Raw genomic sequence first — 110,553 nt, forward strand, 5'->3', positions numbered from 1 at the left:
GGCCCGCACGTCCAGCCGCCGGGTGACGGACGCGGCGGAGCGGGCCGAGCGCCTGCTGGCCCGCTACGGCTACGGCAAGGCGCTGGTGATCGGCCGGTTCGTGCCGCTGCTGCGGACGGTGCTGCACCCGGTGGCGGGGGTGCTGGGTGTGCCCGCGCGGACCTTCACGGTGTGGCAGACGGTGGGCGGGGTGCTGTGGTCGCAGACGCTGGTCCTCGCCGGGTACACCCTGGGCGCGTCCGTCCCGCACATCGACGACTACCTGCTGCCGTTGGTGGCCCTGGTCGTCGTCGTGTCCCTGCTCCCGCTGCTGCCGGAGCTGCGCCGCTCCCGCCGTGAACGCCACGAGCGGGACGAGTCCCCGAGCTGAACCGGGCGCCCCGCGCCACCACCGGAAACATCGCGCCCCACACTCGCCGTGATGTGCCCACCGCCCCCACCACCAGAAGCGGCACCCCCCACACACCGAAGAACCGCCCACTCCCGCCCCGGGCTACACCTCCGCCGCCCGGTAGGTGACCCGTCCCGCCACCGCCGTCAGCAGTACCGGCAGCGCGGCCAGCTCGGTGTCGGGTACGCGCAGCGGGTCGTCGGCGAGCACGGTGAGGTCGGCGCGGTGGCCGACGGCGAGCCGGCCGGCCCGGTCCTCCTCCCCCGCCGCCCAGGCGGCGCACACCGTCATGCCCTGGAGCGCCTGGAGCGGGGTGAGGGCCTGCTCTGGGCCGTGCGGGGGCAGGGAGAGGTCGGCGGGCCGCCGGTGCCGGGCGCCGGCCATGACCTGGAGCGGCGGGTACGGCGCGATGGGCCAGTCCGAGCCGAGGACGACCCGTGCCCCGGCCTCCCACAGGTCCCGGCAGCGGAACGCGCGCCCGGCCCGCTCCTCGCCGAGCCGGCGGGACCAGTTGTCGGTGTGGTCCGCCCGGGTGAACTCGCAGCAGTGGGTGGGCTGCATCGAGGCGGCGACGCCGAGCGGCGCGAACCTCCGTACGGTGTCGTCGGGGACGGTCTCGATGTGCTCGACCCGGTGCCGTACGACACCCGTACCGCCCGTACCGCTGCCGGTGCCGCCACCGCCAGCCCGTCCGCTCTCCGCCTGGGCCCGCTCGACGGCGTCCAGGACATGGCGGACCGCCGCGTCGCCGATGGCGTGGGTGGCCGTGGGCACGCCGGCCCGGTGCAGATCGGCGATCACCCGGGTGTAGCGCCGGGGGTCGGGCCAGTAGGCGTGGTCCGACCGGCCGTGGCAGTCGGGAGTCTCCAGCCAGGCGGTGCCGTTGTCGATGGTGCCGTCCATGAACAGCTTCACCCCCGCCACCCGCCACAGCGCGCCGCCGGTGCCCTGGAGCCGGATCAGCTCGGTGAGGTCGGCGTCGCTCGCCTCGGGCCGGCACCAAGGGGCGATCCGGAGCCGCAGGGGCAGGGTGTCCTCGGCCTCCAGGGCGGCGTAGACGGCGAGGCTGTCGCCGTTCGCGTCCATGGCGTGCCCGCCGGTGAGCCCGGACGCGGCCATGGCGGCCAGCACCTCGGCGGCGCGGGCGCGGATCTCGGCCTCGGTGGGCCGGGGTGCGACCGCCTCGACGACCTCGCAGGCGGCGTCCTCCAGCAGCAGTCCGGTGGGCCGTCCGTCGGCGTCGCAGACGATCTCCGAGCCCTGCTCGAAGCGGCGCGGCCCGTCGACGCCGGCCAGTTCCAGCGCCCGCTCGCTGGCCAGTGCCGAGTGCGCGTCGAACAGGTCGATCAGCGCGGGCACCCCGTCGAGGACGGGGCCGAGCGCGGCGGTGGCCACGGGTGCGGCACCGAAGGCGTTGGGGTCCAGGCCCCAGCCGCGCAGCCAGGCGCCCGGCCTCAGGTCGCGTACCGCCGCGGCGAGCGCGGTGCGTACGGCGGCCAGGTCGCGGCAGCCGGACAGGTCGACGCCCATGGTGCGTTCGGCGCCGGAGACCGGGTGCAGATGCCCGTCGGTGAACCCGGCGGTGACCACCGCCCCGCGCAGGTCGACCACGGTGGTGCCGGGCCCGGCGAGGGCGCGGGCGTCCCGGTCGTCGCCGAGGAAGCCGATCCGCCCCCCTTCCGCGGCGAGCGCGGTGTGCGGCAGGAGGCGGCCCGTGCCGGGGTCGAGCAGCCGGGCGGAGAGCAGGACGAGATCGGCGGGCACGGGGGCTCCTTCACTCACAGGGGGCATATCGCGGGCCCCTCGACTCACAGGGGGCAGATCGAGAGCCCCTCGACTCACGGCGGGTGCATCGAGGGCCCTCGCCTCACAGCGGGCACATCAAGGCCCCTTGGCTCTCAGGGGCTCAGCGGGGACGGGGGGGCTGGTGGATCAGCCGGCGGCTTCGTCGAGCGTGCCGGGCCGCAGACCGAGTTCCCGCTCGGCCGTGGTGAGAGGCATGCGCAGCACCGCGGCCGGGCGCTCGGGCGTCGCGGTGTTGGCGTGGACGCCCAGGCCGTCGAGGAGGACGAGGAGCTGCACGGCGACCGTCAGCGGATCGTCGGTGACGAACTCGCCGGCCTCCACGCCGTCCTCGATCAGGTCCTGGAGCCGGCCGCGCCAGGCGGCTTCCTGCCGGGCGACCCGGTCGCGGAGCACGGGCCGGTAGCGGCTGAGGTGGCGGGCGTTGATCCACAGCCGGCTGATCGCGTCGTACTCCTCCCCCGAGGTGCGGGCGAGGAAGCGGGCCAGTTGCCCGGTGTGCGTGGGCGCGGCGCGCTCGGCCGGGAGGAGGCGGTCGAGTTCGCCGGTCGCCGCGCTGCCGAACGCCTCGGCGACGAGGTCCTCGGCCGAGGGGAAGTAGTGGCTGATCAGCCCGGGGCGGACGGCGAGTTCCTCGGCGATCCGGCGGAGGGTGACGCACTCCAGGCCCTCGGCCAGGGCGACGGCCGCGGCGGCGGCGACGATCTCCGCCCGCCGGGCGGCCGGGTCCTTGCGAATCCGCTTGCGCTGAACGCTTGACGACATGACGGCGATGCTATTGAGTGTGCGACCAATAAGCAACTGGTCACCTGCCCAATAAGCGACCAGACCCCTCCCACGGCTCCCGGAGGCCCCATGGCGTCCACGCTTCCCGACCCGCACCCCGGCGCACGGCCCACGCCCGCCGACGGTGCCGCCTCCGCCTCCCGGGCCGCCGAGCGCGCCGGTGTCGAGGCGCACGGCATCGACCACATCCCGGACTCCGAACGCCGGGGCCGGCCGCGCGAGTTGTTCTCGGTGTGGGCCGCGGCGAACGTCAACTACCTGAGCCTGGTGGTGGGCGGCGCGCTGGTGCTGATGGGGCTGAGCCTGTGGCAGGCGCTCGTGGTCATCGTCGTAGGCAATCTGTTCTGGCTGCTCACCGGCCTGCTGGCGGTTCCGGGCCCGGCGGCGGGCGCGCCGAGCGAGGTGGTGACCCGGGCGCTGTACGGGGTGCGCGGGAACCGGGTGAACAACGCGGTGACCGGCTGGCTGATCTCCGTGTGCTACTTCGCGCTGAACCTCGCGGCGGCGGCCACCGCGGCCTTCTCCCTGGTGGACCGGGCCGGCCTGCCGGTGACCACCGGGGTGAAGGCGGCCGTGGTGGTGCTGATCGCCGCCGTCACGCTCGCCATCGGTGTCTACGGCCATGCCGCGATCGTCCGGCTCTACCTGCCGATCACCCTGGTGCTGTCGGCGGTGTTCGCCGTGGTGGGCGTCGCGGTGCTGCGGCACACCGACTTCGGCTACGCCCCCGGGCAGCCGCTGACGGGCAGGGACCTGTGGGCGACCGTGGCGGCCGGGACCGCCCTCATCGCCTCGGGCCCGCTGTCGTACACCACCAGCGCGGACTTCTCCCGCTATCTGCCCCGCGCCACCCCCGCGAAGGCGGTGGCCGGCTGGACCGCGCTCGGCGGGTTCGTGCCGAGCGTCCTGGTGTGCGGCATCGGCGCCTGCGCCGCGACCGCCGTCGACATGAACGACCCGGAGTCCTCGCTGCAGACGCTGCTGCCCGGCTGGTTCCGCCCCGTATTCCTGCTCTCGCTGGTCCTCGGCACCATCGCGCTGAACGCGCTGACGTCCTACAGCGCCGGTCTCGCCCTCCAGGCCGTCGGCCTGCGCATCCGGCGCACGCTCAGCGTCCTGGTGGACGGCGCGGTGGCCGTGTCGCTCACCCTGTACGCGCTGCTGGTCTCCGACTTCCTCGACGCCGTCGGCGATGTCCTCCAGCTGACCGTGCTGTTGCTCGGCCCGGGCACGGCCGTCTACGCCACCGACATCCTGCTGCGCCGCAACCGCTACGACGGTCCCGCCCTCGCCGACGAGTCGCCCGGCGGGCCGTTCTGGTACACCGGCGGCGTCAACTGGCCCGGGGCGCTGGCCCTCACGGCGGGTGTGACGGCCGCCGCGCTGAGCGTCGACAGCGTCTACACCGGTCCCGTGGCCGCCGCCCTGGGCGGTGTCGACCTGGCCCTTCCGGCCGGGATGGCGGTGGCCTCGGGGGCGTACGCCCTGCTGAGCACGCGCCTCGGGCCGGCGACACCGCGCACCGGACGGCTTCCTGAACGCCCCTGAGCCGGAAGGGAATCGGAGAGGAGCCGCGCCCCGACCGTCCGGGACGCCGGCACGGCACGGCACATGGCGGCGGCTTCTCGCGGAGGCACCCGAGGGGTACTTCGCCGGAGACACCCGAGAGGGTACGTCGCCGGAGACACCCGAGGGGGTACGTTTTCTCACCCGTTCTCGCGTCGTCGACGCGTAGTAGCACCACCGGCCGCCCGAGTCTGCTGCACTGCCCCTGCACGTACGGGCAGTTGGCGAGGCATCAGGAGGAACGGTGTCCAGACGGAACGGACGTTCGGCGGCGGGCAGAGCGGTTCTCACGACGGTCACGGCGCTCGGCGTGCTGGCCGGGGCGGCCCTGGCGGGTGCGGCACCGGCCGACGCCGCGCCGGCGGGCCGGCGGATCGCGCCGGGCGTCACCTACCGGCAGTTCGACGTCGACGCGGCGAAGGGCACGGCCCGCGTCCACCTGCTCACGGTGGACCTGGCCAACCCGCACGTCCGCGTCGGCCTGCTGTACCCGGGCACGGTCGCGGCCCGGGCGACGGTCTCCCGGCTGGCGGACTCGGCCGGGGCGGTCGCCGGGGTGAACGGCGACTTCTTCCACATCACCGAGTCCCAGCACCCCGGTGTGGAGGCCACCGGGGCACCCGTCGGACCGGCCGTGGCGGACGGGCAGGTCCTCAAGGCGGCGGTGCCGAAGGGCCAGCGGTTCGGGCCCGCGCTGCCCCCGGGCACCGACACCCGGGAGGTGCTCGGTGTGGGCACCGACCGGTGGGCCCGCCTGGACCGCCTCTCCCTCACCGGCTCGGTCGGCACACCCCAGGGCACGCTGCCCCTGAAGGGCCTCAACCAGTACGCGCTCCCGGTGAACTCGGTCGGCGCCTTCACCGCGCGGTGGGGCGGCGCCTCCCGCGAGCGGGCCGTCTGCGGCACCGACACCCAGCGCTCGGCGCCGTGCAGCGAGGACACCTACGAGGTGAAGGTGCGCGACGGCCGGGTGGTCTCCGCCTCCGCCACCCCGGGCGGCGGCACGATCCCCGCGGACACCACGGTCCTGGTGGGCCGCGAGGAGGGCGCGCGGAAGCTGCGCGAGCTGTCGGCCGGCGACCCGGTGCGGGTCACGCACGCCCTGACGGCGGCCTCGTCCGAGGTGCCGTACGCCTTCGCCATCGGCGGCTTCCCGATCGTCCGCGACGGCGCCCCGCTGCCCGGGCTGGACGACGAGACCTCGGCGGTGCGCACGGCCGTGGGCATCAAGGGCGGCGGGCAGCAGCTGCTGCTCCTGGCGCTGGACGGAGCGGCGGACTACCGCTCGGGACTGACCGTCCACGAGGAGGCGGACGTCCTGCGGTCGCTCGGTGCCTTGGATGCCTTCAACCTGGACGGCGGCGGCTCGACGGAGATGGTGACCCGCGACACGGGCGACCGCGCCGTGACCGTGCGCAACCACCCGAGCGGCGGCGCCGAGCGCCCCGTGCCCAACGGCATCGGCGTCTTCTCGGCCGGCTGACCGCCGGCCGCGTCAGGGCCGCAGGCTGCTCACCAGATCGGCCGTCGCGGTCAGCCCGCTGTGGATGGTGGGTGCCATGCTCGTACAGGCCATGTAGAAGCCGAACAGCATGCAGACCAGGCCGTGCGAGACCTTCAGCGCACCACTGCGCATGAAGATCACGACCAGGATCAGGAGCAGCAGCACCACCGAGATGGAAATCGCCATCGGAACCTCCTCCGCCACGCCCCATGTGCGGCGTTCGGGCGCAAGTGTGACGTAGCGGAGGGTTCGTCCGGGCGGCTGACACGTCCGCCGATCGTGTGGTCTTACGCCGGGGCGTGGGCGTCGAGGAATGCCTCCAGCCCGGCGAGGTCGTCGGTGTTGAGGTGGTCCACCCCGGCGGCCAGCAGCTCGGTCCACAGCGCGTCCCGGGCCGGGCCGGCGGTGTCGGGGGTGGCCCAGAACCGGACCCGCTGTCCACGCGCGTGGGCGGCGGCGGTGATGCTCCGCAGCTTGCGCCGCTCGCTGTCCGGGAAGGCCCCGGTGCCCGTCCAGGTGAAGTTCTGCGTCCAGTTGTCGCTGATGAGCGGGGCGAAGGAGGCCGGGACGGAGCCGGTCAGATCGGCGAGCCGGCCGTCGTAGAAGGCGCGCCGCTCGGTCTGCGCGGCCATCGGGGTACGGGCCGCCCGGTCGCCGGAGACGACGACGGTGACCGGGCCCGGGTGGACGCGGCCGTGCGCGTACCGGGTGAACAGGCGCGGGTAGCGGCGCAGACGGCGGTCGAGTTCGAGGTAGGTCGCGGCGCCCTCGGTCTTGATGTCGATGAGGAGTTGCAGCGGGCGGTGCGCGCCGCGGTAGACGGCGCCGTGGTGGGCGGCGACGCGGGCGGCGAGCGGTTCCAGGTAGAGGGATTCCAGGGTGCGGGACGGGTCGAGGTCGGACACCTCGTGACCGACGAGGAGCCGGCCGCCGACGAGGAAGATGTCGGCCTCGACGCTGCCGAAGCGGTGGTCGAGGGCGTCGAGCAGGGGACGCGGGTGCGCGTAGTCGTTGTGGGCGTGGGCCCGCCACAACGGACGGGACCGCGGCCGACGGCCACCGGCCGGCACGGCGTTCGCGGCCTGTACGTCGCTCGCGGGCCGGGTGTCGCTCGCGGCCAGTGCCTCGCTCGACGGGCGGGCGAGGGTGCCCGCGAGGACGGCGCCGAGCGTGGTGAGGGCGCCGCGACGGGTGGTGAGGGTCATGCACTGCCTCCCTGGGGGTGATGGGGACCGGGGAGAGTATGCGTGCGGGTGCGCCTCAACGGACCGGTCGCGGCGACGAGTTGGCGCGCTGTTCACTTCCGTCACACGGAAGCCCGCCCCGGGTGGGGCGGGCTTCACCAGGGGGTCAGGGGGCCTGGAGGTCGGCCAGGGTGGCCAGTGTTTCGCGGTGGGTGCCTGCCGTGCCGTAGGCGATCGAGTCCGCCTTGGCCCGCTTCAGGTACAGGTGGACCGGGTGTTCCCAGGTCATGCCGATCCCGCCGTGCAGTTGCAGTGCCTCCTCGGTGGCGCGTACGGCGACGGGGGCGGCGTAGGCCTGGGCGACGGCCACCGTGATGTCGGTGTCCCGGTCCGAGGAGAGGGCGTCGGCGGCGGCGCGGGCGGCGGCCCTGAGGTGGACCACCTCCAGCCACAGCCGGGCCAGCCGGTGCTTGAGCGCCTGGAAGCCGCCGACCGGCCGGTTGAACTGCTTGCGCTCCTTCAGGTAGCGGACGGTCTCCGACAACGCCCAGTCGGCCACGCCCAGTTGCTCGGAGGCGAGCAGTCCGGCGGCGGCCCGCAGGGCCCGGCGTACGGCGGGCCCGGTGTCCCCGACGCGGCGGCCGGGGGCGCCCGCCAGCCGTACGGTGGCCAGTGGCCGGGTCAGGTCCAGGGAGGTCTGGGGCAGGATGGTCGCGGCGTCGGCGGTGACGGCGTACAGGCCGCCGTCGTCGGCCGGGACGAGCAGTACGTCGGCGACGGCCGCGTCCGCGATGCCGGTCAGCTCGCCGTGCAGGGTGCCGTTCTCCAGCCGTACGGTCCTGACGCCGGTGGCCGGGCCGGTGTGCAGGCCGACCGCCAGGGCGCCGATGGTACGCCCGGAGGCCAGCTGCCCCAGCAGTTCCCCGTCGCCGCAGGCCAGCAGCGCCTCGGTGGCCACGACCGCGCTGGTCAGGTACGGCACGGGGGCGACGGCCCGGCCCAGTTCCTCCAGGACGACGGCCGCCTCGCGGTGGGAGGCGCCCTGGCCGCCCTGCTCCTCGGGCACCAGGAGGCCGGCCAGGCCCATGTCCTCGGTGAGCGACTTCCACAGAGTTCGGTCGTGCGGCGCGTCCGACTCGGTGCGGGCGAGCACACCGGCCGGCGGGCAGTGGTCCGTGAGCAGGTCGCGGACGGCGGCGCGCAGCGCCTCTTCCTCCTCCGAGTACAGCAGATCCGTCATCGGGCGAGGTCCTTCCAGGCGACGTCCTTGTCGGTGCGCGGTTCGGCGGGCAGGCCCAGGACGCGCTCGGCCACGATGTTCAGCAGCACCTCGCTGGTGCCGCCCTCGATGCTGTTGCCCTTGGAGCGCAGATAGCGGTAGCCGGCGTCACGGCCGGTGAAGTCGACGTGTTCGGGGCGGCGCATGGTCCAGTCGTCGTACAACAGGCCCTCCTCGCCCCGCAGTTCCACCTCCAGGCCGCTGATCTCCTGGTTGAGGCGGGCGAAGGCGAGCTTCATGCCGGCGCCCTCGGGTCCGGGCTGGCCGGCGGCGAGCTGCTGGCGCAGCCGCTCGCCGGTGAACCGGGCCACCTCGGCCTCCACCCACAGCGTCAGCAGCCGCTGGTGCAGTTCGTGGGTGCGCAGTTCCGGGCGTTCGCGCCAGGTCTTCGCGACGGGGCCGATCATGCCGCCCTCGCGGGGCTGGGCCATGCCGCCGATGGCGACGCGCTCGTTGTTGAGGGTGGTCTGGGCGACCCGCCAGCCGTCGCCGACCGCGCCGAGGCGGCGGCTGTCGGGGATGCGGACGCCGGTGAGGAAGACCTCGTTGAACTCGGCCTCGCCGGTGATCTGGCGCAGCGGCCGGATCTCCACGCCCGGGTCGGTCATGTCGCAGACGAAGTAGGTGATGCCCTGGTGCTTGGGCACGTCCGGGTCGGTGCGGGCGATGAGGATGGCCCAGCGGGCGAGGTGGGCGCTGGAGGTCCACACCTTCTGCCCGTTGACCACCCACTCGTCGCCCTCGCGGACCGCCCGGGTGCCGAGCGCGGCCAGGTCGGAGCCGGCGCCGGGCTCGCTGAACAGCTGGCACCAGACCTCCTCACCGGTCCACAGGGGCCGCAGATAGCGCCGCTTCTGCTCCTCGGTGCCGTACGTGAGGATGGTCGGCGCGGCCATGCCGAGGCCGATGCCGATGCGCCGGGGGTCGTTGTCGGGGGCGCCCGCGGCCTTCAGCTCGGCGTCCACGACGCCCTGGAGGGAGCGCGGGGCGCCGAGGCCGCCGAGGCCCTCGGGGTAGTGCACCCAGGCGAGGCCGGCGTCGAACCGGGCCCGCAGGAAGTCCAGGCGGCCGGTGCTCGCGGGCGGGTGCCGGTCGAGGAACTCCCGGGAGCGGCTGCGCAGTTCTCCGGCGTCGGTCATGCGGCGGCTCCGTTCTCCGGTACGACGGCGATCCGGCCGGTGGTCACGCCGTCGGCGACCCGCTGCACGGCGCCGGCCGCGCCGGCGAGCGGCACGCGCTCGCTGACCAGCGGCTTGACGGCGCCCCGCGCGGCCAACTCGGTGAGCTGTTCGTGGCAGTGCCGGACCAGTTCCGGGTTCTTGGTGTTGTACAGGCCCCAGTGCAGGCCGAGGATCGCGTAGTTCTTCACCAGGGCGTGGTTGAGGGCGGGGGTGGGGATGGTGCCGCCCGCGAAGCCCACGACGACGATCCGGCCCTCGAAGGCGACGACCTTGGCGGACTGGGTGTACGCCTCGCCGCCGACCGGGTCGTAGATCACGTCGGCTCCCCGGCCGCCGGTGGCCTCCTTCACGGCGGCGACGACGTCCTCGGCGCGCCGGTCGATCACCACGTCACAGCCCAGTTCGCGGGCGACGGCGGCCTTCTTCTCGCCGCCCACGACACCGATCACGGTGGCGCCGGCCGCCTTGCCGAGCTGGACGGCGGCGCTGCCCACGCCCCCGGCGGCGGCGTGCACGAGCAGGGTCTCCCCCGCCTCCAGCCGGGCCCGCCGGTGCAGGCCGAACCAGCCGGTCTGGTAGCCGATGTGCAGGGCGGCGGCCTCGGCGTCGTCCAGCGACTCGGGCGCGGGGAGCAGGGCGCGGGCGTCGGCGACGGCGTACTCGGCGAAGCCGCCGTAGGGCAGCGCGGGGTTGGCGATCACCCGGTGGCCGTCCTCGGTCTCGCCGCAGATCTCCACGCCGGGCGTGAAGGGCAGCGGCGGGCGCACCTGGTACTGGCCCCGGCACAGCAGCGCGTCGGGGAAGTTGACGTTGGCCGCGCGCACCCGCAGCAGCACCTGGCCGGCGCCGGGCGTGGGCCGCTCCGTCTCCGCCAGGCGCATCACCTCGCTCGGCTCGCCGTTCTCGTGCACTTGCCATGCCTGCATGCGGGGCCTCCACGGGACTGCTTCGTCTGACCGGGTCCGACCGCATACTAAGCGGTCGCTTGCCGATCAGGGAACAGCCGACGGGCCCCGAACGCGAGCGGATGCCAGGCAGCGGCGACCCCGCGCACGGCCCGCGCGTCAGGAACGGGCCGGCCGCGCCCGTACGTGCATCCGCTCCCCCTGCGGCCCGAACAGGCTCAGGAACTCCACCGGCCCGTCCCCCGCCGGCCCGAACCAGTGCGGGACCCGGGTGTCGAACTCGGCCGCCTCGCCCGGCGAGAGCACCACGTCGTGCTGCCCGAGCACCAGGCGCAACCGCCCGGACAGCACGTACAGCCATTCGTAGCCCTCGTGGGTGCGGGGGTCGGGCTCGCCGCCGCGCTGCGGTTCGACCACCTTGTACGCCTGGAGTCCGCCGGGCTGCCGGGTCAGCGGATACAGGGTGCGCCCGTGCCGGGTGATCGGCCGGGCCCGCACCCGGGGGTCGCCGACCGGCGGGGCGCCGACCAGTTCGTCCAGCGGGACCTGGTGGGCCTGGGCGATGGGCAGCAGCAGTTCCAGGCTGGGCTTGCGCAGGCCGGACTCCAGCCGGGACAGGGTGCTGACGGAGATGCCGGTGACCTCGGACAGCGCCGCCAGGGTCACCTGCCGCTCCTTGCGGATGCGTCGCAGCCGGGGGCCGACCTCGGCGAGAACGTCGTCGGTGCTCATGGCCCTATTGCAGATTCGGCAAAGCTGTTTGTCAATACGGCACGGCTTGGGTGACGGTCGGGGCGGAGGTGGTCACCATGACCGAGAACTACGAAGTGGTCGTCGTCGGCGGCGGGGCGGCCGGGCTGTCCGCCGCGCTGGTGCTGGGCCGGTCCCGGCGCCGCACCCTGGTGGTCGACGCGGGCGAGCCGCGCAACGCGCCGTCCGCGCACACGCAGGGATACCTCTCCCGGGACGGCATGTCCCCGGCCGAGTTCCTGGCGGTCGGGCGCGCGGAGATCGCCCGGTACGGGGTGGAGCTGGTCGAAGACCGGGTGGTGGACGCGAGCCGGGACACGGACTTCACCGTCCTCCTCGCCGGCGGCCGGACCGTGCGGGCCCGGCGGCTGGTGATCGCGACCGGTCTGCGCGACGAGCTGCCGCGGGTCCCGGGCCTGACCGAGCGGTTCGGCCGGGATGTGCTGCACTGCCCGTACTGCCACGGCTGGGAGATGCGCGACCTGCCGACCGGGGTGCTCGCCACCTCGCCGCTCAGCGTGCACCAGGCGCTGATGGTCACCCAGTGGTCGAAGGACGTACGGCTCTTCCTGCACCGGGTGGACGAGGCCGAGCTGACCGACCAGGACCTGCGCCGGCTGGCCGCCGCCGGGGTCGCGGTGGTGCCCGGGGAGGTGGCGGGGCTGGTGGTCACCGACGACCGGCTCACCGGGGTCCGGCTTTCGGACGGCACGGTGCACGACCGCGCGGTGCTGTACGCCGCCCCGCGCGCCGTCCCGAACAACGATCTCCTGGTCAAGCTGGGCGCGGACCTGCACGAGACCCCGTTCGGCAGCTACCCGGTGATCGACGAACGGGGTCTGACGAGCGTGCCCGGGCTGTGGGCGGCGGGCAACGCGAGCGGCTCCACCGAGCAGGTGGTGAACGCGGCCAGCCGGGGCTACCGGGCGGGCGCGGCGATCAACGCGGAACTGCTGATGACCGACCTCGACGCAAGCATCCCGGAAGCGGAACCGCTGACGACCGGCCTCGACGCAAGCGCCCCGTAAGGAGCGCGGGAAACCGCGCGACCAGCCACGACGCGCCCCGCAGACAAGAAACCGCGCGCCCCGCACGAGGGAAACCGCACGGCCGGCCGGAGGCTGCCCGGCGGGCGCGGCGGTCAACGCGGAACCGCTGTCGCGGCCTCGACGCGGCCGTGGGGGTGTGGACCCCGCGCCCCCGGTGCACTCTGGGGACATGCTGCTGACCCGGCTGGCCGAGGTGTCCCGGGAGGTCGCCGCGACGGCGGCGCGGTCCCGTAAGACCGCGCTGCTCGCGGAGTTGTTCCGGGAGGCCGGGCCGGAGGACGTGCCGATCGTCATCCCCTATCTGGCCGGACGGCTGCCGCAGGGCCGGCTCGGGGTCGGCTGGAAGGTGCTCGGCCGCCCGGTGCCGCCGGCCGCCGAGCCGACGCTCACCGTGCGCGAGGTCGACGCCCGGCTCGCCGAACTGGGGAAAGTGGCCGGGCCCGGGGCCCAGGCGGAGCGGTCCCGGATCGTCGGTGAGCTGATGGGCGCGGCCACCGAGGCCGAGCAGCGCTTCCTGCTCGGTCTGCTCACCGGCGAGGTCCGCCAGGGCGCGCTGGACGCGGTCGCGGTGGAGGGCCTGGCCCGGGCGACCCAGACGGATCCGGCGGACGTACGGCGGGCCGTGATGCTCGCCGGGTCGCTCCGGACGGTGGCCGAGGCGCTGCTCGGCGAGGGGCCGGCGGCGCTGGAGCGGTTCCGGCTCACGGTGGGCCGCCCGGTGCTGCCGATGCTGGCGCACAGCGCGTCGTCGGTCGCGGAGGCGGTGCGGAAGCTGGGCGCCTGCGCGGTGGAGGAGAAGCTGGACGGCATCCGGGTCCAGGTGCACCGGGACGGCGAACGGGTGCGGATCCACACCCGCACCCTGGACGACATCACCGGCCGGCTGCCCGAAGTCACGGCCGCCGCGCTGGCGTTGCCCTGCGAGGGGTTCATCCTGGACGGCGAGGTGATCTCCTTCGACGCGGCGGGGCGGCCCCGGTCCTTCCAGGAGACGGCGGGCCGGGTGGGTTCCCGGTCCGACGTGGCGCGGGCGGCCGAGGAGGTCCCGGTCTCCCCCGTCTTCTTCGACGCCCTCGCGGTGGACGGCCGCGACCTGCTCGACCTGCCGTTCGCCGAGCGGCACGCGGAGCTGGCCCGGCTGGTGCCCGAGCCGATGCGGGTGCGGCGCACGCTGGTCGCGGGACCCGGGGACCTGGCGGAGGCGGAGCGGTTCCTGGCGGACACCCTGGCCCGGGGGCACGAGGGCGTGGTGGTCAAGGCGCTCGACGCGCCCTACAGCGCGGGCCGGCGTGGCGCGTCCTGGCTGAAGGTCAAGCCCGTGCACACCCTGGACCTGGTGGTGCTGGCCGCCGAGTGGGGCCACGGCCGGCGCACCGGCCGGCTGTCCAACCTCCACCTCGGCGCCCGTACCGAGGACGGCGGTTTCGCGATGCTCGGCAAGACGTTCAAGGGCATGACGGACGCGATGCTCGCGTGGCAGACCGAGCGGCTTCGACAGCTGGCGGTCGAGGACGACGGCCGGGTGGTCCGGGTCCGCCCCGAACTGGTCGTGGAGATCGCCTACGACGGCCTGCAGCGCTCCACCCGCTATCCGGCCGGTGTCACCCTGCGTTTCGCCCGGGTGCTCCGCTACCGCGAGGACAAGCGCCCCGAGGAGGCCGACACCGTTCAGGCCCTGCTGGCGGCCCATCCGGAGGCCGGGACATGACGGCGCGGACGGCGAGGCGCAGCGCGGGGCTGCTGTTGTTCCGGCACACGGATCAGGGTCTTCAGGTGTTGCTCGGCCATATGGGCGGCCCGCTGTGGGCCAGGAAGGACGCGGGGGCCTGGACCGTGCCCAAGGGCGAGTACGACCCGGCGGAGCCGGCCTGGGAGGCGGCCCGGCGGGAGTTCCGCGAGGAGCTGGGGGTGGCGCCGCCGGACGGGGAGGCCGTACCGCTGGGCGAGGTCGTGCAGCGCAACGGCAAGATCGTCACGGTCTGGGCCGTGGAGGCGGACTTCGACCCGGAGACGATCGAGCCGGGGACGTTCACCATGGAGTGGCCGCCGCGGTCCGGCCGGCTCCGGGAGTTCCCGGAGCTGGACCGGGTGGCGTGGTTCACCCCGGACCGGGCCCGTGCGGTGATCATCACGGCGCAGACCGCGTTTCTCGACCGGCTGGCGGAGCACTCGGCCTGATCCGAGGACCTGTCGCGTTGCGACTTGCCGGGCCGCGCGCGAAGGTCGAGACAAGCCCGCTCCCAGGGAGGTCGGTCATGCCCATCGCGACGGTGAACCCGGCGAACGGCGAGACGCTCAAGACGTACGAGCCCATGGACGAGGACGAGCTGGAACGCCGGCTGGAGCTGGCCGAGGCGACGTTCCGCACCTACCGGACGACCTCGTTCGCCGAGCGCGCCCGGTTGCTGACCAGGGCCGCGGAGCTGCTGGACGAGGACCAGCGGGAGATCGGCCGGGTCGTCACCACCGAGATGGGCAAGCCCGTCCGGCAGGCCCGCGCGGAGGCGGCGAAGTGCGCCAAGGCGATGCGCTGGTACGCCGAGCACGCCGAACGGCTGCTGGCCGACGAGGAGCCCGCCGAGTCGGACGTGCGCGACTCGGGCGCCTCCCGGGTGCGGGTACGCTACCGCCCGCTCGGCCCGGTGCTCGCCGTCATGCCGTGGAACTTCCCGCTGTGGCAGGTGGTCCGGTTCGCGGCGCCCGCCCTGATGGCCGGCAACGTGGGCCTGCTCAAGCACGCCTCCAACGTGCCGCAGACGGCCCTGTACCTGGAGGACCTCTTCCACCGGGCGGGCTTCCCGGAGGGCTGCTTCCAGACGCTGCTGATCGGCTCCGGCGCGGTGGACGACGTCCTGCGCGACGAGCGGGTCAAGGCGGCCACCCTGACCGGCAGCGAACCGGCGGGCCGGGCGGTCGCGTCCACCGCCGGGGAGATGATCAAGAAGACGGTGCTGGAGCTGGGCGGCAGCGACCCGTACATCGTGATGCCCTCCGCCGACCTCGACCGCGCGGCCGAGGTCGCGGTGACCGCGCGGGTGCAGAACAACGGGCAGTCCTGCATCGCCGCCAAGCGGTTCATCGTGCACACCGACGTCTACGACGCGTTCGCCGAGAAGTTCGTCGCGGGCATGCGGGCCCTGAAGGTCGGCGACCCGCTGGCGGAGGACACCGAGATCGGGCCGCTCGCCAGCGAGCGGGGCCGCGACGACCTGGAGGAGCTGGTCGACGACGCCCGGCACGGCGGGGCGACGGTGCTGTGCGGCGGCGAGCGGCCGGACGGGCCCGGCTGGTACTACCCGCCGACCGTGCTGTCCGGCATCACCCGGGAGATGCGCGTGCACCGCGAGGAGGCGTTCGGACCGGTCGCCACGCTGTACCGGGCGGACGACGTGGACGAGGCCGTGCTCATCGCCAACGATTCGGATTTCGGCCTGAGTTCGAACGTGTGGACACGGGACGAGGCCGAGGTCGAGCGGTTCGCCCGGGACCTGGAGGCCGGTTCGGTGTACGTCAACGGGATGACCGCCTCCCACCCGGCGTTCCCGTTCGGCGGGGTGAAGCGCTCGGGGTACGGGCGTGAGCTGTCCGGGCACGGAATCCGGGAGTTCTGCAACATCACCACGGTTTGGCAGGGTGCGTGAGGGCCGCGCGGCTACCATCCCGTTCTGTGAACCGCGAAGTGACCCTGCCTCTGATCGTCGACGACCGCGGGGCCTTGCAGGTCTCCGCGGCCGACGTGAGTAAGTTGTTGCGGACCGTGGGCGCGCGGTGGCTGCATCTGGTCGAGGCGGGCGAGCAGGGGCTCGACGAGGACACCGTGGCCGCGCTGACCATCGAGCTGGCCAAGCTGGCGGACCGCATCGACGTCGCGTGCATCGCGCACAGCAGCGGGACGCAGTAGGCCGTCACCCAGCAGGCCGTCCCCGCCGCGCCCGCCGAACGCCCGCACCGCCCCGGCGGCCGGGCCGCGCCCGCCGGCCCGACTCATGCCCCGGCCGCCTGCGGTGGGGGCGCCCTCACCGCGTCCCCGCCGCCCCCGGGTGCCCGGCCGCCCGCGGGCCGATCCGCCGCCGCCCGGCCTGCCGTCGGCCGCGGCCCGAAACCGTATCGCCGCCCGACCCGCCGCCGGCCACGGCCCGAACCCTCACCGCTCACGGCCCGCTTCCCTCACCGCCGCCCCCTCCGACATAACGCCCGGCCTGCCGTTTTCCCTCGTCCGGCCGCATGAATCGCCCTGCGGGCCGGACCCCGGGGTCCCCGGTTCGGAGTAATCCAACGCGAGATCATCGCCCTCCCGGGTGACGGTGGGTGGAGCGCCCACAGAGGCGAACCCACCTTCTGACCGGCGGGCGAAGGCCCCCGGAACGCGGAAAGCAGGGACGGTTCATGGCGACCTTGTGCAAGCCCTCGGTGTCGGTCCCGGAGTACGTGATCACGATGGAGGAGACGCTGGAGCTGGCGCGCTCCCGCCACGCCGACCACCCACAACTGCCACTGGCCCTCAGGCTGATCGAGAACACCGGCGTCAAGACGCGGCACATCGTCCAGCCGATCGAGGAGACCCTCAAACACCCGGGCTTCGAGGAGCGCAACAAGCTCTACGAGGCCGAGGCCAAGGCCCGGGTCCCCGCGGTGATCCAGCGCGCGCTGGACGACGCGGAACTGCTCACCAGCGACATCGACGTGATCATCTACGTGTCGTGCACGGGCTTCATGATGCCCTCGCTCACGGCGTGGCTGATCAACGAGATGGACTTCGACAGCACCACCCGCCAGCTCCCGATCGCCCAGCTGGGCTGCGCGGCCGGCGGCGCGGCGATCAACCGGGCGCACGACTTCTGCTCGGCCTACCCGCACGCCAACGCCCTCATCGTGGCCTGCGAGTTCTGCTCGCTGTGCTACCAGCCCACCGACCTCGGCGTCGGCTCGCTGCTCTCCAACGGGCTGTTCGGCGACGGCATCGCCGCCGCCGTGGTCCGCGGGCGCGGCGGCCGGGGCGTCCGCCTGGAGCGCAACGGCTCCTACCTGATCCCGAAGACCGAGGACTGGATCGCCTACGACGTGCGCGCGACCGGCTTCCACTTCCTGCTGGACAAGCGGGTGCCGACGACGATGGAGCCGCTCGCCCCGGCCTTGCGGGAACTGGCCGGCACGCACGGCTGGGACGCGTCCGACCTGGACTTCTACATCATCCACGCGGGCGGTCCCCGGATACTCGACGACCTGAGCAAGTTCCTCGAGGTCGACCCGCACGCCTTCCGGTTCAGCCGGGCCACGCTCACCGAGTACGGCAACATCGCCAGCGCCGTCGTGCTGGACGCGCTGCGGCGGCTGTTCGACGAGGGCGGCGCCGAGGACCGGGCGCGCGGGCTGCTCGCCGGGTTCGGCCCGGGGATCACCGCCGAGATGACGGTCGGGCGCTGGGCCGACGGGGACGGGGCCGGACGGTGACCGCGCCGGCGCTCGCCGGGACCCGGCCCCCGGTACGGCACTGGCCGGCGCTCGACCTGCCCGGAACCGACTTCGACCCGGTGCTGGCCGATCTGATGGCGGAGGGCCCGGTCACCCGCGTCCAGCTGCCGCACGGAGAGGGCTGGGCGTGGCTGGTCACCCGGTACGAGGACGTGCGCAGGGTGGCGGGCGACCCCCGCTTCAGCCGTGCGGCGGTCATGGCCAAGCAGGTCACCCGGCTCGCCCCGCACTTCATCCCCGAACCGGGCGCGGTCGGCTTCCTCGATCCGCCCGAACACACCCGGCTGCGTCGCTCGGTGGCCGCCGCGTTCGGCGCCAAGGGCGTGGAGCGGGTGCGGGAGAAGGCGCGTGACCGGCTGGCGGACCTGGTCGACGAGCTGCTGCGCGGCGGCCCGCCCGCGGACCTGACCAGCGCGGTGCTCGGCCCGTTCCCGATCGCGGTGATCTGCGAGCTGATGGGTGTCCCGGCCGGCGACCGGCACGCCCTGCACACCTGGACCGAGCTGATCCTCTCCTCCTCGCACGGCAAGCGGATCAGCGAGCGGGCCAAGCGGGAGATGGCCGGGTACTTCGCCGAGCTGATCGGGCGGCGCGAGCACGGCACCGGCGAGGACGTCACCTCCCTGCTGGGCGCCGCGGTGGGCCGCGGGGAGATCACGCGGGACGAGGCCGTGGGTCTCGCCGTCCTCCTCCAGATCGGCGGCGAGGCGGTCACCAGCAACAGCGGGCAGCTCTTCTACCTGCTGCTGACCCGCCCCGGGTTGCTGCGGCGGCTGCGCGCGGAGCCGGAGCTCAGGCCCCGGGCGATCGACGAACTCCTGCGCTACATCCCGCACCGCAACGCGGTCGGGCTGTCCCGCGTCGCCCTGGAGGACGTGGAGATCGGCGGGGTCCGCATCCGCGCGGGCGACCCGGTCTACGTCTCGTACCTGGCGGCCAACCGCGACCCCGAGGTCTTCCCCGACCCGGACACCATCGACTTCTCCCGCAGCCCCAACCCGCACGCGGCCTTCGGCTTCGGCCCGCACTACTGCCCGGGCGGGATCCTGGCCCGGATGGAGGAGGAGCTGCTGACGGACGCCCTGCTGGACCGGGTGCCGGGGCTGCGACTGGCCGTACCGCCGGATCAAGTGCCGTTCCGCAAGGGCGCGTTGATCCGGGGTCCCGAGGCCCTGCCGGTGACGTGGTGAGCCGCCCATGACCGAGACCGAGGGACTGCCCATGACCGAGACCGAGGGACTGTACGTGCCGCCGGGGCACGGCCGTGTCGTCGAGACCCCGGCCCAGCGGGTGACGTTCAAGGTCACCGGCACCCATTCGCGGATGGCCTCCACCTTCGAGGTGGAGGTGCCGCCCGGCTTCGACGTGGGCGCCCATGTGCACACGCGCAGCGAGGAGTTGTTCTACGTCCTCGAGGGCGAGCTGGACGTCCTCGCCTTCGAGCCGCGCATCCGTACCCCCGACAACTGGCAGAAGTGGCAGTCGCCTTCGGGCAGCCGGGTGGTACGCGCGACCCCGGGCACGGTCGTCGTCGTACCGCCGGGCTGCCCCCACGCCTTCGCCAACCCGACGGACACCCCGGCGAAGATGTTCTTCCAGGCGTCTCCCCCGCCGGACCACGAACGCTACTTCGAGGAACTGCTGGAGATCCTGGCCGCCGGGGGGCCGCCGGACCAGGAGGCGATCGAGGCGCTCAGGGCGAAGTACGACATCGAACAGCTGACGCCGCTGAAGCACCGGTGAGACGACGGAGCCGTGTGCGGTACGCGGCTCCGCCTCCGCTCACCGGATGGGCATCCCCGACAGGGTCCGGGCGATGACCAGCCGCTGGATCTCGCTGGTCCCCTCGAAGATGGTGTAGATCGCGGCGTCCCGGTGCATCCGCTCCACCGGGTACTCCCGCGTGTACCCGTTGCCGCCCAGGATCTGGATGGCCTGCGCGGTCACCTGCTTCGCGGTCTCGCTCGCGTACAGCTTGGACATGGACCCCTCGGCCGCGGTGAACGGCTTGCCGTTGACGGCCATCCAGGAGGCCCGCCACACCAGCAGCCGCGCCGCGTCGATCCGGGTGCGCATGTCGGCGAGCTGGAAGGCCACGCCCTGGTTGTCGATGATCGGCCGCCCGAACTGCTCGCGGGTCTTCGCGTAGTCGAGCGCGACCTCGTAGGCGGCCCGGGCGGTGCCCACGGCCATGGCGCCGACGGCCGGCCGGGACGCCTCGAAGGTGGCCATCGCCGCGTTCTTCACGCGGTCGCCTCCGGCGGCCCTGACCCTCTCCCGGGCCCGTGCGAGGCGCTCGTCCAGCTTCTCCTTGCCGCCGAGCAGGCAGGACCCGGGCACCCGGACGTTGTCCAGGACGACCTCGGCGGTGTGGGAGGCGCGGATGCCGTGCTTCTTGAACTTCTGCCCCTGGGACAGGCCGGGGGTGCCCGGCGGGACGATGAAGGAGGCGTGGCCCTTGGAGCCCAGCTCCGGGTCGACGACGGCGACGACCACGTGGACATTGGCGATGCCGCCGTTGGTCGCCCAGGTCTTCGTGCCGTTGATCACCCACTCGTCCTTGGCCTCGTCGTAGACGGCGCGGGTGCGCATGGAGGCCACGTCGGAGCCGGCGTCGGGCTCGGAGGAGCAGAACGCGGCGACCTTGACGTCGTTCTGGTCACCGTACATCTGCGGGATCCAGGTGCCGATCTGCTCGTCGGTGCCGTTGGCGAGGACGCCCACGGCGGCGAGGCCGGTGCCCACGATGGACAGGGCGATGCCCGCGTCGCCCCAGAACAGCTCCTCCATCGTCATCGGGATGCCGAGGCCGGTGGGGTCGAAGTACTGCTGCGCGTAGAAGTCGAGGGAGTAGATGCCGACCTTCGCGGCCTCCTGGATGACCGGCCAGGGCGTCTCCTCGCGCTCGTCCCACTCGGCGGCCGCCGGGCGGATCACGTCGGCGGCGAAGCCATGGAGCCAGTCCCGGACTTCCTTCTGCTCGTCGTTGAGCTCCATGGTGAACTCGGCCATGTCCCCTCCAGCGGCGGTGCCAGGTTACTAACGGTAACGCGAGTCTGTTACCGGCCGGTAGGATTGTCAACCGCCGAGTCCCTCGGCCTCCCGTTCGATGTCAGGGGCGCCGTCAGTGTTAGTTTGCGCAGGCGTCACCGAATCAGCACGGGTGGGGAGAGCACATGGACACCACACAGCGGACCGAGCAGCAGCGGTCCGCCGACCGCCGCCGGCGCGAGCTGCTGGAGGCCGCCGACCGGGTGGTGCTGCGCGACGGCCCGCAGGCGTCGATGAACGCGATCGCGGCGGAGGCGGGGATCACCAAGCCGATCCTGTACCGCCACTTCGGCGACAAGGGCGGTCTTTACGCGGCCCTGGCCCAGCGGCACACCGACGCCCTGCTGGCCTCGCTGCGGGCCGCGCTGGACGCGCCGGCCGAGCGGCGCGAGCGGGTCGAGTCCACCCTCGACACCTACCTCGCCGCGATCGAGGCACGGCCCCAGGTGTACCGGTTCCTGATGCATCCGGCCGAGGGCAGCGCCGGCGGGGAGCAGGGCTTCGACGTCGGCAAGCACTCCGTGCCGCTGCTGCGGCGGATGGGCGAGGAGCTGGCCCAGGTCATCGAGGAGCGGGTGGACCTCGGACCGGACAGCCGGCAGCTGGCCCGGGTGTGGGGCCACGGCATCGTCGGGATGATGCACGCGGCCGGCGACTGGTGGCTGGGGGAACGTCCCTGCTCCCGGGCCGAGCTGGTGCGCTCCCTCGCCGACCTGCTGTGGGGCCGGCTGGCCGCCGCCGGGGACCGGCTGGGCGGCCCGGGCTTCTGACGGCCGCCGCCCACACTACCCCGCCGCGTCAGCTCCCCCGGTGCCAGGAGGCGCGGGAGACCTGCCGCATCAGCTTCCGGTGCCGCCACCCCGTCAGACGGTCGGCGTAGATCTCTCCCTCCAGGTGGTCGCACTCGTGCTGGAGGCACCGGGCGAAGAAACCGGTGCCGTGCACGGTGACCGGCTCCCCGGTCACCGTCCGGCCCTCGACCACCGCGTGGTCGTAGCGCTCGGTGCCCGCCTCCAGCCCCGGCAGCGACAGACAGCCCTCCGGGCCCCGGATCACCACGCCGTCCGCCTCCACCAGCCGCGGGTTCACCACGTGGCCCAGGTGCCGCACGTCCTCGTCGTCGGGGCAGTCGTAGACGAACACCCGCAAGGGCACGCCCACTTGGTTCGCCGCCAGACCGACGCCGCGCGCCGCGTACATCGTGGCGAACAGGTCCTCCACGAGGGCCGCGAGGCCGGGGCCGAAGTCGGTGACGTCCCGGCAGGGCTCGCGCAGTGCCGCGTCGCCGAGCAGGGTGAGGGGCCGGACGCGCCCGCGGGCGCCCGGAATGGAACCGTGTCGCATGGCGGCAAGGGTACGGTTCCTTCAGCTCATGCCCGCCGCGCGAAGGCGTGGGCCGGAATTCGGGTGTGTGAACGGATCTCGATAGGCTGAGGGTCCCACCACGCTGCCGGATGGCCCCAGGCGCGGCGCGTACGCAAGGAGGATCGAGAACTGATGGCAGGCAACTCGGACCCGCTCTCGCCGCGGGCCAAGCTGGCCGTGACCGCGGGCAAGGCGGTCGCTGCGGCATCGCGCGCCGCGGGGCGCGGCAGCGGGTCGGTGATCGGTGGCCGGGTCGCGCTGAAACTCGACCCCGACCTGCTCGGGCGGCTCGCCCAGAACCTGGACGTCGTCCTGGTGTCGGCGACCAACGGCAAGACCACGACCACCCGGCTCATCGCCGAGGCGCTGCGCGCCGCGGGCCCGGTCGTGTCGAACGCGCTCGGCGCCAACATGCCGGCCGGCATCACCTCGGCGCTCGCGGGCGGCTCGGACGCGAAGTTCGGCGTCATCGAGGTCGACGAGAAGTACCTGGCCGGAGTGGCCCGGGACACCGACCCCAAGTGCATCGCGCTGCTGAACCTCTCCCGGGACCAGCTGGACCGCGCGGCCGAGACCCGGATGCTCGCCGAGAACTGGCGCGAGGGCCTGGCCGGCTCCAAGGCGGTCGTCGTCGCCAACTGCGACGACCCGCTGGTGGTGTGGGCCGCGTCCTCCTCCCCGAACGTGGTCTGGGTCGCGGCCGGCCAGATGTGGAAGGACGACGCCTGGTCCTGCCCGTCGTGCGGCGGTGTGATGCAGCGCCCCGGCGACGACTGGTTCTGCGGCGAGTGCGGATTCCGCCGGCCCACGCCGACCTGGGCGCTGTCCGGCGACCACGTGCTGGACCCGCACGGGTCCGCCTGGCCGATCCACCTCCAGCTGCCCGGCCGCGCCAACAAGGCCAACGCCGCGTCCTCCGCGGCCGTCGCCGCCGTCTTCGGGGTGCCGCCGCAGGTCGCCCTGGAGCGGATGTACCAGGTGCAGGCGGTGGCCGGCCGGTACGACGTGGTGCAGTTCCAGAACCGCGACCTCAGGCTGCTGCTGGCCAAGAACCCGGCCGGCTGGCTGGAGACGTTCTCCCTGATCGACCCGCCGCCGGCGCCGGTGATCCTGTCCGTGAACGCGCGCGGGGCCGACGGCACCGACACCTCCTGGCTGTGGGACGTCGACTACACCCGGCTGACCGGCCACCCGATCTTCGTCATCGGTGACCGGAAGCTGGACCTCGCCGTCCGCCTGGAGGTCGCGAACCAGCACTTCCAGGTCTGCGACAACCTCGACCAGGCCGTGCAGATGTGCCCGCCGGGCCGGATCGAGGTCATCGCGAACTACACCGCGTTCCAGGACCTGCGCCGCCGCGTCGGCAACTGATCTTCGAAGGGCGATCACCTCATGAGCGACAACCAACTGCGGCTGGTGTGGATCTACCCGGACCTGCTGAGCACCTACGGCGACCAGGGCAACGCCCTCGTCGTGGAGCGCCGGGCCCGGCAGCGCGGCCTGGACGTGGCCCGGCTCGACGTGCGCAGCGACCAGCCGATCCCGACCTCCGGCGACATCTACCTGATCGGCGGCGGTGAGGACCGTCCGCAGCGGCTCGCGGCCGAGCGGCTGCGCCGGGACGGGCATCTGCACCGCGCGGTGGAGAACGGCGCGATCGTGTTCTCGGTGTGCGCGGGCTACCAGATCCTCGGCCACGAGTTCATCAACGACCTCGGCCAGCGCGAGCCGGGCCTCGGCCTGCTGGACGTGGTGTCGGTGCGCGGCGAGGGCGAGCGGTGCGTCGGTGACGTGCTCGGGGACATCGACCCGCAGCTCGGGCTGCCCCAGCTGACCGGCTTCGAGAACCACCAGGGCGTCACCCACCTCGGCCCGACCGCCCGCCCCTTCGCCCGGGTGAAGATCGGCAAGGGCAACGGCACCGGCGACGGCACCGAGGGCGCGTACAACGGCACGGTCTTCGGCACGTACATGCACGGGCCGGTCCTCGCCCGCAATCCGCTGATCGCCGATCTGCTGCTGAAGCTGGCGCTGGACGTCAACGCGCTGCCGCCGATCGACGACCGCTGGTACGAGGCGCTGCGCAACGAGCGCATCGCGGCGGCCCAGCAGCCCGCGTAACCGGCGGGAGAGGGACGGGTACGGCAGCCCCCGTAACCGTCCCTTCAACAGGATTTCAGCGTGGTCCGGCAGACTCCCGGCGGGCCCGCCTGACGGCTCGTCCGCTCACATGTGCGGGCGCGTCCAGCAGGCGGACGCCCGCTGTGGAGTCACCCCCTGACGCCGGTAGGGTGGCCGGGAATCCGCCGGACAACGTGGTCCGGTCACCCGGCCCACGTTGAGAAGGTAATTCGGGCTATGCGCATTGGTGTCCTCACGTCCGGCGGCGACTGCCCCGGCCTGAATGCCGTCATCCGGTCCGTCGTGCACCGTGCCGTCGTCGACCACGGCGACGAGGTCATCGGTTTCCGGGACGGCTGGAAGGGCCTCCTGGAGTGCGACTACCGCAAGCTCGACCTGGACGCCGTGGCCGGCATCCTGGCCCGCGGCGGCACCATCCTCGGCTCCTCCCGGGTCCGCCCGGAGCATCTGCGGGACGGCGTGGAGCGCGCCCGGGGCCATGTCGCGGAACTGGGGCTGGACGCGATCATCCCGATCGGCGGTGAGGGCACCCTGAAGGCGGCCCGGCTGCTCTCGGACAACGGTCTGCCCATCGTGGGCGTTCCCAAGACCATCGACAACGACATCGCGGTCACCGATGTCACCTTCGGCTTCGACACCGCGGTGACCGTGGCGACCGAGGCCCTGGACCGGCTGAAGACCACCGCCGAGTCCCATCAGCGGGTGCTCATCGTGGAGGTCATGGGCCGGCACACCGGCTGGATCGCGCTGCACTCCGGCATGGCGGCCGGCGCCCACGCCGTCGTCGTGCCCGAGCGGCCCTTCGACATCGAGGAGTTGACGCGGAAGGTCGGCGAGCGGTTCGCGGCCGGCAAGCGGTTCGCCATCGTGGTCGCCGCGGAGGGCGCCAAGCCGCGCCCCGGCACCATGGACTTCGACGAGGGCGGCAAGGACGTCTACGGCCACGAGCGCTTCGCGGGCATCGCCCGGCAGCTCTCGATCGAGCTGGAGCAGCGCCTCGGCAAGGAGGCCCGGCCGGTGATCCTCGGGCATGTGCAGCGGGGCGGGACGCCCACGGCGTACGACAGGGTGCTGGCCACGCGGTTCGGGTGGCACGCGGTGGAGGCGGTGCACCGGGGGGAGTTCGGCGCGATGACCGCGCTGCGGGGGACCGACATCGTCATGGTGCCGCTGGCCGAGGCCGTGGAGACGCTGAAGACGGTTCCCGCGGACAGGTACGACGAGGCGGAGTGCGTTCTGTAGTCCGCGGACGTCTTTTCGTTCAGGGGAGAACAATCCGCCCCCGGTCGCAGTCGGGACCGGGGGCGGTTCTACTCTTGGGGGCGGACAACTCGCACAACCCCCACGAAACAGGAGCCGGCGGATGGATCACAGCGGGCACGGCATGATGATGGATCTGCCGCCGTTCACGCTGGGGCGAGGGCTCGAGTGGTCGGCGGACCCCTTCTTCCTCGTCGCCTGTGCGGCCGGGCTGGCCCTGTACGGGTGGGGTGTCGTACGGCTGCGGCGGCGCGGGGACGCGTGGCCGGCCGGGCGGACGGTGTCGTACGTCGTCGGCGTGCTCACCATCGTCCTGGTGATGTGCACCAAGCTGAACGACTACGGCATGGTGATGTTCAGCGTGCACATGGTGCAGCACATGGTGATCAGCATGCTGTCGCCGATCCTGATCCTGCTCGGCGCCCCGGTCACGCTGGCGCTGCGCGCGCTGCCGGCCGCCGGCAAGGGCCGCAAGGGGCCGCGCGAGCTGCTGCTGATGCTGCTGCACAGCCGGTACATGCGGGTCATCACCCACCCGGCGTTCACCATCCCGCTGTTCATCGCCAGCCTGTACGCCCTGTACTTCACGCCGCTGTTCGACTTCCTGATGGGCTCGAGGACCGGGCACATCGCGATGATGGTGCACTTCCTCGCGGTCGGCGTGGTGTTCTTCTGGCCGATCATCGGGGTGGACCCCGGTCCGCACCGGCCGGGCCATCTGATGCGGATGCTGGAGCTGTTCGCGGGCATGCCGTTCCACGCGTTCTTCGGTATCGCGCTGATGATGGCGTCGACCCCGATGGTGGGCACCTTCGAGCACCCGCCGGCCTCGCTGGGCATCGACGCGCTGTCCGACCAGAGCTCTGCGGGCGGCATCGCCTGGGCGTTCAGCGAGATCCCGTCGGTGCTGGTGCTGATCGCGCTGCTGTTCCAGTGGTACCGCTCCGAGCAGCGGCAGGCCAAGCGCAAGGACCGGGCCGCCGACCGGGACGGTGACAAGGAGCTGGAGGCGTACAACGCCTATCTGGCCTCGCTGAGCGCCCGCGAGGGCTGAGCCGGGGCGTCCCCACGGGCCGGAGCCGACCGGGCTCCGGCCCGTCGTCGTGTCCCGACGTCTCCCGCCGTATCCCGCCGGGGCCGGAATCGGGGCACCATGGGTCGGGACGGACCACGAGGAGGGTGTCGCGATGCCCGGTACCACGAACGGCTCCAACGGTTCCACCAAGACGATGGGGGCTCTCACGGCCGGTGCGCTGGTCCTCGTGACCGCCTACACGGTCGCGCTCGGCAGCAACGGCTGGCTGTGGTTCGGCTGGGTGGTGCTGGGGCTGCTGACCCTGGCCGTGGCCGTCACCCGGTCCTGAGCCACGGCGCGCGGGAGCTGGCTACAGTGCCCGCATGAACAGCAGGACACCCGCGTTCGACGAGCTGGACCGCCGGATCGTCACCGCGCTCATGGCGAACGCCCGCACGAGTTTCGCCGAGATCGGCGCGGACGTGGGGCTGTCCGCCACGGCGGTCAAGCGCCGGGTGGACCGGCTGCGGGAGACCGGGGTGATCACCGGGTTCACGGCGACGGTGAGGCCGGCCGCGCTGGGCTGGCGCACGGAGGCGTACGTCGAGGTGTACTGCGAGGGCGCGGCCCCGCCCCGGCGGCTGGCGGAGGTGGTCCGCAACCATCCGGAGATCGCGGCGGCCATGACGGTGACCGGCGGCGCCGACGCGCTGCTGCATGTGCGGGCGCGGGACGTGGAGCACTTCGAGGAGGTGCTGGAGCGGATCCGCGCCGAGCCGTTCATCCGGAAGACGATCAGCGTGATGGTGCTGTCCCATCTGCTCCCGGAGAGCCCGGAGGCGGGCGCCACCCACGCGGCCCCCGAGTAGGCCGAGCGGCGGGGCGCGCGCAGCAGACGTGCGTGCGCCCCGGTGAGAACGCAGCGATGCTGCGCGTCTACGCAGCCTTTCGCGCTTGTCGGCCGTCTTCCTCCCTTCCTACCGTGGTGTCACCCCCTCAGTGACACACAGGAAAGCGGAGGGAACCCTCTGTGACCGAACGTCGTGTGCCGCGTCCCCGGCGATTCCTCGTCTGCGAACCCAGACACTTCGCCGTCCAGTACGCGATCAACCCCTGGATGCACCCCGGCCGGCCCGTCGACGCGGGCCTGGCCCGGGAGCAGTGGCGGTCGCTCGTCCGCGCCTTCGAGGAGCACGGGCACACCGTGGACCGTGTCGAGCCGGTCCCCGGTCTGCCGGACATGGTGTTCGCGGCCAACGCGGCCCTCGTCGTCGGCGGCCGCGTCTTCGGCTCCCTCTTCCACGCCCCCGAGCGGCGCCCGGAGTCGGAGCACTACGACACCTGGTTCAAGACGGCCGGCTACGACGTGTACCGGCCGGAGTCGGTGGCCGAGGGCGAGGGCGACCTGGTGTGGACGGGCCGGTACGTGCTCGCCGGCACCGGGTTCCGCACCACGCCCGAGGCGCACCGGGAGGCACAGGAGTACCTGGGCCGGCCGGTGATCGGCCTGCGGCTGGTGGACCCGTACTTCTACCACCTGGACACGGCGCTGTTCGTGCTCGACGACGAGAACATCTGCTACTACCCGGAGGCCTTCTCGCCGGGCAGCCGTGAAGTGCTCCGGCGGCTGTACCCGCGGGCGGTGCTCGCCACCCGCGAGGACGCGCTGGCCTTCGGACTGAACTCCGTCTGTGACGGCCGGCACGTCTTCATCGCCCCCCAGGCCGGGGCGCTGGCCGGCCGCCTCGCCGATCACGGCTACGTCCCCGTCCCCGTCGACCTGTCCGAGCTCCACAAGGCCGGCGGCGGCATCAAGTGCTGCACCCAGGAGATCCGCTGATGACCGCACCCGCGCGCCCCCGTACGTCCGAGCAGCTGATCCGCGCGGAGGAGCCGGTGCTCGCGCACAACTACCACCCGCTGCCCGTGGTCGTGGCCCGGGCCGAGGGCAGTTGGGTGGAGGACGTCGAGGGCAACCGCTACCTCGACATGCTGGCCGGCTACTCGGCCCTGAACTTCGGCCACCGGCACCCCGCGCTGGTCGAGGCCGCCCACCGCCAGCTCGACCGGCTCACCCTGACCTCCCGCGCCTTCCACAACGACCGGCTGGCCGAGTTCGCCGAGCGGCTCGCGGAGCTGACCGGAATGGACATGGTGCTGCCGATGAACACGGGCGCGGAGGCCGTGGAGAGCGGCATCAAGGTGGCCCGCAAGTGGGCGTACGACGTGAAGGGCGTCCCCGAGGGCCGGGCGACGATCGTGGTCGCGGCGGAGAACTTCCACGGCCGTACGACGACGATCGTCGGCTTCTCCACGGACGAGACGGCCCGCGCCGGCTTCGGTCCCTTCACCCCCGGCTTCAAGGTGGTGCCGTACAACGACCTGGCCGCGCTGGAGGCCGCGGTCGACGACACCACGGCGGCGGTGCTGATCGAGCCCATCCAGGGCGAGGCGGGCGTGATCGTGCCGGACGACGGCTATCTCGCGGGGGTGCGCGAGCTGACCCGGCGCGCGGGCTGTCTGTTCGTCGCCGACGAGATCCAGTCGGGCCTCGGCCGCACCGGCCGTACCCTCGCCGTCGAGCACGAGGGCGTGGTGCCGGACGTGCTGCTGCTCGGCAAGGCGCTGGGCGGCGGCATCGTACCGGTGTCGGCGGTGGTGGCCCGGCGCGAGGTGCTGGGCGTGCTGCGTCCCGGCGAGCACGGTTCGACGTTCGGCGGCAATCCGCTGGCCGCGGCGGTCGGTACGGCCGTGGTGGAGCTGCTGGAGACGGGTGGGTTCCAGCGCCGGGCGGCCGAGCTGGGGGTGCTCCTGCGGGAGGGGCTGACCGATCTGATCGGCAGGGGCGTGACCGGGTTCCGGGCGCGGGGGCTGTGGGCCGGTGTGGACGTCGACCCGGCGCTCGGCACCGGCCGGGAGATCAGTGAGCGGCTGATGCGCGAGGGGGTCCTGGTCAAGGACACCCACGGCTCCACGATCCGGCTGGCGCCGCCGCTGACCATCACGGCGGAGGAGCTGCGGTCGGCGCTGGGCGCGCTGGAGAAGGTGCTGGGCTGAGGGTCGGACGGGCGGGGGCCGGTGGCGACACCGGCCCCCGCCGCGGTCTCACTTGGTGCCGAGGAGCTGCTTCATCTCCTTGATCTCGGCGTTCTGCGCGGTGATGATCGCGTCCGCCATGGCCTTGGCGTCGCTGGAGCGGCCCCGCTGCTTCTCGGTGGTGGCCATCTCGACGGCGCCCTGGTGGTGCTCGGCCATCAGCGACAGGAACCGGGTGTCGAAGTCCTTGCCGGTGGCCTTCTTCAGGGCGGCCATGTCGGCCTCGCTCATCATGCCGGACATCCCGGTGTGGCCGGAGTGGTCCATGCCGGCCATCGGGGGCTGCTCACCCCAGGCCTTCAGCCAGCCGGTCAGGGTGCGGATCTCCGGGTCCTGTGCCTTCTCGATGCGCGCGGCGAGGTCCTTCACCCGCGCCGAGGAGGCGCGGTCGGCGGCGAGTTCCGCCATCTGAAGGGCCTGCTGGTGGTGCGGGATCATGCCCTTGGCGAAGGCGACGTCCTGGGCGTTGTGCGCGCCGGCCGACGCGCTCGGCGTGGCGGAGGCGGCGGAGGCGCCGTGTCCGGTGTGGCCGGTGCCGCCCTCGCCGTTGTCGTCGCTGTTGCCGCCGCAGGCGGCGAGGACGAGCGCGGAGGTCACGGCGGCCGTGGCGAGGGCGACGCGGCGCGTCAGGGTACGGGTGATCATGGGAAGAACTCCTGCTGTCGCGGAGGGATTTCGGGCACGCGTGGGCACGGCCGCGGGTCCCGCGGGTGGCGGGGCGGGCGCGGCCGGGGCGGCCTCTAGATCCGCAGGAGCTGGAGTTCGGCCAGGTCGGGTGGGGCACGGGCGCCGTCCGGCGCGACGGCCCAGGCGGTGAGCGGGCGGTGTTCCGGTGCCGGGACCGGCACCGGGTCGGGGGCCGGCGGGGCCGGCTGCGGCCCGCTGCCCAGCGCGCCCGAGGCGCAGCTGGGGTCGGCGTGGTGCAACCGGTGGTCGCCGCTGTGGCCGGCGCAGTCGTCGACGGCGACGAGCGCGGCCGTCATGCGCGCGGCGTGGGCGTGTCCGGCGTGTTCCGGGTGTCCCGCTCCGCCGCCGGGCGCGAGGGCGTGCATGCCCAGCAGCCCGATCAGCACCGCGAGCACGGACAGCGCGCGGTACCGCCTGAGCGGTCGCCGCGGGTGCTGTCCGGTGGTGCACATGAGGTCATCGTACGGGGGCGTGCGACGGCGCACGGACAAGGCCCTCCGACACGCCCGCGCGCCCCCGGTTCGGCGCGGCGGTGTGCGGGCAACCGGGCGGTGTACGACGCGTGGCGCGGTACTGGCCGCGGGGAACCGGGCAGCGGATGATGGCAGGGGCGCCCGGGCCGGCGGTCGCGGTCCGCGTGCCGCACCGCCGACGGTCCGCCGCCGGCCCGACGGAGTGAGGCGAGCCGTGTTCTATTACGTCCTCAAGTACGTACTGCTGGGCCCGCTGCTCAGGCTGGTCTTCCGGCCCCGGATCGAGGGGCTGGAGAAGGTGCCCGCGTCGGGTCCGGCGATCATCGCGGGCAATCACCTGTCGTTCTCCGACCACTTTCTGATGCCGACGGTACTGAAGCGCCGCATCACCTTCCTCGCCAAGGCCGAGTACTTCACCGGTCCGGGACTGAAGGGCCGGCTCACCGCGTTCTTCTTCCGCGGCGCCGGGCAGATCCCCGTGGACCGCTCCGGGAAGGAGGCGGGGCAGGCGGCGATCCGCGAGGGCCTCGGGGTGCTGCGCCGGGGCGAGTTGCTCGGCATCTATCCGGAGGGCACGCGGTCGCACGACGGCAGGCTGTACAAGGGCAAGGTCGGGGTAGCCGTGCTCGCGCTGACGGCGGGGGTGCCGGTGGTGCCCTGCGCGATGATCGGCACGTTCGAGGCCCAGCCGCCCGGCCGGGTCGTCCCGAGGATCCACCCGGTGACGATCCGCTTCGGCGAGCCGCTGGACTTCTCCCGCTACGCGGGCATGGAGCGGGAGAAGGCGGTGCTGCGGGCGGTCACCGACGAGATCGTCTACGCGATCCTGACCCTGTCCGGACAGGAGTACGTCGACGAGTACGCGGCCGTCGTCAAGGAGCGGCAGGCCGCCGGGGAGCGCGTACCGCGCCGGACGCCGCTCGGCTGACCTCTGCCGTCGGCAGAAGATCCGCGACCAGGACGGCGGGCGTGCCTAGGCTCACCGTATGAGGAAAGCGGTGGTGATCGGGGCGGCCGGGCAGATCGGCCGTCCGGTGGTGGACGCGCTGGCCCGGGACGGCTGGGCGGTGACGGCGGTCTCGCGCGGCGGTGGCCGGGACGCGGACTGGGACGAGGGGGTGCGCACGGCCCGGCTGGACCGCGCGGACGGCGACGCCCTGGCCGCGCTGGTGGGCGACGGCTGTGAGCTGCTGGTCGACGTGGTCGCCTATGACGCCGGGCACGCCCGGCAGTTGACGTCACTCGCGGACCGGATCGGCTCGGCGGTGGTGATCTCCAGTGTGTCCGTGTACGAGGACGGCGCCGGGCGGGGCTTCGACACGCAGGGCGAGCCGGACGGCTTCCCGGTCTACCCGGTGCCGGTCCCCGAGACCCAGCCGACGGTCGCGCCGGGCGAGGGCACCTACAGCAGCCGCAAGGCCGCGCTGGAGGCGGTACTGCTCGCCGCCGGTGACACGTTGCCGGTCACGGTGTTGCGGGCGGGCGCGGTGCACGGGCCGTTCAGCCCGCTGCCGCGCGAGCTGTACTTCGTCAAGCGGAACCTGGACGGCCGGACGCGGCGGGTGCTGGCGTACCGGGGCGAGAGCCGGTTCCATCCGTCGAGCACCCGGACCATCGCCGAGCTGGTGCGGCTGGCGGCGCACCGGCCGGGTTCGCGGGTGCTCAACGCCTGTGACGCCGAGGCGCCGACGGCCGCGGAGATCGGCGCGGCGGTGGACGCGGTGATGGGGGCCGAGACGCGGACGGTGTGTCTGGACGGTCCGCCGGAGGGCTCGGTGGGCCGCACGCCCTGGTCGGTGCCGCTGCCGGTGGTGTTCGACATGTCCGCCGCACGGCGGGAGCTGGGCTACCGGCCGGTGGTGTCGTACGCGGACAGCCTGCCCGAGACGGTGGAGTGGCTCGCCGCGCGCGTGCGCGGGAGGGACTGGCGGGAGGCGTTTCCGCTGCTCGAGCGGGCGTACCCGGACCTGTTCGACTACGCGGCGGAGGACGCCTGGTGCGCGGCATAGCCGAGGGGCGGCCGGATGGTCCGGCCGCCCCTGGTCAGCGTGGTGGTGCGGTTACGGCTTGGGCGTGGCGTGCGGGGCGCAGGTCACGTCCTTGCCGTCCAGCGCGCCCTTGAGCAGGTAGGCGTCGACGCGCTGGTTGACGCACGGGTTGACCAGGCCGGTCACGCCGTGGGAGCCCGCGTTCTTCTCGGTGATCAGACGGGAGCCCTGGAAGCGCTTGTGCAGTTCGACGGCACCGCCGTACGGGGTGGCGGCGTCCCGGGTGGACTGCACGATCAGCACCTTCGGCAGGCCCTTGTGGGTCTTGACGTCGACCGGGGTGTGCTGCTTGGCCGGCCAGGTGGCGCACGGCAGGTTCATCCAGGCGTTGGACCAGGTCAGGAAGGGGTGGTCCTGGTGCAGCCGGGTGTTGTCCCGGTTCCACTTCTGCCAGCTGGTGGGCCACTTGGCGTCGGCGCACTCGACGGCGGTGTAGACGGCGTTGCCGTTCTCGGAGGCGATGTTGCCCGCGGTGTCCGACAGGTCGGGGGCGGCGGCGTCGACCAGCGCCTGGGTGTCACCGGCGACGTACTTGCTGAAGACCGTGGCGACCGGCACCCACGAGGAGTCGTAGTACGGCGCGCTCTGGAAGAAGGAGGTCAGCTCGGCCGGGCCGACGACGCCGCCGATGGGGTGCTTCTTGGCGGTGGCGCGCAGCTGGAGCCACTTGGCCTGGACGGCGGCGCGGGTGGTGCCGAGGTGGAAGGCGGCGTCGTTGGCGGCGACCCAGTCCTGCCAGTCCTTCCAGCGGCCCTCGAAGGCGACGTCCTGGTCCAGGTTGGCCTGGTACCAGATCTTCTCGCGGGAGGGGTCGACGACGCTGTCCACGACCATGCGGCGCAGGTGGCCCGGGAAGAGGGTGCCGTAGACGGCGCCGAGGTAGGTGCCGTAGGAGACGCCGAGGTAGTTGAGCTTCTTCTCGCCCAGCGCGGCGCGGATGACGTCCAGGTCGCGGGCGGTGTTGGGGGTGGTCATGTGCGGCAGCATCGCGCCGCTGCGCTTCGCGCAGCCCTCGGCGTACGCGCGGGCGAGCTTTCGCTGCGCGGTCTTGTCGGCCTCGCTGTCGGGCACCGGGTCCAGCTTGGGCGCCTTGACGAACTCCTGCGGGTCGACGCAGGAGATGGGCGTGGAGTGGCCGACGCCGCGCGGGTCGAAGCCGACGAAGTCGTAGGCCTTGGCGACGTTCGCCCAGATGGCGTTCTTGGTGGTGACCCGGCGCGGGAAGCGCAGACCGGAGCCGCCGGGGCCGCCGGGGTTGTAGACGAGCGCGCCCTGGCGCTCCTTCTTGGTGCCGGTGTTGCCGATGCGGTCCACGGCGAGCTTGATCTGCTTGCCGTAGGGGTGGGCGTAGTCGAGCGGCACGCTGACCCAGCCGCACTGGATGGGCTTCTCCAGCCCCCAGTCGGCCGGGCAGTCCTGCCACTTGACGCCCGCCTTCGCGGCCCGGGCGGCGGCTATCTCCGCGCCCTTGGCCTCCCGGTCCTGCGCCGGCCGGGACGCGGCCCCGGCGACGGGCGCCGATACGGCGCCGGCGATCAGGGTGGCGGTGACAAGTACTCCGGCGGAACCGAGCGCCAGCAGGCGGCTCTTCGGTCTGGCTTCCCTCACGTGGGCCCCTCCCCCTACCTCGATGCGAGTGGTCAGACGGGGATCCTCTCGGCTGTGAGGACGCTGAGGACAGGGTTTTCCGGTCATCTTTACCAATCCGATAACCGGATGATCATGTCCCGTTGAGCGAAGCGTCGGATCAGGGCGCGGGGTTGTGCCGTCTTTCGTCCGCGGGCGTCGTCGTGGCTGGTCGCGCAGTTCCCCGCGCCCCTTCGGGGCACGGTCAGTCGAGGCCGGTCAGTACGTCGTCCAGGGTCCGGCGCAGGCTCAGTGCGTCCGGGGCGACCGCGCTGACGAGCGCCGCGGGGCCGGCGAGGGGCACCAGCGCGGCGTACTCGCCGAGCATCCGGGCGGCCGGCGGATCGGTCGCGAACTCCGGTCGTACGACGACCATCTGGCCCACCGCCCGATGACCGGCGAGCACCGCCGGACCGTCCCAGCCGCCCGGCGCGCCGGGTCCGCAGGACAGCTCCTGGTCCAGCACGGTCCGGCCCGCCACCCGTACGGTCAGCCGGCTGGTGAGCCGCCCGGGCTGCTCCCCGGTCCGCCCCAGCACCTGCTCCTCGCGCAGCACGAGCCGGGCGCCGGCGCCGAGTTCGGCCCGGGTGGTGACGTACAGGTCGCTGCCGTCGGCGGAGATCAACTGCTCGGGCAGCCAGCGCAGTTCGGCGCCGTCGGCCACGTCGAGCCGCACGTCGTACCGGGCCTCGCCCTTGGCCTGGCCCGGCAGGGCGAGGGTGGCGGCGGCCGATCCGACGTGCAGCCGGGCGCCCTCCTCCACCCGGGCGTCCAGGGTGAAGCGGTCGCCGCCGAGCGGTCCGCTCATCGCGCCGACGAGCACCACCTTCGCCCAGGTCCCGGCGGACCGGGTGCGGCGCGGCGCCAGCGGCCCCTCACCGTCCAGGACGGGCAGGGCCGTACCGCCGCGCCCGTCGGCGCGGGCGACGATCCGGGCCCTCGCCCGGACCCGGACCCCGGTGACGGTCATGCCGCCCACGCGGCGAGCCGCCCCCGCACCCACGCGGCCACGTCGGCGACACCGGTCTCACCGCGCAACGACTGGAAGACGACCGGGAGTTCGGCGCGCTGTGCCTTGGCGTCGGCGGCCATCCGGGCGAGGTCGGAGCCGACGTACGGGGCGAGGTCGGTCTTGTTGACCACGAGCAGGTCGGCGGTGGTGACGCCGGGGCCGCCCTTGCGCGGGATGTCGTCGCCGCCGGCCACGTCGATCACGAAGATCTGGGCGTCCACGAGCCCCTTGGAGAAGGTGGCGGTGAGGTTGTCGCCGCCGGACTCGACGAGGATCAGGTCCAGCGGGCCGACCGCGTCCTCCAGGTCCTCCACCGCTTCGAGGTTGGCGGAGATGTCGTCGCGGATCGCGGTGTGCGGGCAGGCGCCCGTCTCGACGGCGGTGATCCGCTCGGGCGGCAGCACGGCCTCCCGGAGCAGGAACTCGGCGTCCTCGCGGGTGTAGATGTCGTTGGTGACGACCGCGAGGGACAACTCGTCGCGCAGTGCCCGGCACAGGGCGGCTACGGTGGCGGTCTTGCCGGACCCGACGGGCCCGCCGAGGCCGATCCGCAGGGCGCGGCGGGCCCCGTCCGGGCGGTGGGCGTCCGCGCTGACGGCGGAGAGGGCGGAGTGGGAGTGGTCGAGGTGCATGGACGGCTCCTTGTGCGAGAGGCCTTGTACCGGTGGGGGGATGAGAGGTACCGGCCGAGGGGAGGCGGAAGTCGCTGTTCAGCCGGGTGGGCCGGGAGGCGGGGTCATGACGCGAACAGCCGGACCGGCCAGGCCGCGTGGGCCTGCGCCATGACCTCCAGCAGCGGGGCCGACACCGCCGGGAGCGCGTCGACGCCCTCGGCGGCCACCGACCGCGCCGCCTCCACCGCGGCGTCCGCGACCCGGTCCAGCTCGGGCGCCAGCCGGGCCAGTACGCGCGTCGCGTCGAACGGGTCGAGGCTGAGCAGCCGCACGGTGGCGGTCGCCGGGCCGCTCACGCTCTCGTAGACCGCGCAGTGGGCGGCGTCCTGGGGCGTGAGCCCGGCCGCCCGGGCGGCGAGGCCGAGCACGACCGGCTGGTGGGCACCCTTGGGGAACTCCCGGGCGAGCGCGTCCAGTTCGGCGCACGGCCAGGTCGTCCGCGCGGCCCGCAGCAGTTGCCGGCCCAGGCGCCGGGCGGCGGCCCGCAGCGCCGGGGACGGGGTGCGGGCGTCGGCCGCCGCGTCCAGCTCGCGCGGGTCGGCACCGAGGACGGCCGCCGCCGCCAGCGCGCCCGCGACCAGCCCGGCGGTGTGCAGGCGGCCCCGGCAGAACTCCTCCAGGCTCGCGGGGTCGGTGATGCGTCCGGCCTTGACGGCGGCCTCGGCCCCGCCGGAGTGCGCGTGCCCTCCGGCGGGGAAGCGGCCGTCGGCCAGGACGAGCAGTGCTGCCCGTGTCATGGGTAGAACGCCTGTCAGAAGAGGAAGTAGCGCTGGGCCATGGGCAGTTCGGCGGCCGGGGTGGCCTCGACCAGCTCGCCGTCGATGTGCACGGCGAAGCTGTCGGGGTCGATCCGGACGTCCGGCAGGGCGTCGTTCTCGCGCATGTCGGCCTTGGTGACCGCGCGCGTGGACTCGATCGCCACGAACCGTTTGCCGAGCCCGAGCCGCTCCGGCAGCCCGTCCTCAAGGGCCAGGCCGGACACGAAGTTGACCGAGTTGGCGGCGGGGGCCCGGCCGATCGCGCCGTACATCGGGCGGGGCAGGATCGGCTGCGGGGTGGGGATGGAGGCGTTGGCGTCGCCCATCTGCGCGTAGGCGATCTGCCCGCCCTTGATCACCAGCAGCGGCTTGACCCCGAAGAACGCGGGCTCCCACAGCACCAGGTCGGCGAGCTTGCCGCTCTCCACGGAGCCGGTCTCGGCGGCCAGGCCCTGGGCGAGCGCGGGGTTGATGGTGTACTTGGCGACATAGCGCCGTACCCGGTGGTTGTCGGCGCGGCCGTCGCCGGGCAGCGCGCCCCGCCGGCGCTTCATGACGTGCGCGGTCTGCCAGGTGCGCAGGACGACCTCGCCGACGCGGCCCATGGCCTGGGAGTCGGAGGAGATGATCGAGATCGCGCCGAGGTCGTGGAGGATGTCCTCCGCGCCGATGGTGGACGGCCGGATCCGGGACTCGGCGAACGCCAGGTCCTCGGGGACGGCCGGGTTGAGGTGGTGGCACACCATCAGCATGTCGAGGTGTTCCTCGGTGGTGTTGACGGTGAAGGGCCGGGTCGGGTTGGTGGAGCTGGGCAGGACGTTGGCCTGCGAGACCACGGTCATGATGTCGGGCGCGTGGCCGCCGCCGGCACCCTCGGTGTGGTACGAGTGGATGCCCCGGCCCGCGATCGCTGCGAGGGTGTCGCCGACGAACCCCGCCTCGTTCAGGGTGTCGGTGTGGATGGCGACCTGGATGCCGGTCCGGTCGGCGACGGTGAGCGCGGCGTCGATGACGGCGGGCGTGGAGCCCCAGTCCTCGTGCAGCTTCAGTCCGACGGCGCCGCCGCGGATCTGGGAGAGCATCGCCTCGTGGCTGACGGTGTTGCCCTTGCCGAGGAAGCCGACGTTGACCGGGTAGGCCTCCATCGCCTCCAGCATCCGGGCCAGGTGCCAGGGGCCGGGGGTGACGGTGGTGGCCTTGGAGCCCTCGGCGGGGCCGGTGCCGCCGCCGACCAGGGTGGTGATGCCGGAGGCCAGTGCCTCGTCGGCGACCTGGGGGCAGATGAAGTGGACATGGGCGTCGATGGCGCCGGCGGTCAAGATCCGGCCGTTGCCCGCGATGATCTCGGTCTCCGGGCCGATGACCAGGTCGGGGTGGACGCCGTCCATGGTGTCGGGGTTGCCGGCCTTGCCGAGGGCGGTGATCCGGCCGTCGCGGATGCCGACGTCGGCCTTGACGATGCCCCAGTGGTCCACGACGACGGCACCGGTGATCACGGTGTCGGGGGCGCCCTCGGCGCGGGTGGCGCGGGACTGGCCCATGGACTCGCGGATGACCTTGCCGCCGCCGAAGACCGCCTCGTCGCCGGAGGCGCCGGGGCCGCCGGAGCGGTCCTCCTCGATCTCGATCAGCAGATCGGTGTCGGCGAGCCGGATGCGGTCGCCGGTGGTGGGGCCGAACAGGTCGGCGTAGGCGCCGCGGGAGATCTCAGGCATCGAGGGCACCTCCGGTCTCGCCGCGCAGTCCGGGCACGATCCGGGCGCCGGACAGCGGCACCAGCCCGACCTCGACGGGGATGCCGGGTTCGAAGCGGACGGCGGTGCCGGCGGCGACGTTCAGGCGCCGGCCGCGGGCGGCGGCGCGGTCGAACTCCAGGCCGGGGTTGGCCTCGGCGAAGTGGTAGTGGGAGCCGACCTGGACGGGCCGGTCGGCGGCGTTGAGCACCGTCAGACGAGTGACCTCGCGGCCGTCGTTGAAGCTGACGGGCTCGTCCGCGAACAGGATCTCTCCGGGAATCATCGCGGCGCCCTCAGATGATCGGCTCGTGGACGGTGACGAGCTTGGTGCCGTCCGGGAAGGTGGCCTCCACCTGCACGTCATGGATCATCTCGGCGACGCCGTCCATGACATCGTCCCTGGTCAGGACCTTGCGACCGGAGGACATCAGCTCGGCGACGGTGCGGCCGTCGCGCGCGCCCTCCAGGACGTGCGACGTGATGAGGGCGACCGCTTCAGGGTGATTGAGCTTCAGTCCACGGGCCTTGCGCTTCTCGGCGACGTCGGCCGCCACATGGATCAGCAGCCTCTCCTGCTCGTGCGGGGTCAGTTGCACGTCCCACCTCACTGTCCTTGCTCCGGACCGTGCGGGGTCCGGTTGCCGCAGCCATCGCGACGGGGATAGGTGTAACACACAGACAAATTCCCCGGATCGCTCTCAATCCCGGGCAGAAATACCCCTGATGGCGTGGATGGGCAGGCTAGAGGGCCGGAGTTTCAACGACGTTAACCAGACCTTGGCCGGCCCATGACCGTGCTATGGGCTCCCGCAGAGACGGCGGCGGACGGGCTCAGGGAGCGTCCGGCCGGCGATGCTCGGCCGCCAGCCCGAAGCGCCGCCGCTCGCGCGGCACCGCACCGGCGTCATGGACCCCGGAGACCGAGCTGATGATCCGCTCCTCGCCCGGTTCGTCCAGCGCGTCCAGCCGCTCCAGGTCGGCGGCCGAGACCAGCGCGACCAGCGGCTTGCCGTGCCGGGTCACGACGACGCGCTCACCGCCGTACACCACCCGGTTGATCAGGTCGGCGAGCTCAGCCCTGGCTTGCGTCACCGGAATCTCGTAGGCCATGCCCCCATTCTAACGTCACGTACGTCCTGTACATTCTGTACAGAAGTCGAGCCCATCGGGGCCTCGTCAGAGGAGGCGTATGTCCATGCACCGACCGTCCGCCCGGCACGTCCTGCCCGAGTTCACCGAGCGCGTCTCGGGCACCGTGCGCACCCTTGACCCGTACGCCCGGCTCTTCCAGGACCGGATCGTCTTCCTCGGCGCACCGGTCGACAATGCGACGGCAAGCGATGTGACGGCCCAGCTGATGTATCTGGAGCACCAGGCGCCGGACCGGGACATCACGCTGTACATCAACTCGCCCGGCGGTTCCTTCGACGCCATGGCGGCGGTGTACGACACGATGCGCTACGTCGGCTGCGACGTGGCGACCTACTGCCTGGGGCAGGCCGCCGCGTCCGCCGCGGTGCTGCTCGCCGCCGGCGCTCCGGGCAAGCGGTTCATGCTGCCCGGCGCCCGGGTCGTGCTCGAACAGCCGGCCCTGCCCGAGCCGGTGCGCGGCCGGCCCAGCGACCTGTTCCTCCAGGCCGAGGAGCTGACCCGGATCCGCGCCAGCCTGGAGGAGATGCTCGTCCGGCACACGGGGCGCACGGCCGCGCAGGTCCACGAGGACCTGGAGCGTGACCTGATCCTGGACGCCCCCGGGGCGCTGGCGTACGGTCTGGTCGACGGCGTCGTGCCCAGCCGCCGGGACACGCCCGGCGCACCGGACGCGAGGTGAGCCGCCCATGCTGCCGGACCTGCCACCGCTGCCCGCCCTGACCCGGGCCGAGGGCGAGTTGATCGATCGTTATCTGGAGGCCGTCGACCTGCTGGGCCGGGTCAATCCGGCCCGGCACGGACCCACCTACGGCGGGCTGCGCGCCGCCCAGGCCCTGGTGCGCAAGGCGGCAGAGCTGCGGGACGCGCTCGCGCTGATGCACCAGCGGGGCGAGACGGAGCTGCACGGGGACACGCTGGCACGGGCGCTGCGGGTGCTGGACGGCGAGCGCCGGGCCGCTCGCGTCGCGCTCCCGCCGGACGACGTCGGCTGAGGCGGACACCGGACCGGTCCGGCGGCACCGATACGTCGACACGCGTCGTTCGGACCGGAGTTCAAACGGCCCGAACGACGTACCGCCGACCGGTGTACATCCCGATCGTTTTCCGGGCCTCCCGGGTTGCGCGACGCGCGGGTCCATGGATCGCCGGCGAGGACATCGCCCCAGGTCCGGGGCTACGACGGTGATCTGACGGTGCCTCGAACAGAGCACTGTCCACCCGAACGGGTGAGTGGTGAGGAACACCACAAATCCCCGATTCCGTTGGGATTTTCAGACAGTTGTGAGCCAAGATCCCTGTCTGACGACAAGCCCCCGCCACCGCGGCGGGGCGGTCCGGGCGGACGCCGAGTCCTGCCGCCGCCCGGATGACCGGTCGACGGAAGTGGATCGGCAGGAGTGGAGGACCCAAGCAAGGCGGGTTCGCCGGAACGGATGTCCAGCCGTCCGACACAGGTCGGGCGGGGGCGGAGGTTCCGGGCGGCCCTTGGGGTGAAGCCGCGGCAACGCGGCCGGGCTACTTCGCCAGCCCGAATCCGACAGGTCATCCTTCACAGGCGGCTGACGAAGGGTTGCGCATGACTGCGCTCAATCGAGTCCCGTCGCTGATGGCCCGGGCCGGTACGGCCTCGGCTCTCACCCTCGCCGCCGTGGGCGGCTCGATCGCGGTACCCGGTCTCGCCACCGACGCCTCCGCCGCGACGATCGCGTCGAAGGCACTCAAGGTCGCGGCCTCCAAGAAGGGCTCCCCGTACCGGTGGGGCGCCACCGGACCGAACAGATTCGACTGCTCGGGGCTGACGCTGTACTCGTTCAAGAAGGCCGGCAAGAAGCTGCCGCGCACCGCCGCCCAGCAGTACAACAAGTCGCGCCACATCTCCGCCCGCAACCGCAAGGCCGGCGACCTGGTCTTCTTCCACTCGGGGTCCAGCGTCTACCACGTCGGCATCTACGCCGGCCACAACAAGATCTGGCACGCCCCGAAGACCGGGGACGTGGTGAGGCTCCAGAAGATCTGGTCCAAGAGCGTCTGGTACGGCCGGATCGGCTGACCCGCCCGCGCGACGGGGAGCGGCTCCGGCGACAGGGCCGCCCCCGCGCGCGCCGACAGCACCTCTCCGGCCCGCGTGAAGCCCTGGGGCGGGCAGGGCCTTGAGGGCCGACCACGACCGCCGGTGCCGCCCGCGGGGGCGCGGGGAGCCGCCGGCAAGAGGTGCAACCGGAGCCGGGGGGGCGCCGCCTTCCGGCACGGGCGACAGACTCGCCGGGGAAGGGCTTCGGCGGTCCACCACGCCCGCCTCCCGGCGCGGGCGGGCGGCTTGGGCCCGGAGTGCCCGGCGGGCCATCACGGCCGCCCTCCGGCACGGGCGGGCGGCTTGGGCCCGGAGTGCCCGGCGGGCCATCACGGCCGCCCTCCGGCGCAGGCGGGCAGCTCGGCCCCTCAGCGCTTGCCGGACGGCCGCGGCTGCCTCCCGGCGCGCGAGGGCTGCCTCGCCGAACCACCACCGGCCGCCTGCCGGCACGAACGGGCGGCTCGAACCCGGGACACTCGCCGGACGGCCACAGATGCCTCTCGGCACGGACGGGCAGGCTGGAACCCGGGACGCTCGCCCGACGGCCGCGGCTGCTTCTCGGCGCACAAGGGCAGCCTCGCCGAACCACCACCGGCCATCTCCCGGCACGGACGGGCGGCTCGGACTCGGAACACTCGCCGGACGGCCACTGCTGCCTCTCGGCGCGGCCAAACATCCTCTCCGGACACCACCACCCCTCCGGCACAGGCAGCGACTCGAACGCGGAACACTCGCCCGACGGCCACAGATGCCTCTCCGCACGGACGGGCAGGCTGGAACCCGGGACGCTCGCCCGACGGCCGCGGCTGCCTCTCGGCGCACAAGGGCAACCTCACCGGACCACCACCGCCCATCTCCTGGCACGAACGGGCCGTTCGAACGCGGATCACTCGCCGGAGAGCCACCGGCCGCCTGCAGGCCCGGTTCGGCGGGCTCGGGCCGGGAGCGCTCGGGAGCACGGACGTCCTTCGGCTCGGGCGGGCACACGGGGACATCCAGAGTCCGGGTGACTGCCCGGCACACCGATGTGGCTCTGCCTGACGGGGGGCCGGACCGGGCGAGTGTCCAGCGAGGTCGGCCCGGGCACGTGGTGGGAGGTCGTAGCAGCCCGGCCGGCCGCCGTAGGGCTTTCGCCTCCCGAACCGCTGCCCAGGGGGCCGTACACCACAGGCGGGGAGCCTCCGCCCGCGGGCTCCCAGACCGCCGGAGCGCCTCCGCGGGTACCCGGTTGGCGTCGTCGGCTCGGTCGCCCCAGTCCGGCAGGCCCGTGCGACTGGTCCGAGTGTGCCGGCAGCACGCTTCCTCACTGCCCCCTCGCCCTCACTTCTCTCGCGCGCGCCCCGCGGCCGTGAGACGTCCACCGCCCCCGTGACGCCGTCTCTCCACCCGCGACGCCCCCCCCCACGGCCGCCAGGCCGGAAGCGGCGCCGCCCGCCCCTCCGTCAGGCCGCCGGAGGCTCCGGTGCCGTCGGCAGGCACCAGGGCAGTTCGATGGAGACCGTCTTGCCGCCCTCGCTGGTCGGGCGGACCCGGAGCCGGCCGCCGCACTCCGCGGTGAGCCAGCGGATGATCACCATGCCGCGCCCATTGTCCTGCTGGACCGCGGCGGGCAGTCTCTTCGGGAAGCGGGGATGGCTGTCCGTGACGCCGATGCGCAACTGTTCGTCATGGTGCAGCGCGATGTCGACGGTGAAGGTGGGTGACTGGCCGAAGGTGTGCTGCACGGCGTTGGTAGCGAGCTCGGACACGATGAGCCGGACGGTGTCGGCCGTCTCGGTGTCCGAGGGCAGGCCCCACTCCGCGAGGGTGCCCACGACGTAGGAGCGCGCGGCCGAGACCGAGGCGGGATCGCTCGGCAGAGTGACGGAGGCTTCCAGATGGTCTGCCATGGCGACGTCGTCCCTTTCCCAACGGGACCGCGGCCCGCCATACGGCGGTGGGTTCGAGTACGGTCCCGGACTGGTGCTTGTCCGTCAGACTGCCATCACCAGGACGGTCACGGGGGGCGATCCACCAAGATATGCATATATCTGTCGCCCGAAGCGGTGAACCGTGCGACGCGAGACCGTATCGGGGCGGTCCGGACGGAGTAAGGAGGAGCCGATGCAGAACGGTCCCGCGGTGCGCCGCCGCAAGCTGGGCGCCGAACTGCGCACGCTGCGCACCGGCGCCGGACTCACCAGCGGTGAGGCGGCCCGGCTCGTCGGCTGGCACCAGTCGAAGGTGAGCCGTATCGAGACCGGCGCCAGCGGCGTGAAACCGGCCGATCTGCGGTTGCTGCTGGACGCCTACGGGGTGCGGGACAGGCATCTGCGCGAGTTGCTGCTGATACTGGCGGGGTCGGAGGAGACGAGCGGCCGGCACCGCTGGTGGCACGCCTACCGGGGAGTACTGCCGCCCACGTACCGGGATTTCATCAGCCTGGAGTCACAGGCGAGCGCGATGCGCACCCTGGAGACCACGGTGGTGCCCGGTCTGCTGCAGACCGCCGAGTACGCCCGCGCGGTGACCCGGGCCGCCGTGAAGGACCTGGACGAGGACCGTCTGGACACCCTGGTGGAGGTGCGTCTGGCCCGGCAGGACGTGCTGCGGTCGGATCCGCCGCTGGCGCTGAGCGCCGTACTCGACGAGGCGGTGCTGCGCCGCGAGGTGGGCGGTCCCGGGGTGATGGCCCGGCAGCGCCGGCGGCTGATGGAGGCGGCCCGGCTGCCGCAGGTACGGCTCCAGGTGCTGCCCTTCACGGCGGGGGCGCATATCGGCCTCACCGGGCCTTTCGTTATCTTCTCATTTCCGAGCACTTCTGATCTGGACGTGGTTGTTCTCGACCAGTTGACGAGTAGCCTCTACCTGGAACGGAAAGAAGACCTCATGGCCTACTCCGAGGCCTTCAGCACCCTTCAGTTCCACGCCCTTTCCCCCGAGGACTCGTTGGACTACATCGCCGGGATAGGTGACGGCGTGTAAGGAGGCACCATGTCAGTTCTGCCTCGGAACGTCCCCGTCAGTACCGATCTGCACGAGGTGCGCTGGCTGCGCAGCAGCCGCAGCACGGGCGCGAACAACTGCGTGGAGACGGCACGGCCGCGCTCCGGCCCCGCGGCCGGACTGCTCGCCGTGCGCGACTCCAAGAACCCCGCCGGACCCGCCCTGCTCTTCTCCCCCGAGAGCTGGACGGGATTTGTGACCGCCCTCTGACCACGTTCCGACTCACACACTGATCAGATTCGTTCAACCTTTCATCAATTTCGTGCGATTCACGGCCGTGTCACGCCGACTCATGGTCGCGTTTCGCCGATGACGCGTACAGCGCGTTCGATCTCGGCCCCGGAGAGGTCCGCGCGGGCGGTCAGTCTCAGCCGTGAGATGCCGTCGGGCACGGAAGGAGGACGGAAACAGCCCACGGCCAGACCCGCCGAGCGGCAGTCGGCCGCCCAGCGCACCGCCCGCTCCGGGGACGGAGCCCGCACGGAGACCACCGCGGCGTCCGGACGTACCGCCTCCAGACCCGCGGCGGTCAGCCGTGCGTGCAGTTCCGCGGCCACCTCGCGGGCGCGTGCCGCCCGCCGCGGCTCGCGCTCCAGCAGCCGCAGCGCCGCCAGCGCGGCACCGGCCGCCGCCGGCGCCAGGCCCGTGTCGAAGATGAACGTCCGGGCCGCGTTCACCAGATGGTCGATCACCCTCGCGGGCCCCAGCACCACGCCGCCCTGACTGCCCAGCGACTTGGACAGGGTGGCCGTGACCACCACGTCGCCGGCGCCCGCGAGACCGGCCGCGTACGGCGCGCCCCGGCCGCCGTCGCCCAGCACGCCGAGGCCGTGGGCGTCGTCCACCACCAGCCCCGCGCCGTACTCCCGGCAGGCGGCGGCAAGTTCGGCCAGCGGTGCCCGGTCGCCGTCGACCGAGAAGACCGTGTCGGAGACCACGATCGCCGCGCCCTGACGCGTGCCCAGGGCCTTGCGCACGGCCTCGGGGTCGGCATGCCCGACGACCTGGGTCTCGCCCCGGGCGAGCCGGCAGCCGTCGATGAGGGAGGCGTGGTTGCCCGCGTCGGAGACGATCAGCGAGCCGTGCGGGCCGAGCGTGGTGACCGCGGCCAGGTTCGCGGCGTACCCGGAGGAGAACACCAGGGCCGCCTCGAACCCGCAGAACGCGGCGAGCGCGCGTTCCAGTTCGGCGTGCAGCTCGGTGCTGCCGGTGACCAGCCGGGAGCCGGTGGAGCCGCCGCCCCAGCGCCGGGCGGCCTCGGCGGCGCCCTCGGTGACCTCGGGATGGCGGGACAGACCCAGGTAGTCGTTGCTCGCCAGGTCCAGCAGGGACGAGTCGGCGGGGCGGGGGCGCAGGGCGCGCACGAGTCCGGCGCGGCGGCGCGCCTCGGCCTGCTCGTCGATCCAGCCGAACGCCATGGCTCCTCCGGTGCTTTTGTAGGTATCGAACAGACCCTAGCGGCATGATCAGCCGCCCAGGGTGTGGCAATACCCACACGATGAACCGTCTCCGTTGTGCCAAGTCTCCTTGGCCGGGAGCGGTCCCGTAGGACAGGATCGTCGCTCATGGACCTGCTGAACACGCTGGTGGACAAGGGGCTTCGGCGCGAGCTGCCGACGCGCGAGGAAGCGCTCGCCGTGCTGGCCACCTCCGATGACGACCTGCTCGACGTGGTGACCGCGGCCGGAAAGGTGCGCCGGCACTGGTTCGGGCGACGGGTGAAACTCAACTATCTGGTCAACCTCAAGTCGGGCCTGTGCCCCGAGGACTGCTCGTACTGCTCGCAGCGGCTGGGCTCCAAGGCCGACATCCTGAAGTACACCTGGCTCAAGCCGGACGAGGCGTCCCAGGCCGCCGCCGCGGGTCTCGCGGGCGGGGCAAAGCGGGTGTGCCTGGTGGCCAGCGGGCGCGGCCCGACGGACCGGGACGTGGACCGGGTCTCGGAGACCATCAAGGCGATCAAGGAGCAGAACGAGGACGTCGAGGTGTGCGCCTGCCTCGGCCTGCTCTCCGACGGCCAGGCCGAGCGGCTGCGCGCGGCGGGCGCGGACGCCTACAACCACAACCTCAACACCTCGGAGTCCACCTACGGGGACATCACCACCACCCACACCTACGCCGACCGGGTGGACACGGTGCGCAAGGCGCACGCGGCCGGTCTGTCCGCCTGCTCGGGTCTCATCGCCGGCATGGGCGAGAGTGACGAGGACCTGGTGGACGTGGTGTTCTCGCTGCGCGAGCTGGACCCGGACTCGGTGCCGGTGAACTTCCTGATCCCGTTCGAGGGCACCCCGCTGGCCAAGGAGTGGAACCTCACCCCGCAGCGCTGCCTGCGGATCCTGGCGATGGTCCGGTTCGTCTGCCCGGACGTGGAGGTCCGGATCGCGGGCGGCCGTGAGGTCCACCTGCGCTCCCTGCAGCCGCTGGCGCTGCACCTGGCCAACTCCATCTTCCTCGGCGACTACCTGACCAGCGAGGGCCAGGCCGGCAAGGCCGACCTGGAGATGATCGCGGACGCCGGTTTCGAGGTGGAGGGCGCCGGGGAGGTGACGCTGCCGGCGCACCGGGCCGACGTCGCGCACGGCTGCGGCTCGCACGCGGAGGCGGGTTGCGGGTCGCACGCGGAGGGCGGCTGCGGTTCGCACGCGGGCGGCGGTGTGTGCGGTACGGCGGGCGGGCCGGCCGTCGCCGAGCCGCGCACCGACCTGGTCGCCGTCCGCCGCCGGGGGGCCGGCACGGACCTCGCGCCCAATGCCTGAGCCGGGCGTCGCGGAGCTGCTGGAGCTGGACCGGCGGCATGTGTGGCACCCGTACGGCCCGATGCCCGGCCGGGTGGACCCGCTCGTCGTGGAGTCGGCGAGCGGGGTCCGGCTGCGGCTCGCGGACGGTTCCGGCGAGCTGGTCGACGGCATGTCGTCGTGGTGGTCGGCCATCCACGGCTACAACCACCCGGTGCTGAACGAGGCCGCGCGCGAGCAGCTGGGCCGGATGAGCCATGTCATGTTCGGCGGGCTCACGCACGAGCCCGCCGTCCGGCTGGCGAAGCTCCTGGTCGACCTGTCACCGGAGGGGCTGGAGCATGTCTTCCTGGCCGACTCGGGGTCCGTGTCGGTCGAGGTCGCGGTGAAGATGTGCCTGCAGTACTGGCGTTCGCTCGGCCGGCCGGCCAAGCGGCGGCTGCTGACCTGGCGGGGCGGCTACCACGGTGACACCTGGCAGCCGATGTCGGTGTGCGACCCCGAGGGCGGGATGCACGAGCTGTGGACCGGCGTGCTGCCGCGCCAGCTGTTCGCGGACGCGCCGCCCGCCGCGTACGAGGAGTCGTACGCGCAGCACCTGCGGGAGCTGATCGCCCGGCACGCCGACGAGCTGGCCGCGGTGATCGTGGAGCCGGTGGTGCAGGGCGCGGGCGGGATGCGCTTCCACTCCCCCACGTATCTGCGGGTGCTGCGCGAGGCGTGCGACGCGCACGACGTGCTGCTGGTGTTCGACGAGATCGCCACCGGTTTCGGCCGCACCGGCGCGCTGTTCGCGGCGGATCACGCGGCCGTCGCGCCCGATGTGATGTGTGTGGGCAAGGCGCTGACCGGCGGCTATCTGACGCTGGCGGCCACCTTGTGCTCCGCCCGGGTGGCCGACGGCATCTCGCGGGGCGAGGTGCCGGTGCTCGCGCACGGACCGACGTTCATGGGCAACCCGCTGGCGGCGGCCGTGGCCTGTGCCTCCGTCGAGCTGCTGCTCGGCCAGGACTGGCTCGGCGAGGTCAAGCGGATCGAAGCGGGCCTGCGCGAGGGGCTGGCCCCGGCGCGGGACGTTCCCGGGGTGCGCGATGTCCGCGTCCTCGGCGCCATCGGTGTCGTGCAGCTCGACCACCCGGTGGACATGCGGGCCGCGACGGACGCGGCGGTACGGGCCGGTGTGTGGCTGCGCCCGTTCCGCGACCTGATCTACACGATGCCGCCCTACGTCACCTCGGACGAGGACGTGGCACGGATCGCGCGCGCGGTGTGTGCCGCGGCGCGGGAGGGATGACATGCGGGTACTGGTGATCACGGGCACGGGCACGGAGGTCGGCAAGACCGTCACCACCGCGGCCGTCGCCGCCTCGGCACTCGCGGCCGGGCGGTCGGTGGCCGTGCTCAAGGCCGCTCAGACGGGCGTACGGCCGGACGAGCGGGGCGACGCGGACGAGGTCGCGTGGCTCGCGGGGCCGGTCACGACGGACGAACTGGCGCGGTTCCCGGAGCCGTTGGCACCGAACACGGCGGCCCGGCGGGCCGGGATGGCGCCGGTGCGTCCCCGGGAGGTGGCCGAGCGGGCCGCCAAGCTGGCCACCGAGCACGATCTGGTGCTGGTCGAGGGCGCGGGCGGACTGCTCGTCCGGTTCGACGAGGACGGCGGCACGCTGGCCGACGCGGCCCGGCTGCTGGGCGCGCCGGTGCTGGTGGTCGCGCGGGCCGGGCTCGGCACGCTCAACACCACGGAGCTGACGGCCCGCGAGCTGCGCCGCCGGGAGCTGGAGCCGGCCGGTGTGGTGATCGGCAGCTGGCCGGACGAGCCGGACCTGGCCACCCGCTGCAACGTGGCCGACCTGCCGGAGGTGGCGGGCGCCCCGCTGCTCGGCGCGCTGCCCGCCGGGGCGGGGGCCCTGCCGCCCGCCGAGTTCCGCGCCGCGGCCCCGGGCTGGCTGGCCCCGCGGCTGGACGGGACCTGGGACGCGGAGGCGTTCCGCGCCCGGGAGGCCGCGTAGCGGGCGCGGCCGGCGCGGCACCTGTGCTCGTGCGATGACGTACGACGACGCCACCCACCCCACGGTCCCCGTGCGGGTGGGTGACCGTCAGGCACGGATCGACGAGCTGCTCGCACCGGCGATAGAGGCGATCTGGACCTGCGGTTTCGAGACCTTCACCTCCTGTCAGGACCTCGGTGAGAGCAACGCGGGCTGGGTGGAGAAGCTGCCGTACATGGCGGCCTATGTGGAGTCCCGGCGGGGCTGGATGCTCATCGACTTCCCGGTCGACAGCGGTCTGGCCTTCCTGACGGCCGTGGCGAACGCGGGCCCGCGGGACGCCTTCTACGTCCGGATGACGCACTGGGCGGCCCCGGACGCGTGGGACGTGAAGATCAAGCCGATGGACGCGGCGATGTTCGACGAGGAGTCGCCGTCGCGGTTCGGGCTGCGCCTGCTCCAGGTCTCCTTCCCCGGGTACGACCTGCCGGAGCTGGTCCGGCGGCTGCGCGAGCACGCGGCGGGCCGCTCGGTGCCGCCCGCGCCCGCGGACTGGAGCACGGTGGGCCGCCAGGGCCTGTCTGACAATTCCCGTCTGCCGCGCGGGGCGCGTGGGGAGCGGCTGATCAGCCGCTCCAGCGGCGCAGTTCGCGCGCGATGTCGTCGACGCCGGCCGCGCCGTCCTTCACCAGCCGGGCGAGGTCGCGGACCTGTTCGGGGGTGGTGGTGATCTTCTCGCCGCTGGCGATCAGATAGGCGTAGGCGACGGCGGAGGCGAACAGGGCGTTCGCGCGTTCCAGCGCGGGGACGTGGATCAGCAGCTGGAGCAGGGAGGCGGCGCGGGCGTACGGGTCGGCGTAGACGGGGACGCCGAATATCTCGGCCCGGTGCCGGGCCACGGCGGCGACCAGGGCGCCCCAGTCGGTGACCTGCGGGTCCCCCGGGGTCTTCTGTTCGGCGAGCATGAGCAGCCAGGCGAGGTCGATACGGAGATCGTTCAAGGGATCCGCTTCAGGGCGTCGGCTCGGGCGGGTCGGCTTCGGGGAGGGGCCTCGGGGGAGGGACGGGTCAGGGGCGGCCTTCCCCCGGTCCGGTGCCGTGGACTTCGGCGAATTCCTCGGCGAACACGGACTCGTACTGCTTCATGAAGTCGGCGGCGGCCTCCACGAACGTGCGGCCCGCCTCCCCGGCGTCCTGTCTGACCAGCTCTTCGATGTAGCGGTTGACGCTCATCCCGCGGGCCAGGGCACGCTCGCGGGCCACCTGGGCGGTGCCCTCGTCCACGCGCACGTTCAGCTGGGTCTTCGCCATACCCCGACGCTAGCGCCAGGGTGCTAGCAGTGGCAAGGGCGCACGGTGGCACGGGGGCCGGCCGCCGTGCGCCGGTACCCACGGTGATCAACGCGACTGATCGGTCCGGGGTGGACGTGATGGAATCGGAGCGGCTCAAGTGATCACCGACCGGGGAGAGTTCATGTCGCGTCCGTTCCGTTTCGGAGTCAACCTGCTGGACCCCGCGCCCGCCGGCGAGTGGCGTGCCAAGTGCCGGCGCGCGGAGGAACTGGGCTACGACGTGATCCTCGTCCCGGACCACCTCGGCATGCCCGCGCCGTTCCCCGCGCTGGTCGCGGCGGCGCAGGCCACCGAGCGGCCGCGGGTCGGCACGTTCGTGCTCAACGCGGGCTTCTGGAACCCGGCACTGCTGGCCCGCGAGGTGGCGACCACGGACGCGCTGACCGGCGGCCGGCTCGAACTCGGTCTCGGCACCGGGTACGTGCGGGCGGAGCACGAGGCGGCCGGGCTGCCGTACGGTTCGGCGCGCGAGCGGGTGGACCACCTGGAGCGGACGGTCACGGAACTGGGCCGGCTGCTCGACTCGGACGACCACCTGCCGCGGCCCGCGCAGTCCCGGGTGCCGGTGCTGATCGGGGCCAACGGCGACCGGATGCTGCGGCTGACCGCCGCTCACGCGGACATCGCGGCCTTCACCGGGGCCCGGCCGGGCGACACGCCCGGCACCCTGGACCCGCTCACCGCCGAGGAGCTGGACGAGCGGGTGGCCCGCTACCGCGCGCTGGCGGGGCACCGGCCGGCGCCCGCCGAGCTGAACCTGCTGATCCAGCTGGTGGCCGTCACCGACGACCCCGAGCCGGCACTGAGGCCGCTGCTGGAGCGGCAGCCCGGGCTCACCCTGGAGCAGGCGGTGGCCCTGCCCATCGTGCTGGCCGGGCCGCTGGAGGACGTGGTGGCGAAGGTACGGGCGCAGCGGGAGCGGTACGGGTTCTCGTACCTGACCGTGCTGGAGCCGTTCATGGAGGCGTTCGCGCCGGTGCTGGCGCGGCTGCGCGAGGAGTCCGCGTGACGGGACCCCGTAGGCCCGCGAGCCGTTCCCGATCATGATGGGGGCATGACCGATCTGCGTATACGTGCCGCCGTTGCCGCCGACCTCGACTCCGTGCTCGCCTTCTGGAAGACGGCCGCCGAGGGCACGAGCGTCAGCGACGACCGCGCCGGGGTGGAGCGGCTGGTGGCCCGCGATCCCGGGGCGCTGCTCCTGGCCGAGCGGGGCGGTGAGCTGGTGGGCACGGTGATCGCCGGCTTCGACGGCTGGCGGTGCCATCTGTACCGGCTCGCGGTGCACCCTGGGCGGCGGCGGCAGGGCATCGGTTCGGCGCTGCTGGCCGCCGCCGAGGAGCGCTTCGTACGGCTCGGCGGGCGGCGCGCGGACGCGATGGTGCTGGTCCGCAACGAGACCGCGCACCACGCGTGGAGGGCGGCCGGGTACGGGCCCGAGGAGCACTGGCGGCGCTGGGTGAAGCCGCTCACGGACTGAGACGGAGGGGGCTCGAGAGGGGGACCCGCAGGCTTCTTTGCCCATCCTTTACCCTGGAGGGAGCACTCGGCCCTCTATGAAAGGTTGTGAGCGTCCGCCCATGGGCGAGCCTCCCAGTCCGCGACACCGCGCGCACTCCCCCACCCTGTCCGATCCTGGGACGGGGGTGACCCGATGACCGAAGTGCTCCTCCTCCTGGTGGCGATCCTGCTGTCGCTGGCCTGCGGCGCCTTCGTGGCGGCCGAGTTCTCGCTGACCACGGTGGAACGCGGCGAGCTGGAGCGGGCCGCCGCCCGTGGCGAGCGGGGTGCCGCGGGCGCCCTGAAGGCCGTACGGAACCTGACGTTCCAGCTCTCCGGCGCCCAGCTCGGCATCACGGTCACCAACCTGGTGGTCGGCATGCTCGCCGAGCCCTCGATCGCCAAGCTGCTCGCCGGGCCGTTCACGGCGCTGGGGCTGTCCCGCACCACGGCGACCTCGGTCGCACTGGTGCTGGGCACGGCCCTGTCGACGGTCGTCCTGATGGTCGTCGGCGAGCTGGTGCCGAAGAACTGGGCGATCTCCTCGCCGCTGGCCATGGCCAAGCGGGTGGGCAACGCCCAGCGCTGGTTCAGCGCGGCCTTCCGGCCCTTCATCACCCACCTGAACAACACGGCCAACCACTTCGTGCGCCGGCTCGGCGTCGAACCGGCCGAGGAGCTGGCCTCCGCGCGCGGCCCGCAGGAGCTGGCCGCCCTCGCCCGGCACTCCGCCAAGGAGGGCGCGCTGGAGGCGGACACCGCGGAGCTGTTCGTGCGCACCCTGAACCTGGCCGACCTCACGGCCGAGAACGTGATGACGCCACGTGTGCAGGTCGTCGCCCTGGACATGCAGGCCACCTGCGAGGACGTGGCCAACGCCACCCGGGCCACCGGCCTGTCCCGGTTCCCGGTCTACCGGGGCAGCCTGGACTCCGTCGTCGGCACCGCCCACATCAAGGACGTGCTGGCCGTCCCCGCCGACCGGCGGCGCCACCGCACGGTCGCGCAGATCATGCGCGAGCCGCTGCTGGTGCCCGAGTCGCTGACCGTCGACCGGCTGCTGGACCGGCTCGGCGGCCGGCGCACCATGGCCGTCGTCATCGACGAGTACGGCGGCACGGCCGGCGTGGCCACCCTGGAGGACATCGTGGAGGAGGTCGTCGGCGAGGTGCGGGACGAGCACGACCCGCACGAGACGGCCGACCTCGCCCCGGCCGGCGCCGACGAGGAGGGCCGCGCCCTGTACGCGGCGGACGGCGCCGTCCGCACCGACCAGCTCGCGCGCGTGGGACTGCGCGCGCCCGAGGGGCCGTACGAGACACTGGCCGGCCTGGTCGCCACCGAGCTGGGCCGGATACCCGCCGCGGGCGACAGCGTCGAGGTGGCCGGCTGGCGCCTCGACGTCGTGGACGCCTCCGGCCGCCGGGCCGCCCGGCTGCTGCTGCACGCGCCCCTGGACGACGAACGGCCCGACGCGGCCCGGCAGCGCGGCGGGGCCGGGCGGGGCGCCGGGACCAGGGGGGACAGGACCGGACGCGGCCACGGGGCCGACGGGACCCGTGGGACACGGGAGGGGACGCGATGACCGTCGTACAACTGCTGATCGGCCTGTCGACCCTCGTCGTCAACGCCTTCTTCGTGGGCGCCGAGTTCGCCCTGATCTCGGTGCGCCGCTCCCAGATCGAGCCGCTGGCCCAGGAGGGCGACCGCCGCGCCCGCAGCGTGCTGTGGGGCCTGGAGCACGTGTCCGCGCTGCTGGCCGCCGCGCAGCTCGGCATCACGCTGTGCACGCTGGTGCTCGGCGTGGTCGCCGAACCGGCGATCGCGCACCTGCTGGAGCCGGTGTTCCACGCGGTGGGCGTGCCGGTGGGCGCGGGGCACGCCGTGTCCTTCGTGATCGCGCTGGCCCTCGCCACCTATCTGCACATGCTGCTCGGCGAGATGGTCCCCAAGAACATCGCGCTGGCCGAACCGGTGCGCAGCGCGCTGCTGCTCGGCCCGCCGCTGGTCACGCTCTCCCGGGCGCTGCGCCCGGTGATCTTCGCGATCAACGCGTTCGCCAACGGGCTGCTGAGGCTGTTGCGGGTGGAGGCCAAGGACGAGGTGTCGGCCACCTTCACGGACGCCGAACTCGCCGAGATCGTCAAGGACGCAGGCCAGGCGGGCCTGATCGACGACCGGGCGCAGGAGCGCCTGCACGACGCCCTGGAGCTGGGCAGCCGGCCGGTGCGGGACGTGGTCGTCCCCCTGCGCCGGGTGGTCTACGCGCGCGTCGGCGTCACCCCGGAGCAGGTGGAGCGGCTGTCGGCCGAGTCCGGGTTCTCCCGTTTCCCGGTGGTCGACACCGGGCGCCGGATCGTGGGCTATCTGCACGTGAAGGACGCGCTGGACGCCTCGCCCCGGGACATGCCGTTCCGGCTGCGGGACATGCGGCCCATCGCCCGGGTCCGGGAGAGCACCCCGCTGGACGACGTGCTCACCGCGATGCGCGGCAGCCGCACCCACCTCGCCGCCGTACTCGGCGAGGACGGACGGCTGGCGGGCCTGGTGACCATGGAGGACGTGCTGCGGCAGCTGTTCGGCCAGCCCGCGGCCGGGTGACGCGAGGGGGTGGGCAGGGGATCCGGGGCGACCGACCGGCGGGTATGGCGCCGGGATACCATCGCTGTCGCCATGCAGACGAATCCCACCACTCCCGCGTACACCAGCCTGGTCGCCGTCGGCGACTCCTTCACCGAGGGCATGTCGGACCTGCTGCCCGACGGCTCCTACCGGGGCTGGGCGGACGTCCTCGCCACGCGGATGGCCGCCCGCACGCCCGGGTTCCGCTACGCCAACCTCGCCGTCCGCGGGAAGCTGATCGGGCAGATCGTCGACGAGCAGGTGGAGGTGGCGGCGGCCATGCGGGCCGACGTCGTCACCCTGGTCGGCGGCCTGAACGACACCCTGCGCCCCAAGTGCGACATGGTCCGGGTCCGGGATCTGCTCACCGAGGCCGTGGAGCGGCTGGCGCCCTCCTGCGAGCGGCTGGTGCTGATGCGCAGCCCCGGCCGCCAGGGCCCGGTGCTGGAGCGGTTCCGGCCGCGCATGGAGCAGCTGTTCGCCTGCGTGGACGAGCTGGCCGCCAAGCACGGCGCCGTGGTGGTCGACCTGTACGGCGCGCCCGCGCTGGCGGACCCCCGGCTGTGGGACGTGGACCGGCTGCACCTGACGGCGGAGGGCCACCGCCGGGTCGCCGAGGCGGTGTGGCAGGCGCTCGGGTACGAGCCGGAGGACACCGGGTGGCACGTGCCGATGGCGGCGACGGCCCCGCCGGACTGGGTGACGCGCCGGATCGCCGACGTACGGTTCGCCCGGCAGCACCTGCTGCCGTGGATAGGCCGCCGGCTCACCGGCCGCTCCTCCGGCGACGGCCGCCCGCCCAAGCGCCCGGAACTGCTGCCCTACGAAGCCGGGGCCTAGCCACGAGTGGCGTGCGTCTCGTAGCTTCCGCCCAATGGGGGCATGGCGCTGGCCTGCACTAATCGCCAGTAGACTCTGGACACGTGACTTCAGCGCCCGCCAAGCCCCGCATCCCGAACGTCCTCGCCGGACGGTACGCCTCCGCCGAGCTCGCCACGCTCTGGTCGCCCGAGCAGAAGGTGAGGCTGGAGCGCCGGCTCTGGCTCGCCGTGCTGCGGGCCCAGAAGGACCTCGGCATCGAGGTGCCGGACGAGGCCATCGCCGACTACGAACGCGTCCTGGACACCGTCGACCTGGCCTCGATCGCCGAGCGCGAGAAGGTCACCCGGCACGACGTGAAGGCGCGGATCGAGGAGTTCAACGACCTCGCCGGGCACGAGCACGTGCACAAGGGCATGACCTCCCGTGACCTCACGGAGAACGTCGAGCAGCTGCAGATCCGGCTCTCGCTGGAGCTGATGCGGGACCGTACGGTGGCGGTGCTGGCGCGCCTGGGCAAGCTGGCCGGCGAGTACGCCGAGCTGGTCATGGCCGGCCGCTCGCACAACGTGGCCGCGCAGGCCACCACCCTCGGCAAGCGGTTCGCGACCGCCGCCGACGAGCTGCTCGTGGCCTACGGCCGTATCGAGGAGCTGCTCGGCCGCTACCCGCTGCGCGGCATCAAGGGCCCGGTGGGCACCGCGCAGGACATGCTGGACCTGCTGGGCGGGGACGCCGCCAAGCTCGCCGAGCTGGAGCACCGCATCGCGGGCCACCTCGGCTTCTCGCAGGCCTTCACCTCCGTCGGCCAGGTCTACCCGCGCTCGCTGGACTACGAGGTCGTCACCACGCTGGTGCAGCTCGCGGCGGCCCCGTCCTCGCTGGCCAAGACCATCCGGCTGATGGCCGGCAACGAGCTGGTCACCGAGGGCTTCAAGCCGGGCCAGGTCGGCTCCTCGGCGATGCCGCACAAGATGAACACCCGCTCCTGCGAGCGCGTCAACGGCCTGATGGTGATCCTGCGCGGCTACGCCTCGATGACCGGCGAGCTGGCGGGCGACCAGTGGAACGAGGGCGACGTGTCCTGCTCGGTGGTGCGCCGGGTCGCCCTGCCGGACGCCTTCTTCGCCCTGGACGGCCTGCTGGAGACGTTCCTGACGGTGCTCGACGAGTTCGGCGCCTTCCCCGCGGTGATCGCCCGCGAACTGGACCGCTACCTGCCGTTCCTGGCGACCACCAAGGTGCTGATGGGCGCGGTGCGGGCCGGCGTCGGCCGGGAGGTCGCGCACGAGGCGATCAAGGAGAACGCGGTCGCCACCGCGCTGGCGATGCGCGAGCAGGGTGCCGAGCGCAACGACCTGCTCGACAAGCTCGCCGCCGACGAGCGCCTGCCGCTCGACCGGGAGCGGCTGGCCGCGCTGATGGCCGACAAGCTGTCCTTCACCGGCGCCGCCGCCGACCAGGTCGGCGCGGTCGTCGCCCGGATCGAGGAGATCGTGAAGCAGCGCCCGGAGGCGGCCGGCTACACCCCCGGAGCGATCCTCTGACCCGCGCGCCCCGCAGCCCGCGCTTCACCCGGGCGGAGCTGGAGGCCGCCCGCGACCGTCTCGTCCCGGACGTGGTCGCGGACGGCCTCCGCGTGCTGTTCTGCGGCATCAACCCGGGGCTGATGTCGGCCGCGACCGGCCACCACTTCGCCCGCCCCGGCAACCGTTTCTGGCCGGTGCTGCACCTGTCCGGTTTCACGCCCCGGCTGCTGCGGCCGGCCGAGCAGCACGAGCTGCTGTCCTACGGGCTCGGCATCACCAACGTCGTGGCCCGGGCGACCGCGCGGGCGGACGAGCTGACCGCCGAGGAGTACGTCGAGGGCGGGCGGCTGCTGGCCGGGAAGGTGACGCGGCTGCGGCCGCGGTGGCTGGCCGTCGTCGGCGTGACCGCCTACCGCGCCGCCTTCGGCGACCGTACGGCGAAGGTGGGCCCGCAGGAGCGGACCATCGGCGACACCGGGATCTGGGTCCTGCCCAACCCCAGCGGGCTCAACGCGCACTGGACCCCCGCCACGATGGCGGAGGAGTTCCGGCGGCTGCGCGAGGCGGCCGACGGGCCCGGCTGACCCGCGCACGATGCCCGAAAGGCCGGGCACGGCCCCGTAGCGCCTTTTGTGCGCGCCCGCCCCTGAGCAGCGATCATCCGGGGCCCCTCAGCGTTCACCGTCGTACGTCTGTACGCGCCTCGATCCACCGGTGTACGGTCTCGGGCCGATGGGCTTTGGGAGCGCTCCCATCGTGCTGTTCCCGCTTCACACGAGGAGGAACGCTTTGAAACGCATTGTGGCCCTGCTGGCGACCTGCGCCACGGCTGTGGGTCTCACGGCACTGCTCGGCCCGCAGCCGGCGGCCGCCGCCACCGGCTGCAAGGTGGACTACACCGTCACCAGCCAGTGGCAGGGCGGCTTCCAGGCCGGGGTGAAGATCACCAACCTGGGCGCCCCCGTCACCGGATGGACGCTGAAGTTCACGCTGCCCGACTCCGGGCAGAAGCTCGTCCAGGGCTGGAACGCCACCTGGTCGCAGTCCGGTTCCACGGTCAGCGCCGCCGGCATCGACTGGAACCGCACCCTGGCCACCGGCGCGTCGACCGACCTCGGCTTCGTCGGCTCCTTCACCGGCTCCAACCCCAAGCCCTCGGCGTTCACGCTCAACGGCGTCGCCTGCACCGGCTCCGTCGAAGAGCCCCCGCCCGGCACCGACCCCGACCCGGGCACCGGCACCCCCGTGGGCGTCAACGGTCAGCTGCACGTCTGCGGCGTCAACCTGTGCAACCAGTACAACCGCCCCATCCAGCTGCGGGGCATGAGCACGCACGGCATCCAGTGGTTCAGCAAGTGCTACAACAGCGCGTCCCTGGACGCGCTGGCGAAGGACTGGAAGTCGGACCTGCTGCGCATCGCCATGTACGTGCAGGAGGACGGTTACGAGACCGACCCGGCGGGCTTCACCAGCCGCGTGAACAGCCTCGTCGACATGGCCGAGGCCCGGGGCATGTACGCCCTGATCGACTTCCACACCCTCACGCCGGGCGACCCCAACTACAACCTGGACCGCGCCAAGACGTTCTTCGCGTCCGTCGCCGCCCGCAACGCCGCCAAGAAGAACGTGATCTACGAGATCGCCAACGAGCCCAACGGCGTGAGCTGGACGGCCATCAAGAACTACGCCGAGCAGGTCATCCCGGTGATCCGGGCCGCCGACCCGGACGCCGTGATCATCGTCGGCACCCGGGGCTGGTCCTCGCTGGGCGTCTCGGACGGCTCCAACGAGACCGAGGTCGTCAACAACCCGGTCAACGCCACCAACATCATGTACACGTTCCACTTCTACGCCGCGAGCCACAAGGACAACTACCGGGCCACGGTGAGCCGGGCGGCCTCCAAACTGCCGCTGTTCGTGACCGAGTTCGGCACGGTGAGCGCCACCGGCGGCGGCACGATGGACCGGTCCAGCACCACGGCCTGGCTGGACCTGCTCGACCAGCTGAAGATCAGCTACGCGAACTGGACCTACTCCGACGCCGATGAGAGCAGCGCGGCGCTCAAGCCCGGCACCTGTGACGGCACCGACTACAGCAGCAGCGGTGTGCTGACCGAGTCCGGGGCGCTGATCAAGAGCCGCATCAGCACCGCCGATTCCTTCCCCACCAACTGACCCCCGGCGGGGCTCCGGCGGGACCGGAGTCCCGCACCGGCGGTTGGGAGCGCTCCCAGCCCGTCTCGGTCCGGACCCGTCTCACGGCGGGTCCGTCTGCGTCACTATGCCGAGCAGCTGGAAGGGCAACTCCTTGTCCCACTGGGAGATGCCGAGGGCGACCCAGCGGTCCGGCTCCGGTGCCCGCCACAGCAGGACGTCCGGGACATGACCGCTGAGTCCGGCCCAGGGTTCGGCGATCTCCTCGCCCGCCATGGTCCGCTCGAACACGCTGTAGAGGCTGAAGTGCCGGGGACTGCCCCACCGTTCGCCCAGCCGCTCGGCGAGGCCGTCCCGGTCGGCCTCGTACTGCGCCTCCGTCTCCTCCCGTTCGCCGCCGTCGGCCTCCCAGAACTCCTCGCTGGTCTGTAAGGCGGCCAGGTGATAGCCGGGCCCGCTCTCGCCGTGCTCCGTCCTGCCGGGCACCGCCGGGAACTCCCGGGCGCACAGCAGCTCGATGAGGGTCAGGCACTCCGCGATGTCCATGCGGTCCAGTAAAGCGGGCACCACTGACAATTGGTCCGGCGTCAGGCGTCCCTGCGGCGCACGCTCCAGGCGCCCGCCGCGAGGGCGGCGGCCGTCCACAGCGCGGTCACCCCGAGCCCGCTCCACGGCCCGAGGGCGCCGTCCCAGGTGCTGTGCAGAGCCACTTGGCCGGCCCGGTCGGGGAGGAAGTCGGCGACCGAGCCGGACAGGTCACCGACGACGAAGGACACGATCAGCAGGAACGGGATCAGCACCGAGAGGGTGGCGACTCCGCTGCGCAGCACGGCCGCCACCCCGGCGGCGAACAGGGCCATCAGCGTCAGGTGCACACCGCAGCCGACCGCGCCGCGCACCCCCTCGGCCCAGCCGGGCGCGGACGCGCCGAGGACCGCACGGCCCACCAGGAGCGAGACGAATCCGGTGCACAGCCCGACGGCCAGCGCCGGCAGGGCGATCGCCGTCGCCTTCGCGGCGAACCAGCGCCCCCGGTCGGGCACCGCGGCCAGCGTCAGCCGCAGGGCGCCGCCCCGGAACTCCGTCGAGACTGCCGTCGTACCGAAGGCGATCGCGGCGATCTGCCCGAAGCTGATGCCGAAGAACACCGAGAACAGCGGGTCCGCGTCGTCGACGTCGGCCGCGGCGAGCGTCGAGAACCCGGCGGTGGCGACGAGGACCGCGGCGAGGGCGCCCAGCTGGGAGCGCAGGGTACGGATCTTGATCCACTCGGCGTGGAGGACGGGGATGAACGGCATGGTCAGACCTCCTGGCGCGGTGCGGTGAACTCGGCCTCGGACGCGGTCAGATCGAAGTACGCCTCCTCCAAGGTGGCCTCCCGGGCGGTGAGTTCCAGTACGGGGACGCCCGCCTCGGACATCAGCCGGCCGAGGTCCTCCACGCGCGCGTGCCGCACGGTCCAGGCCCCGTCCTCCTCGCGGGAGGCGTCGTGGCCGTGCCGGGCGAGCAGCTCGGCCAGGGCGGCGGGATCGGTGGTGCGGATGCGGACCTGGGGCCGCACGCGCGTGTGGATGAAGTCCCTCACCGGTGTGTCGGCGAGGAGCCGGCCCCGGCCCAGGATCAGCAGGTGGTCGGCGAACGCGGCCGTCTCGCCCATGAGATGGCTGGAGACCAGAACCGTACGGCCCTCGTCCGCGAGCCGGCGCAGCAGGGTGCGGATCCACACGATGCCCTCGGGATCGAGGCCGTTGGCGGGTTCGTCGAGCAGGACCGCCTCGGGGTCGCCGAGCAGGGCGGCGGCGATGCCGAGCCGCTGGCGCATGCCGAGGGAGTACGTCCGCACCCGCTGCCGGGCCACGGTGGCGAGGCCGGTCTCCTCCAGCACGGTGTCGACCCGGCGGGCGGGTATCCGGTTGCTCGCGGCGAGGGCCAGCAGATGGCCGCGGGCGGTGCGCGAGCCGTGCGCGGCCCGGGCGTCGAGCAGGGCGCCCACCCGGCGCAGCGGCTCACGGAGCCGGGTGTAGGCGTCGCCGCCGATGGTGGCGGTGCCGGCGGTGGGCCGGTCGAGGCCCAGAAGGAGGCGGAAGGTCGTGGACTTCCCCGCGCCGTTGGGGCCGAGGAAGCCGGTGACCCGGCCGGGGCGGACGCTGAAGGTGAGGCCGTCCACGGCCCGTCGGCCGCCGTACTCCTTGGTGAGGTCGCGAACATCGATGCTGGTCATGGCACCAGCCTGGCGGAGCACGGCGGGCGGGGCCTCCCCCGCCGGCGGGGTCCGTCTCCCCCGTGCGGGGGAGGGCCGTTGTCAGTGCCGGCTGCGACGATGTGGCCATGCCCCGCCTTCTCCGCCCGTTGCTGAGCGCGACGACGTACACGCGCCTGCTGCATCTGTGGGTGCCGATGCTGATGGTCAGCGTCTGGCTCTTCATCGACCCGTCGACCCCGTGGATGCCCGCCCTGTTCCTCCTCCCGCTCGGTCTGGTGCCCGCCGTGCGGCGGGGCGAGGGGGTGCAGGCGCGGCTGATGCTCACGCCCGGCGAGCCGGACCCGGGCATCTCCGAGGCGCCGGCGGCGAGCTGGCGGGACCGGCTGCGTACGGTGCTGTGGCTGGAGGTGCGGATGGTGCTCGGCGCCGCGACCGTGTTCGCCTCCGTGTGGCTGCCCGGCACCGCCTTCGAACTGGCGCGGTGCGCGTGGGGCGTGCCGCCGGCCGGGCTGCCGCTGCTGGAATGGCTGCCGTCGCACCGCGCGCTGGCCCTGCTGACGCCGCTGCCGCTGCTCGTCTTCTACGGTGTGGCGGTCGGGCTCGGCGAGCTGATCACGGCCGCCGCGCGCCGGCTGCTCGGGCCGTCGGCGGCCGAGCGGCTGGCCGCGCTGGAGCAGCGCACCGAGCAGCTGCTGGAACGCACGCGGATCGCGCGGGAGTTGCACGACTCGATCGGGCACGCCCTGACGCTGGCGGTGGTGCAGGCGGGCGCCGCGCGCGCGGCCGGTGATCCGGAGTTCACCGAGCGGGCGCTGACCGCCATCGAGGACACCGGCCGGGCCGCGCTGGAGGACCTGGAGCGGGTGCTGGGCGTGCTGCGGGAGGCCGAGCGGCCACTGAGCGCGCGGCCCACGCTGGCGGACGCCGGCCGGCTGCTGGAGTCGGCGCGGGCCTCGGGCGCGAAGGTCGACGCCGAGGTGACGGGGCCGGTGGAGGCCGTGCCGGGACCGGTGTCCCGCGAGGGCTACCGCATCCTCCAGGAGGCCCTCACCAACGCGCTGCGGCACGCGGGTCCGGTGCCGGTGCGGGTCCGGGTCGCGGTCACCGGCGGCACGCTCGCCCTGGAGGTGCGCAATCCGCTGCCGGGCGCGATACCCGGCCCCGGGCGGGGCAGCGGCCTGCGCGGCATACGGGAGCGGGCGGCACTGCTCGGCGGCTCCGCCGTCACCGGCCCTCAGGAGGGCGACTGGCGGGTGCGGGCGGAGCTGCCGGTCGGGTGATCTAGGCTGGCCGGATGCCGGTCACCGTCCTGCTCGTCGACGACGAACCCCTGGTCCGCGCGGGTCTGCGGGCCGTGCTGGAGGCGCAGCCCGACATCGAGGTGGTGGGCGAGGCCGCCGACGGCGCGGCCGTCATCCCGCTGGTCCGCCGACTGCGCCCCGACGTCGTCGCGATGGACGTCCGGATGCCGCTGATGGACGGCATCGAGGCCACGCGCGCGGTGCTGCGCACGGTGCCCGGCCCGCCGAAGATCCTGGTCGTGACCACCTTCGAGGACGACGAGTTCGTGTACGAGGCGCTGCGCGCGGGTGCCGACGGGTTCCTGCTGAAGCGGGCCCGCCCGGCCGAGATCGTGCACGCGGTGCGGCTGGTCGCGGCGGGCGACTCCCTGCTGTTCCCGGCCTCCGTACGGCGGCTCGCCGCCCGGTACGGCGACGGCGGGCGGCCGGCGCGGGCCGCGCTGGAGCGGGCCCGGCTGACCGAGCGGGAGGCGGAGGTGCTGCGGCAGATGGCACGCGGGCTGTCGAACGCGGAGATCGCCGCCCGGCTGGTGGTGAGCGCGGAGACGGTGAAGTCGCATGTGAGCGCCGTCCTGGCCAAGCTCGGTGCGCGCGACCGCACGCAGGCGGTGATCGCGGCCTACGAGTCGGGGTTCGTGGAGCCGGGCTGAGCGGGCCGCGACCGCGCGCGGAACCCGGCACTCGCCGGGGTGCCCCCGGCCGAGTACGATCCGGCCAACACGCCCGCTAGCTGGGAGGACGGACGGTGGGGCAGCTGACCGGCGGCGATCCCTCGCTGCTGCGAAGGATCAATTCCGCGGTGGTGCTGCACGCGCTGCGTGCCACGGACTGCGCGACGCTCACCGAGGTCACCCGGGTCACCGGACTGTCCCGGCCGACCGTCGAGGGCGTCGTGGAGGGGCTCATAGAGGCCGGTCTCGTGGTGGAGACGGCCGCCGACGAGGGGGGTGCGCGCCGGCAGGGGCGGCCCGCGCGGCGGTTCCGGTTCCGGGCCGAGGCGGGGCATCTGCTGGGCCTGGAGATCGGGCCGCACCGGGTCGCCGCGCTGCTGTCCGACCTGGACGGGCGGGTGCTGGGCGCGCAGGCCAAGGAGGTCGGCGCGGGCGCCCCTGCGGACGAGCGGCTCGACCGGCTGCGCGGCGCGGTCGCCGAGCTGCTGCGCCGGGCCGGGGTCGCGCGCGGTTCGCTGCGCGCGGTGGGCGTGGGCACGCCGGGCATCGTGGAGGCGGACGGCACGGTACGACTGGGCACGGCGTTGCCCGGGTGGACGGGGCTGCGGCTCGGCGAGCGGCTCGGCCGGTCCTTCCGCTGCCCGGTGCTGGTGGAGAACGACGCCAACGCGGCGGTGCTCGCGGAGCACTGGAAGGGGGCGGCGGCCGAGACGGACGACGTGGTGTTCGTGCTGGCCGGGCTGAGTCCCGGGGCCGGTTCGCTGATCGGCGGGCGGCTGCACCGGGGCTACGGCGGGGCGGCCGGGGAGATCGGCGCGCTGCATCTGCTGGGCCGGGAGGCGACGCCGGAGGCGCTGCTGTCCACCACCGACGAGCCGCTGCACCCGCTGGACGAGCAGGCGGTCGCCGAGGTGTTCGCGCTGGCGCGCGGCGGTGATCTGCGTGCGCGGGCGGCCGTCGAGCGGTTCATCCAGCGGCTGGTGCACGACGTGGCCGCGCTGGTGCTGGCGCTGGATCCGGAGCTGGTGGTGATCGGCGGCTGGGCGGCCGGTCTGGACGGTGTCCTGGAGCCACTGCGCCGCGAACTGGCCCGCTACTGCCTGCGTCCGCCCCGGGTGGCACTGTCGGTCCTGGGCGAGGCGGCGGTGGCCACGGGGGCGCTGCGGCTGGCCTTGGACCACGTGGAGGAGAAACTGTTCACCGTGGACGGCACCCTGACGCGCCGCTGAGCCGGACCGCCGGCGCTGAGCGCGGGCGCGGAGACCGGGTCGGGTCGTGGAGACCGGGTCGGGACGCGCGGAGACCGGGTCGGGACGGGTCGGGTCGGGTCGCGCGGAGACCGGGTCGGGTCGCGGAGGCGAGTCTGCGCGGAGACTGAGCCTGCGCCGAGACCGGGCTGTGTCGCGGACGTGGGCGCGAGGCGCTGAGCCCGCCTGCGGAGTGTGGGTGCGGCGCCGGGTCAGGCCGCACAGTGGGCACGGGGTGCTGAGCCCGGGCGTGGCGTGGGGGCGAAGCGCCAAGCCCGGCCGCGGAGTGAGCCCACGGCGCTGAGCCCGGACGCGGCGTGGGCACGGGCACTGAGTTCGGCCGCACAGCGGTCGCGAGACGCTGAGTCCAGGCGTCGCCGAATCATCCGGCCGTGCGGAAAGCACGGGTTCGGCTGCCTTGCCGCCGTCTCCTGGCCGCAACCGGCGTGCCGCCCACGCGGGTCGGCATGCCTCGGCGGCGGTGTCCTGGCCGGAACCGGCCGCCCAGTGGGTGCGACTCGGCGTACTCGCGCTGCCAGGACCCCGGCGGAACGCGGCCGTGCCCTGGCATGGCGACCGGCTCGGCGGTGACGGGGCGAACGCGGCCGCAGAGTGATCGCGGACGGCGTGGCTGCGCCCCGATGACGTGGCGGAACGCGGCCATGGAGTGGATGCGGACGGCGTACCTGTGCCCCGGTGACCCGGCGGGACGGGGCCGTGCCGTGAGCGTGGGGACGGCCGGCGCCGGCCCGGCGACCGTGGCCGTTGCGTCGGCGCGGGTCACGTACCCGCGCCGCCGTCACCCGGCGGAACGCGGCCGTGCCGTGAGCCTGGCGACCGGCTCGGCGGTGGCCCAGCAGGATGTGGCCGTTGCGTCCGCGCGGGTCACGTACCCGCGCCGCCGTCACCCGGCGGAACGCGGCCGTGCCGTGAGCCTGGCGACCGGCTCGGCGGTGGCCCAGCAGGATGTGGCCGTTGTGTCCGCGCGGGTCACGTACCCGCGCTGCCGTCACCCGGCGGAACGCGGCCGTGCTGTGAGCCTGGCGACCGGCTCGGCGGTGGCCCGGCGGAATGTGGCCGTCGCGTCGGCGTTGGTGGCATGCCGGCGAGGTCTTCGGTGCGGGGCCGCGGTTGCTGTGCGGGCCGGCACCGAAGAGCTTCGTGGTCGGGCGGTGCGGGGTTCAGGAGGCCCGTCTCTGCGGGTCGTGGTGTATCTCCACGCCCGCCGAGTCGCCGAAGGTGAGCCGGCAGGTGTCGGCGCGGTAGGTCGCCACCGACAGGACGGCGGTGCGGCCCTGGGCGAGGAAGCGGGTGGTGACGACGAGCACCGGGGAGCCGGGGAGCCGGTCCAGTGCCCTGGCGTCGTCCGCGCGCGCGGAGCCCAGCTCGACCGCGCGGTCCTCCCCCTCCAGGGGCAGGTGCTGGAGCTCACGCAGCACCGCACGCGCGCGTGCCGCGCCGGACGGGGCGTCGATCGCGGTCAGGCCGGGCACCGAGGCCGCCGGGATGTAGAGGAGTTCGGTGGCGACCTGCTGGCCGTGGGACATCCGGGAGCGGCGCACGGTGTGCACGGCTTCGTCCGCGCCGGTCTCCAGCGCGGCGACGACCGCGGCGGGCGGCACCGCCTGGGCGCTGTCGACGGGCTGCCAGGCGTCTCCGGCGGCGCCGGGCCAGGCGTGCTGCCGCGTACCGACGGCCACGCCCACGCGCGGGGGCGCGACGGTCGTGCCGACCCCGCGCCGGCGCTGGAGCCGGCCCTCCAGTTCCAGCTGTTCGAGGGCCTGGCGGAGCGTTGCGCGGGCCACGCCGAAACGGGCGGCCAGATCACGCTCGTTGGGCAGGATCTCGCCGACCGAGAACTCGGAGTCGAGTGCCTCGCTGAGCACGGTCTTGAGATGCCAGTACTTCGGTTCCGGTACCGATTCCAGCTGCGTCGTCCCCACCCTGTCCTCCGCGAGAGCCGTGGTCCGGCGGTTTTTGGCGCCCTTGTTTATTAAAGGTTGTTGCACTTCTCTGCGACCATAGGGCGGCGCTCACCCTTGGTCAAGACCAATCCTCGGCCGCACTGGCGCTTCCCGGACGGCCGGCAGTGAAGCGTTCACGAGGCGTTCGCGCGCGCCGGTGTGTGTGACATCGCGGCAAAGCTCCCGTCGTACGGCGGGACGTACGGGTACGGCGAAGCCCCCGCCGGGACGACGGGGGCTCGCGGAGGGGGGCGGTGGCTCAGTGGGCGGTGAGGTGCCGGAGCTTGTCCGGGTTGCGGATGACGTAGACGGACGTGATGCGGCCGTCGGCGATGTCCACCTGGAACAGGCTGTCGGGCTCGCCGCCGGTCAGGATCAGCAGGGCGGGGCCGCCGTTGGTCTCCAGGAAGCGGTGGGTCCGGTCGGCCGGGGCGGTGCGCGCGGCGCCGACGAGGAAGCGGCCGACCTTGTCGGCGGTGTGCAGGACGCGCACCGGCGCCTTGGCCTTGCCGCCGCTGTCGCCGACCAGCCGGACGTCCGGGGCGAGCAGGGACATCAGCCCCGCCAGGTCGCCTCCGCCGGCGGCGTCGAGGAAACGCTCGGTCAGTTCCCGGCGCCGTGCGGGCTCGACGTCGTGGCGGGGGCGTCGTTCGGCCACGTGCCGGCGGGCCCGTCCGGCGAGTTGCCGTACCGCCGGCTCGGTCCGTTCCAGCAGCGTGGCGATCTCGGCGTACGGGTAGCCGAACGCCTCCCTGAGCACGAACACCGCCCGTTCCAGCGGGGACAGCGACTCCAGGACGACCAGGACGGCGAGGGAGACGGTGTCGGCGAGCACGGCGCGGTCGGCGGAGTCGGGGGCGGTGCCGGCGAACTCGGTGAGGTACGGCTCGGGCAGCCAGGGGCCGACGTAGGCCTCGGCGCGCCGCTGGACCTGGCGGAGCCGGTCGATGGCCAGCCGGGTGGTGACGCGCACCAGGTAGGCGCGCGGTTCGCGGATCTTCTCGCGGTCGGCGTGGTACCAGCGCAGCCATGCCTCCTGGACCACGTCCTCCGCGTCGGCGACGCGGCCGAGCATGCGGTAGGCGACTCCCATGAGCAGGGGCCGGTGTGCTTCGAAGTCGTCGGTGGCGGGCTGTGCGGTCACCGGCCCATCCCATCGTCACGCGCCCGCCGGTGTCCACCCGGTACGGGGCCGGTGTCCACCAAGGGCTACCCGCCGGTAGGTGATTGCTGACAAGCTGTCTACGGCGTCCGTCGGCAGCACAGACGAGGAGCACCCCATGTCCGCCACCGTCTCCTTCCAGGTCCCCGCCCCCCACGGCCCGGGCGAGGTGACCGTGTCCTACGCGCGCGTGGGCCGCGGGGAACCGCTGGTCCTGCTGCACGGCATCGGCCACCACCGGCAGGCATGGGACCCGGTCGTGGACATCCTGGCCACCGAGCGCGAGGTGGTCGCCGTGGACCTGCCGGGCTTCGGCGCGTCCCCGGGTCTGCCGGAGGGGCTGCCCTACGACCTGCCCACCACGGGCGCCGTGCTCGGCGCCCTGTTCGAGGCGCTGGACCTGGACCGCCCGCACGTCGCCGGCAACTCGCTGGGCGGCCTGCTCGCCCTCGAACTGGGCCGGGAGAAGCTCGTACGGTCCGTCACGGCCCTGTCCCCCGCCGGTTTCTGGTCACCGGCGGAGCGGCGGTACGCCTTCACGGTGCTGCTCGGCATGCGCGGCGTCGCCCGCCGGCTGCCGCCGCCGGTGGTGGCGGGGCTGTCCCGCACGGCGGCCGGCCGTACCGCGCTGACCAGCACCATCTACGCCCGCCCGGCGCGCCGTTCGCCGGACGCGGTGGTCGCCGAGACGCGGGCGCTGGCGACGGCCACCGGCTTCACCGCGACCCTGCGGGCGGGCGCCGAGGTCCGGTTCACCGACGCCGTGGCGGGCCTGCCGGTCACGGTGGCCTGGGGCGCCCGGGACCGGCTCCTCGTGCCCCGCCAGGGCATCCGCGCCAAGCGGATCATCCCGCACGCCCGGCTGGTCCGGCTGCCCGGCTGCGGTCACGTCCCGATGAACGACGACCCGGCGCTGGTGGCGCGGGTGATCCTGGACGGCAGCCGCTGACGCGCGCCCGCGCACCCGTGTGCGGCAAGCGGCCGGGCGGCGAGCCCGGCCGCTTCGCCGTCGCGCGCGGTGCCGACGGCCCGGCCGGCGACGGGAGTTCACCTCGGGTTCGCGTGCGCGCCGCGCCGCCCCAGTAGGTGTGGCTGCGCACACTGGCCGGATCCCGTCCCTGGAGGCGCAGCCATGTCCCACCGTCCACTCCCGGGCCGCCGCAGCGTACTGCGCGGTTCGCTCGCCGCGTCGGCGGCCCTGACCCTGCCCGCCGGTCTCGGCGCGGCCCCGGCGTTCGCCCGCTCCGGCCGCCCCCGGGCGGACTGGGGGGTGCAGACCGGTGACGTGACCTCCGACTCCGGCCTGGTGTGGGTGCGTGCGGACCGGCCCGCCCGGATGATCGTGGAGACCGCGGCCACCGAGTCGTTCCGCGACCCGCGCCGCTGGCACGGCCCGCTGCTGGGCGCCGGCACGGACTTCACCGGCACCACCCGGCTGCACGGCCTGCCGTCCGGGGAGCAGATCCACTACCGGGTGCTGCTGGCCGACCCCGACGACCCGCGCCGCACCGGCGAGCCCGTCACCGGCACCTTCCGCACGGTCTCCCGGCGCCGCCGGGACGGCGTGCGCTTCCTGTGGTCGGGCGACCTGGCGGGCCAGGGCTGGGGCATCAACCCCGACCTCGGCGGCTACCGCATCTACGACGCCATGGCCCGGCTGGACCCCGATTTCTTCCTGTGCAGCGGCGACAACATATACGCCGACGGCCCGATCCCCGAGACACAGGCGCTGCCCGGCGGCGGCACCTGGCGCAACGTCACCACCGAGGAGAAGGCCAAGGTCGCCGAGACCCTGGCCGAGTACCGGGGCAACTTCCGCTACAACCTGCTCGACGCCAATCTGCGCGCGTTCAACGCCCGGGTGCCCTCGGTCGTCCAGTGGGACGACCACGAGGTGCGCAACAACTGGTACCCGGGCGAGGTGATCGCCACGACCGACACCCGGTACACCGAGAAGAGCATCGACGTCCTCGCCGCGCGCGCCAGGCGGGCCTTCAGCGAGTACTTCCCCCTCCCCACGCTGCGGCCGGGCGCCCGTGAGGGCCGCGTCTACCGGGTGCTGCGCCAGGGCCCGCTGCTGGACGTGTTCGTGCTGGACATGCGCACCTACCGCAACGCCAACTCGCCGGACGACCAGACCACCGACCCGCGGGGCATCCTCGGCCGGGAGCAGCTGGAGTGGCTCAAGCGGGAGCTGGCCCGCTCGCGCGCGGTGTGGAAGGTGATCGCCGCCGACATGCCGATCGGTCTCGTCGTACCGGACGCGACGGAGGGCCGGCCGAACTTCGAGGCGGTGGCCCAGGGCGACCCCGGCGCGCCGCTCGGGCGCGAGCTGCAGATCGCCGAGCTGCTGCGGTTCATCAAGCACCGGCGGATCACCGGCACGCTGTGGCTGACGGCGGACGTGCACCACACCTCGGCCCAGCACTACCAGCCGTCCCGGGCCGCCTTCACCGACTTCGAGCCGTTCTGGGAGTTCGTGTCCGGGCCGCTGAACGCGGGTGCGTTCCCGGCCAGCCCGCTGGACGGCACGTTCGGCCCGGAGCGGGTGTTCGTCAAGGCGCCGACCGCGTCCAACGTCTCACCGGCCGGCGGCTACCAGTTCTTCGGCGAGGTGGACATCGACGGGGACAGCGGCGAGCTGACGGTGCGGCTCCGGGAGCAGGACGGCAGCGTGCTGTTCAGCCGGACGCTCCAGCCGGGCCGGGTCGGCCAGTAGGCCGGCCGGCAGGCGCGCCGGCGGGCCGGAGCGGGGAGGGTGACCGGTCGGCCGTAGAAAGTGCAACAAATGGGGCGGAGCATGCTTTTACTCGTCGGACACAATCAGTTCGTGATCGCGCAACACCCCTCCTGCACAGTGGCCGCATGACTCCAGAGATGCCTGATGTGACCCGGGCCCGGCACGGTCGGCCCGTGCACCACTGGCGGCGCGACGTCGTCGAACTCGCCGCGCTGTTCACGGCGGTGGCCGTCGCGGACGCGGTGGCCAACATGATCGGGCACGGGCCGGACGGGCCGGCCCTGCTCGTGATCTCGGCGATCGTGCTGGCCGCGACGGCGGGCTTCCACGTGTGGTGGTCACGCCGCCACGGACACGCGCCGCCCGCGAGCGATACCGGTGCCCGGCCGGCCGCCGAGACGCGGCCGGCCGGGCCGTCCGAGCGGCCCGGCGCCCCGGCGGCCGCCCTCACCGGCCCCGGCACGCTGTGGCGGATGCGGACGACGGTGAAGGACGAGCCGGGGTCCCTGGCCGCCCTGTGCACGGCGCTCGCCGGGCACCGGGTGGACATCCTCAGCCTCCAGACCCACCCGCTGGCCGACGGCACGGTGGACGAGTTCCTGCTGCGGGCGCCGGGCGCGCTGACGGCGGCCGGCCTCACCCGGGCGGTCGCGCTGGCCGGGGGCACGTCCACGTGGATCGAGCGGGCCGACGCCCACGATCTGGTCGACGCGCCGACCCGGGTGCTGGGGCTGGCCGCCCGTACCGCGCTGGACGCCTCCGAACTGCCGCTGGCGCTACGGCAGTTGCTGGGCCGGTGCACGATCCGGTCGCTGCCCGCCACACCGGTCGGCGGTGGCCGGGGCCCGCTGCCGGTGCCCGCCGAGGGGGTGCTGGAGGACACCGTGATGCGGCTGCCGGCACCCGAGGGCGGGGTGCTCACCGTGGAGCGGCCGTATCTGCCGTTCACCCCGACGGAGTTCGCGCGCGCCCGGGCGCTGGTCGAGCTGGACGGCCGGCTCGGGCCGCGGATTCCCCGCGGGCAGGATGTGCTGACGCTGCCCGAGGGCGACGACATCACGGTGCGCCGGATCGACACCGGGGACCTGGCCGCGGCCAGGGCGATGCACGACCGGTGCTCGGCGCGGACGCTGGGGCTGCGCTACCACGGCCCGGTCGCCGACGCGGACCGCTATCTGAACCATCTGCTCAGCCCCCGCTTCGGCCGCACGCTGGCCGCGCAGACCGCCGCCGGCCGGATCGTCGGCCTCGGGCACCTGCTGTGGGACGGTGACGAGACCGAGGTCGCGCTGCTGATCGAGGACGAGTGGCAGCGGCGGGGTGTCGGCGGTGAACTGCTCGGCCGGCTGGTCGGGATGGCGGCGGAGGCGGGGTGCGCGAGCGTGTACGCCGTGACCAAGGCGTCCAACACCGGCATGATCGCCACGATGCGCGCCCTCGGCCTTCCCCTGGACTACCAGATCGAGGAGGGCACCCTGGTCATCACGGCCCGCCTGGACACCCCCGGGCACTCCTCGGCCTCCCCGCTCGACCCCACCGTCCGCCACCACCTCACCGACCCGGTCCACCGGGACTGACGGCCGCCGGACCGGCGAGGCCGGCCCCCGCGCGGTCATCCCCGCGGGGGCCGGCTCCCCCTTCAACGCACCGCTTCCCGCAGCTCCTTCGCCCCCTGCCGTGCGCGCGGAGCGCCCAGTGCCCGGTCCAGGTCCGCCCACAGGTCGTCCACGTCCTCCAGACCGACGGACAGGCGGAGCAGCCGGTCGGTCACGCCCGCGCCGCGCCGGTCGTCGGCGTCCACGATGCGGTGGCTGATGGACGCGGGGTGCTGGATGAGCGTGTCGACGCTGCCCAGGCTCACCGCGGGCGTGACGAGCCGGACCCGGGAGATCACCTCGTGCGGGTCGCCGTGGACCTCGAAGGCGACCATCGCGCCGCCGAGGCGCGGGTAGCGCACCCGGGCCACCCGTGGGTCCGCGGCGAGCCGGCGGGCCAGCTCGGCGGCGTTCGCGGAGGCGGCCCGCACCCGCACCGGGAGGGTGGACAGGCCGCGCAGCAGCAGATAGCCGGCCAGCGGATGCAGGACGCCGCCCGTGGCGAACCGGATCCGCCGCAGCCGCCCCGCGAACTCCTCGTCGCAGGCCACCACCCCGGCCAGTACGTCCCCGTGGCCGCCGAGGTACTTGGTGGCGCTGTGCAGCACCAGTCGCGCCCCCTGCTCGGCCGGCCGCTGGAGCACGGGCGTGGCGAAGGTGTTGTCGGCGAGCAGCGGAACCTGGCCGCAGGCGCGGGCGACGGCCCGCAGATCGACCTCGGCGAGGGTCGGATTGGCCGGGGACTCGACCAGCACCAGCCCGGTGTCCGGGCGCAGCGCGCCGGCGATGCCGTCCGGGTCGGTCCAGGTGACCTCCGTACCGAGCAGCCCGGCGGTCAGCAGGTGGTCGCTGCACCCGTACAGCGGCCGTACCGCCACGGCGTGCCGCAGGCCCGACGAGGCGCAGGCCAGCAGCACCGCGCTGAGCGCGGCCATCCCGCTGGCGAAGGCGACCGCGGTCTCGGTGCCCTCCAACCGGGCCAGCGCGGTCTCGAAGCGGGCGACGGTCGGGTTGCCCAGGCGGGCGTAGACCGGCGGTCCGGCCAGGCCGGCGCCGTCGCCGGCGAAGGCGTCGATGCGGGCGGCCTCGGCCCGGCTGTCGTAGGAGGGGTAGGTGGTGGACAGGTCGATCGGCGGGGCGTGCAGGCCCTGCCGGGCCAGATCGTCGCGGCCTGCGTGCACGGCCTCGGTGGCCAGGGCTCTCGGTGCGGTGCGTACGCCGTCGTAGGCACCGGTGCTCGCTGTGTCCATGACGCAAGGGTGAACATCGCCCGGTTCACGGGGTGCGATCGCCGTGCTACGTTCGGCTCATGGCCGAGTCCGTCGTACTGGATCCGGTCGATCTGCATCTGCTGCGGCTGTTGCAGAACGACGCCCGGACCACCTACCGGGACCTCGCCGCGCAGGTGGGCGTGGCCCCGTCGACCTGTCTGGACCGGGTGGCCCGGCTGCGCCGCTGCGGTGTGATCCTCGGCCACCGGCTGCGGCTGGACCCGGCCAAGCTCGGGCGCGGTCTCCAGGCGCTGCTGTCGGTGCAGGTACGGCCGCACCGGCGGGAGCTGGTCGGACCGTTCGTGGAGCGGATCCGGGCGCTGCCGGAGGCGCGGACGGTGTTCCATCTGACCGGCCCGGACGACTATCTGGTGCATGTGGCCGTCGCGGACATGGCCGACCTCCAGCGGCTGGTGCTGGACGAGTTCACGGCACGGCGCGAGGTCGCCCGGGTGGAGACCCGGCTGGTCTTCCAGCAGTGGGAGTGCGGGCCGCTGCTGCCGCCGGGCCACGCCCGGAGCTGAATACCGACGTATCCGGGTGACGCGGGGATCCCCGGCGTACGAGGATGGGCCGCATGTCCGATACCCAGATCCCGCTGCCCCGTCAGGTCGCCGACGCCTATGTGGACGACCTCATCGCCCTCGACCCGGTCACCGGCACCTTTCTCGGTGTGCGGGAGAGTTCGAGCAGGCTGCCCGACTACTCGCCCGAGGGCCGGGACGCCGAGGCGCGGCTGGACCGGGACACGCTCGCGCGGCTGGACGAGGCGGAGCGGCGGCCCGGTGCCGACAGCGACGTGGAGCGGCGCTGCGCACGGCTGCTGCGGGAGCGGCTGACCGCCCGGCTGGCGATGCACGAGGCCGGTGAACACCTGCGTGAGGTCGGCAACATGCACACGCCCGGCCACTCCGTCCGGGAGGCCTTCACGATCACCCCGGCGGAGACGGAGGAGGACTGGGCGGCGATCGCCGAGCGGCTGCGCGCGGTGCCGGAGGCGTTCGCCGGCTACCGCGCATCCCTCGAACTCGGCCTGGAGCGCAAGCTGTTCGCGGCCCCGCGGCCGACCGCCACGTTCATCGGCCAGCTGACCGAGTGGGCGGACACCGGCGAGGGGCGCGGCTGGTTCGAGGACTTCGCCGCCGCGGGGCCCGAGGCGCTGCGCGCGGAGCTGGACGAGGCGGCGCGGACGGCCACCGGTGCCGTGGTGGAGCTGCGGGACTGGCTGCGCCAGGTGTACGCGCCGGCCATCGAGGGCGCCCCGGACGTCGTCGGCCGGGAGCGGTACGCGCGCTCGGCCCGCTACTTCAACGGCACCGACCTGGACCTGGACGAGGCGTACGCCTACGGCTGGGCGGAGTTCCACCGGATCCTCGGCGAGATGCGCGAGGAGGCCCGGAAGATCCTGCCCGGCGCCGCGACACCGTGGGCGGCGCTCGCGCACCTGGACGAGCACGGCCGGCACATCGAGGGCGTGGACGAGGTCCGCGACTGGCTCCAGGGCCTGATGGACCGGGCGATCGAGGACCTGGACGGCACCCACTTCGAACTGGCCGAGCGGGTGCGCCGGGTGGAGTCCCGCATCGCGCCGCCCGGTGGGGCGGCGGCCCCCTACTACACGTCCCCGTCGGAGGACTTCTCCCGGCCCGGCCGCACCTGGCTGCCCACGATGGGCCTGACCCGCTTCCCGGTCTACGACCTGGTCTCCACCTGGTACCACGAGGGCGTGCCGGGCCACCATCTCCAGCTCGCGCAGTGGGCGCACGTGGCGGACAGCCTCTCCCGCTACCAGGCGACGGTCGGCATGGTCAGCGCCAACGCCGAGGGCTGGGCGCTGTACGCGGAGCGGCTGATGGACGAACTGGGCTATCTCGGCGACCCGGAGGAGCGCCTCGGCTATCTGGACGCGCAGATGATGCGCGCGGTGCGGGTGATCATCGACATCGGTATGCACCTGGAGCTGGAGATCCCGGCCGACTCCCCGTTCCACCCGGGCGAGCGCTGGACCCCGGAACTGGCGCAGGAGTTCTTCGGGGCGCACAGCAGCCGCCCGGCGGACTTCGTGGAGAGCGAGCTGACCCGCTATCTGACCATGCCGGGCCAGGCCATCGGCTACAAGCTGGGCGAGCGGGTCTGGCTGCTGGGCCGGGAGCGGGCGCGGGCGCGGCACGGTGCCGCGTTCGACCTGAAGGCCTGGCACATGGCGGCGCTGTCCCAGGGTTCGCTGGGCCTGGACGACCTGCTGGACGAGCTGTCCCGGCTGTGACCGCCCCGGTCGGCACGGCGGCGGTTCCGGGCGCCCGGGTCGGCCACGGCGGCTGGCCCGGGCGCCCGGGTCAGCGCCGGAAGCCGCCTTCGGAGGTGACGACCTCGCCGGTGATCCAGCCCGCCTCGTCGGTGGCCAGCCAGGCGATGAGGCGGGCGGGGTCGTCGGGCGTGCCCCAGCGTCCGGCGGGGAACCGCGCGGCCACCGCCGCCCGCACCTCGTCGGTGGCGTAACCGGTGTCCACCGGGCCGGGGTTGACGGCGTTCACCGTGATCCCCCGGTCGGCGAGCGTGGTGGCCAGCGAGCGGGTGATGGAGGCGAGGGCGCCCTTCTGCAGGGCGTAGGCGATCTCGCCCGGCATGCCGCCGCCGAGGTCCTGGCCGGAGGTCATCAGCACCACGCGCCCGCCGGGGGCGTCCCCGGCCGAGGCGGCGCGGGAGCGGGCGTACGCCTGGACGAGCAGCAGCACCGAGCGGGTGTTCACGGCCCAGTGGGCGTCCAGCATGGCGGCGTCGATGTCGTCCAGGGTGCCGTCGGAGCCGCTGAGGGCGTGGTTGGCGACGACGATGTCCAGGCGGCCGAACTCCTCGGTCACGGTGCGCACCAGCCGGGCCGGTTCCGCCGGGTCGGCCAGGTCACCGGGGCCGGAGGCGACCCGCGCCCGGGGGTCGGCGAGCGCTTCGCGTACGGAGTCGGCGACGGCGTCGGGACTGTCGGCGCCCCAGGGCATGGCGGCGTCGTGCGGCACATGGTGGTGCAGGTACACGCTGGCGCCGTAGGCCGCCAGCCGCCGGGCCACGGCGTGCCCGATCCCGGCCCGCCGGGAGGCACCGGTGACGAGCGCGGTCCGGCCGCGCAGGGGCAGGGGGTCTCGGCGTAATCCGGAAGCAGTGATCACGGCCGTTCACCTTAGGCGCGGACGCGCGGGGCGCGCGAGCGGTTTTCGGCTCGGCCGGACGGCCCTCTCCCGGTGGCGCGGCCGGCGCGGGGGTGGCCCGCTGGTGCCGGAGGGCCGACGAGGAAAGGCGGGCCGGCATGCGGGAGAACGCGCCGGAGCACGGGACGTTACGGACACCGCGCGCCGCGGGCCTGGCCGGGATCGTCTTCGCGCTGCTCCTGGCCGCGGCGATGGTCCTGGTAAGGCTGGCCATTCCGGAGGGGGCCGACGCGGTGACCGCCCGGGGCTTCACGGACTCCGGGCGGCGCGACGCGCTGCGGGCGGCCCTCGCGCTGGTGCCGTTCGCCGGGATCTTCTTCCTGTGGTTCCTCGGCGCGATCCGCGCGCACGTCGGCGCCGTCGAGGACAAGTTCCTCGCCACCGTCTTCCTGGGCAGCGGGCTGGTCTTCACCGCCACGCTGTTCGGGGCCGCCGCCGCGGCGGGCGCCGTGCTGGCGGTGGCCCATCCGCCGGGTCTGCCGCCGCTGCCGGTGGCCTGGGACTTCGGCCGCCACCTCGCCTACACGCTGATGACGGGGTACGCCATGCGGATGGCGGCCGTCTTCGTGTCGTCCCTGTCGGTCATGGGCCACCGGCTGGGCGTACTGCCCCGCCCGCTGACGATCGCGGGCTTCGTCACCGTGCTGGTGCTGCTCTTCGTCTCGTCGAACGTGCCGTGGGCGGAGCTGGTCTTCCCGGCCTGGTCGCTGCTGACCGGCCTGCACATCCTCGGGGCGGGCCGGGGGAAGGCCGGCGGGTAGGCCGCCGGGCGGTCACTCGATCGGCGTGCCCGGCGCGCGGGTGCCCCGCCCTCGCTCGCATGCTGGCGAGCGGGGGTGACCGCCGTCCGGAGCCCGCCCGCGCGAGCCGTGTGGCGCGCCCCGGACCTCGCCGTGGGAAAGGGCGGAGCGTCGATGAGGCTTGTCGTCGATCTCAACAAGTGCCAGGGGTACGCCCAGTGCGCGTTCCTCGCGCCCGATGTCTTCGCCATGCACGGCGAGGAGTCGCTGCTGTACGACCCGCGTCCGGAGGATGAGCAGCGCGAGCGGGTGGCGCGGGCCGTGGCCGCGTGCCCGGTGCAGGCGATCACCGCCGACGGCCTGGACCGCGCGGGCGCCTCCCAGGAGGCGTCCGATGTCCGCTGACCACCTCGAACGGCTCAGGCGTGAGGGACGGATCGTGATCGTGGGCGCCTCGCTGGCGGGCCTGCGGGCGGCCGAGACGCTGCGCGCCGAGGGCTTCGCCGGTGACCTGACCCTGATCGGGGACGAGCCGCACGAGCCGTACGACCGGCCGCCGCTGTCGAAGTCCGCGCTGCTGGGCATGGCGTCCCCGCTGCGCACGCAGCTGCCGCGCCGCCGGGAGATCGACGCGAAGTGGCGGCTGGGTGTCGCGGCGACCGGTCTGGATCTGGCGGCCAAGCGGGTCCGGCTGGCCGACGGGGACGAGGTGGAGTACGACCGGCTGCTCATCGCGACCGGGGTGCGCGCCCGGCCGTGGTTCAAGGAGGAGGAGGCCCGGCTGGACGGGGTGTGTGTGCTGCGCACCCGGGAGGACGCGGCGGACCTGGTCCGGCGGCTGAGGGCGGGGCCGCGGCGGGTGTTCGTCATCGGCGCCGGGTTCGCCGGTTCGGAGGTGGCCTCGGCCTGCCGGGAGCTGGGCCTGCCGGTCAGCATGGCCGAGCGGGCGGGGGCGCCGCTGGTGGGCGCGCTCGGCGGGGTGATCGGCTCGGTCGCGGCGGACCTCGCGACGGAGCACGGCGTGGACCTGCGCACGCATGTCACGGTGACCGCCCTGGAGGGGGACACGGTCGGCAGGGTACGGGCGGTCCATCTGTCCGACGAGAGCGTGGTCGAGGCGGATGTGGTCGTGGTGTCGCTGGGGTCGCTGCGCAACACCGAGTGGCTGACCGGGTCGGGGCTCGGCGCCGGGCCCCGGGGGGTCGCCTGTGACGCGGGCTGCCGGGCCTTCGACTTCCGGGGCATCGTCACGGACGACGTCTTCGTGGCGGGTGATGTGGCGCGCTCCCCGCACGCGCTGTTCGGCTACCAGTTCCTGTCGCTGGAGCACTGGGGCAACGCCGTCGCGCAGGCGGAGACGGCCGCGCACAACATGATCTGCGACGGCGCCGACCGGCGCCCGCACCTGTGGATGCCGGCGTTCTGGTCCTCGATGTTCGGGGTCAACATCAAGTCGGTCGGCGTGCCGCCCATGGGCGAACATCTGATGATCACGCAGGGCTCGCTCGCCGAGCGCCGGTTCACCGGGGTCTACGGCCACCAGGGCCGGGTCGTGGCCGCCGTGACCTTCGACAACGCGCGCTGGCTGGAGTTCTACCAGCGGCAGATCGAGCGGGGGGCGCCGTTCCCGGTGGAGTTCCCGACGCTGGACCGCCGTCCGGAGGGCCGGCAGCCGGTGCCCGCCGGTTTCCCGGACCCGTCGCTGCCGACCCACGGCCCCATGGTGACCCTCAGCGGTTACTCGCCGGCCGACCAGCAGCTGGTCTTCCACCCCTCCCGGCACTGACCCGCCGGCCCCGACGCTGTCAAGGAACCGTCATGCCGCACGCCTCGCTGGCACGCCAGATCACCGATTTCGGCAACCGCGCCAACCCCTATCCGCTGTACGCGGAGTTGCGCCGCACACCGGTGCTCCACGAGGAGGAGGACGGCCCGTACCTCATCAGTTCGTACTACGACATCGAGGCGTTGCTGCACGATCCGCGGATCAGCTCCGACGCCACGAACCTGGCCGCCGCCGGGGCGGACGGAGCGGGCGAGCCGGAGGAGACGGGCGGGCTGCCGCCGTCGTTCCTGCGGCTGGACCCGCCCGAACACGACCGGCTGCGCCGCATCGCCAACACCGGGTTCGGGCCGCCGCACCGGCCGCGCCGGATCGAGGGCATGCGCGGCGCGATGCGGGAGATCGTCACCGAGCTGATCGACGGTTTCGGCGACGCCCGCCAGGTCGATCTGGTCGACCAGTTCGCGTACCCCTTCCCGGTGACGGTGATCTGCCGGCTGCTCGGGGTGCCCCGGGAGGACGAGCCGACCTTCCGCACCTGGGTGGACCCGCTGGTCGCGAGCCTGGACCCGGAGAAGCGGCCGGGCGGCGCCCAGGAGGCGGAGTACCGGCAGAGCGCGCAGGAGGCGCGGATGCGGCTCGGCATGTATCTGTCCGGGCTGGTCGAGGAGCGGGCCCGAGAGCCTCGCGACGATCTGCTGTCCGACCTGGTCAACAGCCGGGGCCCGGACGGCTCGATGACGATGATGGAGGTGCTCAGCACCTCGGTGCTGCTGCTGATCGCCGGCCACGAGACGACGGTCAACCTGATCACCAACGGCATGCTGACCCTGCTGCGCCACCCGGAGGTCCTCGGGCGGCTGCGCGAGGACCCGGGGCTGTCGGTCTCCATCGTGGAGGAACTGCTGCGCTACGAACCTCCGGTGCAGCTCGTGCCGCAGCGCACCTGCATCACCGACATCGAGGTGCGCGGGGTCACCATCCCGAAGGGCTCGCGGATCTGGCTGATGCTGGCCGCGGGCAACCGGGACCCGGAGCGGTTCGAGGACCCCGACCGGTTCGACCCGGACCGCGGGGACATCCAACACCTCGGGTTCGGCAGCGGCATCCACAGCTGTTTCGGCGCCCCGCTGGCCCGTCTGGAGACCCAGATCGCGCTGTCCGAGCTGGCCCGGCGCCTGGAGAACCCCCGCCTGGTGGAGGACCCGCCGCCGTACCGGGAGAACGCCGTGCTGCGCGGGCCCCGGCATCTGGACGTCGCCTTCGACGGGGTGCGCTGAGCACCGGGAGCGGGGCGCCGGGAGCCGGGGAGCGGCGGGGGGCCGCCGGACGCCGGGGGTCAGCAGCCGCAGTCGCCGTCGACGGGGGCGGTCAGCGGGTCGGCGTCCCGGCGGGCCGGGCCCTGCCAGGTCTCGTAGGCGAAGCCCTCGCGCGCCCAGTACTCGAAGCCGCCGAGCATCTCCTTGACCCGGTAGCCGAGTTCGGCGAGGGCGAGCGCGGCGCGGGTGGCGCCGTTGCAGCCGGGGCCCCAGCAGTACGTGACCACGGGCACGGACTTGTCCAGGAGCCGCTCGGCCTGCTCGGGGATGAGCGCGGTCGGCAGGTGGACGGCGCCGGGGATGTGGCCCTGGTCCCAGGAGGCGGTGGAACGGGTGTCCACGACGACGAATCCGGGATCGCCGCCGGCCGCCAGCGCCGCGGCCACGTCGGAGACGTCGGCGTGGAAGGCGAGGCTCGCCCGGAAGTAGGCGGCGGCCTCGGCGGGGGCGGCGGGGGCGACCCGCAGGACGGGGTTCTCGGAAGCGGTGCTGATCATGACTGGAAATCTACGGCCCGCGGAGCGCCGCCCTGAAGGGACGAACCACGGGCTTGCCCTTGTCCCGCCGGGGTTTTCCCTGCTATCCATCCGGGATGACCGTGTATTCCCCGGACGCCACCGACTGGCGCATCCTCGAAGTCCTCCAGCGCGACGGACGCTCCAGCTACGCCGAGCTGGCGCGCGCCGTGTCCATGTCGCCGAGCGCCGTCACCGAACGGGTCCGGCGGCTGGAGGAGGCGGGCGTGATCCAGGGGTACGCGGCGGTGGTCGACCCCGAGCGGCTGGGCCTGCCGATCCTGGCGTTCGTGCGGCTGCGCTACCCGAACGGCAACTACAAGCCCTTCCACGACCTGGTCGCGGCGACACCCGAGATCCTGGAGGCGCACCACGTCACGGGCGACGACTGCTTCGTCATCAAGGTCGCCGCACGGTCGATGTCCCACCTGGAGGAGGTCTCCGGGAGGATCGGCGCCCTGGGCTCGGTGACCACCAGCGTGGTGTACTCCTCCCCGTTGCCGCGCCGCCCCCTGGGCCGCTGAGGGCTGACCGGGGCGGACGTCGCTCCCGCTGGGCTGCCGCGATGACCGGGAAGACCGAGCGGGCCGAGGTGACAGCCGAGGTGACGGAGGAGATAGCACCGAGCCGCAGCACTCCGTGGTGACCTACCTGGAGGAGTTCGCGGACAGCCTGGAGACGCCGGCGCTCGCCGTCGGGGGAACGCCGGGCCCGCTGGACGGCCGGCTCGTGCGGCTGGACGAATCCCTGACCGAGGACGAGCGGCGCCGGTGGCGTCCGGTGGGGTGAAGGGAAACGGAGTTCTCCTCACCGGGGGCCGGGTCACCAGGTGACCGGGAGTGCCTCCACTCCGTAGACCGTCGAGCCCTGGCGGAAGCGGAGGGACGTTTCGGGGACGGCGAGTCCGAGGGTGGGAAAGCGGCGGAGCAGGGCCGGCAGGGCGATCCTCAGCTCCAGCCGGGCCAGTTGCTGGCCGAGGCACTGGTGGACGCCGAAGCCGAAGGACAGCTGGGCGACCGGGCGGCGGCGGAGGTCGAGCTCGTCGGGGCGCTCGGGGACGAGACCGGGGTCACGGTTCGCGGTCAGCGGGGAGAGCAGTACGTGCTCGCCCGCGCCGATCCTGTTGCCGTTGAGGTCGATGTCGGTCACGGCCGTGCGCAGGAGCGGTGCCGGGATGGCGAGATGGCGCAGGAGTTCCTCCACGGCTGTCCCCGCGACCGCGGGTTCGTCGCGGAGGGAGGCGAGTTGGTCCGGATCGCGCAGCAGGGCCAGCACGCTCAGGGCGAGCATGGTCGCCGTCGTCTCGTGTCCCCCGACGAGGAGGGTGGTGGCGAAGCCGATGAGTTCGTCGTCGGTGAGCTCCGCGCCGTGCTCCCGCACCACCGTGCCGAGCACTCCGTTCCCGGGGGTGGCCCGGTTGCGGCTGACGATGTCCGCCATGGCCGCGTTCAGTTCGGCCGAGGCGGCCACCAGGCGGCCGGCGTCGGCCGTCCCGTCCATGATCACTTGGGAGCAGCGCTGGAACATGGACCGTGTCCCGTACGGGACGTCGAGCAGTTCGCAGATCACCAGCGAGGGGATGGGCAGGGCGAACATCTCGACCAGGTCGGCGACGGGGCCGTGGTCCGCCATGGCGTCGAGGTGGTCGGACACCATCGTCTCGATCGCGGGCCGCAGTCGCTCGACCCGGCGGACGGTGAAGCTGCCGGTGAGCATGCGGCGCAGGCGGGCATGCTCCGCACCGCTGTACGCGGGCAGGAAACCCGGGTGGTTGTACAGGGTGCGCGGCAGCGCCGGGTCGATGCCGTCGCCCGTCACCAGGCGTTCGTCCGCGAAGGCGGCCCGGACGTCGCTGTACCTGGTGAGGACCACGGCCTCGATCTCGCCGCGCACCGGGTGGAAGACCCGCAGCCGCTGCGGGCCGCCCTCCTCGCGCATGCGCAGGAGGTCCGGCGACGGGTCGAACGGGCACGTACGGTCCCGTTCGGAGGCCACGAAGGACGCTGGACGCCGATCGGTCATGCCGCGTGCTCCTCGACTGTGCGGTATCGGGTGGAGGCGTGGTGCCAGTCGTGGGCGCCGCGGATGGTGGTCTGCAGTGCCTCGGTGCAGTAGCGCCGCAGCAGGTCGCGTTCGGCCGGGGCGAGACGGCGCGTGGCCGTGGCGCCGAGAAGGGCGCGGTGGGCGCCGGTGAACAGTTCCAGGGCTTCGTCCTGGCGGCGAAGGGTCTCCTCGATCGCTTCGGGCCGGGAGATCCCGTACTCCCGTTCCAGGCAGAGCACGAGGTTGTTCCGCTCCCCCAGAGCCGCGTCCTTGTCCAGGGAGACGATGTCGTTGTCGCAGATGATGAACGTCTTCGTCATCTCGCGCATGACCGACAGGTGCGGCAGCGCGTACAGGCGGTCCGGGAGGACACACGAGGACAGGCGCTCGGCGAGGTCGATGACCGGTGCCACGCCGATGGTGTGGCGCCGCACGCGCAGATACGTGCTCAAGGACATGGGGGTGCCGGTCTGCCGGCTGACCGCCTCGTGGACATGGTGGTCGAGGTAGGAGGACCAGTGGGCCGCGGACCGCTGGATCCAGTCCTCGGGCATGTCCCGGCAGCTGCGTCGTCGCATGTCCGCGAACGCGGCGGCCAGGGGCAGCGGGGACGCCGCACCGCCGATGCCCTCCTTGACGAGTCCGACGAGGTGACGGACCCGCTCGGGCGACCGTCCCCACCGCTCGTCGAGCGCGTCGTCGAACAGGAAGTACCAGCTCTGCTGGTCGACCCCGAGGTCCAGTCCGTCTCCGGTCGCGTTCGGATAGAACATGGCCGCTATCAGCGGGAACTGGCCCTTGAGGTGGTGGGTCTCCTCCTCTTCCGAGGACAGGAAGCCGAACGACTTCGGCCAGGCGAGGTGGCGCTCGTGGGCGGGCCGGAAGTCCGTACTGATCCGGCGGGGGAAGGGGACGGGAACCGGGGCCGGGGGCCCGGAACCCTCCTCGGGCGCGGTCGCGGGCATGGGCGCGGTCGCCTCTGCCGTCGATGTCATGGTGGGGCGCACCTCCAGGAGTGGGGTCCGGATCAACGGGCCGGCCAGGGTGAGACGCGCATGGGCAGCGCGTTGGGCCGGATCAGCGCTTGGACGACCGGCCGGACCCGGCGCCCCGCGACCGGCAGCACTCGCCACCGCGAGACGATCGAGCGGAGGACGACCAGCATCTCGGTCATCGCGAAGTGGTCCCCGATGCACTTCCGGCTGCCCAGGGCGAACGGAACGTAGGCGCCCGGTGGAAGATCCTTCTCGGTACGGACGAGCCACCGGTCCGGGTCGAAGCGCAGGGGGTCCGGGAAGTACGCCGGGTCCCGGTGCATCGTCACCGCGCTGTAGATCAGCTCGGCCCCCCGCGGGAGTTCGACGCCGCGGACCCGCACCGGCTCCGAAGCGCGCCGCATGAGCAGCCAGTTGGGCTGGTGCAGGCGGAGCACCTCCCGCAGGAACCGGTCGGTGAGGGGAAGCGTGGCCGCGCCGGGCAGGGCGCCCGCGGGCAGCGCGGCGCACTCGGCCCGGATCCGCTCGGTGATCTCCGGGCGCCTGCCGAGTTCGTGGAGCGCCCAGGACAGAGTGGTCGACGTGGTCTCGGCACCGGCCATGAGCAGGGACAGCAGCTCGTCGCGGGCCTCCACGTCGGTCATTCCCCGCGGATTGCCGGGGGTGCCGGCGAACATGACCGACAACAGGTCGCCGCGGCCGGCGGGGTCCCGCCGGGCCTGCCGGACGGCGGTGTCGGCGAGTTCGCGCAGTGCCGCGGCCGCGGACAGGTACTTGCGGTGCCCCAGCACGGGCGACGCCGCGATCGGCGCGGGCAGGACGGTGCCCACGAAGACCCCGCGCATCACCGTGGTCAGGTGCTCCGCGACCCGCTCCCCCAGCTCGGCCACGCCCGCGGCGCCGTCCGGGCGTCCGGTGCTGAACAGGGTGGCGACGAGCATGCCCGTCATCATCCGGCGCATCACCAGGTCCATGGCGATCACCTCGCCCGGTTTCCAGGCCGACACCTGTTCCTCGGCGATGCCGGTCATCGTGCCGACGCACGCGGCGATGCTGTCACGGTGGAAAGCGGGCTGGAGCGCGCGCCGTTGACGCCGGTGGACCTCACGCTCGGAGGTGATGATGCCGTTCCCGATGAAGGGCCGCGCGACGTCGAACAGCAGCCCTTTGCCGAACTTCCTGCCCTGCGTGACGAGTACGTCGTGGACGGCCTCCGGGGAGTTCAGGACGAACACCGGCCGGCTCCCGAGGAATATCCTGACGATGTCGCCCCGCGCCCTGACCGATTGCAGGAAGTCCACCCGCCTGAGGGCAAGTTGCGGCAGGTGGCCGAGCAGGGGGAAGCGGCCCGGCACGACGGGCGCCGCCGCTGGAGCGGTGGTGGAGCGCATGGGCATGGACCTCTCCGAAGTGAACGGGAGACGCGGGTCCACCGGTGTTCCGTTCCGGTGGGCCGTACGGCGACGACGTCGGCCCCACTGTGTTCCACGGCCACCCGCCGGCGCATCAGTCATGTGACTGCGGGAGCGGGCCGGCCGATCACACAGGAATGAGTCGAGCCTTAGGTCACGGTTCCACTGTCAGCGGTCCCGGCGGGCGGAAGCGCGGAGATGGGCGATGCGGGCGCGCGCCCCGGTCGCCCCGGTCAGACGCCCCGTTGCCGCAGTGCGGAGCCCGAGCGGCCCTTCACGACCTCCAGTTGCGCGTGGATCCGCCGCCGCAGGTCGGCGACGTGGCTGACGATGCCCACACTGCGGTCGCGTTCGCGCAGGCCGTCCAGGACGTCCAGCACCTCGTCCAGGGTCTGGTCGTCCAGGCTGCCGAACCCCTCGTCGATGAAGAGGGTGTCCAGACGGACGCCGCCGGCCTCCTCGGTGACGACGTCGGCGAGGCCGAGGGCGAGCGCGAGGGAGGCGAAGAAGGTCTCCCCGCCGGACAGGGTCGCGGTGTCCCGTTCCCGTCCGGTCCAGGCGTCGACCACGTGCAGGCCGAGCCCGCTGCGGCCGCGCCCGGTGCGGTCGTCGGAGTGGACGAGGGTGTAGCGGCCGGACGACATGCGCTGGAGGCGTACGGTTGCGGCGGCGGCGACCTGCTCCAGCCGGGCCGCCAGGACGTACGACTCCAGGCGCATCCTGCGTTCGTTGTCGGCGGAGGTGCCCGCGGTGAGGGCGGCTAGCCGGGCCACCCGGTCGTGCTCCGCGCGCAGCGGGGCGAGCCGGCGTACCGCCTCCGCGGCGCGCGCGGACAGCCGGTCCAGCTCGGCGCAGCAGCGGGCGGCGGCGTCGCGCGCGGAGCCGGCCTCGCGCAGCCGCCGTTCCGCGGCGGCCGCCGCCCGCTCGGCGCCGGCCGGGTCGGCGGGCGGCAGCTGGGCCGCCGCCGTGGTGCCGGGCTCGGCGAGGACCGCGCGGACCGCGGCCTCCTCCTGCTGCCAGGCGTCCAGGCGGTGCTGGAGCTCGCGGTGGGCGGCCGGGTCCAGCAGGGCCGCGGCGGCGGCAGCGGGCGTGTCGAAGCCGGCCCGGTAGGCGGCGTCGGCGAGGCGGGCGTCGGCGGCCTTCAGCCGCTGGGCGGCGTCCTCGGCGGCGCGGACGGCGTCGGCGGCCTCGGTGAGCCGTGCCGCGAGCCGCTCCAGCTGCGCCGCGCGGGCCGCCACACTGCCCAGACCGCCCCGCGCCTGCTCCACCTCCGCTTCCAGCAGGGCCTGTTCGCGCTCCAGGGTCTCGCGGCGGGTGAGCCGGGAGGCGGCCCGTACGGCGGCCTGCTGGCGGTCGGCCAGCCGCTGCTCGCGCTCCTGCTCGGCGCGCCGCAGCTCCTGCTGGACGGCGTGCAGGGCGGAGGCGTCGTGGCGGGCGCGGGCGTACTCCCGCTCCAGGTGGTCCGCCTCGGCGGCGAGGCCCGCGGTGGGGGTGTCGCCGGCCTCGGCGGTGGCGGCGGCGAGGGCCTCGCGGACCTCGCCGAGCCGCCGCTCGTCCTCGGTGTGCAGTTCCTCGGCCCGCTGGAAGGCGGCGAGGGCGCGGTCCTCGGTCTCGCGGTCGACGTGTCCGGCGGCCTTGCGGGCGGGCGCGGGGTGTTCGGTGGCGCCGCAGACCGCGCAGGGCTCGCCGTCGGAGAGGTGGGCGGCCAGTTCGGCGGCGATGCCGGTCAGCCGCTGTTCCTTCAGGTCGAGCCAGTGCGCGCGGGCGTCCAGGGCGCGCCGGCGGGACTCCTCCGCGCGCTGCCGGGCCTGTGCGAGGCCGGCGGCGAGCCGGTCGCGGGTGCGGGCCGCGTCGAGCCGGCGCCGCATGGGCTCGCGCTGCACGGCGAGCTGTTCGGCGCGGGTGGCGGCCTCCTGGGCGGAGTCGAGCCGGGTCTGGAGGGCGGCGCGGGTGGCGTCCCAGCCGTCGAGCCAGGCGTCGGCCTCGCGCAGGACGTCCTCGTCGGCGCGCTCCTGCCGGTCGAGTCCGGCGCGCTCCTCGGCGAGTTCGGCGAGCCGGCGTTCGGCGCGCCGGGCCGCGTCCAGCCCGCCGAGTTCCTCGGCGGCCCGGCGGGCGGCGGCGGCGAGCCCGCTCGCGTCGGCACCCCCGTACGCGTCAACGCCCCCAGGGACGTCCGCGTCCCCATGCCCGTCCCTGTGAGCCTCGGCGCCCCCGGACCCGTCGGCGCCCCCCGACAGCTCGGACAGCGCCCCGCGTGCGCGTGCCTCGGCCTGCGTCGCCTCGCGGTGTTCCCGGTCGGCCGCCTCGCGCAGTTCCAGCGCGGCCGCGACGGACTCCGCCTTGCGGGCCCGCTCCATGCGCTCCTGGTCCTCGCGGTGGGCGCGGGCCCGTTCCGTGAGCCGTTCGGCGCGCTCGCGGGCCGCGGCGAACCTGCTCTGCAGCCGGGCGAGTTCACGGGCCTCGTCCAGGGCGTGCCGGGCCGCGGCGTGGGCGGACTCGGCGGCGGCGAGGCGGCAGTGGGCGATGTCGAGGCGTTCCCGGGCGGTGCTGCGGGCGAGGGCGGCCGCTTCGAGGACGGCCTCGGCCAGCCCGGGGTCGCCGGGGTCCGGCTCGGGCAGTTCCATGGCGTCGCCGGCCTCCTGCTGCATGCGGTGGGCGTCGGCGAGCAGGGCCGTGTCGCCCTCGCGCACGCGTGCCTCGGTGGCGCGGCGGCGTTCGGCGAGGCGCTTCTCGACGTCGGCGAAGCGCTGGGTGTCGAAGAGCCGGCCGAGGAGTTTGCCCCGGGCCTCGGCGTCGGCACGCAGGAAACGGGCGAAGTCGCCCTGGGGCAACAGGACGACCTGGCAGAACTGCTCGCGGCTCATGCCGAGCAGCTGCTCCACCTCGGCGCCGATCTCCTGGTGGGAGCGGCTGAGGTCCTTCCAGGAGCCGGCCCGGGCGTCGTACTCGCGCAGCCAGGTCTGGGCCTTGTCGACCGTCATGCCCTTGCCGCGCAGCTTGCGCCGCTCCCACGGGGGCTGCCGGGTGATCTCCAGCCGGCGGCCGGCGACGGTGAGTTCGAGGCGGACCTCGGTACGGGTGCCGGGCGGGGCGTGGTCGCTGCGCAGGTGCATGCCCTGGCCGCTCTGCCGGGCGCCGGGGACCGAGCCGTAGAGGGCGTAGCAGACGGCGTCGAGGACGGAGGTCTTGCCGGCGCCGGTCGGGCCGTGCAGCAGGAAGAGTCCGGCGCCGGACAGCGCGTCGAAGTCGACGCTCTGGGTGGAGCCGAAGGGTCCGAAGGCGGTGATGTCGAGCCGGTGCAGCCTCACCGGGCCACCTCCCGCACGGTGTGGTCGGCGCGCACGGCGTCGAACGCCTCGCGCAGTACGGCGGTCTCGGCGGCGTCGGGTCCGGTGCCGCGCACATGGGCGACGAAGTCCTCGGCGACCTGCTCGTCGCTGCGGCCCGCGAGCCGCCGGGCGTAGGACACACGGGGGTCGTCGGGGGCCCGTTCGGGGGCGAAGACCAGGCTGAGGGTGTGCGGGAAGCGTTCGGTGAGGCGGGCCATGGGCTCGGCGGGGCGGAGCGGGTCGGTGAGGGTGGCCTCGACCCAGGCGTCCTCGTGGCGGCCCAGCGCCGGGTCGGCGAGGAGGTCGTCGAGGCGGCCGCGGATACGGGCGAGGGGGCGCGGCACCGGGCAGTCGACGCGCTCGGCGGTGACCGCGCCGTCCGCGTCCAGGTCGATCAGCCACATGCTCTTGCGGTGGCCGGCCTCGGAGAAGGAGTAGGCGAGCGGGGAGCCCGAGTAGCGGACGCGTTCGGTGATGGTCTGGCAGCCGTGCAGATGGCCGAGCGCCACGTAGTCCGCCCCGTCGAAGATGCCGGCCGGTACGGCGGCGACCCCGCCGACGGTGATGTCGCGTTCGCTGTCGCTGGCCTGGCCTCCGGTGACGAAGGCGTGGGCGAGGACGACGGAACGGGTGCCCCGCGGGCGGGCGGCGAGGTCGGCGCGGACGCGGTCCATGGCGGCGCCGAGCACGGCCTCGTGACCGGCCTTGTCGACGCCGAACTCGTCCTTGACCAGGGCGGGTTCGAGGTACGGCAGGCCGTAGAAGGCGACGTCGCCGTGGGCGTCCCGGAGGATCACGGGGGTGCCGGCGGCGGACGGCTCGGTGCGCAGGTGGATGCCGGCGCGGTCGATGAGTCCGGCGCCGACGCCGAGGCGGCGGGCGGAGTCGTGGTTGCCGGAGATCATCACCGTGGGCACGCCGAGGTCCGCGAGCCGGTGCAGGGCGGTGTCGAACAGCTCCACGGCGGCGAGCGGGGGCACCGCGCGGTCGTACACGTCGCCCGACACGACCACCGCCTCCACCTCGCGCTCACGCACGGTGGTGACGAGGTGACCGATGAACCCGGCCTGCGCCTGAAGCAGGTTCACCCGGTGGAAGGCCCGGCCGAGGTGCCAGTCGGACGTGTGCAGGATCCTCATGGGCCCCGAGACTAACGGCCGGGTCCGACATCACGTCCGGTCGCTCCGGAACCGGACGCCACCACCCGCCGCACGAAAGCCCGTTATGTCCGATTAACCCCAATTATCGAGCGTCTCCGTAGGCTTCGCCGCCCAGTTCGAAGCCGGCCGTGCCCGCCGTCACATCGGCGAGCCAGGCCCGGAAGGCGTCCACGTCGGCGTCCGGCAGCCCGATCTCGATGGTGACGGCCTCGCCGTAGCGGACGTCGCGCACCTCGCGTCCGGTGGCGCGCAGATCGTTCTGCACCTTGCCCGCGCGCTGGTGGTCGACGGTCACGGTGGCCAGCCGGAAGCGGCGCCGGGTGATCGTGCCGAGGGCGTCCAGGGCCTCGCCCACCGAGCCGCCGTAGGCGCGGATCAGCCCGCCCGCGCCGAGCTTGACCCCGCCGTAGTAGCGGGTGACCACGGCGACGACGTACCGCATGTCGCGGCGCAGCAGCATCTGGAGCATGGGCACGCCTGCGGTGCCGCCCGGTTCGCCGTCGTCGCTGGCCTTCTGCACGGAGGCGTCGGCGCCGATGACGTAGGCCCAGCAGTTGTGGGTGGCGTCGGCGTGCTCCTTGCGCACGGCGGCGATGAACTCCTGGGCCTCCCGTTCGGTGGCGGCCGGGGCGAGGGCGCACAGGAAGCGGGAGCGGTTGATCTCGGTCTCGTGCACGCCCGCGCGGGCGACTGTGCGGTACTCGTCCTGCATCCGGCCAGCCTAGTCCGTGGCCGGCCGGCCGCTCCCCGGGTGGCGCCCGCCCCGCGGGACCGTGAAGGAGGTGAGCAGGGCCGTGCCCGGGGCGAGGGCCCGCCAGGTGGTGCCGTGCCAGGTGAGGGCGGCGATCGCGGAGGTCGGGAACCTGGCCCGGACCCGCTCCGGCGTGACGTCGAGCCCGTCGGCGGCCAGCGCCGCCACCAGCTCCGCCAGGCCGGGGTTGTGCCCGATCAGCAGCAGGGTCCGCACGTCGGCCGGCACCTCGCGCACCACCTCCAGCAACTCCGGTACGCCGGCCGCGTACAGCCGCCGGTCGTAGCGCACGGGCGGTGGCGTGGCCCACTCGGCGGCCACCAGCTCCCAGGTACGGCGGGCCCGTACGGCGGTGGAGCACAGGGCGAGGTCGGGCAGGGAACCCGCGGCGGCGAGGACGCGCCCGGCGGCCGGGGCGTCCCGCAGCCCGCGGGGCGCGAGCGGCCTCAGCCGGTCCTCGACGCCCTCGGGCCAGGCGGACTTGGCGTGCCGCAGCACCAGCAGCCGCCGCAGCGGCCCGGTGCCCGCCGGTCCCCTCACCCGGGGTTCCCGAGGTCGCGCACGAGGTCCAGGGCGAGCAGGCGGTCGGCGTAGGCGTAGGTCTCGAAGCGGGCGCCGTCCGGGATGCCGGGCGCGCTCTCCGCCTCCCGCAGGACGGCGAGCACCGCGGGCAGGTCGAGGTCGTCCTCCCAGGCGGCGCGCAACCGGTCGCGCACCTCGCCGGGGACCGGCCGCGAGGGCTGCCGGGCCCAGCCGGCCACGGCCCGCCGCCACCGGGCGAGGCCGCGCGCGGCCTCCTCGAGGGTGGCCGGGTCCAGTCGCGCGGGTTCGCCGCGCGGTACGGCGAGCAGGGCGAGGCGCAGGGCGGAGGGGTCGGACAGCAGCGCCGTGAGCGCGGCCGGGCCGCCCCCGTCCCCCGCGGGCTCCGCGCCGGCCTCCGGCGCCCACTCCACCCCGGCCACCGCCACCACCGGCCCCTCCCCCACCGTCCCGACGCAGTCCCGCCGGACCACGTGGAGGGCCTGGGCCTCGCCGAGGCCGGAGGCGAGGTCGCGGCTGAACTCGAAGGGGCGGATGGCCAGGCGGGCGCCGGCCGCGCGCAGTTCCGGCTGGTCGCGGGGGGCGGTGAGGCTCGTCCAGACCGGGGTGCCGCCCAGCTCCAGGGCGCGGACGAGCAGATCGGCGGTGAGCAGGACCCGCAGGGCCGTCGGGTCCGGGCCCAAGGCGTGGGCCTCGATGCGGGTCAGGCCGCGGCGGGCGGGCGCGGCGGGGACGGACTCACCGGTTCGGGCGTCGAGGATGCGCAGCACGGGGCGAGCGTAGGGCGGGCCGGCGGCCGTATGCAGCAGCTTGCGCCGTTTCCGGACAGCGTGCCGGAGTACGGCGGGAATCCCGGCGCGCCGGAGTGACGTTTCCCCGGAACAGTTCCCGCAGCCCGAGGAGGCGGCCGATGTACGGCGACGACGCGACGATCCGCAGGATCCTGACCGAGCTGGGCGACACCTGGGCGGTGGTCGGCCTGTCCGCGAACGAGCGCCGGGCCGCGTACGGCGTGTCCCGGGAGCTCCAGCGGTTCGGCAAGCGGATCGTGCCGGTGCACCCCAAGGCCGAGACGGTGCACGGGGAGCGGGGGTACGCCTCCCTCGCGGACATCCCCTTCGACGTGGACGTGGTCGACGTCTTCGTGAACAGCGAGCTGGCCGGCCCGGTCGCCGACGAGGCCGTGGCGAAGGGCGCGCGGGCGGTGTGGTTCCAGCTGGGTGTCGTCGACCCGGCCGCGTATGAACGCACCCGGGCGGCGGGCCTGGAGATGGTCATGGACCGCTGCCCGGCCATCGAGATCCCGCGGCTGGGTTAGCCCCTTCCCCTCACGTCCACGGCGGGAGACCGTCCCGCTCAGCGTTCCGTCAGGCGGTGGTCCGCCGTCTTCAGGGCCTCCTCGACCAGGCGCCCCAGGTGTCCGTGGCGCAGGGAGTAGATCACCCGGCGGCCCTCCTTGCGGGTGTCCACCAGACCGGCGAGCCGCAGCCGGGCCAGGTGCTGGCTGACGGCCGGGCGGGCGGCGCCGCATGCCTCGGTGAGCGTGGTGACATCGGCCTCGCCCGCCGTCAGGGCGTACAGCAGGGCGAGGCGGGTGCGGTCGCCCAGCAGGGCCAGGAGGCCGGCGGCGGCCTCGAACCGTTCCTCGCCCGCGCCCCCGCTGTGCTCGTGCGCATCGTGCGCAGGTGATAGGTGCATGCGTGCGCTCATACGCACATAATGGCCGCGTGGACGCCGCGCGTCCACTCCCGCCCACCGGAAGGGGACCGACGTGAGCGACCGGCACCATCGCGACCACGGCCACGAGCACCCGGATCGCGGCCACGGGGACGCGCACCACGGCCACAAACACCCGCACCACGGCGACGTACACCAGGACGACGGCCGGGAGCACTCCCACCACGGCCACGAGCACCCGCACCGCGGCCGGTTCCGCAGCCTCGGGCATCTGTTCGCCCCGCACTCTCACGAGACGGCCGACAAGCTGGATCCTGCGCTGGAGTCCTCGGCGCGGGGGATGCGCGCCCTGTGGGTGTCGCTGGCCGTGCTGGGGGTGACCGCGCTGGCGCAGGCGGTCGTGGTGGCCGTCTCCGGGTCGGTGGCGCTGCTCGGGGACACCGTGCACAACGCGGCCGACGCGCTGACCGCCGTCCCCCTCGGCATCGCCTTCGTGCTCGGCCGCCGGGCTGCGACCCGCCGGTTCACCTACGGTTACGGCCGCGCCGAGGACCTGGCCGGACTGGTCATCGTGCTGACCGTCGCCGCGTCGGCGGCCTTCGCCGCGTGGGCGGCCGTCGGGCGGCTGCTGGACCCGCGTCCGGTCGCCCAGGTGCCGGCGGTCGCGGTGGCCGCGCTGCTCGGTTTCGCCGGCAACGAGTGGGTGGCCCGGTACCGGATCCGGGTGGGCCGGGAGATCGGCTCGGCCGCGCTCGTCGCGGACGGACTGCACGCCCGCACCGACGGATTCACCTCGCTGGCCGTGCTGTTGGGGGCCGGCGGTACGGCGCTGGGCTGGCAGCAGGCCGATCCCGTCGTGGGGCTGGCGATCACGGCGGCGATCGTGCTGGTGCTGCGGGACGCGGCACGGGAGGTGTTCCGGCGGGTGCTGGACGCCGTCGACCCGGCGCTGGTGGACCGGGCCGAGCGGGCGGTGCGCGCGGTGGAGGGCGTGCGCGGGGTGGGCGAGCTGCGGCTGCGCTGGATCGGGCACCGGCTGCGGGCCGAACTCGCGGTGGTGGTGGACGCCGAGGCCACGCTGCGGCAGGCGCACGCGATCGCCGTCGAGGCCGAACACGCCCTGCTGCACGCCGTGCCGAACCTGACGGCCGCCCTGGTCCACGCCGACCCGGCCCCCGCCCCGGGCGAGACGGATCCCCATCTGGCGCTGGCCCATCACCTGACGGCGTGACCGGCGGCGGGGCCCGGGGCGCGTCCCGGCCGTCGGCGTCGGCTCACACCGCCCCGAGCCCCTCCAGCACGACGGCGCCGGGGAGTTCGGCGAGGGCCTTGCCGGGGATCAGGAGCTTGCCGCGCCGGCGTCCGCTGCCGATCACGACGTAGGGCAGGTCGATCACGGCCGAGTCCACCAGCACCGGCCAGTCGGCGGGCAGTCCGAGCGGGGTGATGCCGCCGTACTCCATGCCGGTCTCGCCGGTCGCCGTCTCCATCGGGGCGAACGATGCCTTGCGGGCGCCCAGGTGACGGCGTACGACACCGTTGACATCGGCCCGGGCGGTGGACGGCACCACACAGGCGGCCAGCCGGGTCTCACCGGCCCGCTTGCCCGCGACCACCACGCAGTTCGCCGACCGCTCCAGCAGGTCCCGGCCGTAGTGCTCCACGAAGGTGGCGGTGTCCGCCCAGCGCGGATCGGTGTCGACGTAGAGGATCTGGTCGGCCGGGACCGTGCCCCGCCAGGCGCGTACGGCGTCGGCGACGGGGGCGGTCAGCTCGTCGAGGCAGTCCGGGGCGGGGGTGGCGGTGTCGAAGTCTCCGATGGGCGCGCGCATGCCCGCACGCTAACAACACCGGCCGCACCGCCGGACCGGCGTCTTACGGAACGGACGGGCTCAGGGCACGGGCGGCGCGCGCTCACGGCACGGGTGGTACGGACACGGCCATCACCATCTCCACCGGCACCTCGCCCTTGTTGCCGTACCGGTGCGGGACGTCGGCCTCGAAGGAGGCGCTGGCGCCGGCCGGCACGCGGTGCTCGACGCCGTCCACGGTGAGCGTCAGCTCGCCCGCGGTGACATGGACCATCTCGACCGTGCCGCCGGGGTGCGGCTCGGAGGGGCTGACGTCACCCGGCATCAGCCGCCAGTCCCACATCTCCAGCGGTCCGGGCGCCTCGGCGCCGGCGAGCAGCCGGTTGTAGCTGCCGGCCTCGGTGTGCCAGAGCCGTACGGCCCGTTCGGCGGGGACGATCCGCACCTTCGGGCCCTGCTCGTAGTCGAGCAGCGTGGTGATGCTGACGCCGAGCGCGTCGCCGATCTTGACGACCGTGCCGATGCTCGGGTTGGTGCGGGCCTGCTCGATCTGGATGAGCATGCCGCGGCTGACGCCGGCCCGGGCGGCGAGCACATCCAGCGTGAAGCCGCGCACCGCGCGCCAGTGTCTGACGTTGCGCGCCAGGGACTGGGTCAGGAGTTCTAGGTCCGACACATGGGGTCCAATATCCGGGAAGTTAATTATTTTAGTGAGTGGGGTTCAATGGAGTGAACTACGGTGAGGTGCACTCGTCCGTTCACCGAACTGTACTGCGAGGCCGGCCATGACAGCATTCTTCGCCCTGCTCACCAGCCTTATGTGGGGGCTGGCCGACTTCGGCGGCGGACTGCTGACCCGGCGTACCCCGGCGCTGACGGTCGTGGTCGTCTCGCAGGGCATCGCGGCGGTCGTGCTGGGCGTGATCGTGGTGGCCACCGGCGGCTGGAGCGAGGCCGGGCCCCGGCTGTGGTTCGCGTTCGCGGCCGGGCTGGTGGGACCGGTGGCCCTGCTCTGCTTCTACCAGGCCCTCGCGCTCGGCCCGATGGGCGTGGTCTCCCCGCTGGCCACCCTCAGCGTCGCCGTGCCCGTCGGCGTCGGGCTCGTGCTCGGCGAGCGGCCGGGGCTGTTCCAGGCCGTCGGCAGCGCGGTCGCCGTCACCGGGGTCGTCCTGGCGGGCGGGCCGCAGCTGCGGGGCACGGCCGTGCAGCGGCGCACGATCTGGATGACGCTGGTCGCCGCGGTCGGCTTCGGCACGGTGTTCGCGCTGATCGCGGAGGCGTCCACCACGGTGACCGGGCTGTTCCTCGCGCTGTTCGTGCAGCGGGTGACGGACGTGGCGGTGGGCGGGGCCGCGCTCGTCGTCTCGGTGCGGCGCGGCGGGGCCGCCCTGCCGGAGGGCGGGTTTCCGTGGGACGCGCTGCCCGCGCTGGCGTTCGTGGGGCTCGCCGACGTGGCGGCCAACGGCACCTACGCGATGGCCACCCGGAGCGGTCCGGTCACCGTCGCGGCCGTGCTCGCCTCCCTGTACCCGGTGGTGACCGCGCTGGCCGCACGGGGCTTCCTCAGCGAGCGGCTGCGCGGCATCCAGACGGCGGGCGCGGGCCTGGCCCTGCTGGGCACGCTGCTGCTGGCGACGGGCTGAGCCGCCGAAGGCACACCGCGGTCTCCGGTGCGGGGAGCCCGGCCGGAAGGACGTCCGTCAGCCGTCGGGGTCCAGTGCGGCCAGCCGGGCCACCGCCTCCTCGTCCAGGTCGGCCAGCGCGCGCAGCTGGCGCGGTGTGATGTCGTCCGGTATCGGCACCGGCGCGGGGGTGCGCAGCGGCGGCTGCCAGCCGGTGCCGGGCGTCCAGCGCCGTACGACCTTGGCGGGCGCCCCGGCCACCACCGCGTGGTCCGGCACCGTGCCCCGGACCACCGCGCCGGCCGCCACGACCACGTTCCGGCCGATCCGCGCCCCCGGCAGGATCACCGCGCCGGTGCCGATCCAGCAGCCCGGCCCGATCTCGACCGGCTCCATGCGCGGCCACTGCTTGCCGATGGGCTGGTGCGGGTCGTCGTAGGAGTGGTTGGTGGAGGTGACGTAGACGTACGGGCCGAAGTAGCAGTCGCTGCCGATGGTGACCGTGGTGTCCGCGATGACATGGCTGCCGCGGCCGAGGACCACGCCGTCGCCGATGCGCAGGATCGGGTCCGGACCGAGGTCCAGGTCGGGCATCAGGCCCGCGGTGAGGGTGACCTGCTCCCCGATGATGCAGTACGACCCGAGCCTGATCCACGGTTCCCCGAAGACCGTGCCGAGCGGGAAGGCCAGCCGGGTGTGCTCCCCGATGGCGCCGAAGCGGAAGCGGCCGGGGTGCTCGGCCGTCACCGAGCCCGTGCGGCACACCCACGCCCAGCCCGCGTGGACGGCGCGCTGGGCCAGGCGCTGACGCCAGGATGAGAACGTGTTCTTGCGCTTCGGCACGCGCTCACGTTACTCACCGGTCGCCCCCGGCGAGAGGCCGGGCCGCTGTGATCTTTGCCCCACCCGGTGTCGTACCGTTCGGGCACGGAACGCACACAAGGAGACGGTGATGACGCAGAAGGCGCTGATCGTGGGCATCGGGGGCAAGGAACCCCAGGTCGATCCGGAGGCGTTCGTGGCGCCCACGGCGTCCGTGGTCGGGGACGTCACGCTGCACGAGGGGGCCAGTGTCTGGTACGGGGCCGTCGTGCGCGGGGACATAGAGAAGATCACCGTGGGGGCGCGGGCCAATGTGCAGGACAACGTCACCCTGCACGCCGACCCCGGGTTCCCGGTGCGCATCGGGGAGCGGGTGTCCATCGGGCACAACGCGGTGGTGCACGGGGCGACCGTGGAGGAGGACTGCCTGATCGGGATGGGCGCGACCGTGCTGAACGGGGCGGTGATCGGGGCGGGCTCGCTGGTCGCGGCGCAGGCGCTGGTGCCGCAGGGGATGGTGGTGCCGCCCGGGTCGCTGGTGGCGGGGGTGCCGGCGAAGGTGCGGCGGGCCCTGTCGGAGGAGGAGCGGGAGGGTGTGGTCCTCAACGGCACGCTGTACGCCGACCTGGCGCAGACGCATCGCGAGGTGCACGAGTAAGGGGTGCGAGGATGAGGGGCGCACGGGCAGGAGCTGCTTCCGCCCGGCGGCGCCGGTTCACTCCCCGGCGTTCGCGGGCTCCGCTTCCGCTTCCCGCTGCTCCGGCTGGGCCTGCTTCGCCTTGCGCTTGAGGATCAGCATGGAGCCGAGTCCGATGAGGACGGCCACGCCCAGACCGACGTAGGAGAAGCGCTTCAGCCAGTCCTCGGCGACGATGCCGACGTAGTAGATGACGGCCGTGGTGCCCCCGGCCCAGCAGATGCCGCCGAGGACGTTGGCGATCAGGAACTTCCAGTACGGCATGTGCAGGACGCCCGCGAGGGGGCCGGCGAAGATGCGCAGCAGGGCGACGAAGCGGCCGAAGAAGACCGCCCACATGCCCCACTTCTCGAAGGACCGCTCGGCGGTGGCCACATGGCCCGCGCTGAAGTGGCGGGGGAACTTCCTGCCGAGCCAGGCCAGCAGCGGGCGTCCGCCCTTGCGGCCGATGGCGTAGCCGATCGAGTCGCCGATCACCGCTCCGGCGGTCGCGCAGGCGCCGAGGACGACCGGGTTGACGCCCGTGTGCTGGGAGGACATCAGGGCCGCCGAGACCAGGATGATCTCGCCCGGCAACGGGATGCCCAGGCTCTCCAGACCGATCACGAGGCCCACCACGGCGTAGACGGCGGCGGCAGGCACCGAGTCGAGCCATTCCTGGACGTGCACCGCCGGTTCCTCCCCTGTCGCTGACCTGGTCGTCCTGTGTGTCCGGGCGCCCGCATGCACAGCGCGGCCCAAGGGAAGGCTACCTGGTCGGCGCCGAACGGCCGCCTGCCCGCCCGGCCGGCGGCACCGTTCCGCCCGCACGCCTTACGTTTCCGGACATCCCCGTGTCACGCGGGAGGGGAAGGCTCCACGCGGTTTCGCCCGGCCCGCTCCCCCAGGCCCGCAGGGGCCCGCCGCGGAAGGACGACGTCCCGTGTCCCCAGCTCCGACCCCGCCCCCGTCCACGTCCACCTTCACGTCCGCTTGTACGTCCTGCCCGCTTCCACCTCCGTGCCCGGAGACCGGCGGCCCTGGTCCGAAGTGCGCCGACCTCGGTACGGAGACCACCGGCGCCGATCCGGAGTGTGCGGCTCCGGCGCGGTCGGCGGGGGCGCGCGGGCCGGGCCGGTCGCTGCGGCTGGCGCTGTGCCTGGCGCCGCTGCTGTTCGCGGCCGGCTGGGCGGCGGCGAACCGGCCCGTCGTGTACGAGGGGTTCCGGCGGCTGGTCTCGGCCGACCCGGGGTGGCTGGCGGCGGGAGCCGGGTTCACCTGTCTGACCTGGGTGGCCGCCTCCAGCATCCGGCAGGGTGCGCTGCCCGACCCGGTACCGCCACGGCTGCTGCTGGCCTCGCAGTTCGCCGCCGGCGCCGCCAACCACGTGCTGCCCGGCGGACTCGGCGCGCACGCCGTCACCCTGCGGTTCCTGCGCGGGCAGGGCGTACCGCTGGAGCGGGCGACCGCGTCGATCGGCCTGTACTCGCTCGTCAAGTCCGTCGCGAAGGCGCTGGTGCTGGTGGTGTTCCTGGCGGCCTCACCGGCCCGGCGGCGCCTCGGGGAACTGATACCGGACGGGCGGCTGCTGATACCGCTCGCGGCGGGCGTGGGCGGGGCGGTCACGGTGGCGGGGGTGCTGCTGACGGTCGTACGGCCGCTGCGACGGCCGGTGGCCCGGCTGCTGCGCACCGCCGTGTCCGACGCGCGCGCGGTGCACGCCCGGCCGCGCCGGGTGCTGGCGCTGTGGGGCGGGGCCGTGGCGATGCCGCTGGTACAGGCCGGCGCGCTGGCCTGTGTGGGGGCCTCGCTGGGACTGGGGCTGCCCTGGGAGCAGGTGGTACTGGCCCATCTGGCGGCGGGCACGGCCGTCGGGGCGGTGCCCGCGCCGGGCGGCCTCGCGGTCGACGCGGCACTGGTGTGGACGCTGGTCGCCTTCGGCTCCTCCCCCGCACCGGCGACCGCGACCGTCATCGGCTACCGGGTCCTGACCGACTGGGCACCGCTGCTGCCGGGCGCGCTGGTGCTGTCGACGCTGATCCGCCGGAACGTGGTGTGAGCGGCGCTTTCGGGTGTGGGCGGCGTTGACTCGGTTGCTGCCGGATGACTCGGTGAACTGGCCGGCGATACTTCCGCCCCGCGCGGAAAATTCCCGCGCGCCGACCATGCGTCCGGTGCCACCGTGTGGCCATGACAGGCATCGAGGTGCTGCTGATCGGCGGCCGGTCCGGCGTGGGCAAGACGACGGTCGCCATGGAGACGTCGGTCCTCCTACGGGACACCGGCGTCGCCCACTGCCTCGTCGAGGGCGACCTCCTCGACCACGTCCACCCCGCTCCCCCGGACGATCCCTTCCTCACCCGCATCACCCGGCGCAACCTCGCCGCCCTGTGGGCGAACTACGCCGACGTGGGCGTGCGACGCCTGATCTACACCAACACCGTCAGCATCCTGGAACCGGACCTGATCCGGCAGGCCGTCTCTCCCGACGCCCCGCCGAGGATCGTCAACGTCCTGCTCACCGCCACCGACGCGACAGCGCGCCAACGCCTCGGCGGGCGGGAACGCGGCTCCGAGCTCGACATCCACCTGCGCCGCAGCGCCGCCGCCGCGCAGCGTCTGGAAGCGGAGGCTCCGCCGGGAACGGTACGCGTCCCCACCGACCAGCGCACCGTTCGCGCCATCGCCGAGGACGTCGCCGCCGCCACAGGCTGGTCCCGCTGAGCGGCCACCGGGGCCGGGGCCGGCGGTAGGCCCAGGGCCCGTCTTCTCCGGCGCCTCGTCAGCTCCTCGTACTCGTACTCCCTCACGGGCGCCGGTGTCATCGGCTCGGCCCGGCCGCCCGCCGCCTTCCCCATGGATCCGCGCGCCCCGGGGACGGTCTCGTTCCTCGGCCCCGTGACCCGCGCGCCCCGGCTCCCCTCGCGAGGTGTCACCGGCCCGGTGGTGTCCGTCCCCGCCCGGCCGTCCACCGCGAACCCCGTCCGACGCGCCCGGTACGTCCGGTCGCCGCTCCGGGCCGGCATCGGCGGGGGGTGCTTCGTCCGCCTCCAGCGCCCACCGCTGCTCCGGGGGACCGTCGTCACGGTGTACGACGCCGACCCCCGTGACCCCCCGGCCGGGACCCGGTGACAGGGCCAGGCCGGGGTGGCGGCGGAGCAGGATCTCGCCGTGCAGCGTGACGTCGTAGGAGACCTCCCCTGGCGGTAGCGCGCAGCCGGCCAGCGCCACGGTTCCCGTGCCGGGGTCGGCGGTGAGACAGAGGGTGGGGTCCGCGGTGCTGCGCAGGAGGCCGTCGTCCTGGTAGGTCCACTGCTGGGAGCCGGCCGCCGAGCACGGCGCGAGCCGGACGCCCGCGCCCGCCGCGACCCGCCCGCCGCGCACGTCCAGGCAGCGCCCGGACGCCAGGTCGCGCAGGGTGCCGTGGACGGTCTCGGCGGGGTCGCCGTAAGAGGCGGCGGAGTGTGCGCCGGCGCCTCCCGGGCGTGGGGAGTCCGCGACGGGTGCGGCCCAGGTGACGCCGGGACCGGGGACACCGTTGTCATCGGACCAGCTCCTGACCGACAGAGCGGTGACGAGCAGCGCGAGGGAAGCGAGCCCGACGCCGATGACCATGGCCTTGCGGTGACGGCCGGCGGACAGAGGACCTCCGGGTGCGGTCGCCCGGGTCCCCCGGACATGACGGTCACGACGGCTGTGGCGGTCATGGAGGTCATGGCGGTCATGGAGGTCGTGAATGGACGATCGGTCCTCCCGGACGGCACGACCCTCCCGCGCGGCGCGGGCCGGTCGGGAGTCGAGGTAGCGGCGGGCACCCCAGCCGAGCACGCTCTCGGCGAGGAGCAGGGGCAGACCGGCGTCGAAGCGGCCGAGCTGCTCGGCGGCGTACCGGCAGTGCGGGCAGACCGTCAGATGCCTTCGCACTTCCGGCAGCAGGGGACCGCCGCGGCGCAGGGGGATGTCCAGGAGCCGGTTGTGGAAGCGGCATTCCTCGGTGGGCGCGAGTTCCCGGTGAGCGCGTACACACCCGGCACGGAATTGCTCGCGCGCCTGCTCCAGCGCGGCCGCCGCGGTGACCGTGTCGACGCCCAGCAGACCAGCAGGTATGTTTATGGGTTCGGCCTCGACCTCGGTATGCCAGAGAAGGCATTGCGCGGCGCCGGGAAGGGACCGAAATGCGCGGGCGGCGAGCCGTCTGCTTTCCGATGGGCCGGGCTTTGTCGCGCGCAGTCCGCGACCGCCGGTGGTTTTGCGCAATTCCGGCAGGACGGCACAGGCGGCGGCGTCCGCCGCCCAGGCGCGGACCGTGTCGCGGACGGCGACGAGCAACTGCGGCCGCAGGGCGCCGCCGGTCACGCCGGCAGCGCCGGTCACACCGGTCGCCGTACCGGCGAGCACCTGCTCGAAGGCCGCGGCGGCCACGAGTTGGGCGGTGGTACCGGTGGTGGCCAGGCAGACCACGGCATGGTCGAGGGTGGCCCGCCAGTGCCGGGCGAGCAGCAGGGCGACGGCGTGATGACGGCCGTCGGCGTCCGGGCCGCGGAGCCGGGCGAGCAGGGCGGGGTCGGACTCCCCGGCGGGGCCGGGCCGGGGCGGGTAGGGCGGGCGTGGGGGGTAAGGGGGCTGCACGGAGACATTCCTTTCCAGCCGCAGGACCGCATGCGCGCGGGCGTCCTGTGGAAAAACAGTGCCTGTCGGTGCATACGTGCATAGTCAAAGGGCCGGCCGGACGTCGGCGTCCGCCTTTGCCCTCCCGCGGGGAGGCTCACCTTGGCACAGGCGACTCACGGGAAACAAGAAGTCGGAATACCCCGGCGGAGAAGTCGGCGCTTCCCGCAATAGTTACCGCTGGTATCTCCGGACGGCGTTCGACCCGGCGGCCGACTTCTCGGCGAAAAGGCCGGATGGCGGGTCAAATGTCCAATTCCGGTATTCGTACGGTCCGGGCCGGCGCGCGACTCCGCCGACATCCGGTCAAACCATGGCCGACGCACCGACGCGCCCTTCCTCCGCCCGGGCACGGTGCGTGATGCTCTGCTCACCGGGGGAGAGCAGTGGTTCCCGCAATCCACGGAGGAGCAGACCATGCCGCTCGGAAGGATCGCCGTCTACAACGACACGGACGGCGTGGGCATCATCACCGGCGAGGACGGCGAGAGGCGCCCTTTCTCCTGCATGGAGACGCAGACGACCCGCGAGGGTCAGCGGGTCGCCTTCGAGGTGATCGGCGCGAAGGCGACCAACGTGGTCGCCATCCGGTGACCCCGCCCCGGACACCGGTGATCCCGCCCCGAACGCCGGCACCCCGCCCCGGTGTCGACGGGGCGGGGCGCGGTGTCGTCCGGGCCGGCGCGGGTTACTTCGCCCCGTCGGCCGGCCGGAGCGTCCACAGGACGCTCATCTCGCCGGTCACCGCGCCGTCCGCGCGCCGTATCTCGACCGACACGGGGAACTCGGGGCGCTGTCCGGCGTCGAGTTCGGCGACGACCTCGGCGGCCGGGCGGCCCAGCGTCGCGGTCGCGGTGACGACGCCCATCGCCAGCTTCTTGTAGGCGATCTCGGCCCGTACGGCGAGCGGCACGGCACGCGAGAGCTGGTCCCCGAAGGCGGCCAGCACGATGGCGCCGCTGGCCGACTCCCCGAGGGTGAACATCGCGCCGGCGTGCGGGCCGCCCACGTGGTTGTGGTACGCGTCCTGGTCCGGCAGGGACACCACGGCCTTGTCGGCCGTGGTCTCCAGGAACTCCAGGTTCAGGGTCCGGGCCATGGGCACGGTGGCGGCGAGCATCTCGCCGATCGACATCTGGTCTGCGCTCATGGCCGCCATGTTACTCACGAGTAGCAGGGGCTGGCCAGAGAAGCGCACTAGGGTTACGGGCCATGTGGCCAGATCAGCAGCCGCCAGGGGGCGCGCAGAACCCGCAGCACGATCCGCGGCAGAATCCGTACCAGCAGCCGGGACACCCGCAGCCGAACGCGTATCAGCAGCCCGGACACCAGCAGCACCCGCAGCAGGGCCCGTACGGGCAGCAGCACCCCGGCACGCCCTACGGACAGCAGCCCCCCAGCGCCCCGTACGGGCAGCAGCCGCAGACCGCCCCGTACGCGCAGGCGCAGACCGTCCCCTACGGGCAGCCGCCGCAGTGGGGACAGCCGTCCGCGCCCGAGCCCCCGCGCGGCGGCGGACGTACGAAGCTGGTCGCCGTCGTCGCGGCCACCGCCGTCGTGGTCACCGCGGCCGTCACCGGCTTTCTGGTGCTGGGCGGTTCGAAGGACGACGAGGCGGACGACGGCAAGGACGCGCGGACCACGAGCCCCTCGCCGACCGCCACCTCGCCCGCCTCGCCGGCCCCGACCGACAACCCCCGCTCCGGCGAGGCCGTGAAGCCGACGGTCGCGGGCTGGAAGGTCGTGGTCAACCCCAAGTACGGCACGGCCTTCGACGTGCCGGCCGACTGGGAGGTGCAGCGGACCGGCGTCTTCACCTTCTTCGAGGACAAGCAGAAGGGTGACGGCTCGGCGTACATCGGCATGTCCGGCACGTCGTCCCTCGAGCCGCGCTACTGCGTCTCCGACGACGACAAGGACGGCAGGGAGGAGACGTCGTCGCTGGCCGTGGCCGGCACCAAGGGCGAGATGGGCGCCAAGGACACCGCGAGCATCGCCCGGGGCGACTCGGCCGCCTTCGCGTTCGGCGGGTTCACGGACCAGTCGAAGGCGGCCAAGAAGTACCTGCACATCGGCGAGGCGAAGTCCTTCACCACCGCGTCGGGCGTCACCGGCAGCGTCGCGACGTCGTACGTCAGCGGTGTGCCGAAGAAGAACAAGTGCGACACCGACGGCAAGGCGGTCACGTTCGCCTTCAAGAACTCCTCGGGCAACTTCGTGTCGTGGTCGCTGTACGGCACGAAGGGCGTCGAGGACGAGCTGTCGGACGCGACCATCGACAAGATCCTCGCCACGGTACGGCTGCACGGCGACCCGACCGTGGAGTGACCGCGTCCGTCTCAGCCGATGCCGAACGCCCCGTCGGGGGGCTCGGGTGAGGGTACGGCGTCGGCGTCCTCCACCGGCCGCGCCGACCCGGTGAACCGCCGTACGGCGGCCCCGTGTTCGACGCGTGCGGGGAAGGCGTCCGCCGCGGTGCGCCGGGCCAGCGCGGCGGTGTCCAGGGGCCGGTGGGAGGCCGCGACCACCACGTTGCCGAACCGCCGTCCGCGCAGCACCGCGGGTTCGGCGATCAGCGCGACCTCCTCGAACACCGCAGCCAGCGTGGCCAATTGGGAGCGCAGGAAGCCGAACGGCGCGGCGTCGGCGAGATTGGCCAGGTAGACCCCGTCCGGTCGCAGCACCCGCTCGGCCGTGCGGACGTAGGCGAGCGTGGTGAGGTGGGCGGGCACCCGGGAGCCGCCGAACACGTCGGCGATCAGCACATCGGCCCGGTCGTCCGGCGCGGTGCGGAGCCAGTCCCGGGCGTCGGCCGCGTGCAGCGCGATGCCCGAGCCGGCCGGCAGCGGCAGCTGCTCGGTGACCAGCTCCAGCAACCCCCGGTCCGCCTCGACGACGTCCTGCCGGGAGCCGGGCCGGGTGGCGGCCACATACCTCGGCAGGGTCAGCGCGCCCCCGCCGAGGTGCACCACGTCCAGCGCCCGCCCGGCCTCGGCCACGGTGTCCAGCACGTGCCCCAGCCGCCGCGCGTACTCGAACTCCAGGTACGCCGGGTCGTCCAGGTCCACGTACGACTGCGGGGCCCCGTCGACCGTGAGCAGCCAGGCCCGCTCCCGGTCGACGTCGGGCATCAGCCGGGCGGTGCCGTGGTCGGTGGTCCGGGAGACGGGTATCGATTCGTTCACCCGACCATTCTGGGCCCCGTGTCCAGCCGGCCCTTGCGGATCCCCGGCGGTACGTCACCGCACGTCCCGGGCGGCACCGGCCGCCGTCGCCGCCCGCCCGGTACGGCACGGGAGTTCGGTTCATACGGCGATCACACATGTGCGTCGGTTAGTGTCTGCGGATGCTCGATGCCAACCGCTCTGGCACCGCCCCGACCTCTCCCCCGGCTGCCACGCCCGCTCCCCCGGCCGGCGCGCCCTCCCTCCTGGCCGCCGCGCCCGGGCCGGCCCTCACCCCGGCCGGCCCCGGTACCGCGGCGGTGCCCGTGCTGCCGCGCGCCGGGTGGGCCGGGCGCTGCACACGGCTGCTGCTGTCCCCCTACGCCCGGCTGTCCCTGCTGCTCGCGCTGCTGGCGGGCGGGGCGGCGGGGGTGCTGGTGTGCGAACCGCAGCGGCTGCTCACGCACGGCTGGCCACCACAGCTCGGCGGGGCCGCGGCCGCCCTGGTGTTCGCGGCGGCGTACGGGCTGTGCACCGTGGTGTTCGTGCCGCGCCCCCTGCTGAACCTGGCCGCGGGCGCGATGTTCGGCTCCCAGGTGGGGCTGGCGACGGCGCTCGCGGGCACGGTGCTCGGTGCCGGGGTGGCGTTCGGGCTGGGCCGGGCGCTCGGACAGGACGCGCTGCGCCCGCTGCTGCGGGGCCGCTGGCTGAAGGCGGCCGACGGCCAGCTCAGCCGGCACGGGTTCCGGTCCATGCTGGCCCTCCGGCTGTTCCCGGGCGTGCCGTTCTGGGCGGCGAACTACTGCGCTGCCGTCTCCCGTATGGGCCCGCTGTCGTTCCTGCTGGCCACCGCCCTCGGTTCGATCCCGAACACGGCCGCCTACGCGGTCGCCGGCGCCCGCGCCTCGGCGCCGACCTCCCCCGCCTTCCTGATCGCGATGGCCTGCGTCGCCGTACCGGCCCTGGCGGGCACGGTGGTCGCCTGGCGCAAGCGGCACCGGCTGCGCGCCGGGTGAACCGTCGCGTCCGTCCGCCGAGCCGTGCCAGGATCCGCAGAGCCGTGCCGGGAGGCCGGCCGGGGAGCCGTGCCAGGAGGGGTGTCCGATGTGGTCCAGCGTCATCGCCGTGGCCGGCACGCTGCTCGGCGGCGCGCTGACCGGGCTGCTCCAGCTGCGGCGCGAGCGGGCCGCCCGCGACGAGCGCCGGGCGGAGGCGCTGCGGGTGGCGCTGGGCGAGCTGGTGGCGGCCCTGGGTGACCACCGGCGGGCCCTGTGGCACCGCGAGGACCTGGTGCTGAGCGGCGCGGGCCAGGAGGCCGTCGACGCGGCCCGGGCGCAGAGCCGTGCCACCCGCTCCGCGGTGACCTCCCCGCTGGTCGCGGTCTGCGTCCTCGAACCGGCCCTCACCGGACCGGCCCGCCAGGCGGCCCTGGCCGCGTTCGCCCTCCGCGAGGCGCCCGACCGTGCCGAGCTGGCCGCCCGCCGGGAGGCGGCGATCACGGCGACGGACGACCTGGTCGCCGCGGCGGGGCGGGTGATGGCTCCATGAGCCGGGCGACGTCCGACGGCCGTGGCGAGGGTACGGCGACCGTGGCACGGGCTCGCACGGCTTGCAAAGTTGGGAAAACAAACCCTCACCTAGACTGACTTCATGGCCGCTACGAAGGACCCGCGCCCCTGCTCGATCGCCGACGCCCTCGCACTGGTCGGCGAGAAGTACTCCCTGCTCGTCCTGCGGGAGGTCTGCCTGGGCAACGGCCGCTTCGACCAGCTCGTACGCAACATCGGCGCACCGCGCGACGTCCTGGCCGCCCGGCTGCGCCGGCTCGTGGAGGCCGGCATCCTCACCAAGCGCCTGTACAGCGAGCGCCCTCAGCGCTTCGAGTACCGGGCCACGCAGGCCGGGCTGGAGCTGGAGCCGGTGCTGACGACCCTGAGGGAATGGGGCGACCGCCACCTGCGCAAGGACACCGACCCGCCCATGGTCGTCGAGCACAGCTGCGGCAGCCGACTGGTGTCGGTGGTCACCTGCCAGGCCTGCGGCGGGACCGTGCGCCACGAGGACCTGACCGCGCGTCCGCAGGCCCCGGGCTGGACCCTCTCGGGGCCGGTGACCACGTGAGGCCGCCGGGGCCGACGGCACCGGGGGCCGTCAGAAGTGCTCGGCCAGGTCCGTGAAGCGCTCCACCTGGAGCAGTCGTTCGGTAGCCTCGGGGAACGGATGGTGTTCCAGCACCCAGGTGTCGGGGTGCGGTACGTACACCGCGCCCAGCCCGGCGGCGAGCGCCGGCACGATGTCGGACTTCGGGGAGTTGCCGATCATCCATGTCCGCGCGGTGTCGGCCTTCAGGTCCTCCACCACCGTGGAGTACGTCTCGACCGTCTTCTCCGGCACGATGACGATCCGCTCGAACAGCGGCCCCAGTCGCGAGCGTTCCACCTTCGCCGCCTGCTCCTCGTGGTCACCCTTGGTCAGCAGCACCAGGCGGTGCCGGGTGCGCAGACCGGCCAGCGTCTCCTCCACGCCCGCGATCAGCACCGGCTCCTGGCGCAGGATCCGCTCGCCCAGCTCGGCGATCGCCTTGCCGTGGTCGTCGGTCGCCCGCGCCTCGTGCACCCGCTCGTAACAGTCGTGCAGGCTGCGCACGAAGCTCTTCGCGCCATAGCCGTACACCTGGCAGTTCTCCCGCTCGACGTCGTCCAGGACCTGCCGCAGTCCGGCCCGCGAGAGCGATGCGTGAGCGAGCAGGTCGAGGAACTCCTCGATCGCCCGCTCGAAGTAGATGTTGTTCTCCCACAACGTGTCGTCCCCGTCGACGAGAAGACACTGATCGACCCTCAAGCAGACCTCCCGGCCGCATCGTCGGAACCCTCGGGCACGTCCCATTACACAGTTGCGACGATGGGTGAGTCATGTCGTTTTCCCCTGTGAGGCGATCCCTTGAGAACGGTGGCACTGCGTCCCCATGCCCTGCTGCCCGGGCGGTACGACCAGCGGAAGGTGCTGGCGACCACGGTGGACGCGTGGGGCCGGGCCCTCTGGCTGGTCTGCCCGGAAGCGGAACTCCGGCCGAACCCGTACGGCAGGCCCTCCCCGCACCCCCGCACCGACCCCTACGACGCGCTGCTCGTCGTCGCCGACGGCGGCACGTTCCGGGAACTGCCGTTGCGTGACATCACCTTGCGGGTGAGCCGTCTGGACGCCCTGCCCAACGGCCGGCTCGTCCTGTACGGCTACGAGGCCGCGGGAGACCGGAACGCGCAGATCTACGGCCGCGACGGCCGGCGCCGGCGACGCTTCGCGCTGGGGAGCGCGGTCGAGTTCCTGATGGCGGACCGGCGGCACCACCTGTGGAGCGCCTACGGCGACGAAGGCGTCTACAGCGACCCGCTCAGCGCCCCCGGTCTGGTCCGCTGGGACAGCGGCGGCAATCGCCGTTGGGGGTACTCCGCCCCGAAGGGCGTCGAATACATCGACACGGTCTACGCCTTCAACGTCGGCGACGGTGTCGCGTGGGCGAGCTACTACCCGACCTTCCCGCTGCTGGAGGCCCGGGCCGACGGCCGGATCCGGCTGCGGAGGAGTCCCGTGGCCGCCCCCAGCGGGCTGGCCGTGGACGGAGACCGGCTCGTCATGCTGGGCGGCGACCGGCAACCGGACCGCCTGCAGCGCTGCCGTCTGACGGCGGACGAGGTCCTGCCGGTGGAGGAGGCCCGTCTCACCCTCCCCGACGGCACGCCCCTGAAGCGGTACGCCCCTTGCGTCGGACGGGGCCGGCACCTGTATGTGCGCGGCCGGTCGCGTGGGCAGTGGTACGTGACGAGCGTCCGGTAGGCCGTACGGCCAGGGCCCGCTGCCGCCGTGGACGGCCGAAGTGCGCGGCCCCTGTTGCCGTGTTGCCGGGCGGGCCCGCTACCCTTCCTTCGTCACATGATCACCTCTTCTCCTTTCAGCACTTGGACGCCATACCTTCATGTCTTGGTTTGAATCCCTCGTCCTCGGACTCGTCCAAGGGCTGACCGAGTTCCTGCCCGTCTCCTCCAGCGCGCACCTGCGGCTGACCGCCGCGTTCTCCGGCTGGCAGGACCCCGGCGCGGCCTTCACGGCGATCACCCAGATCGGCACCGAGACCGCGGTGCTCATCTACTTCCGCAAGGACATCGGCCGGATCATCACGTCCTGGTTCCGCTCGCTGTTCGACAAGTCGATGCGCCGGAACCACGACGCGCAGATGGGCTGGCTGGTGATCGTCGGCTCGATCCCCATCGGTCTGCTGGGTGTGACGCTGAAGGACCAGATCGAGGGGCCGTTCCGCGATCTGCGGGTCACCGCGACGATGCTCCTCGTCGTCGGCGTGGTCATCGGCATCGCCGACCGGTTGGCGGCCCGCGACGAGACGGGGCGCCGGCACCGGGCGCCCAAGCAGCGCAAGACACTGGAGA

At 73.6% G+C, this 110,553-nt stretch carries 115 protein-coding genes, 1 pseudogene and 1 riboswitch (2 of these 117 cut by a window edge); of the genes and pseudogenes, 67 read left to right on the plus strand and 49 right to left on the minus strand.

The genetic code is table 11. The features are described from left to right. Positions 1-370, plus strand: partial view of a DedA family protein gene (locus tag IE251_RS20555; protein WP_189754453.1) — the 3' portion only. It extends 278 nt beyond the left edge of the window; only the last 370 of its 648 coding nucleotides appear in the window; the start codon falls outside the window, past its left edge; its stop codon occupies positions 368-370. Between the two features lie 123 nt (positions 371-493). Here the strand turns inward: IE251_RS20555 and IE251_RS20560 are convergent, their stop codons facing one another. Together IE251_RS20560 and IE251_RS20565 are read right to left on the minus strand one after the other, a co-directional pair. After that, positions 494-2,155, minus strand: a complete 1,662-nt coding sequence (locus tag IE251_RS20560; protein ID WP_189754454.1) for an amidohydrolase — start codon at positions 2,153-2,155, stop codon at positions 494-496. A 168-nt stretch (positions 2,156-2,323) separates the two neighbouring features. After that, complete coding sequence (locus tag IE251_RS20565; RefSeq protein WP_189754455.1) at positions 2,324-2,959, minus strand: TetR family transcriptional regulator C-terminal domain-containing protein; 636 nt, start codon at positions 2,957-2,959, stop codon at positions 2,324-2,326. 90 nt (positions 2,960-3,049) lie between these two features. Between IE251_RS20565 and IE251_RS20570 the strand changes: the two genes are divergently transcribed. Then, positions 3,050-4,528, plus strand: a complete 1,479-nt coding sequence (locus IE251_RS20570; RefSeq protein WP_189754456.1) for a purine-cytosine permease family protein — start codon at positions 3,050-3,052, stop codon at positions 4,526-4,528. 262 nt (positions 4,529-4,790) lie between these two features. Next, entirely contained in the window at positions 4,791-6,029 is a 1,239-nt protein-coding gene (locus IE251_RS20575; RefSeq protein ID WP_189754457.1) for a phosphodiester glycosidase family protein, read from the plus strand. Positions 6,030-6,041: 12 nt separating this feature from the next. Here IE251_RS20575 and IE251_RS20580 read toward each other — a convergent pair whose 3' ends face one another. From IE251_RS20580 to IE251_RS20605, 6 genes are all read right to left on the minus strand, one after another. Continuing rightward, positions 6,042-6,236, minus strand: a complete 195-nt coding sequence (locus IE251_RS20580; RefSeq protein WP_030775237.1) for a hypothetical protein — start codon at positions 6,234-6,236, stop codon at positions 6,042-6,044. Positions 6,237-6,337: 101 nt separating this feature from the next. Then, positions 6,338-7,255, minus strand: coding sequence for a phosphatidylinositol-specific phospholipase C/glycerophosphodiester phosphodiesterase family protein (locus IE251_RS20585; RefSeq protein ID WP_189754458.1), 918 nt, complete (start codon positions 7,253-7,255; stop codon positions 6,338-6,340). Positions 7,256-7,400: 145 nt separating this feature from the next. Beyond that, on the minus strand, positions 7,401-8,474 hold the full coding sequence (locus IE251_RS20590) for an acyl-CoA dehydrogenase family protein (RefSeq protein WP_189754459.1): 1,074 nt from the start codon (positions 8,472-8,474) through the stop codon (positions 7,401-7,403). Continuing rightward, entirely contained in the window at positions 8,471-9,652 is a 1,182-nt protein-coding gene (locus tag IE251_RS20595) for an acyl-CoA dehydrogenase family protein (protein ID WP_189754460.1), read from the minus strand. The genes IE251_RS20590 and IE251_RS20595 overlap by 4 nt, the downstream gene beginning before the upstream one ends. After that, on the minus strand, positions 9,649-10,620 hold the full coding sequence (locus IE251_RS20600) for an NADPH:quinone oxidoreductase family protein (RefSeq protein WP_189754461.1): 972 nt from the start codon (positions 10,618-10,620) through the stop codon (positions 9,649-9,651). The genes IE251_RS20595 and IE251_RS20600 overlap by 4 nt, the downstream gene beginning before the upstream one ends. 138 nt (positions 10,621-10,758) lie before the next feature. Then, the gene (locus IE251_RS20605; protein WP_189754462.1) at positions 10,759-11,331 is read right to left on the minus strand and encodes a helix-turn-helix domain-containing protein; all 573 of its coding nucleotides are present in this window, start codon (positions 11,329-11,331) and stop codon (positions 10,759-10,761) included. 77 nt (positions 11,332-11,408) lie between these two features. Between IE251_RS20605 and IE251_RS20610 the strand changes: the two genes are divergently transcribed. From IE251_RS20610 to IE251_RS20645, 8 genes are all read left to right on the plus strand, one after another. Next, positions 11,409-12,377 carry an NAD(P)/FAD-dependent oxidoreductase gene (locus IE251_RS20610; RefSeq protein WP_189754463.1) on the plus strand — a complete coding sequence of 323 codons (969 nt, stop codon included), beginning with the start codon at positions 11,409-11,411 and terminating at the stop codon, positions 12,375-12,377. A 190-nt stretch (positions 12,378-12,567) separates the two neighbouring features. Further along, on the plus strand, positions 12,568-14,106 hold the full coding sequence (locus tag IE251_RS20615; protein WP_189754464.1) for an ATP-dependent DNA ligase: 1,539 nt from the start codon (positions 12,568-12,570) through the stop codon (positions 14,104-14,106). Beyond that, the gene (locus tag IE251_RS20620) at positions 14,103-14,576 is read left to right on the plus strand and encodes an NUDIX hydrolase (RefSeq protein WP_189754465.1); all 474 of its coding nucleotides are present in this window, start codon (positions 14,103-14,105) and stop codon (positions 14,574-14,576) included. The genes IE251_RS20615 and IE251_RS20620 overlap by 4 nt, the downstream gene beginning before the upstream one ends. A 77-nt stretch (positions 14,577-14,653) precedes the next feature. Further along, the gene (locus tag IE251_RS20625; protein ID WP_189754466.1) at positions 14,654-16,039 is read left to right on the plus strand and encodes an NADP-dependent succinic semialdehyde dehydrogenase; all 1,386 of its coding nucleotides are present in this window, start codon (positions 14,654-14,656) and stop codon (positions 16,037-16,039) included. A 26-nt stretch (positions 16,040-16,065) separates the two neighbouring features. Next, the gene (locus IE251_RS20630; protein WP_030603860.1) at positions 16,066-16,299 is read left to right on the plus strand and encodes a DUF6213 family protein; all 234 of its coding nucleotides are present in this window, start codon (positions 16,066-16,068) and stop codon (positions 16,297-16,299) included. Positions 16,300-16,784: 485 nt separating this feature from the next. Next, positions 16,785-17,849 (plus strand): type III polyketide synthase, encoded by a 1,065-nt coding sequence (locus tag IE251_RS20635; RefSeq protein WP_189754467.1) that lies wholly within the window; start codon positions 16,785-16,787, stop codon positions 17,847-17,849. After that, positions 17,846-19,060: a cytochrome P450 gene (locus IE251_RS20640; RefSeq protein ID WP_189754468.1), complete on the plus strand. Its 1,215-nt coding sequence runs from the start codon at positions 17,846-17,848 to the stop codon at positions 19,058-19,060. Before IE251_RS20635 ends, IE251_RS20640 begins: the two co-directional genes overlap by 4 nt. Positions 19,061-19,091: 31 nt before the next feature. Next, positions 19,092-19,613, plus strand: coding sequence for a cupin domain-containing protein (locus tag IE251_RS20645; protein ID WP_189754609.1), 522 nt, complete (start codon positions 19,092-19,094; stop codon positions 19,611-19,613). A 39-nt stretch (positions 19,614-19,652) separates the two neighbouring features. Here IE251_RS20645 and IE251_RS20650 read toward each other — a convergent pair whose 3' ends face one another. Next, positions 19,653-20,882 (minus strand): acyl-CoA dehydrogenase family protein, encoded by a 1,230-nt coding sequence (locus tag IE251_RS20650; protein ID WP_189754469.1) that lies wholly within the window; start codon positions 20,880-20,882, stop codon positions 19,653-19,655. Positions 20,883-21,046: 164 nt separating this feature from the next. Between IE251_RS20650 and IE251_RS20655 the strand changes: the two genes are divergently transcribed. After that, the gene (locus IE251_RS20655) at positions 21,047-21,691 is read left to right on the plus strand and encodes a TetR/AcrR family transcriptional regulator (protein WP_189754470.1); all 645 of its coding nucleotides are present in this window, start codon (positions 21,047-21,049) and stop codon (positions 21,689-21,691) included. A gap of 28 nt (positions 21,692-21,719) precedes the next feature. Here IE251_RS20655 and def read toward each other — a convergent pair whose 3' ends face one another. Further along, complete coding sequence (gene def, locus IE251_RS20660) at positions 21,720-22,265, minus strand: peptide deformylase (protein WP_189754471.1); 546 nt, start codon at positions 22,263-22,265, stop codon at positions 21,720-21,722. Between the two features lie 153 nt (positions 22,266-22,418). Here def and IE251_RS20665 point away from each other — a divergent pair, with 153 nt between their 5' ends. The 8 genes from IE251_RS20665 (at position 22,419) to rocD (ending at position 29,760) form a co-directional block, all read left to right on the plus strand. Next, positions 22,419-23,657, plus strand: coding sequence for a Mur ligase family protein (locus IE251_RS20665; RefSeq protein WP_030775201.1), 1,239 nt, complete (start codon positions 22,419-22,421; stop codon positions 23,655-23,657). Between the two features lie 21 nt (positions 23,658-23,678). Beyond that, complete coding sequence (locus IE251_RS20670; protein ID WP_189754472.1) at positions 23,679-24,407, plus strand: type 1 glutamine amidotransferase; 729 nt, start codon at positions 23,679-23,681, stop codon at positions 24,405-24,407. A 237-nt stretch (positions 24,408-24,644) separates the two neighbouring features. Next, positions 24,645-25,670 (plus strand): 6-phosphofructokinase, encoded by a 1,026-nt coding sequence (locus IE251_RS20675; protein ID WP_189754473.1) that lies wholly within the window; start codon positions 24,645-24,647, stop codon positions 25,668-25,670. A gap of 121 nt (positions 25,671-25,791) precedes the next feature. Further along, entirely contained in the window at positions 25,792-26,742 is a 951-nt protein-coding gene (locus IE251_RS20680; protein ID WP_189754474.1) for a cytochrome c oxidase assembly protein, read from the plus strand. A gap of 133 nt (positions 26,743-26,875) precedes the next feature. Then, positions 26,876-27,052 carry a hypothetical protein gene (locus tag IE251_RS20685; protein ID WP_030775194.1) on the plus strand — a complete coding sequence of 59 codons (177 nt, stop codon included), beginning with the start codon at positions 26,876-26,878 and terminating at the stop codon, positions 27,050-27,052. Positions 27,053-27,086: 34 nt separating this feature from the next. Further along, on the plus strand, positions 27,087-27,572 hold the full coding sequence (locus tag IE251_RS20690; protein ID WP_189754475.1) for an Lrp/AsnC family transcriptional regulator: 486 nt from the start codon (positions 27,087-27,089) through the stop codon (positions 27,570-27,572). Positions 27,573-27,733: 161 nt separating this feature from the next. Further along, on the plus strand, positions 27,734-28,543 hold the full coding sequence (gene ddaH / locus IE251_RS20695; protein WP_189754476.1) for a dimethylargininase: 810 nt from the start codon (positions 27,734-27,736) through the stop codon (positions 28,541-28,543). Further along, the gene (rocD, locus tag IE251_RS20700; protein ID WP_189754477.1) at positions 28,543-29,760 is read left to right on the plus strand and encodes an ornithine--oxo-acid transaminase; all 1,218 of its coding nucleotides are present in this window, start codon (positions 28,543-28,545) and stop codon (positions 29,758-29,760) included. Before ddaH ends, rocD begins: the two co-directional genes overlap by 1 nt. 48 nt (positions 29,761-29,808) lie before the next feature. Here the strand turns inward: rocD and IE251_RS20705 are convergent, their stop codons facing one another. Together IE251_RS20705 and IE251_RS20710 are read right to left on the minus strand one after the other, a co-directional pair. Continuing rightward, a complete protein-coding gene (locus tag IE251_RS20705) occupies positions 29,809-30,444 on the minus strand; it encodes a DUF305 domain-containing protein (protein WP_189754478.1) in 636 nt (211 codons plus the stop codon). A gap of 95 nt (positions 30,445-30,539) precedes the next feature. After that, positions 30,540-30,938, minus strand: coding sequence for a DUF6153 family protein (locus IE251_RS20710; RefSeq protein ID WP_229896864.1), 399 nt, complete (start codon positions 30,936-30,938; stop codon positions 30,540-30,542). Positions 30,939-31,173: 235 nt separating this feature from the next. Between IE251_RS20710 and IE251_RS20715 the strand changes: the two genes are divergently transcribed. Both IE251_RS20715 and IE251_RS20720 read left to right on the plus strand, forming a co-directional pair. Continuing rightward, positions 31,174-31,887 carry a lysophospholipid acyltransferase family protein gene (locus IE251_RS20715; protein ID WP_189754479.1) on the plus strand — a complete coding sequence of 238 codons (714 nt, stop codon included), beginning with the start codon at positions 31,174-31,176 and terminating at the stop codon, positions 31,885-31,887. A 58-nt stretch (positions 31,888-31,945) separates the two neighbouring features. Continuing rightward, positions 31,946-32,968, plus strand: coding sequence for an NAD-dependent epimerase/dehydratase family protein (locus IE251_RS20720; protein WP_229896865.1), 1,023 nt, complete (start codon positions 31,946-31,948; stop codon positions 32,966-32,968). Positions 32,969-33,019: 51 nt separating this feature from the next. Here the strand turns inward: IE251_RS20720 and IE251_RS20725 are convergent, their stop codons facing one another. The 8 genes from IE251_RS20725 to IE251_RS20760 all read right to left on the minus strand — a co-directional run bounded on the left by IE251_RS20725 (position 33,020) and on the right by IE251_RS20760 (position 39,923). Next, complete coding sequence (locus IE251_RS20725) at positions 33,020-34,615, minus strand: alpha/beta hydrolase (RefSeq protein ID WP_189754480.1); 1,596 nt, start codon at positions 34,613-34,615, stop codon at positions 33,020-33,022. Positions 34,616-34,838: 223 nt separating this feature from the next. Next, positions 34,839-35,603: an urease accessory protein UreD gene (locus tag IE251_RS20730; protein ID WP_189754481.1), complete on the minus strand. Its 765-nt coding sequence runs from the start codon at positions 35,601-35,603 to the stop codon at positions 34,839-34,841. Beyond that, entirely contained in the window at positions 35,600-36,277 is a 678-nt protein-coding gene (gene ureG, locus IE251_RS20735; protein WP_189754482.1) for an urease accessory protein UreG, read from the minus strand. Before ureG ends, IE251_RS20730 begins: the two co-directional genes overlap by 4 nt. Positions 36,278-36,381: 104 nt before the next feature. After that, complete coding sequence (locus IE251_RS20740; protein ID WP_189754483.1) at positions 36,382-37,056, minus strand: urease accessory protein UreF; 675 nt, start codon at positions 37,054-37,056, stop codon at positions 36,382-36,384. A 14-nt stretch (positions 37,057-37,070) separates the two neighbouring features. Then, the gene (locus IE251_RS20745; protein WP_030775172.1) at positions 37,071-38,792 is read right to left on the minus strand and encodes an urease subunit alpha; all 1,722 of its coding nucleotides are present in this window, start codon (positions 38,790-38,792) and stop codon (positions 37,071-37,073) included. Then, positions 38,785-39,096: an urease subunit beta gene (locus IE251_RS20750; protein WP_189754484.1), complete on the minus strand. Its 312-nt coding sequence runs from the start codon at positions 39,094-39,096 to the stop codon at positions 38,785-38,787. The genes IE251_RS20745 and IE251_RS20750 overlap by 8 nt, the downstream gene beginning before the upstream one ends. Positions 39,097-39,106: 10 nt before the next feature. Further along, positions 39,107-39,409 carry an urease subunit gamma gene (locus tag IE251_RS20755; protein WP_030775167.1) on the minus strand — a complete coding sequence of 101 codons (303 nt, stop codon included), beginning with the start codon at positions 39,407-39,409 and terminating at the stop codon, positions 39,107-39,109. Positions 39,410-39,644: 235 nt separating this feature from the next. Then, positions 39,645-39,923, minus strand: coding sequence for a type II toxin-antitoxin system Phd/YefM family antitoxin (locus tag IE251_RS20760; protein ID WP_189754485.1), 279 nt, complete (start codon positions 39,921-39,923; stop codon positions 39,645-39,647). Positions 39,924-40,008: 85 nt separating this feature from the next. On the opposite strand from IE251_RS20760, the gene IE251_RS20765 reads away from it, so the two are divergent. The 3 genes from IE251_RS20765 to IE251_RS20775 all read left to right on the plus strand — a co-directional run bounded on the left by IE251_RS20765 (position 40,009) and on the right by IE251_RS20775 (position 42,015). Then, a complete protein-coding gene (locus IE251_RS20765; protein WP_189754486.1) occupies positions 40,009-40,644 on the plus strand; it encodes an ATP-dependent Clp protease proteolytic subunit in 636 nt (211 codons plus the stop codon). 7 nt (positions 40,645-40,651) lie between these two features. After that, positions 40,652-40,957: a hypothetical protein gene (locus IE251_RS20770; protein WP_030775161.1), complete on the plus strand. Its 306-nt coding sequence runs from the start codon at positions 40,652-40,654 to the stop codon at positions 40,955-40,957. Positions 40,958-41,397: 440 nt separating this feature from the next. After that, positions 41,398-41,538, plus strand: a riboswitch (cyclic di-AMP (ydaO/yuaA leader). A gap of 3 nt (positions 41,539-41,541) precedes the next feature. Beyond that, positions 41,542-42,015 carry a C40 family peptidase gene (locus tag IE251_RS20775; RefSeq protein WP_189754487.1) on the plus strand — a complete coding sequence of 158 codons (474 nt, stop codon included), beginning with the start codon at positions 41,542-41,544 and terminating at the stop codon, positions 42,013-42,015. 1,463 nt (positions 42,016-43,478) lie between these two features. On the opposite strand, the gene IE251_RS20780 is transcribed toward IE251_RS20775, so the two are convergent. After that, positions 43,479-43,925, minus strand: coding sequence for an ATP-binding protein (locus IE251_RS20780; protein ID WP_189754488.1), 447 nt, complete (start codon positions 43,923-43,925; stop codon positions 43,479-43,481). Between the two features lie 214 nt (positions 43,926-44,139). Between IE251_RS20780 and IE251_RS20785 the strand changes: the two genes are divergently transcribed. Together IE251_RS20785 and IE251_RS20790 are read left to right on the plus strand one after the other, a co-directional pair. Continuing rightward, positions 44,140-45,000 (plus strand): helix-turn-helix domain-containing protein, encoded by an 861-nt coding sequence (locus IE251_RS20785; protein WP_189754489.1) that lies wholly within the window; start codon positions 44,140-44,142, stop codon positions 44,998-45,000. 9 nt (positions 45,001-45,009) lie between these two features. Then, positions 45,010-45,231, plus strand: a complete 222-nt coding sequence (locus IE251_RS20790; protein ID WP_189754490.1) for a DUF397 domain-containing protein — start codon at positions 45,010-45,012, stop codon at positions 45,229-45,231. Between the two features lie 80 nt (positions 45,232-45,311). Here the strand turns inward: IE251_RS20790 and IE251_RS20795 are convergent, their stop codons facing one another. Next, positions 45,312-46,439, minus strand: coding sequence for an 8-amino-7-oxononanoate synthase (locus IE251_RS20795; RefSeq protein ID WP_189754491.1), 1,128 nt, complete (start codon positions 46,437-46,439; stop codon positions 45,312-45,314). Positions 46,440-46,586: 147 nt separating this feature from the next. Between IE251_RS20795 and bioB the strand changes: the two genes are divergently transcribed. The 4 genes from bioB to IE251_RS20815 are packed head-to-tail and all read left to right on the plus strand — an operon-like array spanning position 46,587 to position 50,480. Next, positions 46,587-47,780 (plus strand): biotin synthase BioB, encoded by a 1,194-nt coding sequence (gene bioB, locus IE251_RS20800; protein WP_189754492.1) that lies wholly within the window; start codon positions 46,587-46,589, stop codon positions 47,778-47,780. Continuing rightward, the gene (locus tag IE251_RS20805; RefSeq protein WP_189754493.1) at positions 47,773-49,053 is read left to right on the plus strand and encodes an adenosylmethionine--8-amino-7-oxononanoate transaminase; all 1,281 of its coding nucleotides are present in this window, start codon (positions 47,773-47,775) and stop codon (positions 49,051-49,053) included. Before bioB ends, IE251_RS20805 begins: the two co-directional genes overlap by 8 nt. A gap of 1 nt (position 49,054) precedes the next feature. Then, positions 49,055-49,771, plus strand: coding sequence for a dethiobiotin synthase (gene bioD / locus IE251_RS20810; protein WP_030775146.1), 717 nt, complete (start codon positions 49,055-49,057; stop codon positions 49,769-49,771). 34 nt (positions 49,772-49,805) lie between these two features. Next, entirely contained in the window at positions 49,806-50,480 is a 675-nt protein-coding gene (locus IE251_RS20815; protein WP_189754494.1) for a hypothetical protein, read from the plus strand. Here IE251_RS20815 and IE251_RS20820 read toward each other — a convergent pair. Continuing rightward, positions 50,377-50,751 (minus strand): fic family toxin-antitoxin system, toxin component, encoded by a 375-nt coding sequence (locus IE251_RS20820; protein ID WP_189754495.1) that lies wholly within the window; start codon positions 50,749-50,751, stop codon positions 50,377-50,379. The two genes, IE251_RS20815 and IE251_RS20820, sit on opposite strands and share 104 nt — an antisense overlap. A 67-nt stretch (positions 50,752-50,818) precedes the next feature. Next, positions 50,819-51,061: a hypothetical protein gene (locus IE251_RS20825; RefSeq protein WP_030775139.1), complete on the minus strand. Its 243-nt coding sequence runs from the start codon at positions 51,059-51,061 to the stop codon at positions 50,819-50,821. Between the two features lie 163 nt (positions 51,062-51,224). Here IE251_RS20825 and IE251_RS20830 point away from each other — a divergent pair, with 163 nt between their 5' ends. The 8 genes from IE251_RS20830 (at position 51,225) to IE251_RS20865 (ending at position 59,748) form a co-directional block, all read left to right on the plus strand. Next, entirely contained in the window at positions 51,225-52,112 is an 888-nt protein-coding gene (locus IE251_RS20830) for an LLM class F420-dependent oxidoreductase (protein WP_189754496.1), read from the plus strand. A 45-nt stretch (positions 52,113-52,157) separates the two neighbouring features. Then, complete coding sequence (locus IE251_RS20835; RefSeq protein WP_189754497.1) at positions 52,158-52,583, plus strand: GNAT family N-acetyltransferase; 426 nt, start codon at positions 52,158-52,160, stop codon at positions 52,581-52,583. A gap of 174 nt (positions 52,584-52,757) precedes the next feature. Next, complete coding sequence (locus tag IE251_RS20840; protein WP_229896866.1) at positions 52,758-54,188, plus strand: hemolysin family protein; 1,431 nt, start codon at positions 52,758-52,760, stop codon at positions 54,186-54,188. Beyond that, positions 54,185-55,204, plus strand: coding sequence for a hemolysin family protein (locus tag IE251_RS20845; RefSeq protein WP_189754498.1), 1,020 nt, complete (start codon positions 54,185-54,187; stop codon positions 55,202-55,204). Before IE251_RS20840 ends, IE251_RS20845 begins: the two co-directional genes overlap by 4 nt. A 72-nt stretch (positions 55,205-55,276) precedes the next feature. After that, entirely contained in the window at positions 55,277-56,065 is a 789-nt protein-coding gene (locus IE251_RS20850; protein WP_189754499.1) for an SGNH/GDSL hydrolase family protein, read from the plus strand. Between the two features lie 83 nt (positions 56,066-56,148). Beyond that, positions 56,149-57,591 (plus strand): adenylosuccinate lyase, encoded by a 1,443-nt coding sequence (gene purB / locus IE251_RS20855; RefSeq protein WP_189754500.1) that lies wholly within the window; start codon positions 56,149-56,151, stop codon positions 57,589-57,591. A gap of 71 nt (positions 57,592-57,662) precedes the next feature. Then, entirely contained in the window at positions 57,663-58,157 is a 495-nt protein-coding gene (gene mug, locus IE251_RS20860) for a G/U mismatch-specific DNA glycosylase (protein WP_268253338.1), read from the plus strand. Between the two features lie 205 nt (positions 58,158-58,362). Then, positions 58,363-59,748 carry a cellulase family glycosylhydrolase gene (locus tag IE251_RS20865; RefSeq protein ID WP_200692275.1) on the plus strand — a complete coding sequence of 462 codons (1,386 nt, stop codon included), beginning with the start codon at positions 58,363-58,365 and terminating at the stop codon, positions 59,746-59,748. Between the two features lie 81 nt (positions 59,749-59,829). Here IE251_RS20865 and IE251_RS20870 read toward each other — a convergent pair whose 3' ends face one another. Genes IE251_RS20870 through IE251_RS20880 form a run of 3 tightly spaced genes read right to left on the minus strand, consistent with a single transcriptional unit; the run spans position 59,830 to position 61,948 of the window. Continuing rightward, entirely contained in the window at positions 59,830-60,273 is a 444-nt protein-coding gene (locus tag IE251_RS20870) for a hypothetical protein (RefSeq protein ID WP_189754502.1), read from the minus strand. A gap of 41 nt (positions 60,274-60,314) precedes the next feature. After that, a complete protein-coding gene (locus IE251_RS20875; RefSeq protein WP_189754503.1) occupies positions 60,315-61,025 on the minus strand; it encodes an ABC transporter permease in 711 nt (236 codons plus the stop codon). Between the two features lie 2 nt (positions 61,026-61,027). Then, on the minus strand, positions 61,028-61,948 hold the full coding sequence (locus tag IE251_RS20880; protein WP_189754504.1) for an ATP-binding cassette domain-containing protein: 921 nt from the start codon (positions 61,946-61,948) through the stop codon (positions 61,028-61,030). A gap of 107 nt (positions 61,949-62,055) precedes the next feature. On the opposite strand from IE251_RS20880, the gene IE251_RS20885 reads away from it, so the two are divergent. From IE251_RS20885 to IE251_RS20895, 3 genes are all read left to right on the plus strand, one after another. Then, positions 62,056-63,210: a sensor histidine kinase gene (locus tag IE251_RS20885; RefSeq protein ID WP_189754505.1), complete on the plus strand. Its 1,155-nt coding sequence runs from the start codon at positions 62,056-62,058 to the stop codon at positions 63,208-63,210. Between the two features lie 14 nt (positions 63,211-63,224). Then, complete coding sequence (locus IE251_RS20890) at positions 63,225-63,881, plus strand: response regulator transcription factor (RefSeq protein ID WP_189754506.1); 657 nt, start codon at positions 63,225-63,227, stop codon at positions 63,879-63,881. Positions 63,882-63,976: 95 nt separating this feature from the next. Continuing rightward, positions 63,977-65,131, plus strand: a complete 1,155-nt coding sequence (locus IE251_RS20895) for an ROK family transcriptional regulator (RefSeq protein ID WP_189754507.1) — start codon at positions 63,977-63,979, stop codon at positions 65,129-65,131. A 1,199-nt stretch (positions 65,132-66,330) separates the two neighbouring features. Here IE251_RS20895 and IE251_RS20900 read toward each other — a convergent pair. Together IE251_RS20900 and IE251_RS20905 are read right to left on the minus strand one after the other, a co-directional pair. After that, a complete protein-coding gene (locus tag IE251_RS20900; protein ID WP_189754508.1) occupies positions 66,331-67,092 on the minus strand; it encodes a GntR family transcriptional regulator in 762 nt (253 codons plus the stop codon). Between the two features lie 280 nt (positions 67,093-67,372). Further along, a complete protein-coding gene (locus tag IE251_RS20905; protein WP_189754509.1) occupies positions 67,373-68,257 on the minus strand; it encodes an RNA polymerase sigma-70 factor in 885 nt (294 codons plus the stop codon). A gap of 136 nt (positions 68,258-68,393) precedes the next feature. Here IE251_RS20905 and IE251_RS20910 point away from each other — a divergent pair, with 136 nt between their 5' ends. The 3 genes from IE251_RS20910 (at position 68,394) to IE251_RS20920 (ending at position 72,592) form a co-directional block, all read left to right on the plus strand. Further along, positions 68,394-69,224, plus strand: a complete 831-nt coding sequence (locus IE251_RS20910; RefSeq protein ID WP_189754510.1) for an alpha/beta fold hydrolase — start codon at positions 68,394-68,396, stop codon at positions 69,222-69,224. 183 nt (positions 69,225-69,407) lie between these two features. Continuing rightward, positions 69,408-70,994: an alkaline phosphatase D family protein gene (locus tag IE251_RS20915; protein ID WP_189754511.1), complete on the plus strand. Its 1,587-nt coding sequence runs from the start codon at positions 69,408-69,410 to the stop codon at positions 70,992-70,994. 146 nt (positions 70,995-71,140) lie between these two features. Beyond that, positions 71,141-72,592: a GNAT family N-acetyltransferase gene (locus IE251_RS20920; protein ID WP_229896867.1), complete on the plus strand. Its 1,452-nt coding sequence runs from the start codon at positions 71,141-71,143 to the stop codon at positions 72,590-72,592. 62 nt (positions 72,593-72,654) lie between these two features. Here IE251_RS20920 and IE251_RS20925 read toward each other — a convergent pair whose 3' ends face one another. Beyond that, a complete protein-coding gene (locus IE251_RS20925) occupies positions 72,655-73,860 on the minus strand; it encodes a trans-sulfuration enzyme family protein (protein WP_189754512.1) in 1,206 nt (401 codons plus the stop codon). Positions 73,861-73,919: 59 nt separating this feature from the next. On the opposite strand from IE251_RS20925, the gene IE251_RS20930 reads away from it, so the two are divergent. Together IE251_RS20930 and IE251_RS20935 are read left to right on the plus strand one after the other, a co-directional pair. Then, positions 73,920-74,405 carry an Lrp/AsnC family transcriptional regulator gene (locus IE251_RS20930; protein WP_030775099.1) on the plus strand — a complete coding sequence of 162 codons (486 nt, stop codon included), beginning with the start codon at positions 73,920-73,922 and terminating at the stop codon, positions 74,403-74,405. A gap of 53 nt (positions 74,406-74,458) precedes the next feature. Next, positions 74,459-76,147, plus strand: a complete 1,689-nt coding sequence (locus IE251_RS20935) for a DUF885 domain-containing protein (protein ID WP_189754513.1) — start codon at positions 74,459-74,461, stop codon at positions 76,145-76,147. 70 nt (positions 76,148-76,217) lie between these two features. Here the strand turns inward: IE251_RS20935 and IE251_RS20940 are convergent, their stop codons facing one another. After that, a complete protein-coding gene (locus IE251_RS20940; RefSeq protein WP_189754514.1) occupies positions 76,218-77,045 on the minus strand; it encodes an SDR family oxidoreductase in 828 nt (275 codons plus the stop codon). Positions 77,046-77,182: 137 nt separating this feature from the next. Between IE251_RS20940 and IE251_RS20945 the strand changes: the two genes are divergently transcribed. The 4 genes from IE251_RS20945 (at position 77,183) to IE251_RS20960 (ending at position 80,887) form a co-directional block, all read left to right on the plus strand. Beyond that, entirely contained in the window at positions 77,183-77,845 is a 663-nt protein-coding gene (locus IE251_RS20945; protein WP_189754515.1) for a hypothetical protein, read from the plus strand. Between the two features lie 153 nt (positions 77,846-77,998). Continuing rightward, positions 77,999-78,229, plus strand: a complete 231-nt coding sequence (locus IE251_RS20950; RefSeq protein ID WP_189754516.1) for a ferredoxin — start codon at positions 77,999-78,001, stop codon at positions 78,227-78,229. Next, a complete protein-coding gene (locus IE251_RS20955) occupies positions 78,219-79,610 on the plus strand; it encodes an NAD(P)/FAD-dependent oxidoreductase (RefSeq protein ID WP_189754517.1) in 1,392 nt (463 codons plus the stop codon). The genes IE251_RS20950 and IE251_RS20955 overlap by 11 nt, the downstream gene beginning before the upstream one ends. A 32-nt stretch (positions 79,611-79,642) precedes the next feature. Beyond that, a complete protein-coding gene (locus IE251_RS20960; protein WP_189754518.1) occupies positions 79,643-80,887 on the plus strand; it encodes a cytochrome P450 in 1,245 nt (414 codons plus the stop codon). 59 nt (positions 80,888-80,946) lie between these two features. On the opposite strand, the gene IE251_RS20965 is transcribed toward IE251_RS20960, so the two are convergent. Continuing rightward, positions 80,947-81,423 (minus strand): rhodanese-like domain-containing protein, encoded by a 477-nt coding sequence (locus tag IE251_RS20965; RefSeq protein ID WP_189754519.1) that lies wholly within the window; start codon positions 81,421-81,423, stop codon positions 80,947-80,949. A gap of 95 nt (positions 81,424-81,518) precedes the next feature. On the opposite strand from IE251_RS20965, the gene IE251_RS20970 reads away from it, so the two are divergent. Beyond that, complete coding sequence (locus IE251_RS20970) at positions 81,519-81,965, plus strand: Lrp/AsnC family transcriptional regulator (protein ID WP_059248055.1); 447 nt, start codon at positions 81,519-81,521, stop codon at positions 81,963-81,965. A 118-nt stretch (positions 81,966-82,083) separates the two neighbouring features. Next, on the plus strand, positions 82,084-82,230 hold the full coding sequence (locus IE251_RS20975) for a hypothetical protein (protein WP_189754520.1): 147 nt from the start codon (positions 82,084-82,086) through the stop codon (positions 82,228-82,230). 33 nt (positions 82,231-82,263) lie between these two features. Here the strand turns inward: IE251_RS20975 and IE251_RS20980 are convergent, their stop codons facing one another. The 8 genes from IE251_RS20980 to IE251_RS21015 all read right to left on the minus strand — a co-directional run bounded on the left by IE251_RS20980 (position 82,264) and on the right by IE251_RS21015 (position 92,441). Next, positions 82,264-83,463 (minus strand): cytochrome P450, encoded by a 1,200-nt coding sequence (locus tag IE251_RS20980; RefSeq protein WP_189754521.1) that lies wholly within the window; start codon positions 83,461-83,463, stop codon positions 82,264-82,266. Further along, entirely contained in the window at positions 83,460-84,479 is a 1,020-nt protein-coding gene (locus IE251_RS20985; protein ID WP_189754522.1) for a terpene synthase family protein, read from the minus strand. The genes IE251_RS20980 and IE251_RS20985 overlap by 4 nt, the downstream gene beginning before the upstream one ends. Positions 84,480-84,511: 32 nt before the next feature. Continuing rightward, entirely contained in the window at positions 84,512-85,876 is a 1,365-nt protein-coding gene (locus IE251_RS20990; RefSeq protein WP_189754523.1) for a cytochrome P450, read from the minus strand. Positions 85,877-86,124: 248 nt separating this feature from the next. Continuing rightward, positions 86,125-89,199 carry an AAA family ATPase gene (locus tag IE251_RS20995; protein ID WP_189754524.1) on the minus strand — a complete coding sequence of 1,025 codons (3,075 nt, stop codon included), beginning with the start codon at positions 89,197-89,199 and terminating at the stop codon, positions 86,125-86,127. Next, positions 89,196-90,359 carry an exonuclease SbcCD subunit D gene (locus tag IE251_RS21000; RefSeq protein WP_189754525.1) on the minus strand — a complete coding sequence of 388 codons (1,164 nt, stop codon included), beginning with the start codon at positions 90,357-90,359 and terminating at the stop codon, positions 89,196-89,198. Before IE251_RS21000 ends, IE251_RS20995 begins: the two co-directional genes overlap by 4 nt. A 103-nt stretch (positions 90,360-90,462) precedes the next feature. After that, positions 90,463-91,092, minus strand: a complete 630-nt coding sequence (locus IE251_RS21005; RefSeq protein WP_189754526.1) for a YigZ family protein — start codon at positions 91,090-91,092, stop codon at positions 90,463-90,465. 9 nt (positions 91,093-91,101) lie between these two features. After that, the gene (locus tag IE251_RS21010) at positions 91,102-91,671 is read right to left on the minus strand and encodes a SixA phosphatase family protein (RefSeq protein ID WP_189754527.1); all 570 of its coding nucleotides are present in this window, start codon (positions 91,669-91,671) and stop codon (positions 91,102-91,104) included. Further along, positions 91,668-92,441 (minus strand): hypothetical protein, encoded by a 774-nt coding sequence (locus IE251_RS21015; RefSeq protein ID WP_189754528.1) that lies wholly within the window; start codon positions 92,439-92,441, stop codon positions 91,668-91,670. Before IE251_RS21015 ends, IE251_RS21010 begins: the two co-directional genes overlap by 4 nt. Before the next feature lie 140 nt (positions 92,442-92,581). Here IE251_RS21015 and IE251_RS21020 point away from each other — a divergent pair, with 140 nt between their 5' ends. Then, positions 92,582-92,989: a CoA-binding protein gene (locus IE251_RS21020; protein WP_030775062.1), complete on the plus strand. Its 408-nt coding sequence runs from the start codon at positions 92,582-92,584 to the stop codon at positions 92,987-92,989. A gap of 38 nt (positions 92,990-93,027) precedes the next feature. Here IE251_RS21020 and IE251_RS21025 read toward each other — a convergent pair whose 3' ends face one another. Further along, positions 93,028-93,381, minus strand: coding sequence for an ArsR/SmtB family transcription factor (locus IE251_RS21025; protein WP_229896868.1), 354 nt, complete (start codon positions 93,379-93,381; stop codon positions 93,028-93,030). Positions 93,382-93,442: 61 nt separating this feature from the next. On the opposite strand from IE251_RS21025, the gene IE251_RS21030 reads away from it, so the two are divergent. After that, the gene (locus tag IE251_RS21030; RefSeq protein ID WP_189754529.1) at positions 93,443-94,579 is read left to right on the plus strand and encodes a cation diffusion facilitator family transporter; all 1,137 of its coding nucleotides are present in this window, start codon (positions 93,443-93,445) and stop codon (positions 94,577-94,579) included. A gap of 43 nt (positions 94,580-94,622) precedes the next feature. Here the strand turns inward: IE251_RS21030 and IE251_RS21035 are convergent, their stop codons facing one another. After that, a complete protein-coding gene (locus tag IE251_RS21035) occupies positions 94,623-95,180 on the minus strand; it encodes a YbaK/EbsC family protein (protein WP_189754530.1) in 558 nt (185 codons plus the stop codon). 82 nt (positions 95,181-95,262) lie between these two features. Next, entirely contained in the window at positions 95,263-95,835 is a 573-nt protein-coding gene (locus tag IE251_RS21040; RefSeq protein ID WP_189754531.1) for a helix-turn-helix domain-containing protein, read from the minus strand. Between the two features lie 109 nt (positions 95,836-95,944). On the opposite strand from IE251_RS21040, the gene IE251_RS21045 reads away from it, so the two are divergent. Then, positions 95,945-96,802, plus strand: coding sequence for an EamA family transporter (locus IE251_RS21045; protein WP_189754532.1), 858 nt, complete (start codon positions 95,945-95,947; stop codon positions 96,800-96,802). Between the two features lie 57 nt (positions 96,803-96,859). On the opposite strand, the gene IE251_RS21050 is transcribed toward IE251_RS21045, so the two are convergent. After that, positions 96,860-97,624 carry an acyltransferase gene (locus IE251_RS21050; protein WP_189754533.1) on the minus strand — a complete coding sequence of 255 codons (765 nt, stop codon included), beginning with the start codon at positions 97,622-97,624 and terminating at the stop codon, positions 96,860-96,862. Between the two features lie 109 nt (positions 97,625-97,733). Between IE251_RS21050 and IE251_RS21055 the strand changes: the two genes are divergently transcribed. Continuing rightward, entirely contained in the window at positions 97,734-98,261 is a 528-nt protein-coding gene (locus IE251_RS21055) for a gamma carbonic anhydrase family protein (protein WP_030775050.1), read from the plus strand. A gap of 57 nt (positions 98,262-98,318) precedes the next feature. On the opposite strand, the gene IE251_RS21060 is transcribed toward IE251_RS21055, so the two are convergent. Further along, positions 98,319-98,969 carry a DedA family protein gene (locus IE251_RS21060; RefSeq protein ID WP_189754534.1) on the minus strand — a complete coding sequence of 217 codons (651 nt, stop codon included), beginning with the start codon at positions 98,967-98,969 and terminating at the stop codon, positions 98,319-98,321. 253 nt (positions 98,970-99,222) lie between these two features. On the opposite strand from IE251_RS21060, the gene IE251_RS21065 reads away from it, so the two are divergent. Next, positions 99,223-100,338, plus strand: a complete 1,116-nt coding sequence (locus IE251_RS21065; RefSeq protein ID WP_229896869.1) for a lysylphosphatidylglycerol synthase transmembrane domain-containing protein — start codon at positions 99,223-99,225, stop codon at positions 100,336-100,338. Between the two features lie 131 nt (positions 100,339-100,469). Next, positions 100,470-101,003 (plus strand): P-loop nucleotide/nucleoside kinase family protein, encoded by a 534-nt coding sequence (locus IE251_RS41090; RefSeq protein ID WP_229896870.1) that lies wholly within the window; start codon positions 100,470-100,472, stop codon positions 101,001-101,003. A 393-nt stretch (positions 101,004-101,396) separates the two neighbouring features. On the opposite strand, the pseudogene IE251_RS41905 reads toward IE251_RS41090, so the two are convergent. Then, positions 101,397-101,894: pseudogene (locus tag IE251_RS41905) on the minus strand (RICIN domain-containing protein); the annotation flags it as partial. A 63-nt stretch (positions 101,895-101,957) separates the two neighbouring features. Between IE251_RS41905 and IE251_RS41910 the strand changes: the two are divergent. Both IE251_RS41910 and IE251_RS21075 read left to right on the plus strand, forming a co-directional pair. Continuing rightward, positions 101,958-102,992, plus strand: coding sequence for a hypothetical protein (locus IE251_RS41910; protein ID WP_307784793.1), 1,035 nt, complete (start codon positions 101,958-101,960; stop codon positions 102,990-102,992). Between the two features lie 372 nt (positions 102,993-103,364). Beyond that, positions 103,365-103,541, plus strand: a complete 177-nt coding sequence (locus IE251_RS21075) for a S1 domain-containing protein (RefSeq protein WP_189754536.1) — start codon at positions 103,365-103,367, stop codon at positions 103,539-103,541. A 94-nt stretch (positions 103,542-103,635) separates the two neighbouring features. Here IE251_RS21075 and IE251_RS21080 read toward each other — a convergent pair whose 3' ends face one another. Next, positions 103,636-104,097 carry a DUF4442 domain-containing protein gene (locus IE251_RS21080; RefSeq protein ID WP_189754537.1) on the minus strand — a complete coding sequence of 154 codons (462 nt, stop codon included), beginning with the start codon at positions 104,095-104,097 and terminating at the stop codon, positions 103,636-103,638. Between the two features lie 62 nt (positions 104,098-104,159). Here IE251_RS21080 and IE251_RS21085 point away from each other — a divergent pair, with 62 nt between their 5' ends. Continuing rightward, positions 104,160-105,275, plus strand: a complete 1,116-nt coding sequence (locus IE251_RS21085; protein ID WP_189754538.1) for a DUF8017 domain-containing protein — start codon at positions 104,160-104,162, stop codon at positions 105,273-105,275. A gap of 11 nt (positions 105,276-105,286) precedes the next feature. Here the strand turns inward: IE251_RS21085 and IE251_RS21090 are convergent, their stop codons facing one another. Further along, a complete protein-coding gene (locus tag IE251_RS21090; protein ID WP_189754539.1) occupies positions 105,287-106,132 on the minus strand; it encodes a spermidine synthase in 846 nt (281 codons plus the stop codon). 161 nt (positions 106,133-106,293) lie between these two features. Here IE251_RS21090 and IE251_RS21095 point away from each other — a divergent pair, with 161 nt between their 5' ends. The 3 genes from IE251_RS21095 to IE251_RS21105 all read left to right on the plus strand — a co-directional run bounded on the left by IE251_RS21095 (position 106,294) and on the right by IE251_RS21105 (position 108,232). After that, a complete protein-coding gene (locus IE251_RS21095) occupies positions 106,294-107,127 on the plus strand; it encodes a TVP38/TMEM64 family protein (protein ID WP_189754540.1) in 834 nt (277 codons plus the stop codon). Positions 107,128-107,215: 88 nt separating this feature from the next. Beyond that, complete coding sequence (gene kilB, locus IE251_RS21100; protein ID WP_189754541.1) at positions 107,216-107,659, plus strand: plasmid transfer protein KilB; 444 nt, start codon at positions 107,216-107,218, stop codon at positions 107,657-107,659. A 102-nt stretch (positions 107,660-107,761) separates the two neighbouring features. Further along, the gene (locus IE251_RS21105) at positions 107,762-108,232 is read left to right on the plus strand and encodes a winged helix-turn-helix transcriptional regulator (RefSeq protein WP_189754542.1); all 471 of its coding nucleotides are present in this window, start codon (positions 107,762-107,764) and stop codon (positions 108,230-108,232) included. Positions 108,233-108,262: 30 nt separating this feature from the next. On the opposite strand, the gene IE251_RS21110 is transcribed toward IE251_RS21105, so the two are convergent. Next, positions 108,263-108,952: an HAD family hydrolase gene (locus IE251_RS21110; protein WP_229896871.1), complete on the minus strand. Its 690-nt coding sequence runs from the start codon at positions 108,950-108,952 to the stop codon at positions 108,263-108,265. Between the two features lie 108 nt (positions 108,953-109,060). Here IE251_RS21110 and IE251_RS21115 point away from each other — a divergent pair, with 108 nt between their 5' ends. After that, on the plus strand, positions 109,061-109,945 hold the full coding sequence (locus IE251_RS21115; protein ID WP_229896872.1) for a hypothetical protein: 885 nt from the start codon (positions 109,061-109,063) through the stop codon (positions 109,943-109,945). A gap of 139 nt (positions 109,946-110,084) precedes the next feature. Next, positions 110,085-110,553, plus strand: partial view of an undecaprenyl-diphosphate phosphatase gene (locus IE251_RS21120; RefSeq protein WP_189754544.1) — the 5' portion only. 407 nt of this gene lie beyond the right edge of the window; only the first 469 of its 876 coding nucleotides appear in the window; it begins with the start codon at positions 110,085-110,087; the stop codon falls past the right edge of the window.

Origin of the sequence: Streptomyces eurythermus, from assembly GCF_014649115.1 — a bacterium.
Taxonomy (GTDB): domain Bacteria; phylum Actinomycetota; class Actinomycetes; order Streptomycetales; family Streptomycetaceae; genus Streptomyces; species Streptomyces eurythermus.

Coding starts and splice junctions, on each gene's coding strand:
- IE251_RS20565 (WP_189754455.1), bottom strand. CDS start 2,959: ATGTCGTCAAGCGTTCAGCGCAAGCGGATTCGCAAGGACCCGGCCGCC.
- IE251_RS20570 (WP_189754456.1), top strand. CDS start 3,050: ATGGCGTCCACGCTTCCCGACCCGCACCCCGGCGCACGGCCCACGCCC.
- IE251_RS20580 (WP_030775237.1), bottom strand. CDS start 6,236: ATGGCGATTTCCATCTCGGTGGTGCTGCTGCTCCTGATCCTGGTCGTG.
- IE251_RS20585 (WP_189754458.1), bottom strand. CDS start 7,255: ATGACCCTCACCACCCGTCGCGGCGCCCTCACCACGCTCGGCGCCGTC.
- IE251_RS20590 (WP_189754459.1), bottom strand. CDS start 8,474: ATGACGGATCTGCTGTACTCGGAGGAGGAAGAGGCGCTGCGCGCCGCC.
- IE251_RS20595 (WP_189754460.1), bottom strand. CDS start 9,652: ATGACCGACGCCGGAGAACTGCGCAGCCGCTCCCGGGAGTTCCTCGAC.
- IE251_RS20600 (WP_189754461.1), bottom strand. CDS start 10,620: ATGCAGGCATGGCAAGTGCACGAGAACGGCGAGCCGAGCGAGGTGATG.
- IE251_RS20605 (WP_189754462.1), bottom strand. CDS start 11,331: ATGAGCACCGACGACGTTCTCGCCGAGGTCGGCCCCCGGCTGCGACGC.
- IE251_RS20610 (WP_189754463.1), top strand. CDS start 11,409: ATGACCGAGAACTACGAAGTGGTCGTCGTCGGCGGCGGGGCGGCCGGG.
- IE251_RS20615 (WP_189754464.1), top strand. CDS start 12,568: ATGCTGCTGACCCGGCTGGCCGAGGTGTCCCGGGAGGTCGCCGCGACG.
- IE251_RS20620 (WP_189754465.1), top strand. CDS start 14,103: ATGACGGCGCGGACGGCGAGGCGCAGCGCGGGGCTGCTGTTGTTCCGG.
- IE251_RS20625 (WP_189754466.1), top strand. CDS start 14,654: ATGCCCATCGCGACGGTGAACCCGGCGAACGGCGAGACGCTCAAGACG.
- IE251_RS20635 (WP_189754467.1), top strand. CDS start 16,785: ATGGCGACCTTGTGCAAGCCCTCGGTGTCGGTCCCGGAGTACGTGATC.
- IE251_RS20645 (WP_189754609.1), top strand. CDS start 19,092: ATGACCGAGACCGAGGGACTGTACGTGCCGCCGGGGCACGGCCGTGTC.
- IE251_RS20650 (WP_189754469.1), bottom strand. CDS start 20,882: ATGGCCGAGTTCACCATGGAGCTCAACGACGAGCAGAAGGAAGTCCGG.
- IE251_RS20655 (WP_189754470.1), top strand. CDS start 21,047: ATGGACACCACACAGCGGACCGAGCAGCAGCGGTCCGCCGACCGCCGC.
- def (WP_189754471.1), bottom strand. CDS start 22,265: ATGCGACACGGTTCCATTCCGGGCGCCCGCGGGCGCGTCCGGCCCCTC.
- IE251_RS20665 (WP_030775201.1), top strand. CDS start 22,419: ATGGCAGGCAACTCGGACCCGCTCTCGCCGCGGGCCAAGCTGGCCGTG.
- IE251_RS20670 (WP_189754472.1), top strand. CDS start 23,679: ATGAGCGACAACCAACTGCGGCTGGTGTGGATCTACCCGGACCTGCTG.
- IE251_RS20675 (WP_189754473.1), top strand. CDS start 24,645: ATGCGCATTGGTGTCCTCACGTCCGGCGGCGACTGCCCCGGCCTGAAT.
- IE251_RS20680 (WP_189754474.1), top strand. CDS start 25,792: ATGGATCACAGCGGGCACGGCATGATGATGGATCTGCCGCCGTTCACG.
- IE251_RS20685 (WP_030775194.1), top strand. CDS start 26,876: ATGCCCGGTACCACGAACGGCTCCAACGGTTCCACCAAGACGATGGGG.
- IE251_RS20690 (WP_189754475.1), top strand. CDS start 27,087: ATGAACAGCAGGACACCCGCGTTCGACGAGCTGGACCGCCGGATCGTC.
- rocD (WP_189754477.1), top strand. CDS start 28,543: ATGACCGCACCCGCGCGCCCCCGTACGTCCGAGCAGCTGATCCGCGCG.
- IE251_RS20705 (WP_189754478.1), bottom strand. CDS start 30,444: ATGATCACCCGTACCCTGACGCGCCGCGTCGCCCTCGCCACGGCCGCC.
- IE251_RS20710 (WP_229896864.1), bottom strand. CDS start 30,938: ATGTGCACCACCGGACAGCACCCGCGGCGACCGCTCAGGCGGTACCGC.
- IE251_RS20720 (WP_229896865.1), top strand. CDS start 31,946: ATGAGGAAAGCGGTGGTGATCGGGGCGGCCGGGCAGATCGGCCGTCCG.
- IE251_RS20730 (WP_189754481.1), bottom strand. CDS start 35,603: ATGACCGTCACCGGGGTCCGGGTCCGGGCGAGGGCCCGGATCGTCGCC.
- ureG (WP_189754482.1), bottom strand. CDS start 36,277: ATGCACCTCGACCACTCCCACTCCGCCCTCTCCGCCGTCAGCGCGGAC.
- IE251_RS20740 (WP_189754483.1), bottom strand. CDS start 37,056: ATGACACGGGCAGCACTGCTCGTCCTGGCCGACGGCCGCTTCCCCGCC.
- IE251_RS20745 (WP_030775172.1), bottom strand. CDS start 38,792: ATGCCTGAGATCTCCCGCGGCGCCTACGCCGACCTGTTCGGCCCCACC.
- IE251_RS20750 (WP_189754484.1), bottom strand. CDS start 39,096: ATGATTCCCGGAGAGATCCTGTTCGCGGACGAGCCCGTCAGCTTCAAC.
- IE251_RS20760 (WP_189754485.1), bottom strand. CDS start 39,923: ATGGCCTACGAGATTCCGGTGACGCAAGCCAGGGCTGAGCTCGCCGAC.
- IE251_RS20765 (WP_189754486.1), top strand. CDS start 40,009: ATGCACCGACCGTCCGCCCGGCACGTCCTGCCCGAGTTCACCGAGCGC.
- IE251_RS20770 (WP_030775161.1), top strand. CDS start 40,652: ATGCTGCCGGACCTGCCACCGCTGCCCGCCCTGACCCGGGCCGAGGGC.
- IE251_RS20775 (WP_189754487.1), top strand. CDS start 41,542: ATGACTGCGCTCAATCGAGTCCCGTCGCTGATGGCCCGGGCCGGTACG.
- IE251_RS20780 (WP_189754488.1), bottom strand. CDS start 43,925: ATGGCAGACCATCTGGAAGCCTCCGTCACTCTGCCGAGCGATCCCGCC.
- IE251_RS20785 (WP_189754489.1), top strand. CDS start 44,140: ATGCAGAACGGTCCCGCGGTGCGCCGCCGCAAGCTGGGCGCCGAACTG.
- IE251_RS20790 (WP_189754490.1), top strand. CDS start 45,010: ATGTCAGTTCTGCCTCGGAACGTCCCCGTCAGTACCGATCTGCACGAG.
- IE251_RS20795 (WP_189754491.1), bottom strand. CDS start 46,439: ATGGCGTTCGGCTGGATCGACGAGCAGGCCGAGGCGCGCCGCCGCGCC.
- bioB (WP_189754492.1), top strand. CDS start 46,587: ATGGACCTGCTGAACACGCTGGTGGACAAGGGGCTTCGGCGCGAGCTG.
- IE251_RS20805 (WP_189754493.1), top strand. CDS start 47,773: ATGCCTGAGCCGGGCGTCGCGGAGCTGCTGGAGCTGGACCGGCGGCAT.
- bioD (WP_030775146.1), top strand. CDS start 49,055: ATGCGGGTACTGGTGATCACGGGCACGGGCACGGAGGTCGGCAAGACC.
- IE251_RS20815 (WP_189754494.1), top strand. CDS start 49,806: ATGACGTACGACGACGCCACCCACCCCACGGTCCCCGTGCGGGTGGGT.
- IE251_RS20825 (WP_030775139.1), bottom strand. CDS start 51,061: ATGGCGAAGACCCAGCTGAACGTGCGCGTGGACGAGGGCACCGCCCAG.
- IE251_RS20830 (WP_189754496.1), top strand. CDS start 51,225: ATGTCGCGTCCGTTCCGTTTCGGAGTCAACCTGCTGGACCCCGCGCCC.
- IE251_RS20835 (WP_189754497.1), top strand. CDS start 52,158: ATGACCGATCTGCGTATACGTGCCGCCGTTGCCGCCGACCTCGACTCC.
- IE251_RS20840 (WP_229896866.1), top strand. CDS start 52,758: ATGACCGAAGTGCTCCTCCTCCTGGTGGCGATCCTGCTGTCGCTGGCC.
- IE251_RS20845 (WP_189754498.1), top strand. CDS start 54,185: ATGACCGTCGTACAACTGCTGATCGGCCTGTCGACCCTCGTCGTCAAC.
- IE251_RS20850 (WP_189754499.1), top strand. CDS start 55,277: ATGCAGACGAATCCCACCACTCCCGCGTACACCAGCCTGGTCGCCGTC.
- IE251_RS20870 (WP_189754502.1), bottom strand. CDS start 60,273: ATGGACATCGCGGAGTGCCTGACCCTCATCGAGCTGCTGTGCGCCCGG.
- IE251_RS20875 (WP_189754503.1), bottom strand. CDS start 61,025: ATGCCGTTCATCCCCGTCCTCCACGCCGAGTGGATCAAGATCCGTACC.
- IE251_RS20880 (WP_189754504.1), bottom strand. CDS start 61,948: ATGACCAGCATCGATGTTCGCGACCTCACCAAGGAGTACGGCGGCCGA.
- IE251_RS20885 (WP_189754505.1), top strand. CDS start 62,056: ATGCCCCGCCTTCTCCGCCCGTTGCTGAGCGCGACGACGTACACGCGC.
- IE251_RS20890 (WP_189754506.1), top strand. CDS start 63,225: ATGCCGGTCACCGTCCTGCTCGTCGACGACGAACCCCTGGTCCGCGCG.
- IE251_RS20910 (WP_189754510.1), top strand. CDS start 68,394: ATGTCCGCCACCGTCTCCTTCCAGGTCCCCGCCCCCCACGGCCCGGGC.
- IE251_RS20915 (WP_189754511.1), top strand. CDS start 69,408: ATGTCCCACCGTCCACTCCCGGGCCGCCGCAGCGTACTGCGCGGTTCG.
- IE251_RS20920 (WP_229896867.1), top strand. CDS start 71,141: ATGACTCCAGAGATGCCTGATGTGACCCGGGCCCGGCACGGTCGGCCC.
- IE251_RS20925 (WP_189754512.1), bottom strand. CDS start 73,860: ATGGACACAGCGAGCACCGGTGCCTACGACGGCGTACGCACCGCACCG.
- IE251_RS20930 (WP_030775099.1), top strand. CDS start 73,920: ATGGCCGAGTCCGTCGTACTGGATCCGGTCGATCTGCATCTGCTGCGG.
- IE251_RS20935 (WP_189754513.1), top strand. CDS start 74,459: ATGTCCGATACCCAGATCCCGCTGCCCCGTCAGGTCGCCGACGCCTAT.
- IE251_RS20945 (WP_189754515.1), top strand. CDS start 77,183: ATGCGGGAGAACGCGCCGGAGCACGGGACGTTACGGACACCGCGCGCC.
- IE251_RS20950 (WP_189754516.1), top strand. CDS start 77,999: ATGAGGCTTGTCGTCGATCTCAACAAGTGCCAGGGGTACGCCCAGTGC.
- IE251_RS20955 (WP_189754517.1), top strand. CDS start 78,219: ATGTCCGCTGACCACCTCGAACGGCTCAGGCGTGAGGGACGGATCGTG.
- IE251_RS20960 (WP_189754518.1), top strand. CDS start 79,643: ATGCCGCACGCCTCGCTGGCACGCCAGATCACCGATTTCGGCAACCGC.
- IE251_RS20965 (WP_189754519.1), bottom strand. CDS start 81,423: ATGATCAGCACCGCTTCCGAGAACCCCGTCCTGCGGGTCGCCCCCGCC.
- IE251_RS20970 (WP_059248055.1), top strand. CDS start 81,519: ATGACCGTGTATTCCCCGGACGCCACCGACTGGCGCATCCTCGAAGTC.
- IE251_RS20980 (WP_189754521.1), bottom strand. CDS start 83,463: ATGACCGATCGGCGTCCAGCGTCCTTCGTGGCCTCCGAACGGGACCGT.
- IE251_RS20985 (WP_189754522.1), bottom strand. CDS start 84,479: ATGACATCGACGGCAGAGGCGACCGCGCCCATGCCCGCGACCGCGCCC.
- IE251_RS20990 (WP_189754523.1), bottom strand. CDS start 85,876: ATGCCCATGCGCTCCACCACCGCTCCAGCGGCGGCGCCCGTCGTGCCG.
- IE251_RS21000 (WP_189754525.1), bottom strand. CDS start 90,359: ATGAGGATCCTGCACACGTCCGACTGGCACCTCGGCCGGGCCTTCCAC.
- IE251_RS21005 (WP_189754526.1), bottom strand. CDS start 91,092: ATGCAGGACGAGTACCGCACAGTCGCCCGCGCGGGCGTGCACGAGACC.
- IE251_RS21020 (WP_030775062.1), top strand. CDS start 92,582: ATGTACGGCGACGACGCGACGATCCGCAGGATCCTGACCGAGCTGGGC.
- IE251_RS21025 (WP_229896868.1), bottom strand. CDS start 93,381: ATGAGCGCACGCATGCACCTATCACCTGCGCACGATGCGCACGAGCAC.
- IE251_RS21035 (WP_189754530.1), bottom strand. CDS start 95,180: ATGCGCGCGCCCATCGGAGACTTCGACACCGCCACCCCCGCCCCGGAC.
- IE251_RS21045 (WP_189754532.1), top strand. CDS start 95,945: ATGACAGCATTCTTCGCCCTGCTCACCAGCCTTATGTGGGGGCTGGCC.
- IE251_RS21055 (WP_030775050.1), top strand. CDS start 97,734: ATGACGCAGAAGGCGCTGATCGTGGGCATCGGGGGCAAGGAACCCCAG.
- IE251_RS41090 (WP_229896870.1), top strand. CDS start 100,470: ATGACAGGCATCGAGGTGCTGCTGATCGGCGGCCGGTCCGGCGTGGGC.
- IE251_RS41910 (WP_307784793.1), top strand. CDS start 101,958: ATGACGGTCACGACGGCTGTGGCGGTCATGGAGGTCATGGCGGTCATG.
- IE251_RS21075 (WP_189754536.1), top strand. CDS start 103,365: ATGCCGCTCGGAAGGATCGCCGTCTACAACGACACGGACGGCGTGGGC.
- IE251_RS21080 (WP_189754537.1), bottom strand. CDS start 104,097: ATGAGCGCAGACCAGATGTCGATCGGCGAGATGCTCGCCGCCACCGTG.
- IE251_RS21085 (WP_189754538.1), top strand. CDS start 104,160: ATGTGGCCAGATCAGCAGCCGCCAGGGGGCGCGCAGAACCCGCAGCAC.
- IE251_RS21095 (WP_189754540.1), top strand. CDS start 106,294: ATGCTCGATGCCAACCGCTCTGGCACCGCCCCGACCTCTCCCCCGGCT.
- kilB (WP_189754541.1), top strand. CDS start 107,216: ATGTGGTCCAGCGTCATCGCCGTGGCCGGCACGCTGCTCGGCGGCGCG.
- IE251_RS21105 (WP_189754542.1), top strand. CDS start 107,762: ATGGCCGCTACGAAGGACCCGCGCCCCTGCTCGATCGCCGACGCCCTC.